Annotated in this window: 109 protein-coding genes and 3 pseudogenes (1 of these 112 running past the window's edge); 49 read left to right on the top strand and 63 right to left on the bottom strand. The window is 69.9% G+C overall.

Annotated features, from left to right (window positions below; genetic code table 11):
- The 9 genes from ACFO60_RS31410 to ACFO60_RS31370 form a co-directional block, all read right to left on the bottom strand.
- Positions 1-1174 carry the 5' portion of a sigma-70 family RNA polymerase sigma factor gene (locus tag ACFO60_RS31410; RefSeq protein ID WP_380847567.1) on the bottom strand. Its footprint begins 89 nt before the window's first position, so 1174 of the gene's 1263 nt are visible here — the first part of the coding sequence; the start codon lies at positions 1172-1174; its stop codon lies off the left edge, out of view.
- A gap of 162 nt (positions 1175-1336) precedes the next feature.
- Positions 1337-2707 carry a tyrosine-type recombinase/integrase gene (locus ACFO60_RS31405; RefSeq protein ID WP_380847564.1) on the bottom strand — a complete coding sequence of 457 codons (1371 nt, stop codon included), beginning with the start codon at positions 2705-2707 and terminating at the stop codon, positions 1337-1339.
- Positions 2704-2895, bottom strand: coding sequence for a helix-turn-helix transcriptional regulator (locus tag ACFO60_RS31400; protein WP_380847561.1), 192 nt, complete (start codon positions 2893-2895; stop codon positions 2704-2706). The genes ACFO60_RS31405 and ACFO60_RS31400 overlap by 4 nt, the downstream gene beginning before the upstream one ends.
- On the bottom strand, positions 2892-4280 hold the full coding sequence (locus tag ACFO60_RS31395; RefSeq protein ID WP_380847558.1) for a replication initiator: 1389 nt from the start codon (positions 4278-4280) through the stop codon (positions 2892-2894). Before ACFO60_RS31395 ends, ACFO60_RS31400 begins: the two co-directional genes overlap by 4 nt.
- A 106-nt stretch (positions 4281-4386) precedes the next feature.
- Complete coding sequence (locus tag ACFO60_RS31390) at positions 4387-4509, bottom strand: hypothetical protein (RefSeq protein WP_380847555.1); 123 nt, start codon at positions 4507-4509, stop codon at positions 4387-4389.
- Positions 4502-4879, bottom strand: coding sequence for a hypothetical protein (locus tag ACFO60_RS31385; protein WP_380847552.1), 378 nt, complete (start codon positions 4877-4879; stop codon positions 4502-4504). Before ACFO60_RS31385 ends, ACFO60_RS31390 begins: the two co-directional genes overlap by 8 nt.
- A 17-nt stretch (positions 4880-4896) precedes the next feature.
- Positions 4897-5664, bottom strand: a complete 768-nt coding sequence (locus ACFO60_RS31380) for a DUF2637 domain-containing protein (protein WP_380847549.1) — start codon at positions 5662-5664, stop codon at positions 4897-4899.
- Between the two features lie 16 nt (positions 5665-5680).
- The gene (locus ACFO60_RS31375; protein ID WP_380847546.1) at positions 5681-7063 is read right to left on the bottom strand and encodes an FtsK/SpoIIIE domain-containing protein; all 1383 of its coding nucleotides are present in this window, start codon (positions 7061-7063) and stop codon (positions 5681-5683) included.
- Positions 7063-7413: an SCO3933 family regulatory protein gene (locus ACFO60_RS31370; RefSeq protein WP_380847543.1), complete on the bottom strand. Its 351-nt coding sequence runs from the start codon at positions 7411-7413 to the stop codon at positions 7063-7065. The genes ACFO60_RS31375 and ACFO60_RS31370 overlap by 1 nt, the downstream gene beginning before the upstream one ends.
- Before the next feature lie 76 nt (positions 7414-7489).
- On the opposite strand from ACFO60_RS31370, the gene ACFO60_RS31365 reads away from it, so the two are divergent.
- From ACFO60_RS31365 to ACFO60_RS31355, 3 genes are all read left to right on the top strand, one after another.
- Complete coding sequence (locus ACFO60_RS31365; protein WP_380847540.1) at positions 7490-7939, top strand: GntR family transcriptional regulator; 450 nt, start codon at positions 7490-7492, stop codon at positions 7937-7939.
- 256 nt (positions 7940-8195) lie between these two features.
- Positions 8196-9233: a P-loop nucleotide/nucleoside kinase family protein gene (locus ACFO60_RS31360; protein WP_380847537.1), complete on the top strand. Its 1038-nt coding sequence runs from the start codon at positions 8196-8198 to the stop codon at positions 9231-9233.
- Positions 9230-9847 (top strand): guanylate kinase, encoded by a 618-nt coding sequence (locus ACFO60_RS31355; protein ID WP_380847534.1) that lies wholly within the window; start codon positions 9230-9232, stop codon positions 9845-9847. Before ACFO60_RS31360 ends, ACFO60_RS31355 begins: the two co-directional genes overlap by 4 nt.
- A 162-nt stretch (positions 9848-10009) precedes the next feature.
- Here the strand turns inward: ACFO60_RS31355 and ACFO60_RS31350 are convergent, their stop codons facing one another.
- Positions 10010-10342, bottom strand: a complete 333-nt coding sequence (locus tag ACFO60_RS31350) for a hypothetical protein (protein WP_380847531.1) — start codon at positions 10340-10342, stop codon at positions 10010-10012.
- Positions 10339-11160 (bottom strand): SAM-dependent methyltransferase, encoded by an 822-nt coding sequence (locus ACFO60_RS31345; RefSeq protein WP_380847528.1) that lies wholly within the window; start codon positions 11158-11160, stop codon positions 10339-10341. Before ACFO60_RS31345 ends, ACFO60_RS31350 begins: the two co-directional genes overlap by 4 nt.
- A 107-nt stretch (positions 11161-11267) precedes the next feature.
- On the opposite strand from ACFO60_RS31345, the gene ACFO60_RS31340 reads away from it, so the two are divergent.
- Together ACFO60_RS31340 and ACFO60_RS31335 are read left to right on the top strand one after the other, a co-directional pair.
- Entirely contained in the window at positions 11268-11576 is a 309-nt protein-coding gene (locus tag ACFO60_RS31340; protein ID WP_380847525.1) for a GntR family transcriptional regulator, read from the top strand.
- A gap of 577 nt (positions 11577-12153) precedes the next feature.
- Positions 12154-12948, top strand: a complete 795-nt coding sequence (locus ACFO60_RS31335; protein ID WP_380847522.1) for a DUF5131 family protein — start codon at positions 12154-12156, stop codon at positions 12946-12948.
- Here ACFO60_RS31335 and tcmP read toward each other — a convergent pair.
- A complete protein-coding gene (gene tcmP / locus ACFO60_RS31330; RefSeq protein WP_380847519.1) occupies positions 12906-14069 on the bottom strand; it encodes a three-Cys-motif partner protein TcmP in 1164 nt (387 codons plus the stop codon). The genes ACFO60_RS31335 and tcmP overlap by 43 nt on opposite strands.
- Before the next feature lie 288 nt (positions 14070-14357).
- Between tcmP and ACFO60_RS31325 the strand changes: the two genes are divergently transcribed.
- A complete protein-coding gene (locus ACFO60_RS31325; protein WP_380847516.1) occupies positions 14358-15026 on the top strand; it encodes an HAD family hydrolase in 669 nt (222 codons plus the stop codon).
- Between the two features lie 146 nt (positions 15027-15172).
- On the opposite strand, the gene ACFO60_RS31320 is transcribed toward ACFO60_RS31325, so the two are convergent.
- From ACFO60_RS31320 to ACFO60_RS31300, 5 genes and pseudogenes are all read right to left on the bottom strand, one after another.
- Positions 15173-16330 carry a hypothetical protein gene (locus ACFO60_RS31320; RefSeq protein ID WP_380847513.1) on the bottom strand — a complete coding sequence of 386 codons (1158 nt, stop codon included), beginning with the start codon at positions 16328-16330 and terminating at the stop codon, positions 15173-15175.
- Between the two features lie 370 nt (positions 16331-16700).
- Entirely contained in the window at positions 16701-17324 is a 624-nt protein-coding gene (locus ACFO60_RS31315) for a hypothetical protein (protein WP_380847510.1), read from the bottom strand.
- An 840-nt stretch (positions 17325-18164) separates the two neighbouring features.
- Positions 18165-18851 carry a helix-turn-helix transcriptional regulator gene (locus tag ACFO60_RS31310; protein ID WP_380847507.1) on the bottom strand — a complete coding sequence of 229 codons (687 nt, stop codon included), beginning with the start codon at positions 18849-18851 and terminating at the stop codon, positions 18165-18167.
- Positions 18852-18912: 61 nt separating this feature from the next.
- A pseudogene (locus ACFO60_RS31305) lies at positions 18913-19204 on the bottom strand (hypothetical protein); the annotation flags it as partial.
- 188 nt (positions 19205-19392) lie between these two features.
- The gene (locus ACFO60_RS31300; protein WP_380847504.1) at positions 19393-20763 is read right to left on the bottom strand and encodes a hypothetical protein; all 1371 of its coding nucleotides are present in this window, start codon (positions 20761-20763) and stop codon (positions 19393-19395) included.
- Positions 20764-20958: 195 nt separating this feature from the next.
- Between ACFO60_RS31300 and ACFO60_RS31295 the strand changes: the two are divergent.
- From ACFO60_RS31295 to ACFO60_RS31275, 5 genes and pseudogenes are all read left to right on the top strand, one after another.
- Positions 20959-21143: pseudogene (locus tag ACFO60_RS31295) on the top strand (tyrosine-type recombinase/integrase); the annotation flags it as partial.
- Positions 21144-21428: 285 nt separating this feature from the next.
- On the top strand, positions 21429-22082 hold the full coding sequence (locus ACFO60_RS31290) for a hypothetical protein (RefSeq protein WP_380847501.1): 654 nt from the start codon (positions 21429-21431) through the stop codon (positions 22080-22082).
- A 13-nt stretch (positions 22083-22095) separates the two neighbouring features.
- Positions 22096-22548: an NUDIX domain-containing protein gene (locus tag ACFO60_RS31285; protein WP_380847498.1), complete on the top strand. Its 453-nt coding sequence runs from the start codon at positions 22096-22098 to the stop codon at positions 22546-22548.
- 621 nt (positions 22549-23169) lie between these two features.
- Positions 23170-23391, top strand: a complete 222-nt coding sequence (locus tag ACFO60_RS31280; protein WP_380847495.1) for a hypothetical protein — start codon at positions 23170-23172, stop codon at positions 23389-23391.
- A 243-nt stretch (positions 23392-23634) separates the two neighbouring features.
- Complete coding sequence (locus tag ACFO60_RS31275) at positions 23635-25389, top strand: glycoside hydrolase family 6 protein (protein ID WP_380847492.1); 1755 nt, start codon at positions 23635-23637, stop codon at positions 25387-25389.
- A gap of 420 nt (positions 25390-25809) precedes the next feature.
- Here ACFO60_RS31275 and ACFO60_RS31270 read toward each other — a convergent pair whose 3' ends face one another.
- From ACFO60_RS31270 to ACFO60_RS31250, 6 genes and pseudogenes are all read right to left on the bottom strand, one after another.
- The gene (locus ACFO60_RS31270) at positions 25810-26892 is read right to left on the bottom strand and encodes a hypothetical protein (RefSeq protein WP_380847489.1); all 1083 of its coding nucleotides are present in this window, start codon (positions 26890-26892) and stop codon (positions 25810-25812) included.
- 281 nt (positions 26893-27173) lie between these two features.
- Positions 27174-28382 (bottom strand): S1 family peptidase, encoded by a 1209-nt coding sequence (locus tag ACFO60_RS31265; RefSeq protein ID WP_380847486.1) that lies wholly within the window; start codon positions 28380-28382, stop codon positions 27174-27176.
- A gap of 355 nt (positions 28383-28737) precedes the next feature.
- Positions 28738-29406, bottom strand: a complete 669-nt coding sequence (locus ACFO60_RS31260) for an SgcJ/EcaC family oxidoreductase (RefSeq protein ID WP_380847483.1) — start codon at positions 29404-29406, stop codon at positions 28738-28740.
- Positions 29407-29610: 204 nt separating this feature from the next.
- The gene (locus tag ACFO60_RS40865; protein ID WP_417765087.1) at positions 29611-30039 is read right to left on the bottom strand and encodes a sensor histidine kinase; all 429 of its coding nucleotides are present in this window, start codon (positions 30037-30039) and stop codon (positions 29611-29613) included.
- Between the two features lie 36 nt (positions 30040-30075).
- Positions 30076-30309: pseudogene (locus ACFO60_RS40860) on the bottom strand (sensor histidine kinase); the annotation flags it as partial.
- A gap of 31 nt (positions 30310-30340) precedes the next feature.
- Entirely contained in the window at positions 30341-31177 is an 837-nt protein-coding gene (locus tag ACFO60_RS31250; RefSeq protein WP_380847477.1) for a sensor histidine kinase, read from the bottom strand.
- A 367-nt stretch (positions 31178-31544) separates the two neighbouring features.
- Between ACFO60_RS31250 and ACFO60_RS31245 the strand changes: the two genes are divergently transcribed.
- A complete protein-coding gene (locus tag ACFO60_RS31245) occupies positions 31545-32792 on the top strand; it encodes a low temperature requirement protein A (RefSeq protein WP_380847474.1) in 1248 nt (415 codons plus the stop codon).
- 130 nt (positions 32793-32922) lie between these two features.
- A complete protein-coding gene (locus ACFO60_RS31240) occupies positions 32923-33153 on the top strand; it encodes a hypothetical protein (RefSeq protein WP_380847471.1) in 231 nt (76 codons plus the stop codon).
- 1 nt (position 33154) lies between these two features.
- Here the strand turns inward: ACFO60_RS31240 and ACFO60_RS31235 are convergent, their stop codons facing one another.
- The 3 genes from ACFO60_RS31235 to ACFO60_RS31225 all read right to left on the bottom strand — a co-directional run bounded on the left by ACFO60_RS31235 (position 33155) and on the right by ACFO60_RS31225 (position 34246).
- On the bottom strand, positions 33155-33475 hold the full coding sequence (locus ACFO60_RS31235; protein ID WP_380847468.1) for a hypothetical protein: 321 nt from the start codon (positions 33473-33475) through the stop codon (positions 33155-33157).
- Positions 33472-33699: a hypothetical protein gene (locus ACFO60_RS31230; RefSeq protein ID WP_380847465.1), complete on the bottom strand. Its 228-nt coding sequence runs from the start codon at positions 33697-33699 to the stop codon at positions 33472-33474. Before ACFO60_RS31230 ends, ACFO60_RS31235 begins: the two co-directional genes overlap by 4 nt.
- An 88-nt stretch (positions 33700-33787) precedes the next feature.
- A complete protein-coding gene (locus tag ACFO60_RS31225; protein WP_380847462.1) occupies positions 33788-34246 on the bottom strand; it encodes a hypothetical protein in 459 nt (152 codons plus the stop codon).
- Positions 34247-34690: 444 nt separating this feature from the next.
- Between ACFO60_RS31225 and ACFO60_RS31220 the strand changes: the two genes are divergently transcribed.
- Positions 34691-35989, top strand: a complete 1299-nt coding sequence (locus ACFO60_RS31220) for an RICIN domain-containing protein (RefSeq protein ID WP_380847459.1) — start codon at positions 34691-34693, stop codon at positions 35987-35989.
- 229 nt (positions 35990-36218) lie between these two features.
- The gene (locus ACFO60_RS31215; protein WP_380847457.1) at positions 36219-36659 is read left to right on the top strand and encodes a hypothetical protein; all 441 of its coding nucleotides are present in this window, start codon (positions 36219-36221) and stop codon (positions 36657-36659) included.
- An 89-nt stretch (positions 36660-36748) separates the two neighbouring features.
- Here ACFO60_RS31215 and ACFO60_RS31210 read toward each other — a convergent pair whose 3' ends face one another.
- Both ACFO60_RS31210 and ACFO60_RS31205 read right to left on the bottom strand, forming a co-directional pair.
- Positions 36749-37147, bottom strand: coding sequence for a hypothetical protein (locus tag ACFO60_RS31210; protein WP_380847454.1), 399 nt, complete (start codon positions 37145-37147; stop codon positions 36749-36751).
- A gap of 167 nt (positions 37148-37314) precedes the next feature.
- Complete coding sequence (locus ACFO60_RS31205; protein ID WP_380847451.1) at positions 37315-39036, bottom strand: alpha-keto acid decarboxylase family protein; 1722 nt, start codon at positions 39034-39036, stop codon at positions 37315-37317.
- Positions 39037-39471: 435 nt separating this feature from the next.
- Between ACFO60_RS31205 and ACFO60_RS31200 the strand changes: the two genes are divergently transcribed.
- The 6 genes from ACFO60_RS31200 (at position 39472) to ACFO60_RS31175 (ending at position 46320) form a co-directional block, all read left to right on the top strand.
- Positions 39472-40893, top strand: a complete 1422-nt coding sequence (locus ACFO60_RS31200) for a M1 family metallopeptidase (RefSeq protein ID WP_380847448.1) — start codon at positions 39472-39474, stop codon at positions 40891-40893.
- A gap of 145 nt (positions 40894-41038) precedes the next feature.
- The gene (gene adhE / locus ACFO60_RS31195; RefSeq protein WP_380847445.1) at positions 41039-43693 is read left to right on the top strand and encodes a bifunctional acetaldehyde-CoA/alcohol dehydrogenase; all 2655 of its coding nucleotides are present in this window, start codon (positions 41039-41041) and stop codon (positions 43691-43693) included.
- Between the two features lie 293 nt (positions 43694-43986).
- A complete protein-coding gene (locus ACFO60_RS31190; RefSeq protein WP_380847442.1) occupies positions 43987-44316 on the top strand; it encodes a PadR family transcriptional regulator in 330 nt (109 codons plus the stop codon).
- Between the two features lie 2 nt (positions 44317-44318).
- The gene (locus ACFO60_RS31185) at positions 44319-44726 is read left to right on the top strand and encodes a DUF1048 domain-containing protein (RefSeq protein ID WP_380847439.1); all 408 of its coding nucleotides are present in this window, start codon (positions 44319-44321) and stop codon (positions 44724-44726) included.
- A complete protein-coding gene (locus tag ACFO60_RS31180; protein ID WP_380847436.1) occupies positions 44726-45562 on the top strand; it encodes an ABC transporter ATP-binding protein in 837 nt (278 codons plus the stop codon). The genes ACFO60_RS31185 and ACFO60_RS31180 overlap by 1 nt, the downstream gene beginning before the upstream one ends.
- Entirely contained in the window at positions 45559-46320 is a 762-nt protein-coding gene (locus ACFO60_RS31175; protein ID WP_380847433.1) for an ABC transporter permease, read from the top strand. The genes ACFO60_RS31180 and ACFO60_RS31175 overlap by 4 nt, the downstream gene beginning before the upstream one ends.
- A gap of 39 nt (positions 46321-46359) precedes the next feature.
- Here the strand turns inward: ACFO60_RS31175 and ACFO60_RS31170 are convergent, their stop codons facing one another.
- Positions 46360-48018 (bottom strand): carbamoyltransferase C-terminal domain-containing protein, encoded by a 1659-nt coding sequence (locus ACFO60_RS31170; RefSeq protein WP_380847430.1) that lies wholly within the window; start codon positions 48016-48018, stop codon positions 46360-46362.
- Between the two features lie 680 nt (positions 48019-48698).
- Between ACFO60_RS31170 and ACFO60_RS31165 the strand changes: the two genes are divergently transcribed.
- Together ACFO60_RS31165 and ACFO60_RS31160 are read left to right on the top strand one after the other, a co-directional pair.
- Positions 48699-48866, top strand: coding sequence for a hypothetical protein (locus ACFO60_RS31165; RefSeq protein ID WP_380847427.1), 168 nt, complete (start codon positions 48699-48701; stop codon positions 48864-48866).
- Complete coding sequence (locus ACFO60_RS31160; protein ID WP_380847424.1) at positions 48866-49981, top strand: YeiH family protein; 1116 nt, start codon at positions 48866-48868, stop codon at positions 49979-49981. The genes ACFO60_RS31165 and ACFO60_RS31160 overlap by 1 nt, the downstream gene beginning before the upstream one ends.
- A 39-nt stretch (positions 49982-50020) precedes the next feature.
- Here ACFO60_RS31160 and ACFO60_RS31155 read toward each other — a convergent pair whose 3' ends face one another.
- Positions 50021-51121, bottom strand: a complete 1101-nt coding sequence (locus ACFO60_RS31155) for an arabinan endo-1,5-alpha-L-arabinosidase (RefSeq protein WP_380847421.1) — start codon at positions 51119-51121, stop codon at positions 50021-50023.
- A gap of 813 nt (positions 51122-51934) precedes the next feature.
- Positions 51935-52363 (bottom strand): HflX-like GTP-binding protein, encoded by a 429-nt coding sequence (locus ACFO60_RS31150; RefSeq protein WP_380847418.1) that lies wholly within the window; start codon positions 52361-52363, stop codon positions 51935-51937.
- Positions 52364-52665: 302 nt separating this feature from the next.
- Here ACFO60_RS31150 and ACFO60_RS31145 point away from each other — a divergent pair, with 302 nt between their 5' ends.
- Positions 52666-52854: a hypothetical protein gene (locus ACFO60_RS31145; protein WP_380847415.1), complete on the top strand. Its 189-nt coding sequence runs from the start codon at positions 52666-52668 to the stop codon at positions 52852-52854.
- A gap of 336 nt (positions 52855-53190) precedes the next feature.
- On the opposite strand, the gene ACFO60_RS31140 is transcribed toward ACFO60_RS31145, so the two are convergent.
- Positions 53191-53514 carry a hypothetical protein gene (locus tag ACFO60_RS31140; protein ID WP_380847412.1) on the bottom strand — a complete coding sequence of 108 codons (324 nt, stop codon included), beginning with the start codon at positions 53512-53514 and terminating at the stop codon, positions 53191-53193.
- A gap of 92 nt (positions 53515-53606) precedes the next feature.
- On the opposite strand from ACFO60_RS31140, the gene ACFO60_RS31135 reads away from it, so the two are divergent.
- A complete protein-coding gene (locus ACFO60_RS31135; RefSeq protein ID WP_380847582.1) occupies positions 53607-54083 on the top strand; it encodes a MarR family winged helix-turn-helix transcriptional regulator in 477 nt (158 codons plus the stop codon).
- A gap of 36 nt (positions 54084-54119) precedes the next feature.
- Here the strand turns inward: ACFO60_RS31135 and ACFO60_RS31130 are convergent, their stop codons facing one another.
- Together ACFO60_RS31130 and ACFO60_RS31125 are read right to left on the bottom strand one after the other, a co-directional pair.
- A complete protein-coding gene (locus ACFO60_RS31130) occupies positions 54120-54602 on the bottom strand; it encodes a metallophosphoesterase family protein (RefSeq protein WP_380847409.1) in 483 nt (160 codons plus the stop codon).
- A 58-nt stretch (positions 54603-54660) separates the two neighbouring features.
- Positions 54661-55350 (bottom strand): GntR family transcriptional regulator, encoded by a 690-nt coding sequence (locus ACFO60_RS31125; RefSeq protein WP_380847406.1) that lies wholly within the window; start codon positions 55348-55350, stop codon positions 54661-54663.
- A gap of 188 nt (positions 55351-55538) precedes the next feature.
- Between ACFO60_RS31125 and ACFO60_RS31120 the strand changes: the two genes are divergently transcribed.
- From ACFO60_RS31120 to ACFO60_RS31100, 5 genes are all read left to right on the top strand, one after another.
- The gene (locus ACFO60_RS31120) at positions 55539-56825 is read left to right on the top strand and encodes an MFS transporter (RefSeq protein WP_380847403.1); all 1287 of its coding nucleotides are present in this window, start codon (positions 55539-55541) and stop codon (positions 56823-56825) included.
- Between the two features lie 72 nt (positions 56826-56897).
- On the top strand, positions 56898-57665 hold the full coding sequence (locus tag ACFO60_RS31115) for a LamB/YcsF family protein (protein WP_380847579.1): 768 nt from the start codon (positions 56898-56900) through the stop codon (positions 57663-57665).
- Positions 57666-57726: 61 nt separating this feature from the next.
- Complete coding sequence (locus tag ACFO60_RS31110; protein ID WP_380847400.1) at positions 57727-58365, top strand: 5-oxoprolinase subunit B family protein; 639 nt, start codon at positions 57727-57729, stop codon at positions 58363-58365.
- Positions 58358-59254 carry a 5-oxoprolinase subunit C family protein gene (locus ACFO60_RS31105; protein ID WP_380847397.1) on the top strand — a complete coding sequence of 299 codons (897 nt, stop codon included), beginning with the start codon at positions 58358-58360 and terminating at the stop codon, positions 59252-59254. The genes ACFO60_RS31110 and ACFO60_RS31105 overlap by 8 nt, the downstream gene beginning before the upstream one ends.
- Positions 59255-59325: 71 nt before the next feature.
- The gene (locus tag ACFO60_RS31100) at positions 59326-60108 is read left to right on the top strand and encodes a putative hydro-lyase (RefSeq protein ID WP_380847394.1); all 783 of its coding nucleotides are present in this window, start codon (positions 59326-59328) and stop codon (positions 60106-60108) included.
- A 128-nt stretch (positions 60109-60236) separates the two neighbouring features.
- Here ACFO60_RS31100 and ACFO60_RS31095 read toward each other — a convergent pair whose 3' ends face one another.
- Positions 60237-61091 (bottom strand): SGNH/GDSL hydrolase family protein, encoded by an 855-nt coding sequence (locus tag ACFO60_RS31095; RefSeq protein WP_380847391.1) that lies wholly within the window; start codon positions 61089-61091, stop codon positions 60237-60239.
- 393 nt (positions 61092-61484) lie between these two features.
- Here ACFO60_RS31095 and ACFO60_RS31090 point away from each other — a divergent pair, with 393 nt between their 5' ends.
- The 5 genes from ACFO60_RS31090 to ACFO60_RS31070 all read left to right on the top strand — a co-directional run bounded on the left by ACFO60_RS31090 (position 61485) and on the right by ACFO60_RS31070 (position 66473).
- Entirely contained in the window at positions 61485-62339 is an 855-nt protein-coding gene (locus tag ACFO60_RS31090) for a (2Fe-2S)-binding protein (protein ID WP_380847388.1), read from the top strand.
- Complete coding sequence (locus tag ACFO60_RS31085) at positions 62336-63148, top strand: helical backbone metal receptor (protein ID WP_380847385.1); 813 nt, start codon at positions 62336-62338, stop codon at positions 63146-63148. The genes ACFO60_RS31090 and ACFO60_RS31085 overlap by 4 nt, the downstream gene beginning before the upstream one ends.
- Positions 63149-63380: 232 nt before the next feature.
- The gene (locus ACFO60_RS31080) at positions 63381-64106 is read left to right on the top strand and encodes an MgtC/SapB family protein (protein ID WP_380847382.1); all 726 of its coding nucleotides are present in this window, start codon (positions 63381-63383) and stop codon (positions 64104-64106) included.
- A gap of 72 nt (positions 64107-64178) precedes the next feature.
- Entirely contained in the window at positions 64179-64706 is a 528-nt protein-coding gene (locus tag ACFO60_RS31075; RefSeq protein WP_380847379.1) for a DUF6789 family protein, read from the top strand.
- Between the two features lie 315 nt (positions 64707-65021).
- A complete protein-coding gene (locus ACFO60_RS31070; RefSeq protein WP_380847376.1) occupies positions 65022-66473 on the top strand; it encodes an N-acetylmuramoyl-L-alanine amidase in 1452 nt (483 codons plus the stop codon).
- A gap of 137 nt (positions 66474-66610) precedes the next feature.
- Here ACFO60_RS31070 and ACFO60_RS31065 read toward each other — a convergent pair whose 3' ends face one another.
- Complete coding sequence (locus ACFO60_RS31065; protein ID WP_380847373.1) at positions 66611-66850, bottom strand: hypothetical protein; 240 nt, start codon at positions 66848-66850, stop codon at positions 66611-66613.
- A 267-nt stretch (positions 66851-67117) separates the two neighbouring features.
- Here ACFO60_RS31065 and ACFO60_RS31060 point away from each other — a divergent pair, with 267 nt between their 5' ends.
- Positions 67118-67327: an EF-hand domain-containing protein gene (locus ACFO60_RS31060; RefSeq protein WP_380847371.1), complete on the top strand. Its 210-nt coding sequence runs from the start codon at positions 67118-67120 to the stop codon at positions 67325-67327.
- 76 nt (positions 67328-67403) lie between these two features.
- On the opposite strand, the gene ACFO60_RS31055 is transcribed toward ACFO60_RS31060, so the two are convergent.
- Complete coding sequence (locus ACFO60_RS31055; RefSeq protein WP_380847368.1) at positions 67404-68582, bottom strand: PucR-like N-terminal domain-containing protein; 1179 nt, start codon at positions 68580-68582, stop codon at positions 67404-67406.
- Between the two features lie 262 nt (positions 68583-68844).
- Here ACFO60_RS31055 and ACFO60_RS31050 point away from each other — a divergent pair, with 262 nt between their 5' ends.
- Both ACFO60_RS31050 and ACFO60_RS31045 read left to right on the top strand, forming a co-directional pair.
- The gene (locus tag ACFO60_RS31050) at positions 68845-69444 is read left to right on the top strand and encodes an RNA polymerase sigma factor (RefSeq protein WP_380847365.1); all 600 of its coding nucleotides are present in this window, start codon (positions 68845-68847) and stop codon (positions 69442-69444) included.
- On the top strand, positions 69437-70570 hold the full coding sequence (locus ACFO60_RS31045; protein WP_380847362.1) for a CU044_5270 family protein: 1134 nt from the start codon (positions 69437-69439) through the stop codon (positions 70568-70570). Before ACFO60_RS31050 ends, ACFO60_RS31045 begins: the two co-directional genes overlap by 8 nt.
- A gap of 64 nt (positions 70571-70634) precedes the next feature.
- Here ACFO60_RS31045 and ACFO60_RS31040 read toward each other — a convergent pair whose 3' ends face one another.
- From ACFO60_RS31040 to ACFO60_RS31020, 5 genes are all read right to left on the bottom strand, one after another.
- Positions 70635-71432, bottom strand: a complete 798-nt coding sequence (locus ACFO60_RS31040; protein WP_380847359.1) for a hypothetical protein — start codon at positions 71430-71432, stop codon at positions 70635-70637.
- A 379-nt stretch (positions 71433-71811) separates the two neighbouring features.
- Positions 71812-73089 (bottom strand): hypothetical protein, encoded by a 1278-nt coding sequence (locus ACFO60_RS31035; protein WP_380847356.1) that lies wholly within the window; start codon positions 73087-73089, stop codon positions 71812-71814.
- Between the two features lie 392 nt (positions 73090-73481).
- On the bottom strand, positions 73482-74126 hold the full coding sequence (locus tag ACFO60_RS31030; protein ID WP_380847353.1) for a helix-turn-helix domain-containing protein: 645 nt from the start codon (positions 74124-74126) through the stop codon (positions 73482-73484).
- An 8-nt stretch (positions 74127-74134) separates the two neighbouring features.
- Positions 74135-74806: a hypothetical protein gene (locus tag ACFO60_RS31025; protein WP_380847350.1), complete on the bottom strand. Its 672-nt coding sequence runs from the start codon at positions 74804-74806 to the stop codon at positions 74135-74137.
- Positions 74807-74954: 148 nt separating this feature from the next.
- On the bottom strand, positions 74955-75326 hold the full coding sequence (locus ACFO60_RS31020) for a winged helix-turn-helix transcriptional regulator (RefSeq protein ID WP_380847347.1): 372 nt from the start codon (positions 75324-75326) through the stop codon (positions 74955-74957).
- 78 nt (positions 75327-75404) lie between these two features.
- Here ACFO60_RS31020 and ACFO60_RS31015 point away from each other — a divergent pair, with 78 nt between their 5' ends.
- Positions 75405-76274, top strand: a complete 870-nt coding sequence (locus ACFO60_RS31015) for an NAD(P)H-binding protein (RefSeq protein WP_380847344.1) — start codon at positions 75405-75407, stop codon at positions 76272-76274.
- Between the two features lie 73 nt (positions 76275-76347).
- Here the strand turns inward: ACFO60_RS31015 and ACFO60_RS31010 are convergent, their stop codons facing one another.
- The 3 genes from ACFO60_RS31010 to ACFO60_RS31000 all read right to left on the bottom strand — a co-directional run bounded on the left by ACFO60_RS31010 (position 76348) and on the right by ACFO60_RS31000 (position 78305).
- On the bottom strand, positions 76348-76785 hold the full coding sequence (locus tag ACFO60_RS31010; RefSeq protein WP_380847341.1) for a TIGR03618 family F420-dependent PPOX class oxidoreductase: 438 nt from the start codon (positions 76783-76785) through the stop codon (positions 76348-76350).
- 70 nt (positions 76786-76855) lie between these two features.
- Entirely contained in the window at positions 76856-77182 is a 327-nt protein-coding gene (locus tag ACFO60_RS31005) for a hypothetical protein (RefSeq protein WP_380847338.1), read from the bottom strand.
- 103 nt (positions 77183-77285) lie between these two features.
- The gene (locus ACFO60_RS31000; RefSeq protein WP_380847335.1) at positions 77286-78305 is read right to left on the bottom strand and encodes an aldo/keto reductase; all 1020 of its coding nucleotides are present in this window, start codon (positions 78303-78305) and stop codon (positions 77286-77288) included.
- Positions 78306-78510: 205 nt separating this feature from the next.
- Between ACFO60_RS31000 and ACFO60_RS30995 the strand changes: the two genes are divergently transcribed.
- The 5 genes from ACFO60_RS30995 to ACFO60_RS30975 all read left to right on the top strand — a co-directional run bounded on the left by ACFO60_RS30995 (position 78511) and on the right by ACFO60_RS30975 (position 84380).
- Complete coding sequence (locus ACFO60_RS30995) at positions 78511-79416, top strand: AraC family transcriptional regulator (protein WP_380847332.1); 906 nt, start codon at positions 78511-78513, stop codon at positions 79414-79416.
- A gap of 114 nt (positions 79417-79530) precedes the next feature.
- On the top strand, positions 79531-80706 hold the full coding sequence (locus tag ACFO60_RS30990) for a homogentisate 1,2-dioxygenase (protein ID WP_380847329.1): 1176 nt from the start codon (positions 79531-79533) through the stop codon (positions 80704-80706).
- An 827-nt stretch (positions 80707-81533) separates the two neighbouring features.
- Positions 81534-82739: a fumarylacetoacetase gene (gene fahA / locus ACFO60_RS30985; protein WP_380847576.1), complete on the top strand. Its 1206-nt coding sequence runs from the start codon at positions 81534-81536 to the stop codon at positions 82737-82739.
- Positions 82740-82863: 124 nt separating this feature from the next.
- Entirely contained in the window at positions 82864-83295 is a 432-nt protein-coding gene (locus ACFO60_RS30980; protein ID WP_380847326.1) for an NfeD family protein, read from the top strand.
- A gap of 2 nt (positions 83296-83297) precedes the next feature.
- Positions 83298-84380, top strand: a complete 1083-nt coding sequence (locus tag ACFO60_RS30975) for an SPFH domain-containing protein (RefSeq protein ID WP_380847323.1) — start codon at positions 83298-83300, stop codon at positions 84378-84380.
- 48 nt (positions 84381-84428) lie between these two features.
- Here the strand turns inward: ACFO60_RS30975 and ACFO60_RS30970 are convergent, their stop codons facing one another.
- A complete protein-coding gene (locus tag ACFO60_RS30970; protein WP_380847320.1) occupies positions 84429-86210 on the bottom strand; it encodes a GTPase in 1782 nt (593 codons plus the stop codon).
- Positions 86207-88327, bottom strand: coding sequence for a GTPase family protein (locus ACFO60_RS30965; RefSeq protein WP_380847317.1), 2121 nt, complete (start codon positions 88325-88327; stop codon positions 86207-86209). The genes ACFO60_RS30970 and ACFO60_RS30965 overlap by 4 nt, the downstream gene beginning before the upstream one ends.
- A 41-nt stretch (positions 88328-88368) precedes the next feature.
- Between ACFO60_RS30965 and ACFO60_RS30960 the strand changes: the two genes are divergently transcribed.
- Positions 88369-88824, top strand: a complete 456-nt coding sequence (locus tag ACFO60_RS30960; RefSeq protein ID WP_380847314.1) for a hypothetical protein — start codon at positions 88369-88371, stop codon at positions 88822-88824.
- 508 nt (positions 88825-89332) lie between these two features.
- Here ACFO60_RS30960 and ACFO60_RS30955 read toward each other — a convergent pair.
- The 7 genes from ACFO60_RS30955 to ACFO60_RS30925 all read right to left on the bottom strand — a co-directional run bounded on the left by ACFO60_RS30955 (position 89333) and on the right by ACFO60_RS30925 (position 96267).
- A complete protein-coding gene (locus ACFO60_RS30955; protein WP_380847311.1) occupies positions 89333-89587 on the bottom strand; it encodes a hypothetical protein in 255 nt (84 codons plus the stop codon).
- A gap of 442 nt (positions 89588-90029) precedes the next feature.
- The gene (locus tag ACFO60_RS30950) at positions 90030-91478 is read right to left on the bottom strand and encodes a sensor histidine kinase (protein ID WP_380847308.1); all 1449 of its coding nucleotides are present in this window, start codon (positions 91476-91478) and stop codon (positions 90030-90032) included.
- Positions 91479-91509: 31 nt separating this feature from the next.
- A complete protein-coding gene (locus ACFO60_RS30945) occupies positions 91510-92199 on the bottom strand; it encodes a response regulator transcription factor (RefSeq protein ID WP_380847305.1) in 690 nt (229 codons plus the stop codon).
- Positions 92199-92834, bottom strand: a complete 636-nt coding sequence (locus ACFO60_RS30940; RefSeq protein WP_380847302.1) for a hypothetical protein — start codon at positions 92832-92834, stop codon at positions 92199-92201. Before ACFO60_RS30940 ends, ACFO60_RS30945 begins: the two co-directional genes overlap by 1 nt.
- A gap of 27 nt (positions 92835-92861) precedes the next feature.
- Positions 92862-94181: an ABC transporter permease gene (locus ACFO60_RS30935; protein WP_380847299.1), complete on the bottom strand. Its 1320-nt coding sequence runs from the start codon at positions 94179-94181 to the stop codon at positions 92862-92864.
- Positions 94178-94942, bottom strand: coding sequence for an ABC transporter ATP-binding protein (locus ACFO60_RS30930; protein WP_380847573.1), 765 nt, complete (start codon positions 94940-94942; stop codon positions 94178-94180). The genes ACFO60_RS30935 and ACFO60_RS30930 overlap by 4 nt, the downstream gene beginning before the upstream one ends.
- 140 nt (positions 94943-95082) lie before the next feature.
- Positions 95083-96267 (bottom strand): efflux RND transporter periplasmic adaptor subunit, encoded by a 1185-nt coding sequence (locus ACFO60_RS30925; RefSeq protein ID WP_380847296.1) that lies wholly within the window; start codon positions 96265-96267, stop codon positions 95083-95085.
- 224 nt (positions 96268-96491) lie between these two features.
- On the opposite strand from ACFO60_RS30925, the gene ACFO60_RS30920 reads away from it, so the two are divergent.
- Entirely contained in the window at positions 96492-98897 is a 2406-nt protein-coding gene (locus ACFO60_RS30920; RefSeq protein ID WP_380847293.1) for an efflux RND transporter periplasmic adaptor subunit, read from the top strand.
- 68 nt (positions 98898-98965) lie between these two features.
- On the opposite strand, the gene ACFO60_RS30915 is transcribed toward ACFO60_RS30920, so the two are convergent.
- From ACFO60_RS30915 to lhgO, 4 genes are all read right to left on the bottom strand, one after another.
- Entirely contained in the window at positions 98966-100030 is a 1065-nt protein-coding gene (locus ACFO60_RS30915) for a cobalamin-independent methionine synthase II family protein (protein ID WP_380847290.1), read from the bottom strand.
- A 136-nt stretch (positions 100031-100166) separates the two neighbouring features.
- Positions 100167-101768 (bottom strand): sensor histidine kinase, encoded by a 1602-nt coding sequence (locus ACFO60_RS30910; protein WP_380847287.1) that lies wholly within the window; start codon positions 101766-101768, stop codon positions 100167-100169.
- Positions 101765-102466: a response regulator transcription factor gene (locus tag ACFO60_RS30905; RefSeq protein WP_380847284.1), complete on the bottom strand. Its 702-nt coding sequence runs from the start codon at positions 102464-102466 to the stop codon at positions 101765-101767. The genes ACFO60_RS30910 and ACFO60_RS30905 overlap by 4 nt, the downstream gene beginning before the upstream one ends.
- A 23-nt stretch (positions 102467-102489) precedes the next feature.
- Complete coding sequence (gene lhgO, locus ACFO60_RS30900; RefSeq protein ID WP_380847281.1) at positions 102490-103674, bottom strand: L-2-hydroxyglutarate oxidase; 1185 nt, start codon at positions 103672-103674, stop codon at positions 102490-102492.
- A 142-nt stretch (positions 103675-103816) separates the two neighbouring features.
- Here lhgO and ACFO60_RS30895 point away from each other — a divergent pair, with 142 nt between their 5' ends.
- Together ACFO60_RS30895 and ACFO60_RS30890 are read left to right on the top strand one after the other, a co-directional pair.
- Positions 103817-104209 carry a hypothetical protein gene (locus tag ACFO60_RS30895; protein ID WP_380847278.1) on the top strand — a complete coding sequence of 131 codons (393 nt, stop codon included), beginning with the start codon at positions 103817-103819 and terminating at the stop codon, positions 104207-104209.
- Positions 104210-104450: 241 nt separating this feature from the next.
- A complete protein-coding gene (locus ACFO60_RS30890) occupies positions 104451-105212 on the top strand; it encodes a hypothetical protein (RefSeq protein WP_380847275.1) in 762 nt (253 codons plus the stop codon).
- A gap of 205 nt (positions 105213-105417) precedes the next feature.
- On the opposite strand, the gene ACFO60_RS30885 is transcribed toward ACFO60_RS30890, so the two are convergent.
- On the bottom strand, positions 105418-106548 hold the full coding sequence (locus tag ACFO60_RS30885; RefSeq protein WP_380847272.1) for a hypothetical protein: 1131 nt from the start codon (positions 106546-106548) through the stop codon (positions 105418-105420).
- A 189-nt stretch (positions 106549-106737) separates the two neighbouring features.
- Here ACFO60_RS30885 and ACFO60_RS30880 point away from each other — a divergent pair, with 189 nt between their 5' ends.
- Positions 106738-107709 carry an aldo/keto reductase gene (locus ACFO60_RS30880; protein ID WP_380847269.1) on the top strand — a complete coding sequence of 324 codons (972 nt, stop codon included), beginning with the start codon at positions 106738-106740 and terminating at the stop codon, positions 107707-107709.
- 246 nt (positions 107710-107955) lie between these two features.
- Here the strand turns inward: ACFO60_RS30880 and thpR are convergent, their stop codons facing one another.
- The 4 genes from thpR to ACFO60_RS30860 form a co-directional block, all read right to left on the bottom strand.
- A complete protein-coding gene (gene thpR, locus ACFO60_RS30875) occupies positions 107956-108519 on the bottom strand; it encodes an RNA 2',3'-cyclic phosphodiesterase (protein ID WP_380847266.1) in 564 nt (187 codons plus the stop codon).
- Positions 108473-109903 carry an MFS transporter gene (locus ACFO60_RS30870; protein WP_380847263.1) on the bottom strand — a complete coding sequence of 477 codons (1431 nt, stop codon included), beginning with the start codon at positions 109901-109903 and terminating at the stop codon, positions 108473-108475. The genes thpR and ACFO60_RS30870 overlap by 47 nt, the downstream gene beginning before the upstream one ends.
- Positions 109900-110364: a MarR family transcriptional regulator gene (locus tag ACFO60_RS30865; RefSeq protein ID WP_380847260.1), complete on the bottom strand. Its 465-nt coding sequence runs from the start codon at positions 110362-110364 to the stop codon at positions 109900-109902. The genes ACFO60_RS30870 and ACFO60_RS30865 overlap by 4 nt, the downstream gene beginning before the upstream one ends.
- 145 nt (positions 110365-110509) lie before the next feature.
- Complete coding sequence (locus tag ACFO60_RS30860; protein ID WP_380847257.1) at positions 110510-111781, bottom strand: MFS transporter; 1272 nt, start codon at positions 111779-111781, stop codon at positions 110510-110512.
- Positions 111782-112301: the final 520 nt, after the last annotated feature.

The raw sequence follows: 112301 nt of genomic DNA, 5'->3' as shown, positions 1-112301 counted from the left end.
GGGCGATCTCGGTCTTCTTGGTCACCCCACTGTTGAGCAGCACCACGATCTCACGATTACGGGCGTCCAGCAGTGCGAGGAAGTCGTTGGTGACGAGTTTGCCCACCACCTCGCTCTCCGGCCCTTGGACCGGGGTAGTGTCGGTCAGCTCGACGAACTTCACCGTGATCTTGCGTCGTTTGCCGTGCAGCTTGCGTTCGAAGTCTTCGCGTTCGTACGACCAGTGAGTAGAGAAGTCGTCCTCGATCCGATGAGAGCGGACGGCGTCCAGGATGCCGCGAAGGCGGCCGGTCTGGTCGGCGGCCTCCACAGTTTCGACGAGCGCGTCGCGGGCATCGTCCTCGCCGAACCACACCGGTCCGCCCATCCGAGGGTTGCCAGCCACAGCCCCGACAAGCACGCTGCCGTCCCCAAGGGTGACCGGACCGGGAGTCTTGCCCTTGTCGACTTCGGGGAAGTCACGCAGCCGGTCTTGGATGGTGGCGGTGGCCGCAGGTACCCAGAAGTCCAGATTGTGGGCCAGCAACCGGATCGGATCGTCGGTCGAGAACGCCTTCATCTTCGACCCCGACATCAGGTGCGGCCACACCGCCCACGCCCAAGCACGGGCAAGCCGAGCTTGGAAGTCGCAGGGCAGGAACTCGTCGATGCCCGACCAATCGGCCATGAAAGGCCACTGACCAGCACGCAGCAACGGCAGTCCAAACATCTCCAGGACGCGCTTGGGCAGGAGATGAAACAGCGGCGCGTACTCGAAGTACCGCGTCCGTGTCCGCGGAACAAACGTGATGTTGACATCGCCAAGGTCTGCGATCTTCGCCATCGGCTCCGGAAGGTCGTCCGAACCGAAGAAGCGGCGCCGGAACTGTGCCGCCTCCCACAACATGTTCCACCGGCTAACAGCGCCGGCGAACTCCAGACCAATGGGATAGGACATCGACAGCGTCACGTACTCCGGCGGAGCCGGTTCGAGGGGGCGGACCACACCGCCGAACAGAAACCCGGCCGAGAGGTTCCGCAGGTGTGGGAACTCCTCAGCAGTAGCCTCGACCTCGGGGAGAAATACGTCATCGCGGCGCCACGCCAGCACCTCGGCGGCGGTTGGCTCGCGCTCGTCGCTCACGTCGTCCCCCCCGATCAGCTGGTCCGTGCGTTGATCGGTCTGCTCGGTCATCTGAGTCATGCCTACATCACGACAGTCGCTGCCTATTTCGTTCCGAGCACCGCGACCGTACCCATCTTCCGTCCGGGGCGGCGAGCACGCTAGTTCAAAGTACTTTCGCCGTGGAGCAAACGGGTCAGATGCTCCGGCCAGTGCGCACAACCGGCCGCTGGATCACTCGCCCAGAGCGCGCATGATCTTCGTGTTGGCTAGCTCCCTCTGGCCGTCGATAACCTTCGCGTACACGCGCTGAAGTACCTCGACGCTGTGGCCCGCTCGCGCGGCTACCTCGGTAGGGGCGACTCCAGAGGCGAGCCAGAGAGAGACGGCCGCGTGCCGTAGGTCGTACGGGGTGGCCGCCAAGGAAGAGGCCGCTTGCTCAGGGGTGAACGCCTGCTTGCGTGCCGACTTCCAGACGCGGGAGATCGCGGAGTTGGTGTAGAGGCCGCCCTTGCTCGTGGCGAACAGCCTGCCGTCGTCGGCCACGCCGAACTCTTCGATGTGCTCGCGAAGGATCTTCACCAGGGCCGGAGGAATCGGCACCGGCCGGGTGTCCTTGTCCGCCCGGTGCTTCAGGCCGCGATCGTCGTGCGCGGTGCCCGAGTCGGTGTAGCGCTTGTTGGCGAAGGGGCGTGCCGTCTCCAGGGTGAGCAGGCCCCACCCCTCCCGCGGCAGGTCGCAGTTCTCTCGCTTGAGGCCCGCCGCTTCCTCTGGGCGAAGCGCGGCGTAGTACATGCACGCGTACATGGCCCGCATCCGAGCGCCTCGCGTCCGGCCGACGTGAGGCGTGGCGTCGAGCAGTGCCCGCGCCTGATGAGGGTTGACCACCGTCCGGGGGTCGACCGCGTCCACCGCTTCCGGAGGCGTCCACTTGACCCCGTTGAGCGGGTTGACGCCGAACACCTTCTCTTCCACGGCCAGTTCGAGGAGATGGTGAAAGACCTCTCGCTTACGTAGGACCGTGTTCGCCGCCGCCCTCTCCCCCTTGAAGGTCACGGAGATCGCATCGAGGCCGAGCCGGATCACGCGCGCCTGTTCAAGGTCGGCCAGTGGCAGCGACGCCGTTTCGAGCCAGCGTAGAACCGGGGCTTGCTCGGCCGGCAGCTCTCCGCGCCGCTCGCCCGGAAGCAGGTAGTACTCCCGGAGGACTCGGCGCATGTCGCCATCGTCGGGCCTGCCGGGCAGGTCCTTCACCAGGGCCGGGACCAGGGCCAACAGGGCATAGACATCGGTCTCTCTCGTTCGGGCCGCTGAGGTCTTCCATCGCTGGGCTATGAACCGCTGTGCGAAGGCCAGGAAGGTAGGGCCGTTCCGGTCCGGCTCAGATGCCAGCTTCGACTCGGGTAGCCCGGTGTCGATGTCGAACGCCTCGCCATTCCTGGCAGCCATCCGAAGGTCACGCATGTGACTGTTGGCGAGTTCCTTGGTCCGGAAGGTCTTCGACGTACGGCGGCCAGCGACAGACCAGCGCGCGACGTAGGACGGCGTCTTACTTGACTGGTTCCGGTAGATCTCGAAGAACTTCACGTCATAGCTGGCGTTCACGCGGCCTCCCGCCGGGACTCAAGCCACACTGTGAAGTCGCTGCGCCAGACCAAAAGATCACCATTCGGCAGCTTGAGGCAGATGGGCGCGCGGCCCAGCTCACGCCAGCGGTAGAACGTCCGGCGAGAGATGCCGCCCAGCTCTTCGAGGACCTGGGACAACGGCATGAGTTCGTCGCGGCGGTTCATGGGCCAACCTCCGCAAGTGCCGACGTAGCAGGCTCAGGCCGCCCAGTCAGGTACGAAGCGAGGACCTGATCCCCCGCGGATAGGCCCTTACCGGCGTACTCCCAGTGCCCGATCACGAGGACCGTGTCCTCGTCGAACAGGGGCAGGCGCCCGGTGCTGATGTCCTCGTCGCGCATGTGGTCGGCGCGGGCGGCGCGTAGGGCGCCGAGGGTGGTGGAGTAGCGACGGGATTTGGTGGAGAAGTGGCCGCGGAAGCCGAGCATGTGCGCCCATTGGGCAAGGCGTAGTTCGTTGAGCCGGTCGAGTTCGGCCAGGCGGAAGCATTCGGCGATCAGCCGCCGGGGGTGGTCACGCAGGCCCAGGCCGGTCACCTCGTTGGGTGAGTTGATGCGCCGGTCGACGGTGCCGACGCATTCGGCGGCTTTGGTGGCGTACTTGGCGATGTAGCCGGCGACCGCCTGCTCTGTCAGTTCTCCGTCCATGGTGATGGGCCGGATGTCGAGCTGTGCGCCCCAGCGCATGACGCGGGCAGGCTCATCGGTCAGGGCCGGAACGGGGGCGCTGACAGCGCCGGCCGCGTGGTGGACGGCTTGCGCCAGGGCGTCACGGTCGGCCCAGGTCGGAGGCGGGGTGTGCGGTCCGTCGGGTCCGTCGATGCGGATGACGGCGTGGAAGTGGACGACGCCGCGGCGTTGGTACTCGGCGACTTTGGCGAAGGAGATGACCAGGTGTTCGCCCAGGTCCTTGACCGTCAGGCCGTGGAGCTTGGCCAGGTGCCGGCGCAGGGCGAGGGTGAAGCGGCGCCATAGTTCGGGGGCCAGGGCGTTGAACAGGACGCTTGCGGCGTAGTCGTAGCAGTCGGGGCAGAGTGGTTCGCCGAGGCGGCTTTCCTGGTTGCCGTGCCGGGCGGTGCAGGAGATGACGCGCCCGTGCGGGCACTTCTCAGCGTCACGCCGGGGGTGGCAGGGCAGGACCTTGCCGCTCTGCTCGCGCCGGGTGTGAACGGCGCCGAAGGAGGGAGCGGTGAGGGTGACGAACAGTGCCGGGTGAGTGCTGACTGCGCTGGGGACGCCTTTGCCGCCGGCCAGGCCGGCGCGGATGAGTTGGTAGGTGTCGGCGCGGTAGATCTCGGCGCAGGCCGGGCAGCGTGAGGCGCGCCGGGTCTTGCACTGCACGCGCAGGACGCCGCCGGGTTCGCGGTTGGTGTTGTAGGTGTGCAGGACGTGGCCGGTCGCGGCGTCGATGTGCCGCACGCGCCCGCGTAGGTGGATCGGCTGCCGGCATCCGCCGGTCGCGCGGATCTGCGCGGCCCACCGGCCATATTGCGGGTCGTGGAGCCGGGCGATCATCCCGGCTACCGCGTTGATGTTGCCGAGGTTGGGCATGATGGGGCGTGTCCCTTCCGGATCTTTGCGGGTTCGGTTGGGGATGGCCCCCGACGTGGCGCGGGAACTTGGCGGTTTGTGCGGCCACGCCGGGGGCGCCGAGGCTCTAGGCCCCGTGGTTGTCTGCTCCGGTTCCGTCGCAGTCACGGCAGGTGTCGGCCATGCTGTCGACGCCGGTCCCGCCGCAGGTGGCGCAGCGGTAGCGGATGACGATGAGATCGTCATCCATGCCGGTCACCTCGGGTGTCCGGCGCGGGGTCGGCGGGGTCGGGGTCGAGGGCGATGGAGTCCTCGTAGCTCCTTCGGGCGGCCCAGCGGGCGCGGGAGGAGGCGAGCAGACCCACCGCCTTGTACTCGGCGACGCCGAAGGTGATCCGGGTCGAGTAGTGGTCCAGAACGTGCTCGTAGGGGTCGATGTCGGAGCCGAGCAGCCGGGCGACCTGGTCGACCTGGGCGCGGATGTCCTCGTCGGTGCCGTGGGGGAAGCAGTAGGCGGTCACCATGCCCTCAGGGGTGGGGATGTCGGGGTTGGTGTCGAGGAAATCGGCCAGGTCGCGCAGGCCGTTGATGTAGGCCAGGCGATCGGGGGTGTGCGCCATGATCGGTGTCCTTCTGTTCAGGCGGGGTCGGGGGCGTTGCGCAGTTGCCGCAGCAGGTCGGTGGCGAGCTGGTTGGAGATGCCGAGCCGGGCGCGCAGGGTGTCGCGGGTGATGGGCTTGCCGTGCTTTGCGTGGTGTTCGGTGGCCACGCGCCGGGCGTAATCGAGCAGCCCACCGGAGGCCGGCGCGGGTTCGTCCTTGCCGGGGACGGACGACGCGGCATCGGGGACGAGCGCCGCGGACGGGTCCGGTTGGAGGACGGGACGCGGGGAGGAGACAGGGACGGGGGCCGAGGCGGGGACGGCCAGTGAGGACGAGGCGGGGACGGGGACGGACGCCGGTACCGGCTCCGGTACGGCCTCCGGGGACGAGGACGAGCGGTGCAGTACGGCGCGGCGTTCGAGCATGGAGACCGCGACGAGGAACGCCGCGGCCGGGGTGGCTGCGGTGACCCAGCCCCAGACCGAGGGGTGCGCTTGGGCCAGGTTGGCGGCCAGGGACAGCACGACGCCGCCGGCCAGGACGAGGGTGGGCCAGGAGATCAGGCCGGTGCGGGTACGGCCGGTCTTCTTGTCGCGCTGGCGTTCGCGTGCGGCCATGACGCAGGTCAGGTCGACGCAGACGGCGACGGCCCAGGCCATCCAGCCGGTTTGGCCGTGCTGGGTGGCGGTGTCGCGGATGTGGGTGAAGGAGCCCGCGCCGGCGATCAGGGCGACCACGGCGACCGGGCCGGAGTCCAGCAGCCACCCGCCCAGCCGGGCCAGTCGTCCGCGCGGTGCGTTCATCGTGTGGACCTTCCTTTCAGGCCGCGATCTCGGGTTGAGTGGCGTTGTCGAGCTCGTGTCCCAGGCCGCTAGCCTTGACCTGGTCCCAGGACGGCGCGCGGTCGGCGAAGGCGTGCGCCGCTTGTTCGGCCGCAGTGGTGGAGACGTAGCCGGAGCGGGCGCGGCACCAGCGGCCATCGGCGCCGGTCACTACCGCCACCCCCGGCATGCCGGGGGGGATCGAGCGCGCCGCGACCAAGGAGTCTGGGTCGAGGTCGCCGAGGGTCATCACGGCGGTTTCGGGGTCGTTGACGCGGTGGCAGATGCGTCCGCCGATCTGTGCGCGCAGCGCGGTCACGCCGGGGCCGAGGTCGGAGCCGATCCGCTGTCCGGACAGCAGCAGGTGGATACCGAAGGCCCGTCCGAGCTGGGCGATGCGCAGCAGCGCGGTAGCGGTCTTGGTGACCTCGTCCTTTTCGGCCTTGTCGGCGGTCAGGTACAGCTCGGCGAGCTCGTCGACCAGGACCACGATGGGGATCGGGCGCAGCGCGTCGGGGAGCTGCCAGATGTCGCGGACGCCGTGCCGGCGGCAGGCCAGCATCCGGGCGCCCATGATGCCGATGAGTTCGGCCAGCAGCTTGACCGCATCGGCGCGTGTGGTCACCAGGGCTGATAGCCGCGGCCCGTACGGGGACAGCTCGACGCCGCCTTTGAGGTCGAATCCGACGATCGCGACCGGTTGCCGGGCGAGTGCCACGATCAGGGCGTTGATCAGGTTGGACTTGCCCGATTGGGTGGCGCCCACGTTCATCCAGTGCGGGATGAGCCGGAAGTCCAGCATCCAGGGGGCACCGCTTTCTAGGACGCCCACTACCGGGCGCAGCAGGTCGGCCGCTGTCCACCCGCCGTCCGGGTCACCGGTCGGCATGGCGGGCATGACGTGGGCTAAAGGGTCGCGTGTGGTGGCCTGCAAGGTGACGCGGCCGGGGCGGGAGTCGACCACGCGCACCGCTTCGACCCGCCAGGCGTGCGCGAGCCGCTCGCAGACCTTGACGTAGTCGTCGGGGATCTGGCCGTCGAGGAGATGGAAGGTGACGCGCCAGCCGTGCCGGACCGGCCGGGGCAGCTTCATCCACGGTTTGGTGTCGACCGCGACGCGCTGAAAGCGTCGCTTGACGCGGACGACGCCGGTCGAGGCGACCAGGCCGGGGATGGTGGTGAACCACCAGCGGTGACGCTTCTTGGTCAGGCCGCACCCGGTGGCGATGTGCCGCCAGGTCCAGCGCAGCCGTACTGCCTTGAGGGGGAAGCCGATCAGGTACCAGAAGGAGACCGGGGCCAGGCGCCGCCACAGGCGCAGGGCGACCAGGACGCCGAGCGTGATCAGCAGCGGGCGCGGGATGACGTCGAGGAGGGTCATCACGCCACCTGCTGGGGCATGCCGGGGGCGGTGCGGACGAAGTCGGTGGCCTTGTAGGCGATCCCCCACCGGGACGCGCCCTGGATCGTCTGCTCCCAGACGTAGCCGATCAGGTTGACCGGGGTGACCTCGTCGCCGGCGGTGATGTCCGGCTCGACCGAGGTGCCGATCTTGAGGAGTTCGAGACGGCCGAAGTCGTCTTCGACCGAGACGGTGACCTCGTAAACGATGTTGCCGTGCTTGTCGCGCTTGATCTCCCCGGTGTCCTTGTTGACCAGCCGGGGCCGGGCGGCCTTGACGCAGGTGAACTGAAGCTTGTTGGTGTCGACGGGGATCGGGATGGTGCGCATGGTGAGGAGGTTCCTTCCGAGTCGGGATGCTTAGACCTCATGGAACACTTGGGATTCTAAGTTGTCAAGGAGTTCTATGGGCGCTTGGTTGGCGAGAAAGGCGCGACGTGGTGAACTTGAGGCAGAGCGAAGGAGACAGATGGTCCAGAACACCGGCCGGCCGGGCTACTTGCAGATCGCCGACGAGCTACGCGGCCAGATCACGTCCGGGGCTCTGCCCGCCGGCCAGGCGTTGCCGTCGATCAACCAGCTCTGCCAGCGCTACGAGGTGTCGGCGAGCGTGGTGAAGGCCGCCATCAGTGTGCTGCGGACCGAGGGGTTCGTGATCGGCCAGCAAGGCAAGGGCGTCTTCGTCCGCGACCGGCCGCCGGCCGACGAGCCATCGCCGTCGAAGGACGGTCACGGGGAGATCCTGGATCAACTGGCCCAGATCAGGGCGGCTCTCGGCGATCTCGGTCAGCGTCTCGCCGATCTGGAGACGGCCGTGTTCCAAGAGCCGAAACGATCTGGCCGACGCGACACGTGAGCTCTTCCAACTCCGCATGGATCGCGGCGAGCTCCTCGGCGACTCTCTGCTCTGCGCTGCTGTTCACGGTGGCCTCCCTGCCCGGGGTTTGCGTCCCTGTGGGATGACCTAAGTTCACCGTGGCCAGCGGCTTTTCTGTATCACGCGGCTCTAGCTAAGCTTCTTCACGCCGTCTCATCAGCGGTTTACACGAGCGTTTTCACATGCACCACCGAAGCAGTCCGCTACCCCCGAGCGTGAACGTTAAGGAATGCACTTGAAGACGACCCGGCGCCAAGGCTGGACACCCGCCAAGCTGCGGGAACACCGCGAAGCGCACGGTCTGACCCTCGAAGGGGCCGGCGACAAGCTACGCGAGACGGCCGAACGCCACGGCCTGGCCGTCCCCGCGGCCAACTTCCAAACGCTGTGGGGACACGAGCACGGGTCCATTTACCCCGGTCCGCACTACCGCCGCGCGTACTGCCTGCTGTACCAGGCCACTGAGCCTGAACTTGGCTTTCGTCTACCGTTGCCCGGTGAATCACAGAAAGCGGACATCGTGATCTCCGAATTGCCCGCACCCGCGGACCCCACCGTCGACAACGCCGCGGCCCTGGTCATCGAGGAAGCGTTCACCAAGGTCTCGGTCGACGGCATCACCGACGACGGCTCACCGCAGGCAGCGCTGCGCGCTCGCGTGGTCGACGCGTGGCGCCGGCGGCACGGAGCAGGAGACCCCAAGCCGATCCTCGTCCTCGTCGGTGGGTACGCCGGGTCAGGCAAGACCGAGTTCTCCCGGTTCCTGTCCGACATCACCGGGTGGGCGTTCCTGGACAAGGACTCTTTGACCCGGTCCATGGTCGAGCGGCTGCTGATCTCCCTTGGCAGCGACGCCAACGACCGGCACACCGAGCTGTACATGAAAGAGGTCCGCCCGCTGGAATACCGGTGCCTGATGGAGACCGCGTGGGACAACCTCAACGTTGGCACCTCGGCGATCCTGTCGGCGCCGTTCATCACCGAGCTACGCGACCAGGCATGGTTCACCCGGTTGGAGAACCGGTGCGCCGCCAAGGGCATCGACGTCGCGGCGATCTGGGTGCGCTGTGATCCCGAGTCCATGCGCGAGTACATCGAATTCCGCGGCGCCGCGCGCGATGCGTGGAAGCTGGCCAACTGGGAGCAGTACGTGACCAGCCTGGACACCGACAACCCGCCGGCCACCGCACACCTAACGGTGGACAACCGGTTAGGCGCGGCGATCAGCCTTGCCGACCAGACCCGCGACGCCCTCAAGCGCATCCTCACGTGACCACGCCGCCCACCGGGGTCGTGCTCTACGGCCCGCCCACCAGCGGCAAGAGCACCACCACCAGCGCGCTTCACCGGCTCGACTCACGGTTTCGGCTGCTGCGCAAGCTCAAGGTCGGCACCGGCCGCGCCGAGGAGTACCACCTCGTCACCGCCGCCCGCCTGGACGAGCTGCGCCAGGCCGGGCGCACGGTCGCCGAGACCCACCGGTACGGCAACACCTACGCCATCGACCGCGCCGAGGTCAACGCCATGACCGCCGCCGGACTCATCCCGGTCGCCCACATCGGCAACATCCCCGACCTGCGCCACCTCGTCGGCCGGGACCCCTGGTTGCGGGTACTGCTGTGGGTACCGCGCGAGGTCTGCCAGCAGCGGTCCCGACAGCGCGGGGACGTCGACACCGCCCAGCGGCTGACCGCGTGGGACGAGACACTGACCGACCTCCAAGCCCACACCGACGACGGCTTCTTTCACCTGCGCCTCCACACCGACCGCATCAACCCCGACCAGGCCGCCGCCGAGATCGCCGAGGCGTACGGCGCCCTCACTCGCCGTCCCCTTCGGTCGGCGCGACCCCACCGGGAAGACGCTGGAGTACCGCCGGCGGGATGACATCCAGCCGCCACCACGTCCAGCAGTCCTGGCAGGTGGCCCCACTCGGCACGACGCCGCCGTAGGGCCACACGAAGGTCCAGCACACCCGCAGGTGGGCACAGTCAGCCGGCCGCAGGCCGCTGTGCCCACCCGCGAGGGTTCGTTCGCCGAGCGCGACGATCACAGCGGGGCACCTGTGACCCAGGAAGGCGCGTCCGGCGAACGTGTCCGGCGTAGCTCGTGATACCGCTCAGCCACCCGGCGCGCCGCCGTCACCGGATCATCGGCCGGGCTGTAGCGGTAGGTGAAACGTCCCGTCACCGGCGAGACGCCACCGGCCCACCACAGGTAGCAGGGACCGGCCCAGACCACCAACTGATGCCAGACCGACACCAGGGCAATGGCCGTGCCCTCGTTGACATCGGCCGCGATCCCGTGCCGCTGCAGAGCATCGCGCAGCCGGTAGGCCGCTCTGATGGCGGGATGCCGCGCGGGTGCCAGCCCGGGGATCACCGCTTGTGCCCTATCCCGCCGAGGATCCGTACCCGCAGGTCGTCGGTGAACACCGGCCCGTCCGGCCGCCACAACGGCACGTACACCACGCCTGGTTGGACCAGTTGCAGGCCGTCGAAGAACCCGGCGACCTCTACCAGGGTCCGCAGCACCGCCGGAGCGCTCGCCCGGTCATAGGCGGCCGTCGCCGCCTTCAAATCCCGATGCAGTTCGGCATGAGAGATCACCAGGTAGGAACCCGGCGCCATCGCCCGCACGAACGTCTCAACGATCGCATAGGGGTCTTCTGAGTCCCGGATGAAGTGCAGGATGGCGCACAGCAGCACCGCCACCGGCTCACCGAAGTTGAGTACGCCCCGCACGTGGGGATCTCCGAGGATGTGCCAGGGCTCGCGCAGGTCGCCGGCCATCACATGGGTGTTGGGGTTGTCCGCCAGCAGCGCGCGGGCATGCGCCAGCACCAGCGGGTCATTGTCGACGTACACCACCCGCGCCCGCGGGCACGCCTGCTGTGCCACCTGGTGGACGTTGCCCTGTGTCGGCAGCCCGGTCCCGATGTCGAGGAACTGTGTGATCCCGCACTCACCGGCTAGGAATCGCACCGCCCGACCGAGGAAATCCCGGTTCGACCGCGCCATCAACCGCACATGCGGGGTCTTCCGGATCACCTCCTCGGCACACTCCCGATCAACCGGGAGATTGTCCTTGCCGCCTAGGTAGTAGTCGTACATCCGCGCCACGCTGGGCGTATCCAGATCCAGGTGACCCGGAACAACAGCCTGCGACCCCTGCCCGGGGTCCCGCTCCGGTGCTTCCATGCGGGCATCATAAGCAAGCCTGACTACTCCTGCCTACCCCTGACGACCGGTACGCCACGTAACGTCCCGTGACCTGGGGCTACCGTTCGCTTCCTATCGTCAGTCCTGTGATCGACTTCCGCCCCGATCAGCCCAAGTCAGAGCAGGTACTCGCCGAAATGCGCCGCCGCATCAAAGCCGGCGTCTACAAGCCGGGCTACCCCATCCCCGGCGAACCTCGCATGGCCGAAGAGTTCGGCATCGCACGCCGCACAGCCCGCAAGGTGATCAACGCACTCTTGGACGAAGGTCTGATCTATACGGTCAAGAACATCGGCACCTTCGCCACCGACCCGGCAACCGGCAGGCCGCCCGAGCAGATCACCAGGCAAGACGACCCCGACGAGGACGACGAGCCGTCACCACAGGCCCAGTGAACCACCGGCCAGCCCACGCAGCCAAAGAGCACCAGGAGCAGGCCGCCAACGACACTCGATGAGGACTTTCTTCACGATCTTAAAGGCGGCCCGCTGCGCGGCCCGCCGGGCGCGCCGGCCGGTCTGCGTGCCCGGCTGCGGCTCTTCGGCCGGTCCGGGCACGCACCGCCCCGCGCGCCCGAGGGGCCCGCAGAAGTCACCACTTAAGACCGCGACGATCGCTCACTACGGTCCTCGCCACCCTGGTTTGGGCGATCGGCTGCCGCGCGGCTTCCGGTGCTCAGGCCTAGCGGCCCTGCGCTCCGGGTCCACTTGCCATCGAATGACCGACTCCTGGTCAATGCACTACGTATAACCGAGTGCGACACCCGGACCCGTGCCGTCACCTTCGACGGCCTTCGACGGTGGCGTTGAGGCGTTGATGCGCTCCTAAGTTGAAGGGCATGCTTGATATGCCGCAGTTGCGCAGATTGTAACCGCACTGCAACGTCTATTTTTCGAAAGTGTCTGTGGTGGGGCAGCGAGTGAAGAACAGTAGTGTCCACAGGTAGAAGCGTTCGAACAGGCGGAGGTCCGAGTGGCTGATCACAGTGCCATCGAGTGGACGGAGGCCACGTGGAATCCTACGACCGGTTGCGATCGCGTCTCGGCAGGATGTGATCACTGTTACGCCCTTACCCTGGCTAAGCGTCTAAAGGCAATGGGAAATCCCAAATACCAGACAGATGGCGACGGCCGTACGTCTGGCCCTGGGTTCGGCCTAGCGGTACACCACGACACGCTCACCGTTCCTTACCGATGGCGAGCACCACGAACGGTCTTTGTCAACTCAATGTCTGACCTGTTCCATGCTCGCGTCCCGCGCGACTTCGTGCACCAAGTGTTCCAGGTCATGACTGATACCCCCCGCCACACTTATCAAGTCCTAACTAAGCGATCCCGACGGCTGCGGCTCCTTGCGTCTGAGCTCACCTGGCCAAAGAACGTCTGGATGGGCGTATCGGTGGAATCTGCCGACGTGAGCTACCGTGTCGATGATTTACGTGCTGTTCCTGCGGCTGTCCGCTTCCTGTCTTGTGAGCCTCTTCTCGGTCCTCTCGATAACTTAGATTTAACGGGAATCGCCTGGGTAATTGCTGGAGGTGAAAGCGGCCCAAGGCATAGGCCGCTCGACGCAACTTGGGTACGGGAACTACGTGACCGATGTAAGGAAGCAGGCGTGGCGTTCTTCTTCAAGCAATGGGGCGGATACACGCCAAAGGCTGGCGGGCGGGAACTCGACGGACGAACTTGGGACGAGTTTCCGAGCTCGGGCACGCACTCTCTAGCTTATGTTGATACGTCTGCGGAGATATCCAAGGCGGGCGCGTAAAACCGAATAATCGATCCTGGGGGCCATGGCGATCGCGAGTAGTCTAGTGGACGCTCACGCACCGCGAGCCCTTCAGTGGCCATCTCGTCAAGCGTTGCTCGAAGATGGGTTTCCTTGAAACCGAGACTGATGGTCTTCTCCAGTAACTGCTCAAACTGTTGTGCCTTGCCTGCTAGCGTTTCGAGCCAAACTCGCAGTCCAGAGACATCCGCAGTTGCGAACAGCCCTTCCTGTTCAATGGGTATTTTCTCGCTCGCGCTCTTCCCGAGCATGGGATCCATTTGCCATCGGGCGGCGTTGAAACACTCTAGCCCTTTGATGCTATGCGTGGCAAATACAAGCGAATAGCGGGCACTCGCGTTTTTGCTGGAGATGGAGAAGGCCTTGGCCTTGACTCCGGGTAGAGATTCGAGGCCGGTCAGGTAAGCCCTCTGCAATGCCTCCTTTCGCCGTAGCTCGCCATTTACTTGGAGCGCATGCCGCCACTCGGCGTGACCGAAGTGACGGTCTAACGCCCTATGCTTTGATGTATCAGTGCAAAACCGAAAGATCTCGTCGGCGAACCAAGTGATCAGCACTTCGTCGCGCGGTCGCGCGAGGCAGAGCTTAACGAGATCGAATGGGACACTTGAGATGTCGAATGGATCCAGGATCCAGAGCGTTGGCCGTGCTGGATCACCATGATGGGCGAAGGCGTCCAACTCCGCGAAGCTATCGACGGCTTCGCCGGGCGGAAATACCACTGGCTTGAATTTAGCTGGGCGCGGGATCTTGTCGATTTGTTCGACTAAGTGGTCACGCCTATCCTGTCTTTTTTCGAGGCATAGAAGAGCGAGTTCCTTGAAACGAGGATGAGCAGAATGTTCGAGATATGCTTTCGCAATGACGATTGAAGATCCGGCAACACCGTCTTTATATTCACCTGGACCTGCGAAAGCATCTACGATTGCAGCACGGTCGAACGTCTGGCAAATTTTTCCCATCCAGCAATATAAATACTGCCGATAAAGGTGGTGCTTGAGAAGTGTTCGCGGTTCGCTCCTCCAGAGCAAAGGTTGCGGCTGTCCCAACCTCACCACCTCCTGCATATCTTCCTCGCACAGCGAGAGCATCTTGTCCATACGTTGACGGCTGGATACCTCGAAGGGTTGTCGCAAGCGTGTCACGAATGATGCACACATGGGCGCATCTCGGATCACTAGTTCAGGTCCCGGCCGACGATTAGCTCAAGTGTTTGAATCGGAAGCGGTGGAAGTCTAAGAGGTGGGTATATGTCCGACTTGCTACCAATAGTAATTGTGCATGCCAGTAGAAGTTTTTTGGGCGTCCTTAATTTGTTGGGGCGCGGCACGACGGTAGATCGGTAAGGCCCCCAGCAGTTGGATGGAGCACAGTCGTACGATGGCGCCGTGCAACAGCTAGCGCTCTTCGACCTGGACAACACTCTTGTGAGCCTTGACGAGGCGTTTCGGATATGGGCTGAAGAGTTCACCGACGAGCATGGCCTGGGTACCGAAGCGGTTGGTTGGCTGATCGCTCTTGACCGTGAGGGTGTCCCCCACCGAGAGGCGTTCTTCACCAAGGTCCGTACGCGCTTCATGCTGCCGGATTCAGTTGAGGACCTATGGAGCCGGTACCGGAGGCGCATGCCCTACCTCGTGAGCTGTCGGCGCGATGTCCTGGATGGCCTAGGTCAGCTACGAGCATGGGGGTGGCAGGTCGCGATCGTGACCAACGGGACCGCGGACAACCAGCTCGGGAAGATCCAGCAGACTGGGTTGGCCGGGGCCGTGGATGCCTACGCGCTGTCGGGAGTCGAAGGCATCCGTAAGCCCGACGTTGCCCTGTTCGAGACAGCGGCCAAGCGGTGCGGTATGACTCTCGCCGGAGGCGGTTGGATGATCGGTGACAATCTCTCCGCCGACATCGCCGGCGGACGGGCCGCGGGGCTGCGGACGATCTGGATCGACCGGAGCGCTCGGCATGGTGTCGACCATCAGGCCGACCACGTGGTCACCGATGTACTCGAAGCCATCGAGATCTTGCAGAAGATAAAGAAGGGCGGTGGCCCATCGTGACAGCAGTGGTGACAGCAACGCTCGCCACCAGGGGCGTCCGGCGGCAGCCGTACACCGCCCTCTGACCTCGGTCTTCGGCAGGGGAGCAGGGTGGTTGTTCCGCCTGAAAAAGCGGACGGTCAATGGTTCGCTACACTAGTAAACGTCTAGTACAATCTCGCCTGCCGCTCGCACATTTGATCAATCATGCTTGTGAAAACTGCCATGTTCGTAGACCTATCTGCGATTTCAGCTAAGCCATGCAGTTCCAGGAAACATATCGGATCGCCCGTCTTTGACATATCCTGTCGCGCGACATCTATAGCGCTGGTGCTATAAATTTCATCCACTACCACCACCAAACGAATCGACTGCCGCTCAATTTCAACTTCCCTGCATATGGTGGCGTTCTGCAACCGCATTCTTCCCTCCATTCGTACACGCCTGGCTGCTCCTGCTAGCTGTTTGACCGCCTTACGAACATCCTTTTCAAAGTTGGCCTTGCGGCGCTCCATGGAGCGAGGAGGCACCACGACCTGCTCCGCTTTGACTTCAAAGAAAATCAGACCTGGCTGCGCGACACAGATTAGGTCGATTATTTCCCTCTCGGGTCCCAGGGTTTTATTTGCCACCGGGGAAGGGAAAAGAGAATCTAAATCGAAGAGGCGACCCAATAGCCCTGCAACTACCCTCTCTGAAGCGAGGCCCTGATTAGCCAAGGAAAGGCTATGTGGCTGAACAGATCTGTCCTTCTCCCGTAATGGTGATGGCTCTCTATCGGAAAGATCCGTAGTCGAATTTGCCTCACGCGACGAGATGTGCAGCGAATACTGTTTGACGATGGAGTGATCCTGGTTGATCCGTTCGCCGATAGCATCCATGTATGCCTCCACCAACTCCTTGTTCAAGGAAGACATATCTATAACAGGGTCGCAGAGTTCTTTCTCGCTCCGGATGGAGATGTCAGCCACAAGAGAGATCGAGCAATGATTTAGCTCATTGAATCCATATATGTCAATGGATTCTTGGGCGGCGAATTCGATCAATAACGCACGCTCTTCTTCTGTGAAGATCCGGCTTACATAGAAGCTTTTGTTGGCATCATCTTCGATGCAGCATGCTGCCCAAATAAAGGGGCCGCCCATTAGATCCACTCGTCTAGCTGCAAAATAGAGATTCGCCCCAAAATAGAGGTATCTCAACTTGCTGGTGGGCGCTTTAATGACTAACGCGATCCTAGAGTACTGGCATCGCTCCAAGAAAAAGTTTGCCGTGGTCGCTTGAAGCTTTCGACTAAGCTTCAGCGACGGGGAAAGTACGCCCACGCTAGCGCATCCTCATGTCTCGTCTCGTGACTACTGTAGGTAGGCCGACGAATAATGTCGCGGCCTTGGCAAGCTCTATCGTCTGATGCCTACCTATCGGTTGATCGTTGAGCTGGCCAGCAGGAACCCAATTGTGAGGCCATGCGGCGAGTGGTGAGATAGCCCTGACAGCTAATGGCGATCATTATTTTGACTCGTCCCGTTACCGGGAAAGCGCCGACTATCATGCCAGAATAGAAGCATGAAATACATACTTTTGCGGCGATGCCGCGGTAGCACTACCTGAGCAGGTGCATAAGACGTTACGTCTGCCGTCAGGCCATGGCGGCGACTAGTCTCCCGCAGAGCAGCCTTTTGGAGTACAGACGGCCTAGAAACTTCGGATCCGGGAACGAGTGAGTGTAAGCGGCACCCGCAGTTCCCAATGCGGCTTACTGTTCGTTGGGTCCTCACCCGTCGGGCCGCCACATGGGCACGTCCATATCTCCGTGTCGTCCGCCTCTGTGGGGGGCCAGAACCGAAACCGCACTTCCTTGGTATTCGGCTCCGCGTCGAGGGCCGGCCACGGCTCGATGCAGAAGTCGTAGGTCTGATGCGCCCGCAGCAGCAGCGGGAGGTCCACGGGACCATATCCGTTGCCGTACCATGCTTGCGCGTTTACCCGGTAGTCCCGCGGCACAGTGATCGACCCGTACAAGCTTGACCGTCCGCCGCCTTTCACCAACTTCCCCTTGATCTCCCCCGGATGCGGTGGCCGTATCTCCTCGTGGCGACGCTCGCGCTCCTCACGACGCCGATCACGCTCGATCTCCGACAGCGTCGCCGCTTCCTCGGCGGACTTACGCGCGGCCTCGGCGGAATCCTTCCCCGCCTGGGCTGAATCCTTTGCATGCCCTGCGGAACTCCGGGCGAAGACGACGGCGGCCACCGCAGCGACGCCGCTGAGCAGGGCCACCACGACTCCGGCGAGGGCAATCCAGTTCTCCACGTCCATGGACGCACGGTAGCGATCCTCGCTCGGTGTTCGAGGCGGGACCGGCAAGAATGCCGGGATGACGCCACACAGTGCGGTATCTGAGCTCGGCGGGGCTCTCGCCACCACCGAGCGCTCGTTGGTTCGCGCTCTGAAGCTCAGCCCGGACAATGCTGTCGAAGCAAGCAACTAGGGCACCTAGGCTAGACCGCCCAACATACGTGCAATGATCAAGAGCCGGAACGATAGCCGTTAGGATATTTCTGCAGGTCAAAGAGAGATAGCACAGGCAGAGACACTGCTCTCCTAAAGCGGGTGCCGCAGGTTCGAATCCTGCCGGGGGCACCTCTACCAGGCCGAACAGGCCTCTAGCTGGCGGTTTGCCAAGCTCTAGCAATAATCTTGTGCAGCTGTAGGCCACCCCGAGCAGCCGCATGTCAGCGGTCGCGGGATATACGCGGGAGGGCTCGGGATACCTTTGCCCAGGTCGGCCGTGAAGTTCTATGCGGCAGAGGCTCGCCCACCGCCGTCCAGCCCTCAATGTTCCCCCATACGAGAAGCCGGACAACATGACCTCGTACCAGGAGCAACCACGTGCTCGTCTACGGTCCGCTCCTCTTCAGCGACCGCCCGCGCCTTGGCAGTCGCTACCCCCGTTAGCGGTAGGCGGCCTGTCCTGCGTCGGGTTCGGCGTGACCCTCGAATGCCCCGGCGACCTGATGCTCGTCGTCTCAAGCACCACCGCTGGCGGCCCGCCCATATGAGCGGCACGCCGCGGTTCCCCATGGCTCAACGCGCGGGTGTGCCGCCGACCGAGATCGCTCAGCGCGCCGGCCATGGCGTTGACGTGCTCCTGCGCGACTACGCGATGGGCTCCCGAAAAGAGTTCCCCAGATCGGTGTCAGCTGCCGACGGGGCGTTCCTGCGGCGCAGGTAGTGCAAGAAATCAAGCTCACCGCTGATGCCGAGCTGCGCTCGGCTGGTCCGCAGCAATCCCGATACCTGGGCCTTGCTCAGGTTGAGCCGCACTGCTATCTCGTCACGGCTCAGGCCGTTCGTCCGCAGGTCCAACACCACGCGCTCCAACGGGGTGAGATCGGCCTCGGACAGCAGGCGCAGGCTACCAAGCCGCTCGGCCTCCAGCATGAGCTGTCGGACGGCCTTCTCCCGTTCCTCGTGGCTGAGCGACTCTACGCTGGCCTGCTCAACAAGGCGCTCGACCTGCCGCTCCTGTTCGACGGTGAGGTCCGCGAGGTCGACTTGGCCCCCGGGATAGCTGAAGCTGCGCACGCGGTCGATGAGACGCTCGAAGGCGTCCCGATGACGGCGCATGACCATGCGCACACCAACCACGATCGCTACCGGCCAGACGATCGCACCCACCAGATGTGCGATCGCCTCGATCAGCTTCGCCCACGCATCCATTCCCCAATGATGACGTTCGTGCGGGAGGTCAGCCCTGCGTGCGATCCGGATAGTGCAGAAAAGCGATCGAGCAGTTCGGGCGAGGAAGCGGCTGAACGCCCCAACGAGGTCATGAGCGCTCATGAAGAGTGACCTTGAGCGTCGCGAAAGGACCTCGGTAAGTGGCAACGAAGGATGCGAGGGGGTCGTCCCGGCGTTCGTAGCGACGGTGTAAGCGTCGGCGGGAGACGACCCTTTCCACAACCCAGCGATGTCGTCCCAGCTGCCGGCAGGACTCGATCTCTCGGCGACGGCTGAATCCGGCTTCTGGATCACCTTCAGTGCCAGGGCCAAGATTCACGCGTCGCCGACACTCGATCTCTCGGCGGGCGATCCGCGGGATGATTCCGCGCCCGCGCAGGAGGTTCGCAGGCGCGGGTATTCGTAGCCTTGTCACCGTGGAGCTTGGCGGGGCGGCGGCGCCGTGATCCACGCCGGAAGCGGATCGGCGGGAGACCGACCCGCCCGGTTCCCGTCCCTCCCGTCTTGGTCACGATTCCGAGCACATCTATCGCTACGGCAAGACGCACCACCTAGATCAACTTCACACACCTGAGGTTACAAGCTCTGGCGGCTCTCCGTTCGTGGCGAAGAGCCCCCGGTTCGCTTGTCCAGATGGTGACTGTCAGGGGCGGACTTTCACCGTCGCAGTGCCTTTGCAGCTTCGGCTACCTGGGGTGTTATCGCGGGAGACGTCATAGCTCAGCGTGCCCGTGATGGTCGGCTTGTGTGTGAAGGTGAACGTGCCGTCCGCATTCGTTGTGACGTCCGGCAGTGCCGTGGTGGTGCCGCTTACCTGGCGGAAGGCGACGGCCAGCGGCTGAACGCCGGGCGCGGAACCGTCATGCTCGGTGAGTTGACCGGTGAAGGTGATGGTTTGGGAGCGCCGCGCTTGCTCCGGCCCGGTCACGACGATCGTGCACGACGGGAGCGTGGCGTCATCCAGCCGCCACAGGTGGAACGTGCTATCCATCGACTTCTCCACGACGGCGAACAGGTCTGATGCGGAGAAGGCGAGGCCATGAAACCATACGAGGGACTGATCGAACAGCTCGACCTTCGCCCCCGTGTTCACATCGAACAGCACCAGCGGTTCATCATTCACGTCGTCCGTGGATCGAGCGACGGCCATCTGCGTGCCGTCCGGGCTGATGGTGATGTTTTCGTAGGTGAGAACGCCCTCTTCTTGGCCGTAGGAGCGGGCCTTGGTCAGGGTGGTCAAGTTCCAGGCGTTGATGTCGTTGGCTGATCCCGGGGTGTATGCCGTCAAGCCGTCCGGAGCGAGTGCGATACCACCCCAGCCGTTCCACAACGCGTAGTCATAGGAATTGATGGCGCCGCGCAGTGTGGGGGCGCCGTCTTGGAGGTCGTACACCCGCAGGTCCCAGAAGTCTGCCACCACCAGAGTGTTCGCCGAGGCGACGATCTGCGGTGCATCGGCGAGGCGGTTGGTGTCGATGGGGACGGGTTGTGGTGTGGCGGTGGACAGGTCGAGGCCGAGGGCGCCGCCAGAACTATCCCAGGGGCAACCGTAGGAGACCCACAGCCAGTTACCGGACAGCGCGAGCTGGTCCGGGCACGGGTGCGCACTCAGGTCGATCCGCCGGGTGATGGCGAGGTCGGCGGTGTCGATTTCGGTTACTTCGTGCGACCCTCTGACGGTCGCGTACAGGCGGGTGCCGTTCGGTGTGGTGACCAGGTCCCGGACTTCTGACAGGCCGGCGATAGCAGTGGTGAGAGTGCCTTCGGTGTCCGCGACGATGATGCGGTCATCAGTGGCGATGAAGACTTTGCCGCCGCCGACGGCGATCTCGCCTGTGCCTGTGACGTCGCCCAGGGAGGTGAGGGAGTCGGTGGCCGTGGCGGTGGTGGCCTGAGTAACGGCCAGACCGGTCGTCAGGGCAAGGGCGCCGCATAACGCTGTGAGACGCCGGGTGATTTGTGCGAACTTTCGTCTTCCTGTGGTGCGGCTGGTCGTAGGCCAAAATAGGAACACGAAGCCTCCCGAATCATCCCTGATAGGAATATCTGTTCGATAGTAGTCGGACGCACCTGCATGATCCAGTAGTTGTCGGACGCGGGATCGCGAGAAGCAGGCACGCCGCGCCCGAACACAGACCGGCGCCCCCTCTCTGTCAGACTCTCGTGGGACGTGGGGACGAGCAGCAGGCACGGCGATTGGCACTCGCCGCCGGATCCGGTGGCATCGCCTTTGGCGGCTCGACCGTACGATCTGCGTCATGCTGCGGTGTCGTTGTGGCTCAACGCCGGTGTGCCGGCCACAGTGTTGACGCTCTGCTGCGGGTCTACGCGAAGTGCATCGAGGGGCAGCAGGTTCGCGCGAACAACAAGATCTCGGAAGCGCTCAACGACTGATCCACATCGCTGCTCCACGGACCCTGGGTCATCCCGGGGTCTTTGCATTGCCGGGGCTGAGCTGGGAAAACGAGCCAAGATCCATCCTGCGTATATCCCGCGACGGCTGACATGCGGCTGCACACCGCGGCCTACGACTGCGCTGAATCGCAAAGGGGTCGGGGAAGAAGCCCAGCTAGGGGCCTGTCTTGGCTCCTTAGGTCATGGGCGCTGTTCCAGATCGCTTCGTCGGTCTTGGCGCCCTCGCGCTGACGCTGACGGTTGAGGTACTCGGGAGTGCCAGGAGTGTTGACCCTGAAGGGGTGGACCGGAGAACACTGGTGTGGTAATGACCCACGTATGCGCTTCTCGAATGTGCACTCTCAGGGCTTGATTGCCCGGCTCATCGGACGGACACAAAGGATCGATCGGAGAACTCCGGCGCTGCATCTGGAGATGTCTCACACTCCTAAGCGAAACGCATTGCCAACGCCGCAACCAAATAAGGACGAGATTTTCAAGGACTTTGCGTTAGAGAGATATAAGTATATTCTGCAACAGATCCACACGACGAACGAGAACGTCTACAAATTCCTTGCCCTATATCAGGCAATGGCTAGCACGTTGGCGGCCGCCGGCATTGCACTGTTCATCGGACACAAGGGCTGGGGAATCACGCCTGTAGTGACCAGGGCGGGACTCGTAGGCCTGCTATCGCTGATAACCGTCATTGGGACATTCACGATCTTATTGGTTTTCGTTGGAATCCTTACATGGATGGATTACCGAAACGAGGAGTGCGAGCTTACCGATGAAATCGTCCACCCCGGGTTCAGGAAGAAGCCTAGGATGCGAAACTTCTTCCGCTGGTACGAAACTTATATTGTAGCATTCATCGCGAGCTCCATTGTATTCATGTGGTGGTTTGCGGCGACATTCATCCTGCCTTTCGTCGATTAGGGGATTCTATTCCATGAGTCGTCCGGGTTTTGATCACATTGGCGTGGGGGTCGGGATTGTCATTTTTGGCGAAGGGAATCGGATGTTCCTCGCCCGGCGCGGGCCGAAGGCACGCAACGAGCCGGGTACATGGGAGTTTCCTGGAGGCGGGGTCGAGTTAGGAGAGGCTCTAGAGAGTGCGATCAAGCGGGAGATTCGCGAAGAGTATGGAATGGAGGTCGAACTGACGGGCACGCTAGGCGCATTCGACCACTTTCTCCCCGGCGCCGAACATTGGGTGTCGATTACTTATTGCGGAAAACATGTTCGCGGCGAGCCTGTGATCCGCGAACCGGGCAAGTGTACAGACATTGGCTGGTTCGATCTTTGGAATCTCCCAAAGCGGCTTTCGGAAATCACCCAAAAGAATGTGAAGGAGCTGCTTCGCCGAAAGTCTCGTAAGGATGGAGACTCTGGCCATCGGTGATGATGAACGAAGACTCGCTCCTGTCTGACCGTATGGGCGCGTTCATGGCCGCATTTCATCTAGTCGACGGTCATCGGGTTATGCGTTCGGTGCTTCCCGAGTACGTATCCTTCTTAACCCGTTCCAAACGGTCGGGTAAAGAGCGTGAGCGTGCAGCTTGAAGCGATTACGAGCGTCTTGCTGCTAGGTGAGAAGCCGACAGCGCGCAGTTCGCAAGAGTCCTCTCGGTGTATGTGCCACCAGGATGAACCGGCTTCGTCCGCATAGATGCTGCTGTTCGAGGACAGCATCACGCTCACAATGGGCCAGTCAGGGGCCACGACGTCGACCGCCCAGCCGTCGGGCGTGGTCGTGTGGAGACCACCTCCCCAGAGGCCTGCGACGGGACGGCGACACCGGAAAGCTCGCCGATGCCCTCGTGAACGAGTTCGTTGGTGTCCGGCCACCCGGCCTAAGGGGCCGGGTCACGAGCGATTCGTGTGCCTGTCGAGCATTCCAACAGACCTCTGCCGTTGCCGGGGTTCAGGGCCGGGCCTGGCCGTGGGGCTGGTGATCGGGCCGGTTATTGGGCTGGTGATCGGGCCGGCGAGCGGGCCCTGGTCCGGGATCAGGGTGGTGGTCTTGTCCCGTGTCTTCGCCGGGCTCGCCTTGGTCCACCACAGCGCGTGGCCCGCCTGCGAGATCATCGCGCGGCATCTGGTCGCCGGTGGGGAGTGCCCGAGGAACCTGATGCCGTTCCTGGACGATGCGCACCAGGTGGGGCTGCTCCGCGTGGTCGGCCCGGTCTACCAGTTCCGCCATGCCGACCTGCGGGACCACCTCGCCGGCCGGTCGAAGGGCTGAAGCTTTCAGGAGGACCGGCGGGTGACGGGGCCGGTAACGGTGTCCTTGCCGAGCTAGGAAGGCTGATCGCGACCGGTGGACGGGCCGCGGAGGCCTCGCGGCCGGGTGCGCGGTGTACAGGTGTGCGTGATGGGCGAATCGTAGTGTTCGCCCCCTTCTCCGCCTTGGGGGTTTTCCGTCCCCGGCTTGAGGAGGCACAACGTGGTGGTGCGGTGGAGGACGCGGTACCGAGGGACCTTGGCGATGGTCGCGGCAATGGTGGCGTGCGCGGTGGTGGCGGTGGCCGTGCCCGCGCTGGCGGCGATGCCGCCGGCCACGTGCCGGGTGACGTATGTGAAGACCTGGGACAGCAGCGGACGGTTCGGGGCGAGCGTCACCATCGAGAACATGGCCCCGCGGATCACCTCGTGGCGGCTGACGTTCACCTGGCCGGGGGACCAGCGGGTGGACAACGGGTGGTACGCCACGTGGAGCCAGTCGGGCAGGAACGTGACGGCGGTGAATCTGCCGTACAACGGGACGCTGGACCAGGGACAGCGGATCACGCTCGGCTTCAACGGGTCGTACACCGGCACGAACTCGCCGCCCGCGCTGTTCCTGCTGAACGGCGTCGGCTGCCTCGGCCCCAACCCGCCGGTGACCCCGACGCCCACCCCGACCCCCACACCCACCCCGACCCCCACACCCAGTCCCACCCCGACGCCCACGCCCAGTCCTACCCCCACACCGGATCCCGCGCGGGTCGACAACCCGTACGCCGGGGCCGACGGGTACGTCGACCCCACATGGTCGGCCGCCGCGGCGGGTGAGCCCGGCGGGGCGGCGGTGGCGCGGACCTCGACCGGTGTGTGGCTGGACCGGATGTCCCGCATCGCGGGCACCTCCTCGGTACCGGGGCTGCGGGCGCACCTCGACGAGGCGGTGCGGCAGGACGCCGCGAACGGCGCGACGCCGCTCACCGTCCAGATCGTGCTGAACGACCTGCCCGACCGCAACTGCCTGCGGTTCACCAGCACCGGCGACTTCACCATCGCGGCGGACGGCCTCAACCAGTACCGCACCAGGTACGTCGACCCGATCGCCTCGATCCTCGCCGACCCGGCCTACCGGCGGTTGCGCATCATCACGGTGGTCGAGCCGGACTTCCTGCCGGGCCTGGTGATGCCGACCGGCACCATGTACACCATCAACTGCGAACCGGTCCGCGCCAGCGGCGTCTACCCGCTGGCCGTGCGATACGCCCTGACCCGCCTGCACGGCATCCCCAACGTGTACACCTACCTCGACGCCTCCACCCACGGCAGGCTCGGCTGGGCGGACAACTTCGGCCCGGCCGCCGAACTGCTGGCGAGCATCGGCAATGCCACCGGCGGCGGCCTGCCGCCCGTGCACGGCTTCACGGTGAACACCGCCGATTGGGGCGCGCTCACCGAGCCGTTCTTCACCGCCACCACGGTGATCGCCGGGATGCCGGTGAAGTGGACCCGCTGGGTGGACTGGAACGACTACGTGGACGAACTGTCGTACGCCCAGGCGTTCCGGAACCGGCTCATCGCCGCCGGGTTCCCGCCCACCATCGGCATGGTGATCGACACCTCCCGCAACGGCTGGGGCGGCCCGGCCCGCCCGACGGCGCCGAGCACCTCCACCGACGCGAACACCTTCATCGACCAGTCCCGCATGGACCGCCGCGTCACCCTCGCCAACTGGTGCAACCAGACCGGCACCGGGCTCGGCGAGCGACCGCGGGCCGATCCCGCGCCCGGCATCGACGCCTACGCCTGGATCAAGCCGCCCGGTGTCTCCGACGGGGCCAGCGCGGCGGACGTCGTGCCCAACCCGGAGAACATCCCGTTCGACCAGCGGTGCAACCCGCTGTACCAGGAGCCGCGTGGCGCGTACGTGCCGAGCCAGGCGCTGCCGAACGCCCCGGCGGAGGGGCAGTGGTTCTCCGCGCTGTTCCGGCAGCTCCTGGCCAACGCCTACCCGCCGCTGTAGCCGTCAGGCGGGCGCGGTCGTCATCGCCCTCTGGCGGGAGAGCAGCCACCAGAGGGCGAGTTGCACCACGGCGAGCGTGAGGGCGAACGGCATCAGCGTCCACACGCCGACGCCCCTGGGCGATCGCGCAGGCCATCCACGGGAACAGCGCGCCCCCGACGACCGACAGGCCGGCCATGACGCCGATGGCGGTGGGCACCAGCCGGGATTCGGCGAGCCCCGGCACCACCGCCATCGCCGTGGGGAACAGCGGCCCGAGGAAGAATCCGAGCAGCACGGACGCGGCGCTCGCCACCGCCCCCCGCCGGGGCCACCAGGTGCTCGCCGTGACCCCCGCCAGGCAGACGAACGTCATGCCCATCGCGCTCAGCCCGAGCCGGGCGGCCTGCGGGCTGATGAGGAACCGCCGCATGGTCCTCTTCAGGGAAGGTTGCGGAAGACGCCCGAAGCCTTGCCGATCACTCCGGTGGCCAGGAGCGGGCCGCCGGGGACGGCCGACAGCGAAGTCAGTTCACCGCCGGAGGGAACCTTCGTCCAGTGGCCGGAGGGGTCGCGGTGGGCAAGGGCGGAGTCGTCACCGTTGATGTCGGTGGAGCCGAGGAACCAGTGGCCGCCCTTGCCGTCGGGGACGGGTGGGCGGTCACGGACCATGCGGCCGGCCTTTGAGGAGGTGTCCTCGCTGCGCCAGCCGGAACCGGTGTGGGAGAGCAGGAACGACGACGCCCTGATCTCCCCCGTGATCCAGACCCCGGACGGGTCGGCGGTGATGGCGGTCAGCCGAGGACCGGCGGGGCCGGGCGGGGAATCGTCGGACGGAGGCGGAGCCTTGGGCAGCGCCGCGGTCACCTCGACGCGGGTCCAGAGCGTGCCGTCGAAGTGGTGCACCGAGGGGGCGTCGCCGTCGATGGCCCAGATGTCGGAGGCGGAACGGGCGCTGACTCGGTAGGCGGAAAAGGAGACGCTCTGTTCCGTCCAGGTGGCGCCGTTGTAGTGCCAAACCTTGTGGTCGCCCAAGACCCACACGTCTACGTCAGCGGTGACGGCAAGGGTCCCGGCCGTACCGGGCGGTTTCTGGACGATCGCCCAGCTGTGTCCGTCCCAGCGCAGGAGGGAGGTGCCGTTCTCGTCGTTGGTCAGGGCCCACACGTTGGAGGGGGCGGACGCGGCGACCGAGCTGATGCTGCCGCGTTTCACGGGGAAGTCGCTTCGCGTCCAGCGGTCGCCGTCCCAGTGGAAGATTGTGGGGCGGTGCGGGCCGTCGGCCATCGGCAGCCAGGCGCCGATGCCGAGGATGTCCCAGCCGACGGCCCAGGCGTCGTGCTCGCCGGTGGCGATGACCTGTCCGTAGGTGACCGACGACTGGTCGGCCACCAGTTTCCAGCGGTCGTTGCCGTCGTCCCGAGGGGGCGTCCACCAGAACCAGAGGCCGGCGGCGGCTGCGACCGCCGTGACGGCTGCCGCCCACCCGAGCCACCGCCCGGTGGTGGCCGGCTTCACAAACATGATCGAAGCGTATAAAGGCCGCCAGGACGGCGCATGAGTACTCGTACTCAGTCGGATGAGCGCAGGGCCGAGAGCCCTTTGCGGCGATGGGATTGTCGCTGGGGAACCGCCGGCCGGGGAAGTCCACGAAGACCACCGAGGTGCCGGAGCCACTATGCACACCGTCTGGCTGCGCGGAGGCGGGGCATTCACGGGGTGATCCGTTGGGGCCGGCACCCCGCCTCGGGGTGGTGGTGGGGCGGGGCGTCGGAGGTCGTGTCGTCGTGGTCGGCCGCGGGCACTCAGGGGGCGGCGGGTTTGGCCGGTTGGGGTGGTGTGCTGGTGGCGGTCAGCAGTGTCAGGCCGTAGGCGGTGAGGATCTCGTCGATCGGCTGGAAGTAGGTGGTGCCACCGGCCTCGCAGTCGCCTGATCCGCCGGAGGTGACGCCCTGGGCCTGGTCGATGGCGATGAAGGAGCCGCCGGAGTCGCCGGGTTCGGCGCACACGTTGGTGCGGGTCAGCTCGAAGATGCTGCCTTCGGGGTAGGTGACGCTGGCATCGCGTTGCTGGATGAGACCGCAGTACCAGTCGGTGCTGGAGCCCGACCGGCAGACCGAGGACCCCTCGATGGCGACCCGGGCGCCCGCGACGGGCACGGTGCCGTTGACTCCGACGCCGCCGTTGCTCACCGCCGGCTTGAGCGTCCATCCGGGCTTCACCGCGATCCAGGCGTAGTCGTTGCCGGGAAAGGACGATCCCTGGAAGACGCCCTGAGCGGTCCTGTCGACGCCGGTGGTGGCCGCTCCCTTCTTACCGCAGTGACCGGCGCTGACGAACCCCTTGAGGTCTCCTTTGGTCACGGCGAACCCGACCGAGCAGCGGCTCGCCTCTCCGATGTAGTAGGCGTCGCCGCCCCGCACCTCCTCCCCCAGGGACCTCGGGGACTCCGTGGAGGGCACCACGCTCACCACTCCCTTCTCCACCCCGACGGTCTCGATGATCTCTTCGGCCTTCTCCGGTGCCGCCGACAGGACCACGACCTTGTTGTTGCGCACGTCGATGTAGCGCACGCTTCCCGCGCGCGGGTGGGCGGGAAGCGCCTCGTCGAGTTTCTGCTTGATCGGCCGCAGCTGCGCCAGAGAGCGGGCGACGATCTCGGGCCGTGCGCCCGCGGCGAGGATCGCAGGGATGTCGGCCTTGCTGGTGGTGGCCACCACCAGGATTTGCGCGGTGGTCCCGGAGAGCCAGGATCCGGCGAAGCGAGCGCCGAGGGCGCTCCGGAGCTTGGCCTCGATCGGCATCAGCCGGGCCTCGTTGAGCAGTCGGGCCTCGGCCTGTTCCTTGGTGATCCCGAGGTCGCGTTGGAGCGCCTGGATCATGCCCGGCGGCGGGGCGGGTTGTCCGGTTTCGGGGCCTCCCAGCTGATCGCCGGCAGCAGCGGGGCCGGCCGCCAGGCTGAGTGCGGTGACCGCCAGGACGCATCCGGTGACAACGGTGGGTCGACGAAACATAGGCCTCTCCCTGACCTCATCCTTCACAACATCAGGGGGAGCGAACTTCGCATCGGCGTTGATCAAACGATGTGGGCACCGCCACCCTAAGCCAGGCATCTGCGCCCGCCGCCGCACAAGCCGCCCGTGCGGCGAGGTGTTGATGAGAATCTTGCAATCACGGGTCGTGAACGGCGCCCCGCCGCACCGGCCACCCCGCATGGCTCGGCGGGCCCAGCCGGCTCGGGCGCTCCTCATGGCTCGGCGGGGCCGCATGGCTCGGCCACCCCGCATAGCTCGGCCACCCGCATGAGTCATGTGGCCCTGCGAGGTCGTGGTGGGGGGCGAGGTCACTCTTGGGCGTGGGTGTGGGCGGTCAGGAACGCTGTCCTGCCGGGGTGGAGGGAGTGGGCCGCGGGGTCTTGCGCTGGATCTTGCTCTCGTCGACCAGGGTGTTGTGGAACGCCCTGACCAGCCACTGGCCGGCCGTCTTGACCACGATGCTGGTGTTGACGGACAGCGTGCGTGGACGACAGGTGGTCTCCGCGCCCACGAACACGCATCCCTCGCGGACGATGAGCGCTGTCGAGGGCGAGAGCATGTCGATGCGCTCACGGAGGGTGTGGATGCGGCTGTTCTTGAGCTGCTTGTGCAGGAAGCCCTCGTATCGATCGGCTATCTCGTCGCGGGTGTGCATGTGCTCGCCGGTGACGTTCACGAAGTCGGCGTCGGGTGTGTAGGTCGCGGCGTACGCCTTGGCGTCGCCCCGCGCCCACGCCTGGGCTTGCCGCTGGTAGAGCTGGGCCAGGGCGGCGCGGTCCGCGTCGCCCGCCTCTCCCGCGCGCGGGCCGGATGCCGCCGGGACCTGGCCGCCGCCCGCGGGCGTCCCGACCGCCGAGCGGGCTCCGCTCAGTGGTGCGGTCGCCACGGAGGACGTCGCGGATGTCGCCGCGGATGTCGCCGCGGATGTCGCGGAGGTCGTCGCGACGTCGCTCAGGGCCAGTGCGAGCCCGATCAGGGCCGCCAGGTGGATCCTCGGTGTCACGTACTGATCAATGCCCATGGTCCCGCCCGTCCGAAGTGCATCTGAGGCAGATGTATAACTCCTCCCTGAGATGTCGAACGGTGTAACGCGTCTTACCGTGAAGTCGCCCCAAAGATATGACCGGGAATGTTCGCCACGGCCTCATCCCGGCCGTCCGGCATGACCACCCGCGGCCGGGAGGCCCGGACGGCCGCGAGCGTCGGATCAGAGGACGGCAGGGAGGCGGAGCACGAAGCGCGCGCCACCGTCGGCCGACTCCTCGACGTGCAGGGTGCCGTGGTGGGCCGTGGCGATCTCGCGGGCGATGGCCAGGCCCAGGCCTGCGCCTCCGCGGTCGCGGCTGCGGGCGGTGTCCAGGCGCGAGAAGCGATGGAATATGCGTTCGCGGTCGGCCGGAGGGATGCCCTGCCCGTCGTCGGCCACGGCCAGTTCCACGTGGTCGCCCGCGCGGCGCAGGTCCACCTCCAGTCTGCGTGTGGCGTGACGCAGGGCGTTGTCGAGCAGGTTGGCGAGCAATCGGGCTATCTGCCACGAGGCGGCCGTGACCGTCACCGCGGCTTCGAGATCGAGCCGCACCTCGTAGCTCTCCGCCCACCGAGCCGCCACCGTCTCGACCAGGGTCGTCAGGTCCACTTCCTCCCGCTTTCTGTCGAGGTCGGCCTCGAGGGTGGCGAGCAGGAGCAGGTCGCTGATGATGTTCTCCAGCCGGTCGAGGTCCTCCGTCACGTGGTTCAGCAGATCGGGCAGGTCGGTGTCGTCCGGGTGCAGCTGCGCCTCCTCCACCTGCACCCGTACCGCGGCGAGCGGCGTGCGCAGCTCGTGTGAGGCGTCGGCGGCGAATTGCCGTTGCCGCTCCAGCAATTGCTCGGCGGACAGTGCGGCGTAGTCCACGTTCTGTCTCATCGTTCCTCCTTTCGGACGTGCCCGGCCGGGCTCATGAATCTGTCACTTCCTGCGGGTTCCGGCCCGCACTTCGACCGGCCGTAGCGGCCGTAGCGGCCGGATCCGCGAGGGGAAGGCGCAGGACGAAGCGGGCGCCGCCTGTGTCGGACTCCCCGGCGTGCAGGCTGCCGGCGTGGGCCTGGGCGATGTCGCGGGCGATCGCCAGGCCCAGGCCGGTGCCGGCGTGGTCGAGGTGGCGGGCGGCCTTCAGCCGGGTGAAGCGCTGGAAGATCCGTTCTCGCTCGGATTCGGCCACTCCGTCGCCGTCGTCGGTGACCGTCAGCTCGGCGTGGTCGCCGTCGCGGCGCACCCGGATCTCGACCAGGTGCCGGCCGTGCCGTTGGGCGTTGTCCAGCAGGTTGGTGAGCAACCGGCCGATCCGGATCGGGATGGCCTGGACGGTCACCGTGGGCTCCAGCCGGACGAGGACCGCGATGCGGTCGGTCCTGTGGGCGATCTCGTCACGGACCAGTCCGGCGAGATCGACAGGCTGCGGCTTGATGGGCGGGCCGGCCTCCATCTCCGCGAGGAGGCGCAGGTCGGTGATGATCGCGTTCAGCCTGTCGATCTCTCGCAACGCCCGGGCGAGCAGGTCGCCGACGTCGGTCTCGTCGGGATGCAGGGAGGCCTCCTCCAGTTGCACGCGCAGCCCCGCGACCGCCGTGCGCAGTTCGTGTGAGGCGTCGGAGGCGAAGCGCCGCTTCTTCTGCAGCTCGCGCTTCAACTCGCGCATCTTGTCGGAGGGCGTCCGGATCGCTGAACGGGTACGGCCGTCGTCGGATGGGCGCGAGGCCTCCCGGTCGTACAGGCGCGTCGGGCGTGCCGTCACACGTACTCCTTCCGTTGTTCTCATTCCGTGCGTCACCTGAGAGCCGCCGCGGGGGCAGGTAGGTACCGCACGCGCAGACGTCGATGTCCGTTGCCGCCGCCCTCGCTCGAGGGCCGGGCCCGCCGGGTTTCGCCGACTCTGTCGACCCGATCGGGGCGGGTGCGCCGATTGCAGCGATCTTCGTGATGGATCCTGCCGGCGGACATCCGCTGCCATTTGGCTGCCAGTTAAGACAGGACAGCCTCGCGGCCTGTGACAGTTCCGCGACAAATACATGCCGCGGTGTCACAGATCGGAGCGCCGCCCTGTCTTTCGGACGGACAAGACGTAACGGACAAGACGTAACGGAGCGACAGGAGCGGGGACCTTGCCACCAGCCGACGCCGACGTCCGGATCCGGGTCAGGGTCCGGATGAGCGCTCGCGCCATCGACGAACCGCACCGTGCTTCGAGCCAGCTCGAGCTGCTGTTCGATCTCACCTTCGTGGTCGCGGTCGCGACCGTCACCGCCCAGCTCGCGCACGGCATCGCCGACGGTCATGGCCTCGCGGGCCTGCTCCCGTTCCTGCAGGTGTTCTTCGCGATCTGGTGGGCGTGGATGAACTTCACGTGGTTCGCCTCGTCCTACGACACCGACGATGTCGCCTACCGGCTGCTGACCATGGTGCAGATGGCCGGGGTGCTGGTCCTCGCCGCCGGCGTGCCCGCCGCGGCCGGTCACTCCGACTACCGGATCGTCACACTGGGTTACGTCATCATGCGGGTCGGGCTCGTCGCCCAATGGCTGCGAGCCGGCCTCGAAGACCGGGCCGGCCGTCGCACCGCGCTGCGCTATGCCGCCGGCATCGCCGTCATGCAGCTGGGATGGATACTTCGCCATCTCCTCGTGGAGACAGGCGTCCTGCCCTCATCCGCCGCGCTGCCGTTCTTCGCCTGCCTGGTCGTCCTGGAACTCGCGGTGCCGCACTGGGCGGAACGGGCGAAGGCCACCAGCTGGCACCCGCACCACATCGCCGAGCGCTACGGCCTGTTCACGATCATTCTGCTCGGTGAGAGCGTCCTGGCCGCGAGCAGAGGAGTCGAGGGAGCGCTCGAAGCGGACGAGATCAGCGGCCCCTTCGTCGTCGTCGCCGCCTGCGGCCTTGTGCTGCTGTTCGCTCTTTGGTGGCTCTACTTCCTCGTACAGGCGGGGGAAGGACTCAGTGAGCGCCGTCATCGGTCGTATCTGTGGGGATACGGCCACTACGGCATCTTCGCGGCCCTGGCGGCCCTCGGCGCCGGGCTGGAAGTGGCGGTGGAGCAGAGCGGGCACGACGTCGCGGCATCACCGGTGGCGCTCGGCTACGCCGTCGCCGTCCCGGCCGCTTCGTATCTCGCTTCGCTGTGGGCGGTGCACGCGCTCATCGTCACAGAGCCCGTCTTCTCGCCCGCCGCGTTCGCGGGCTGCGTCGCCGTCATCCTGTCGCTGCCTCTCTCGGCGCCGCGGATCGGTGTGGCCGCCGTGGTCGCGGCGATCACGGCCGTCTGCGTCCTGCTGGTCGCCGTCACGATCACGACCGCGGCCGTAGCCGCCCGCCTCCGAGCGCGTCGCCGAGGCTCGCGACCCCCCGGCTGACCTGTTGGGGGGTCGCACGCTTGGCATGGCCGGCCTGGCGCTGTCACAGATCCGGGAGCTGCCCTGTCTTAGCCGACGACCGGTCGGCGGGCCACGCCGGACATCCACTCGATCCACGCATGGAGGAAAGATGAGCGATCCGAACGGTGGGAACGACTTCCTGTACGGACTCGAAGCCGAGGTCGAGGTCGAACTGACCCTGGCCGAAGCGAGCCGTCCGGAGGAGGAGATGGGACGGCCGGTCAGCGAATGGCTGTTCGATCCCACGGACGCCGAGCGCGAGGAGATCGGCCTGCGGGGGCTGCTCGACGCGGTCGTGGCGCTGGAGGACGACTCCCGGCCCGGCGATCACGGCGCGTGAGTCAGACGACGAACAGCAGCACGACGGCGCATGCGCCGATGAAGGTCACGAGCAGGCCCGCCGCGAACAGGGCGGCGTATGACCTTCTTCTGGTCGCCAGGGCCACGAGCAGCCCGGTGGCCGGGATGCCCGCGCCCACCGCGACCGTGACCAGCCTCAGCAGGACTTCGTAGACGTCGGGACCCGGCGAGTGGCCGGCCCTGACCCTGCCGACGAACAGCAACAAGGCCAGCCCCGCCAGGAACGGCGTGCTGACCAGCCAGACCACCGTCATGAGGAAGAGGGGCCTGTCACCACGCCGCCCCGTGCCCTTCGCCTTCATGCCGGAGATTGTCCCGGCGTACGCGGGAGCGGCGCAGCGAATACGCCGGTTTCATCGTTCAGCGAATCGGCCGGCCGCGCCGGGTCGCAGTCGGCGAGGTGGCCGCGCATGAGCAGGTGCTTGAATCGGTGTTCTCCGTCGGCTTTCACCAGCAGGCCGTTGTCGGCGGCGAAGTCGAGAAACCGTCCACGGCGAAGCGGCAACTCGGCCGTGCCCGCCGGCACGGCCGATTCGGCGAGGGACGCCGCCCCGGTTCCGCGTGAAAATGGCCGTTCACGACGCCGGGAGGATGATCCTTCACGCGTCCGGGAATCAGTCGATGCGCTGGCAGATCGACACCGGCAGCCGCGGCGACCAGGTCCTGGTGACCTCGTCGTACCCGCGGGCGTACCCGTTCTTCGCGCCGGCGCAGGGGGCGGCGACCGTCGTCTCCACATAGACGGTCCCGCCGGGAGTGATGGAGTGCGAACGGGCGGTCTGCCACTTGGAGAACGCCACCCGGCCGTTGTTGAACTTGACGGCCAGGTAGACGCGGCCGCCGAGGGTGAAATTGCCGCCGGCGACCTTGAGATGGCCGTTGAAGGTGTAATTGAACAGGAAGGGCTGGGCCAGCCGGAGGTTGTGCAGGGCGCTGGTGGCGGCCGTGCCGGTGACGACGCCCGCGGCGGGCGTGGCCGACGCGTTCGCGGCGGAGCCGAGGGCCGGGACGCCCAGGGCGACGATGCCGGCGGCGGCCGTGACTCCGAGCAAGGTGCGGATGGTGCGGCTCATCGGGATCTCCTCCGTGACGGTGGGACCGTGCGGTCCGGGACGCTGCGTCGATCGAGGGCTTGCACCACCATTGATAGGCGGGACCGCCTGCAATCCGCTGTCAGCGGCCTGAGCCCTGCTTGCAGGCCGCTGTGCGTCGTCCTCGGCCGCGAAAGGTCCGGCGCGACGGGCGGGGCCCGAGTGCTGTGATCTTGGAGTACCGGGTCCCTGACGGCTCTTCCACGTCTTTCTGACTTCGCCATTGACAGGCGGCTCGGCTGACCGTAACCTCAGCGCGAGCCTACTGTTAGTAAACTTTCTTAAGGAAAGGACCCATTCCCGGCGCCTTCGCCGTCCGCACGACGGTAAGGCGCGGCCGCCCATCGGCGCGTACGCAATGGCAGGCCACGGCACCGGCGGCCATCACTCTCGGCACCAGTCACCCCCCACCGCTGAAGGATCCTCGTGCCCGGAAACCTCGTGAAACGCTCCCTCGCCGCACTCCTCGGCATCACCGTCGCGGCCTCCGTCAGCCTCACCGCCGCCGCCGCCCCCGCCGGCGCCACCGCACAGGCCGCCGCCGCCCCGTTCAAGGTGCTCGCCTTCTACAACGGCACCTGGGACCCCGCCCACATCGACTTCGACAAAGAGGCCAGAGACTGGTTCCCCGCGGCCGGCGCCCAGAACGGCTTCACCTGGGAGGCGACGACCGACTGGAGCCGCCTCAGCTCCACGGGCCTGTCGCAGTACAAGGTCATCATGTTCCTGGACGACGCCCCGCCCGCGAGCCAGCGCGCCGCGTTCCAGACCTACATGCAGAACGGCGGAGCCTTCATGGGCTTCCATGTCAGCGCGTGGACCGACAACCCCGGCTCGTGGAGCTGGTACTACAACACCTTCCTCGGCTCGGGCGCCTTCCAGACGAACACCTGGGGGCCGACCGCCGAGACCCTGAAGATCGAGGGCCGCGGCCACCCGTCCACGGCCGGCCTGCCGGCGTCCATCCAGTCCTCGGTGAGCGAGTGGTACTCCTGGAGCCGCGACCTGCGGCAGAACCCCGACATCGACATCCTGGCCTCGATCGACGCCTCCAGTTTCCCGGTCGGCGACGACCCGAACCAGCAGTGGCGCAGCGGCTTCTACCCGATCATGTGGACCAACAGGAACTACAAGATGCTGTACGCCAACTTCGGGCACAACCGCATGAACTACTCCACGAACACCCGCACGTCGTCGACCTTCGCGAGCGCGCAGCAGAACCAGTGGCTGATCAACGGCCTGCTCTGGCTGGGCGGCGGCACCACGCCGCCTCCCCAGACCGACCCGATCTCACCGACGGCGTGGTACTCGGTCGTCAACAAGGGCAGCGGCAAGTGCGTCGACGCCCGCGCGGCCGGCACGGCCAACGGGACCGCGATCCAGCAGTACACCTGCAACGCGACCAACGCCCAGCAGTACCGGTTCGCGCCGGCGAGCGGGAGTTTCGTCCGCGTCGACAACCGCGGCAACGCCGCCCAGGTGCTCGACGTGACCGACGTGTCCACCGCCGACAACGCCCCGATCCAGACCTGGACGTACAGCGGCGGCGACAACCAGCAGTGGCAGCCGGTGCCGGAGGGCGGCGGCTACTACCACTTCGTCAACCGCAACAGCGGCAAGTGCCTGGACGTCCCCGCCGCGTCGACGGCCGACGGGGTGCAACTCGTCCAGTACATCTGCAACGGCACGGCCGCCCAGTCCTACCGGCTGGTCGCCCAGGGCTGACGCGGCTGGTCGCCCAGGCTGACGCGGCTGGTCGCCCAGGGCTGACACGGCAGGTTCACGAGCGCGAGCGGCCGTGGGACGCCGGCGTCCCACGGCCGCCGGAACGCCGCGGCGACGTCCCGCCGCCGCAGCGCTCTCGGCTTCGGGTGAACGCGGACGCCTCCCATGTCAGCGGTCAAACGCTCTTGGCCTTGTCACAGCGCGCCGTACTACGTAGCGTGATCTCATCGTGACCGGGTCCCCCTCCTCCCCCGAGACGGACATGTTCGCCGAGCCGGCGCGCATGCCGGCCGACGACGATCGCGAGGTCTACCTCTGGCGGCACCCGTGGCTGCTGGAGCCCGGCGTCGGCGAGCGCGCGGCCGGCCATGTCGCGGCGGCTCCCCAGGCCGAGCGCCCGGCGATGTCGGTCGCGCTGGCCCACCTCATGGACGTGCGACGCCGCTACGAGGTGGGCGACGCCGGCTACCCGATCGGCATGGGGCCGATCGAGTCGGTGTGGCAGCAGGTCGGCGTGGGACAGATCTCGGTGGAGGAGGGTGAGCGGCTGGTACGCGCGCCGGCCTTCACCGCCGCCCTGTCGGCGCGATACCTGCACGCGAATCGCCCTCATCCCCGGCGGCGCCTCCTCCAACGCGTGACGGTCTACCGGCTGATGGCCCAGGGCTGAGGCGGCCGGACCGGATGCCGGGCCGGGGGGCGCTCCCCGGCCCGGGATCGGGTTCCGCTCGCGCGGCGGCTCGGGCCGCGGTCACGGTGTCAGCAGAGGAACTTTCCGCAGACGGCGGGGATGACCGCCGTGACCGAGAGGACTCCGAAGCCGGGCACGGCCACGGAGGTGACGAAGTCGCGGTCGACGGAGGTGGCGCGTACGGACAGGTCGCAGAACGGGGTGGTGGACTGGCAGCCGGCGACGACTCGCGTGCCGCTGGGGACACTCCAGGCGTAGCCGCCGGCAGGGCCGTTCTGTACGGCGTTGTCGATGACGTAGCTGGAGGCGGCCCGGAACGTCCCGCATACGCCCGTGCTCGGGCCGGTGGACGACGGGATCACCTGGCAGGACAGCGAGGGCGACGCCGCGGACGCCGGCGTCGCGAGCGTCACCGCGCCGAACAGGGCCGCGAGCCCGAGCAGCGACAGGGAGATGGTTCGTGGCACGGGAGATACTCCTTCGGTGAGGGAACTCGTCTCACCTGGAAGGCGTTCCGTCCCGTTCCATGGTCCCCGCGCCGGCGTGACGGGCGGGGGCACCGGGAGCCGCCGGTGATGTGGGCGCCTTCACAACCTTCGCCGGCCTTCCGCGGCCGACGCTACCGGGGTGGACGCTACCGGGGTGGGCGGGCGTTGGCGTGGGCCACTTTGGCACCCCATTTGAGGAGTTCGCGGCTGCAGTCGTCATGCTGGATCTGACATTCGATGAGAACCGGGCCGCCGTTGTGCCGGTGGGCCTTCTCGATGGCGGAGGTGAGTTCTCCCGCCGTGGCCGCCTTCAGTCCGAGCCCTTTGCCGTCTTCGGCGTTCAACGCGGAAACGAACCCGGCGTAGTCCCAATTCTTGATGTAATTGTACGGACCGTCGTGAATCTCGGACTCGACGACATATCCGCGGTTGTTGACCAGGAACATGAGAGTGTTCTGGCCGTAGCGGATCATGTTGGCGACTTCCTGGGCGGTGAGCTGGAAGGAGCCGTCCCCGATGACCGATACCAGCCGCCGGCCGGGTTCGAGCCCCATGGCGTAGCCGAAGGCCGCCGGGACGGCCCAGCCGATCGACCCCCACTGCATCTCGATCTCGAACCGCGCGCCCTCGGGCAGGTGCGTGTGCACTCCGTTGAGCCAGGAGTCGCTGGTCTCCACGAGCAGAGTCGTCCTGCCGTCGAGTTCGTTCTCGATCTGCCGCCACAGTTCGGCCCTGGTCAGCGTGGCCGCGCCGTCGGAGCCGTGCGCCTCGGCCTCGCCGCGTGGCCCGGCCATCACGCGCCGGTACTGCTCCAGCGTCGTCCTGTTCGGGTGGATCTTCTTGGCGACGCCCGAGAGGAAGTCGGCGAGGGCGACGTCGGTGCATTCGGCGTCGGGCAGGCGCACGTAGAACGGCTGGGCGTCGATCAGGCGGTCCCGCGAGGGCATGGCGGTCCAGCCCACGGTGGTGTAGTCGGTGAACACCGGTCCGGCGGCCAGGATCAGATCGGCCCAGTCGACGATGGGTTCGCAGCCGGGAGTGCTCACCCCGCCCCAGTAGATGCCCACGTACTGCGGGTGGGTCTCGGGGAAGAACCCCTTGGCGTCCGGCATGACCGCGACGCCGCAGCCCAGCGCTTCGGCGAGCTCGCGGAAGGCGTCCAGGGCTCCGAAGGCGCGCAGGTGGGAGCCCGCCAGCAGGAGCGGCCGCCCGGCGTCCGAGAGGGCCGAGACCGCGCGGTCGACGGCCGCGGTGAGCGCCGGGGAGTCGCCGTCCCGCCCGGAGAACAGCGAAGAGCGGGACGAACGTGAGGTCATGGTCCCGAACGGCGCGGGCACGGGGCTGGGCGCGTCGGCGAGATTGCAGGCGATCTCGATGTACGCCGGCTTGCGCTCGCGCAGCGCGGTGGTGATCGCGTGGTCGATGAGGTGGGGCGCGTCGTCGGCGTGGAGGACGCGGACGGCCGCGCAGGTCACGTGCCGGAACATCTCGTACTGGTAGGAGAGGTCGTGCGTGCCGAGCGTGTGGTGGAGGAGACGGCCGGAGTTCAGGTCATTGGTGTTGGGCCCGGCCGAGACGAAGATCACCGGTAGCCGCTCGGCGTAGGCGCCGGCCACGCCGTTGAGCGCCGAGAACGCGCCCACGTTGAACGTCGTGACCAGCGCTCCGCATCCGTTCGCGCGCGCGTAGCCTTCGGCGGCGTACGCCGCGTCGAGTTCGTTGCAGCAGCCGACCTGCTCGACGTCCTTGTTGCACAGCAGCTCGTCGAGCAGGACGAGATTGTAATCTCCCGGGACCACGAAATAGTGCTTGAGGCCGATTTCCTCGAACCTGGTCGCGAGATGGTTCCCCACGGTGAAGTCACTCATGATCGCTGATCCTTGCGCCGGTGATGCGGCTCGGCGGCACCGCCGGAATCGGCGGCTTTCTCGCGACGATACGACCGCCACTCCCCCGCGTCCCTCAAATGATCGGCAAATCGCGTAAACAAGTCGCAATAGACCACAGGCGGTCGGCAGGTTCACGCCGACGCTCGAGAGGCGCGGCGAGATGGCCACAACGGGCGGGCGCCGCGGGTCCGGCGTGCGGACGGGACGCGGCGAAGACCTCCGATCGCCGATCGCACCGGCACGTCCACTGCTTTCGGATCTACGGGCCGGAAGACCGGAGGGCATGCGTCTGAGGTAGAAAGTGGGGAAAAGAGGTATTTAGGGTATTCGTTCGATCTTGACCAGTTTGTGGAGGGTTTGTGCGATCCCCGGAGCCCACCCTGGGCTTCGGCCGGGAGCGCCGAGAGGAATCGCATGAGGTTTCGCAGCTTGCGTGCCGCGGCCGTCGCGGCCGGGCTCACCGTTCTGGCCGGCGCGCAGCCCGCGCTCGCGGCCCCGGGCGGCCCCGGCGGCCCCGGCGAGCCCCGATACTCGGCGGGCGCGCCCGGCGTCGGAGACCCGTACTTCCCGAAGGAGGGCAACGGGGGCTTCGACGTGCGGCACTACGACGTCGCGTTCTCCTACGACCCGGCCACCAGGCGCATGGACGCCACCACGACGATCACCGCGGTGGCGACCCAGGACCTGGACCGGTTCGACCTGGACTTCCGCGGCCCCGCGATCAGCGCCCTCACCGTCGGCGGGCACCCCGCGTCGTTCAGGCGCGACGGGCAGGAGCTCGTCGTCACGCCCCGTCCGAAGCTGAAGAGCGGCAAGCGGTTCACGGTCCAGGTGAAGTACGCGGGCACCCCGCCGGTCATCACCGATCCTGACGACTCCATCGAGGGCTGGGTGCCCACCGACGACGGCGCGTTCGTCCCGGGCGAGCCGCAGGGCTCGCCGGCCTGGCTGCCCGGCAGCGACCACCCGACGGACAAGGCGACCTTCACCTTCCGCGCGACCGTGCCGGAGGGCATCACGGTCGTCGGCAACGGACAGCTGCTGTCGCAGACGACCACCGGCGGCAGGACGACGTTCGTGTGGGACTCCACCGAGCCGATGGCGACGTACCTGGCCACGGTGACGCTCGGGAGGTTCCAGGTCGCCAGGTCGGCCACGCCGAGCGGGATCCCGATCTACACCGCCGTCGACCCGCGGCTCGCGAGCGGGTCGGCGGCCACCGTCGCCCGGATCCCCGACATCGTCGAGTACTTCTCCTCGCTGTTCGGCCCCTACCCCTTCACCTCGACCGGGGCGATCATCGACCAGGCGCCGGACGTCGGCTACGCCCTGGAGAGCCAGACCAAGCCGATCTTCTCCAGCGCGCCCAGCCTGGAAACGATGGCGCACGAGCTCGCCCACCAGTGGTTCGGCGACAGTGTGTCGCTCACGCGCTGGTCGGACATCTGGCTCAACGAGGGCTTCGCGACCTACGCCCAGTGGCTGTGGACCGAGCACAACGGCGGCGCCACCGCCCAGCGGACGTTCGACAGCGCGGACAACTACGGGCGCGCGTCGACCTCGTCGTTCTGGCGGACCGCCCTGACCGACCCCGGTCCGGTGAGCATGTTCGGCAACGTGCCCTACAACCGGGGCGCGATGACGCTGCACGCGCTGCGCGGCAAGATCGGCGACGCGGCCTTCTTCACGCTGCTCAAGGGCTGGGCGGCCGGGCACAAGTACGGCAACGCGACCACCGCGGACTTCGTCAAGGAGGCCCAGAGCGTGTCCGGCGCGGACCTGACCGGCTTCTTCGACGTGTGGCTCTTCAAGAAGGGCAAGCCGACCACCTGGTGACCCGTCGCGGGGCGAAAGCCGAAAGTCCCCGGATAGACGTGCCTTTCGACCCCGCGGGCGGGGCCGGATCGCTCCGGTGCCGGCGGGCGCCGGGTCGCGATGCTTGAAGTGATCGCAGACGCCGCTACCCGCGAGGTGAGACCAGATGGCCGACAAGGTCGCCCACGTTCCCGTGCCCGTCGACGAGACGATCGACGCCCTTGTGGAGAACGCGCTCAAGGCGCTGGACGAGTACGCGTCGTTCAGCCAGGAGCAGATCGACCACATCGTCAAGAAGGCCTCGGTCGCGGCCCTCGACGAGCACGCGTCCCTGGCGGAGTTCGCCGTGCGGGAGACCGGGCGCGGGGTGTTCGAGGACAAGGCGGTGAAGAACATCTTCGCCTGCGAGCACGTCACCAACAGCATGGCGTCGCTGCGGACCGTCGGGGTGGTATCCCGTGACGAGATCAGCGGCATCGTGGAGATCGCCGAACCCGTCGGCGTCGTCTGCGGTGTCACGCCGGTGACCAACCCGACCTCGACCACGATCTTCAAGGCGCTGATCGCGTTGAAGACCCGCAACCCGATCGTGTTCGCCTTCCACCCGGCCGCGCAGGAGTCCAGCACGGCCGCGGCCAAGGCCGTGCGCGACGCGGCGGTGGCCGCGGGCGCGCCCGAGCACTGCGTCCAGTGGATCGAGCAGCCGTCACTGGCCGCGACGACCGCGCTCATGCACCACGACGGCGTGTCCACGATCCTCGCGACCGGCGGCAACGGCATGGTGCGCGCGGCGTACTCGGCCGGCAAGCCCGCGCTCGGCGTCGGCGCCGGCAACGTCCCCGCGTACATCGAGGGCTCGGCCGACCTGCGCCGCGCCGTGAACGACATCGTGCTGTCCAAGTCGTTCGACAACGGCATGATCTGCGCGTCGGAGCAGGCGGTCATCATCGACGAGTCGGTGTACGAGACCGTCATGGCCGAGTTCGCCACGCTGCACGCCTACCTGGCCACCCCGGACGACAAGCGGAGGCTGGAGGAGTTCCTGTTCGGCGCCACCGCCGACGGCGAGTCGTGCGGCGAGGCGCGGATCAACCCCGACGCCGTCGGCCGCACGGCGACCTGGATCGCCGGGCGCGCCGGGTTCTCGGTTCCCGAAGGCACCTCGGTGATCCTCGTCCCGGTCGGCGAGGTCGGCCCGGCCGAGCCGCTGACCAGGGAGAAGCTCTGCCCGGTGCTGGCCGTGCTGCGCGCGGGCACCAGCGAGGAGGGCATCGGCCTGGCCGAGCGGATGGTGGAGTTCGGTGGCCTCGGCCACAGCGCCGCGATCCACACCCGCGACGAAGGTCTGGCCGAGCGGTTCGGCCGCCGGGTCAAGGCGGTCCGGATCATCTGGAACGCCCCTTCCTCGCAGGGCGGCATCGGCGACATGTACAACGCGTTCATCCCGTCGCTGACCCTGGGCTGCGGCAGCTACGGCCGCAACTCGGTGTCGCACAACGTCTCGGCCGTCGACCTGCTCAACATCAAGCGCATCGGCCGGCGCACCAACAACCTCCAGTGGTTCAAGGTCCCCGCGAAGATCTTCTTCGAGCCGCACGCGATCCGCTACCTGGCCGACATGCCGGACGTGAAGCGGGTGACCGTGGTGACCGACCCGACGATGACCCGGCTCGGGTACGTCGACCGGATCCTCACCGTCCTCGGCCGCCGTCCCGAGCGCGTGGCGCTGCAGATCATCGACGACGTGGAGCCGGAGCCGAGCGTGGCCACCGTCGACCGCGGCGCCGAGCTGATGCGCCACTTCAGGCCCGACACGATCATCGCCCTCGGCGGCGGGTCGGCGATGGACGCCGCCAAGGTGATGTGGCTGCGCTACGAGCACCCCGAGGTCGTCTTCGCCGACATGCGGCAGAAGTTCTTCGACATCCGCAAGCGCGCCTTCAAGTTCCCGCCGCTGGGCGACCTGGCCCGCCTGGTCTGCGTGCCGACCACGTCGGGCACGGGCGCGGAGGTCACGCCGTTCGCGGTGATCACCGACACGGTCACCGGCAAGAAGTACCCGCTGGCCGACTACGCGCTGACCCCGACCGTCGCGATCGTGGACCCGGCGCTGACCGCCGACCTGCCGCCGGCCATCACCGCCGACAGCGGCTTCGACGCCCTCACCCACGCGATCGAGGCGTACGTGTCGGTCTACGCCAACGACTTCACCGACGGGCCGGCCCTGCACGCGATCAAGCTGATCTTCGCGAACCTGGAGGAGTCCGTGCGCCACGGCGGCGCCAACCCCCAGGCGCGCGAGCGGATGCACAACGCGGGCACCATCGCCGGCATGGCGTTCGGCAACGCTTTCCTCGGCATCGTCCACGCCATGTCGCACACGCTCGGCGCGACCTTCCACATCGCGCACGGCCGGACCAACGCGGTGCTGCTGCCGCACGTGATCCGCTACAACGGCGCGGTGCCGTCCAAGCTGTCCGGCTGGCCGAAGTACGAGCACTACCGCGCTCCCGAGCGGTTCCAGGAGATCGCGCAGGCGCTCGGACTGCCCGCCGCCACCGCGGCGGAGGGCGTGGAGTCGCTGGCCGTCGCGGTGGAGCGGTTGCGGGACGCCGCCCTGATCGAGCCGTCGTTCCAGGCCATCGGCGTCGACGAGCGGGCCTTCCTGGCCGCGCTGCCCCAGCAGGCGCGCAACGCCTACGAGGACCAGTGCGCCCCGGCGAACCCGCGGATGCCGATGCTGGACGACATGCAGGCGCTCATGCGGGAGGCCTACTACGGCACCGCCGTCCGCGAGACCTCGAGCGCCGCGCCCGCCTGACACCGCGACCGGCACCGGGAGAGGAGAACGAGAAGACGCCCAAGGCCGGGACCCGGCAGAGACGCCCGAGCGCCGCCCACCCCTTCACAAGGGGTGGGCGGCGCTCGGGCGTCACGGCTTTCAGCGGTTCCCGCCGTTCCCCGCGTTCGAGCCTTCAGGTGGCAGGAGCCGACGCCTCCCGCCGCCACGGGAGCTTGCGCCGCCGCTATTCAGTGTTGCTATGTACTAGTAGTCAGTGTTACTTTGTACCAGTAGTCAGTATCGCCAAGTAGCAAGAAAAAAGGGGGTGTTCCATGGGCAAGCTGGTGACGGAGATGCTCAAGGGAACGCTGGAGGGCATCGTCCTCGCGATCCTGTCCCGCCGGTCCGCGTACGGCTACGAGATCACCGCATGGCTGCGCGACCAGGGCTTCTCCGACATCGCCGAAGGAACCGTCTACGCGCTGCTGGTCAGGATCGAGCAGCGCGGCCTCGTCGACGTGGAGAAGGTCCCGTCCGAGAAGGGGCCGCCGCGCAAGGTGTACTCCCTCAACGCTCAGGGGCGGGAGTACCTCGAAGAGTTCTGGAGGACCTGGAGCTTCCTCATGGAACGGCTCGAACAGCTCCGCGAAGGAGGCAAGTAGACATGGGCGCAGAGCCGGCCGAGCCGAAGAACCGCTACCTGCGGTACCTGGAGGTGGTCACGGGGCCGCTCGAGGAGAAGCGGCGCTATCGGCAGTACAGGGCACGGACCAAAGAGCTTCCGGCGGCCTATCGCACGACGATCGACGCGCTGCACCGGTACCTGAACTACTTCGGGACGGGGGGCGGCGGGATCGCGATCTACGAGGACCTCCTCGACCTGTTCGAACAGAGCGCGGCGAACCGGACCCCGATCCGCGAGATCGTCGGGGAGGACCCCGTGGAGTTCATCGAGATGTTCGTCCGGAACTACCCGAAGGGCCAGTGGATCATCCGGGAGCAGAACCGGCTGACCGACGCCATCGAGCGCGCCACCGGAGAAGACACCGGAACGGAAGAGAGGTCGGTCTGATGACGACGACACAGCATGTGATCCATGTGCGGGGCCTGGAGAAGTCGTACAAGACGCTGCGGGTGCTGCGCGGCGTGGACTTCGACGTGGCGCGGGGCAGCATTTTCGCCCTGCTCGGCTCCAACGGGGCGGGCAAGACCACGGTGGTGAAGATCCTGTCCACGCTGCTCAAGGCCGACGCCGGGACCGTCGGCGTCAACGGCTTCGATGTCGCCGCGCAGGCGGCGGACGTGCGGGAGTCCATCAGCCTCACCGGGCAGTTCGCGGCCGTCGACGAGATCCTCAGCGGGCGGGAGAACCTCGTGCTGGTCGCCCGGTTGCGGCACCTCAAGGGTCCGGGCAAGATCGCCGATGACCTGCTCGAGCGTTTCTCGCTGACCGACGCGGGCGCGCGGAAGGTGTCCACGTATTCGGGCGGCATGCGCCGCCGCCTCGACATCGCGATGAGCCTCATCGGGGATCCGCCGGTCATCTTCCTCGACGAGCCGACGACCGGGCTCGACCCCCAGGCGCGCGTCGAGGTGTGGCAGGCCATCAAGGAGCTCGCCGGCCGGGGTACGACGGTGCTGCTCACGACGCAGTATCTGGACGAGGCGGAACAGCTCGCCGACCGCATCGCGATCCTCCACGAGGGCCGGATCATCGTGAACGGCACCCTCGCCGAACTCAAGCGGCTGCTCCCGCCCGCCAAGGTCGAGTACGTCGAGAAGCAGCCGACCCTCGAGGACGTCTTCTTCGCGCTCGTCGGCACCGGCGGCAAAGACGGCCAAAACAGCAAAGACGACAAGCCGGCGATGACCGCGGCATCGGCACCGACGACCAAGGAACAACGATGAGCAAGCATTTCTTCGGCGACACCGCCGTCCTGCTGGGACGATCGCTGCGCCACGTCACGCGCAGCCCCGACACCATCATCACGACCCTGATCATGCCGATCGCCATGATGCTGCTGTTCGTCTACGTGTTCGGCGGCGCGATCAAGACCGGGGCTGATTCGTATGTGAACTACATGCTGCCCGGCATCCTGCTCATCACGGTCGCCTCGGGCATCGCCTACACCGCGTTCCGGCTGTTCATGGACATGAAGGGCGGAATCTTCGAGCGCTTCCAGTCCATGCCGATCGCACGCTCGTCGGTGCTGTGGGCGCACGTGCTGACCTCGCTGGTCGCCAATCTGATCTCGCTCGTGGTGGTCGTGCTCGTCGCCCTCCTCATGGGCTTCCGCTCGGCGGCGGGAGTTCCGGCGTGGCTCGCGGTCGCCGGCATCCTGACCCTGTTCACCCTGGCGCTGACGTGGCTCGCCGTCACCCCCGGCCTGTCCGCCAAGACCATGGAGGGCGCGAGCGCGTTCTCCTACCCGCTCATCTTCCTGCCGTTCATCAGCTCGGCGTTCGTGCCCACCGGCACCATGCCCGGCCCGGTGCGCTTCTTCGCCGAGCACCAGCCGGTGACCTCCATCGTCAACGCCATCCGCAACCTGTTCGCACAGCAGCCGGTCGGCGCCGACATCTGGGTCGCCCTCGCCTGGTGCGTCGGCATCCTCGTCGTCGCGTACTTCTTCTCCATGATCACTTACCGTCGCAAGATCTCCTAGAGCCCCGCCCGGGAGGTCGCGTGCGACGACGAGGCGCGGTCAGCCGTCGCCGTTCAGGTCGACCAGGCGGTCCTCCATGACCAGGAAGTCCAGGCCGATGGAACGGGCGGAACGCAAGGCGCCCTCGGCGTCGTCGACGATCGGCTCTCCCCTGGTGTTGAAGGACGTGTTGATCGCCACGGCCGGGGCGCCGGCCGCGCGGAACCGATCGAGCACCTCCCACACCACGCCGTCCTCGCGGCCGATCACCTGGGGACGGGCGGTGCCGTCGACGTGGACGCAGGCCGGGGCCTCCTTGGCGCCGAGGTCGCTCATGAGGCTCGCGCCCACCATGTAGCGGTGCAGCGGGCTGGCCTCCCAGTGCCGTCCCTCGCTCTCGGCCAGGCCCACCGGCCCGAGAGGCCGCCACAGCTCACGCCCCTTGGCCCGGTTGACCCGGTCGCGCATCCGGTCGTCGGTGGCGGCCGCGATGATCGAACGGTGGCACAGGGCGCGCGGGCCGACCTCGGCCCGTCCGGTCACGACGCCGCCCATCCGTCCGGCCAGCAGCCACCGCGCGATGGTCTCGGGGAGGACGTCCTGCGCCGCGAGCCCGTGCCGCCCCAGCGCCTGGTCGATGTCGCGGGTGCGCACCCGCCGGCCGAGGTAGGGGCTGAGCGGGGCGCGCGGGCGGGGCGGGGGCGCCACGGCCCAGGCCGAGCCGAGCGCCACGCCCGCGTCGTGCGGCACCGGCGGGACGTAGACCGGCGGAGGCAGCAGGCCGTTGGAGGAGCAGTTGAGCGCGACGCCGCCGGCCAGGCACAGGGCGTCTTGGCCGGTGATGTCCCTGGCCCGCCTGGAGAGCAGCGCCATCACCTCCTGCAGGCTCGCCTGGGCGCTCCAGGCGAGCCGGACGGCGTCCTCGTCGGCGTCCAGCATCGCGGGGTCGCTGCCGCGCTGCCGGAAGCCGACCCCGGCGAAGTGCGCCCACCAGGCGTCGATGATCTGGCGGTGGGGGGCGTCGGACGGCAGGTCGAAGGGAGGCGTGAAGGCGCCGTCGCGGATCTCGTAGATCGGCCATCGCTCGACGCCGCGGGCCTTGCCGTACGCCGCCAGCCCCATGGTCTTGCCGGCCTCGAGGAACGTCATCCCGAGGATCGTGGAGACCGCGTCGTACATGAATCCCAGCGAGTGCGGGATGGGCCAGCGCTCGCGGCGCACAAGCGTCCGGCCGTAGCGGGCCTCGTAGATGGACACGCTCTCGTCGTCGCCGTTGCCGTCGACCACGAGGACGGCCGCCTCGGCGTGGCCGGAGGCGTAGAAGGACGAGCAGGCGTGGGCGAGGTGGTGCGGGACGAAGACGACCTCGGGATGCCGGGCCGGGTCGGTCCGCCAGCCGAGCGCGGTGCCGAGGAAGTCGCCGCTGTCGCCGAACCGCCACGGCCGGCCGAGCACGGGCGGGTCGAGGCCGAGGTCGGTGCGCGCCGAGTGCCGCGGCATGTCCCAGCCCACGGTGACGACGTCGATGTCGGCCGGAGTGATCCCCACCTGGTCCAGGCACGCCTGGGCCGCGTTCACGGGGTGCTGGCGCAGGCCGTGCTTGACGCGGCTGACCCGTTCCTGCTCGATGAGGGCGTGGACCACCCCGTCGCCGTCGACCAGGCAGGCGGCCACGTCATGCCAGCCGACAGGGGGTGCGTTGAGCCCGAGGACCCACATGTCACACCGACGCGAGGCCGGAGCGGAAGGGTGGGAGAACGGGATGGCACGCCGGGGTGAAAGACCTTCCGCTCTCAGGCGTCACGATTTCCGGCCGGTCAATGTTATGCACGATTCGAAGCACCCCTATATCGGGAGAATCGGACGGCACGCGCCAAGAAAGCGCCGACCGTCACGCTGTCAAGGCGGAGGCCGACGCCCCGTTCGACCGCACTCACCCCGAAGCGACTCCGCATCGTGGGATCATAACGACGGCATCACACTTAGGCAATATGCGCATAACACCAGAAAAGCGGTGCCTGTCGTCTACGTGGTCAAGGATCCGGCGCACGAAGATCACGCGATGAAACCTACACGCCGATCGCCCGGCCGGGGAACGCGAGAACTCGTCCCCACGCCCGCGAACCCCGCGGCCTCCGAACCGCGAAAAGCCGGATGGCGATGGCCGGGCGACGCACGGCGGCAGCGCTCCGCCGCGGGGACCACGGTCCCGTCGGGGCGCTCCCTAACGGACCGGCGGCCTCGGCCGGAGAGGCGGCCGGGGGGACGGCCGAGCGGCACCCCGGGACAATCCATGTATTTCCTATTGACTTATAGCTAAATAGGTTCGACCCTTGGGGCGTGGCTGTGAGTGACGGCCCCGTTCCGAGGCGGCCCGCGCGCCGCAGAAAGGCACCGCCATGAGCGTGAAGCGATCGCCGGAGGGCGCCGGCATGAGCCAGAAGGAACCGCCGACCAGCGGCGAGAGCCGCATCGCGGTCAACGAGGACTGGGCGGCGACCATCGTCGGCCTCGCGCTCCTCGTCCTCATCCTCGTCGGCGTCATCCCCGTCGGGCTGGTGCCGTGATGAGCACCGAGCAGACCACCCGGGCCGACACGCCGGCCCGCACGCCCGCCGCCTGGCAGTGGGCGGTCGCCGGGGTGCTCGTCGTGCTCCTGCTCGCCGCGGCGACCCGGTTCCTGGACAAGAACGTGCCCGCCTGGTTCGCCGGCTCGAGCTTCGCCAAGGCCATCGAGTTCCCGGTCTACGCGATCATCCTCGGCCTGCTGGGCAACGCGGTCCTCACCGCGACCGGCCTGCGCGACCGGCTCGCCGGAGGCTTCCGCACCGAGTTCTTCATCAAGACGGGCCTGGTGCTCCTCGGCGCGTCGATCAACCTCAAGGTGATCGTCACCGCCGCCGGGCCCGCCATCGTCCAGGGCATCGTGCTGATCAGCACGGTCTTCCTGTTCACCTGGTGGCTGGGCGGCAAGCTCGGCCTGGACGACAAGCTGCGCGCGCTCCTGTCGGCCGCCGTGTCGATCTGCGGGGTCAGCGCCGCCATCGCCGCCGCCGGCGCCGTGCAGGCCCGGCGCGAGCAGCTCGCCTACAGCGCCAGCCTGGTGATCGCGTTCGCCCTGCCGTCCATCTTCATCCTGCCCGCGCTCGCCTCCGCCCTCGGCCTCAGCCCTGAGGTGGCGGGCGCCTGGATCGGCGGCAACATCGACACCACGGCCGCGGTGACCGCCGCCGGCACCATCGTCGGCGAGAACGCCCTGGCGATCGCGACCATCGTGAAGGTCACGCAGAACGCGCTCATCGGCGTCGTCGTCGTGGCGCTGACCGCATGGTTCGCCTTCCGCGTCGAGCGCCGCGCCGACAGCGCCCGGCCGAGCGCGGCCGAGCTGTGGCGGCGGTTCCCGAAGTTCGTCATCGGGTTCGTGGCCGCGTCGGTGATCGCCACCTGGTGGCTCACCACCGTCTCCGCCGCCGAGGGCAAGGCCGTCATCGGCGTGGCCAACGACCTGCGCACGTGGTTCCTGATCCTGGCCTTCGTCAGCATCGGCCTGGAGTTTCGCGTGAGCTCGCTCAAGGAGGCCGGCTGGCGGCCCGTGGGCGTGTTCGCCGCCGCCACCCTGGTCAACATCGTGGTGGCGCTCGGCCTGGCCGTCCTGCTGTTCAGCGGCTACACGGTCGGCTAGGGCCGGGGGGACCGGGCAGGGCCCGGTCCCCCTCCAAGGTCAGTAGACGTAGGGCCAGCCGGCGGAGTCATAGGCGAGCAGGTTGATGCCGAGCCGCGAGGCGCCGTTGTCGGCGTAGTAGTGGTAGACCAGCACATCGGCGTCGACGTCGGCGAAGACGGCCTGGTGGCCGGGGCCGTGGACGCTCCCGTGCCCGGCGAGGATCTCCGTGCCGCCCCCGGAGGTCATCGCGACCCCGTTGCGGTCGACGTAGGGGCCGGTGACGCTGGTCGAGCGGCCGACCATGACGCGGTAGGTGCTGGACGCGCCCCGGCAGCACAGGTCGAACGACACGTACTGGTAGTAGTACGAGCCGCGCTTGAAGATGTAGGGCGCCTCGATCGCGCCGCCGTTGCGCCCGGCGATGGACCGGATGGCGGAGTCCGCCCGCTTGCCGGTCGCCGGGTCGAGCTGCACGAGCTTGATCCCCGACCAGAACGAGCCGAAGGACAGCCACCAGCGCCCCTCAGTATCGACGGTCAGGTTGGGGTCGATGGCGTTGAAGTTGTCGGAGGTCCTGGACTCGATCACCAGGCCCTGGTTGGTCCAGCTGCCGGACGCGCCGGTCGTGCTGGTCGCCAGGAAGATCGCTGAGCGGTTCGAGCCGAAGGTGGAGGCCGAGTAGTACAGGTAGTAGCGGCCGTTGCGGTAGGAGATGTCGGGCGCCCAGAGGTTGCGGCTGCCCGCGGTGTAGGTCGTGGTCCAGGAGGCGCCCCCGGGGAAGACCGTGCCGGCGTCGCGGAACGCCGTCCGGTCGGTGGAGGTCTTGATGGCGATGTTGTCGCCGGTGTGCACGAGGATGTAGCCGCCGGCGGGCGTCTTGATCATGGACGGGTCGTGCACCGAGATCGATCCGGTGACGCGCCCGGGGTTGGGGTAGGCGGCGCGGGCCGCAAGGGCGGCGCGCGCCGCGGCGGTCCGCTGTGCGTCCTGCCCGAGGACCACGCCGGTCGTACCGGTCGCTCCGGAGGGCAGGGCGGGCGTCGCGGCGTGCGCGGGGGCCGAGCCGCACAGGGCGGCGACCGCGACGGCCGCCGCCGCCAGCGTTCGGCGGAGGCTTCGGCGCGGGCCGGTTCTGGGCATGGAAGTCGAGGGGTTCATCCCTTGTCCTCATCCGTGGTCGAGCGGCGCCGCCCGCGCCGCGGCACATGGCGGGGCGGGCGGCAGGGACTTTCCGGGGCGGACCGGCGGGCCGGCGCACGCGCGGGCGCGTCAGGCCGGAGCCGAAAAGGCGCGCCGCAGGTGACGGGCCGTCGTGCCGGTGCCCGGCTTCCCGCGCCAGGCCGTCGCCCGCGACCGTCGGTGGCGGCCGGGAGCGCCGTGAAAGGCCCGCCCCTGCCGGTGGGAGGGGTGAGGTGGTGGCGACTGTACGTCCGCGATCACACGGGCGCAACGGCCGGTGTGCGCCCGTCCCGCGCGCCCGCGTTGTTCCGCACGCCCGCTCGGCACGGCCGGGCAGCCGCGCGGGTGCGGTGAGCGGCGCGTTCGCCGCGCGCCAGCCGAGCTTCCCCCGTGCGCGGGCGATGTCGCCGCGGCGGGGACGGCGGCTGCAATTTTCAGCCCTGGCGGGTGACCGGGTTGACAGGCGTGTCGAGCCCGGGTTACGAAAGGGGCCCGCGCCAGGAAGACGACTCACTTCGAGACCGTATGATGTTAGCGCTAACAAATCCGGTGTGATCCATCGGTCAGCGCCTACGCTCCCGGGACCCGTCCATCACGGCGTCTCCGGCCGGGCGTCCTCGGCTCCGGCCGAGACCCGGCCACAGCGGCGTCACCGCTCGCTGTGGCCGGACCTCTCGCCGGACACCGCCCTCGGCGGGCAGGACCGCCGGGGTCCTCAGGGAGTCTCTGGGTCGCGGCCCTCGCTCAGGGCCTGGGGGTCGTGCATCGGTGAGGGCATGGGGGTGCCCTCGGTCATGGCAGCAGGTCGCGCGAGGAGAGCACGAGGCAGTTGAACAGGCCCGCGAGGGTCTCGCGCTGGTGCGCGGTCAGGGGGTTGAGAAAGATGACCGCGTCGGCGCGGGTCTTCTCCCGCACCAGCGCGATCTCCTCCACCTTGCCGGCGCTGACGAGGGTGCGCGACGAATAAGGCGCGTCCATCGTCCGCGCCCCGCCGTCGGAGACGCCACGGCGCTGGACGAAACGCCCCACGACGTGCGCGCCGAGAGCCGCCATCGAATCGGCGAACTCATCCATGATCACTAAATACTGCCGCTCCTTGGCGGAGAAGTAGCCGACGAGCACGATGTCCATGCCCGTCAGCTCCGCGGGCGGCGGCTCCTTGGCCGGCCGGGCGCTCCGCTCGGCGCGGCCACCGCGCCGCATGCGTCGATGTGGCTTCACGATCGACACGGTAGCGATCGGACGCCCCGCCTCCTACCTCCAGCGGATCCCGGCCCCGACCGGCATGCGGGCCACGACGGCCCCGCCCAGGCCGGCGGCGCCCTGACCGATCGTCCCTCCAGGTGCGCGAACCCCGCCCCGAAAGCCTCCCGATAAGCGCTATCGCCGAAAGCCACTTTGACATTGGCGGAACGGAAGCGGAGCGATAACGACTGGATAGTGACCCCTAATACCTTCGTAATTGTCAGAAGGAAAGCGGCAGGGAAACAAGCCGAAGGCCACAGAAAAAGGGGTCAGCAGAAATGATGAAGAACATGAAGTCCGCCGCCGCCCGGATCGCCATCATCACCGCCATCGTCATCGGTGGATCCTCCGCAGTCGCAGGCATGGCCCTGGCCGACTCCCCGGCCCCGAACCCCCCGCAGACGCAGAGTGCGACCCCCACCCCCACTCCCACCCCGACCGGGGACAACAGCGTCCCCTGGGGCTGACATCCCCTAGTGGCAGACGGCTGGAATGCGGCTGGAGAATTCATTCTCCAGCCGCATTCGTCATTTCAAGGACAGAATGCTCCCAGGACCGCAGGCCGGTCGGGGAAAAGCACCCTCGGACGATTTTCCGGCGGCCACCCCTAGCGCGTTATCGAAACGCGGGCGGCCACCGTCCGCGCGTCTTGCCCCGTCCCCATCTCCGAAGCAATACGGTAAGGAATTTAGATCCTTCCGGTGACATCCCCTTGCGCATGTGTCCGGCGAAGTCTCCCGGACGGCCGGGCGGGACGGCCGGCAAGGACCCGGGCCGCGAAGTCGCCGATGCCAGCCCGTCGATCAGGCCGTCCCGTCCGTGCCCGAGGCCCGGTCCTCGTCTTCGACGGCGGTGCCCGCCTCGGCGGACACCACGTGGTCGATGGCCTCGAAGAAGGCCCTGACGCCGGGCAGGTTCGCGCCCTTGGCCCGGGAATCGGCGAAGTCCCCGGCGGTCCGCCAGTGCACGATGTCCAGCCACTCGTCGCCGGGCAGGCGCACCAGCCACGCGCCGAGGAAGCCGGCGCGGTCGGCGCGGAAGTCGGCGAGCATCGCCGGCCGCGCGGCGAGCAGCCGGCTCACGTCACCGGGTGCCACATGGAATCTGGTCAGTTCTACGGTTGTCATCGCGGTCTCCTGAAGTGAGCAGGCGGCTCGACAATAAAGTAAGTATCGGTGACCATCAAATTCACTGATCAATTAAGGAGCAGGTGACCCCGATGCGGCGCGGCGAACGCAAGGCGATGGACCCCGACCTCGGCATCATGGCCGGTCAGACGCTGTTCGCCATCCAGCGGGAACTGTTCGAAACCCTCGCCCGGGAGGGCCACCCGCGCCTGCGGCCCCGGCACGGCGCCGTCCTGGCGTATCTCGACGAAGAGGGCAGCCGCGCCACCGACCTGTCACAGCAGTCCGGCCAGCACAAGCAGGTGATCGGCACTCTGGTGGACGAACTGGTCGAACTCGGCTACGTGCGCCGCGAGCCCGACCCGCAGGACCGGCGGGCCAAGCTCATCGTCCCCACCCCGCTCGGCCTGGAGGAGATGGAACGGGCGGACGCCATCGTCGCCGACATCGAGCGCCGGCACGCCCTGGCCGTCGGCGAGGACGTCTACGCCGTCTTCAAGCAGGCCTTCCGGCAGATCACCCGCCTCCAGCGCGCGCGTCTCGCCCAGCCGCCCACCCCCGCCGGCTAGCGGTACGGCGGCCCATGCGGAGCGCGCTCGGGCATCTCAGGTGACCGGGATGATGTCGGCGGCCAGCAGGTGGCCGTTCTCGATGCGGAGGACGCCGATGGTGCCGTGCGGCTGGCGGCGGCGGTCGGTGGGCGAGCCGGGGTTGAAGATGCGCAGCCCTTCTTCGGCGTGGTCGAGCGGGATGTGCGAGTGGCCGAAGACCACCAGGTCGGCGGAGGGAAAGCGCCGCCGCATGCGTGCCCAGCGGCCCTTGGCCGCGCCGCTGTCGTGGATCATGCCCACCCGCAGCCCGCCGAGGTCGAGCTCCAACGTCTCGGGGGCACGCACGTCCGGGCCGTCGTTGTTGCCCTTCACCGCGTGGACCGGCGCGTACGCGGCCAGTTCCTCCAGCACCCCGGCCGTGCACACGTCGCCGGCGTGCAGGATGGCGTCGGCCCCCCGCAGGTGGCCGGCCACACGCGCGGGACACGACTTCCAGTAGCGCGGCGCGTGGGTGTCGGACAGGACGACGACTCTCATGAGGGTGCCATTGCCCCACCCGCACGCCTCCCACTCACCGCCGGCGCGGGCGGCGGGATCAGGAGTGGACTGCCACGAGTTGGCGTTCGGCGTCGGCGAGGTAGTCGCCGAGGAGGCGTTCGGCGCCCTCGGCGTCCCCGGCCTCGATGAGCCGGAGGATGTCGCGGTTGCGCCACAGATAGGGCTCGTGGAACGCGCGGGGGTTGCTCATCTCCAGGAAGCTCAGGCGCAGCTCGGCGAGCATCCGGCGCATGATGTCGTCCAGGCGCGGGCTGCCCGCGAGGTGCACGATCGCCTGGTGGAAGCGGATGTTGGCGGTGCCGACGTCCTCCCACCGCTGCTCGCCCGCCGCGCTCTCGGCGCCGGCGACCGCCTCGCGCAGGTCGGCGAGCGCCTCGGCGGACGGGCTGCCGGCATTGCGGATCGCGGAGCACTCGAGCAGGCGCCGGACCCGGTAGAGGTCGACGACGTCCTCGGTGGTGAGCCGGCGGACGAACACGCCGCGGTTGAGCTCGTGGACGAGCAGCCGTTCGTGGGAGAGCAGGCGGAACGCCTCGCGCAGGGTGTTGCGGGACACGCCGAGCGCGGCGCCGATCGACTCTTCGGACAGGCGGGTGCCGGGCGCGAACATGCCTTCGGTGATGCGCTCGCGCAGGAGGGAGGCGACCCGCTCGGCCGTGCTGGTGCGCCCGAGCAGGATGCGGTCTTCGGTCAGGCGCTCGGTGACCCCGGCGGCACCATCGGTCACGACGGCTCAGCCCCTTCATCTTCCGGTTGTGAAAGGGAATCCTAGCACAAGGCTATTGCCAGATCGTTGAACGATCCTTATGTTGAATCCATTGGCTCGACTGGGAGTCATGAGACGCCCGGGTGCGCCGCTCCGGCCCGCCGGACGCGGTGGCGTCTCCCGTCTGGCAAGTGGCAGCGAGGTGCGCCATGACGACATCGTCCAAGCCGGAACCAGCCGCATACCTCCACCAGGAAGAGGGGTCCCACAAGGGCCCGCTCGCCTGGTACACCACGCTCAGCGCCAAGGGCCGCAAGGCGTTCGCCGGGGCCTTCCTCGGCTACAGCCTCGACTCCTACGACTTCTGGGTGCTCCCGCTCGGCCTGACCGCCATCGCCGCGACCTTCGGTCTCGGCACGGCGCAGACCGGCCTGCTCGCCACCGCCACGCTGGTCTTCTCGGCGCTCGGCGGCATCATCGCGGGCGTGCTCGCCGACCGCGTCGGCCGCGCCAGAACGCTCATGATCACGGTCTCCGTCTACGCCGTCTTCACCGCTCTGTGCGGCCTCGCGCCCGACTACGAGACCCTGCTCGCCTTTCGCGCCCTCCAGGGCCTCGGCTTCGGCGGCGAGTGGGCGGCCGGGGCGATCCTCGTCGCCGAGTACGCGCAGGCACGCCACCGGGGCCGCGCCGTGGCGATCGTCCAGAGCTCGTGGGCGATCGGCTGGGGCCTGGCCGTCATCGTCTACACGCTGGTGTTCCAGCTCGTCGGCGAGGACCTCGCCTGGCGGGTGCTGTTCTGGACCGGAGCCCTCCCCGCCCTGCTGGTGATCTACGTGCGGCGCAACGTGAGCGACGCGCCGCTCTTCGCCGAGCAGCGGTCGTCCGGCGAGCGCGTGCCCCCGTTCGCCGTCTTCAGGGGCGGCCTGCTGCGCACCACCGTCTTCGCGACGATGCTCGCCACAGGCGTGCAGGGCGGCTACTACACGCTCGCCACCTGGGTGCCCACCTACCTCAAGACCGAGCGCGGCCTGTCGGTCATCGGCACGGGCGGCTACCTGGTCTTCCTCATCACCGGCGCGTTCTGCGGCTACCTGACCGGCGGGTACTTCACCGACAAGATCGGGCGCAAACGCACCTTCGCCATCTTCTCCGTGCTCAGCGGGGTGCTCATCCTGCTGTACACGCAGCTTCCGAGCTGGGCCGACGAGTACGTGATGTTCCTGGGCTTCCCGCTCGGGTTCTGCTCCTCGGCCATCTTCTCCGGGTTCGGCGCGTTCCTGTCCGAGCTGTACCCCAGTGCCATCCGGGGCACCGGCCAGGGCTTCACCTACAACGTCGGCCGCGGCATCGGCGCCTTCTTCCCCACGATCATCGGATACCTTGCGACGACGTACAGCGTCGGCGGCGCCATGGCCTTCGGCGCCCTGGCGTACGGGCTCGCCGTCGTGGCACTGCTGGGCCTGCCGGAAACGCGCGCCAGGCGGCTTTCCTGACCCATCCGCACGAGGACATGGGAGCTCAACATGTCTGGCCCGATCGCGACAGCCGGCGGCTCCGGCCCGATCATCACGGTCGATCTCAACTCCGACCTCGGAGAGGGGTTCGGAGGGTGGAGCCTCGGTGACGACGAGGCGCTGCTGTCGGTCGTCACCAGCGCCAACGTGGCCTGCGGCTTCCACGCGGGCGACCCGACGATCATGCGCCGCACGTGCGAGACGGCGGCCGCGCGCGGGGTCGCGATCGGCGCCCAGGTGAGCTACCGCGACCTGGCCGGCTTCGGGCGGCGCTTCATCGACGTGCCGCCCGAGACGCTCACCGACGAGATCGTGTACCAGATCGGCGCCCTGGACGCGTTCGCCCGTATCGCCGGGGCACGGGTGAGCTACGTCAAGCCGCACGGCGCCCTGTACAACGCGATCGTGCACCACGAGGCGCAGGCGGCCGCCGTCGTGGCGGCCGTCCGCGCCTACGATCCCCGCCTTCCGGTCCTCGGCCTGCCCGGCTCGCAGTGGCTGCGCCAGGCCGGGCAGGCGGGCCTGACCACCGTCACCGAGTGCTTCGCCGACCGGGCGTACACCCCGAAGGGCACGCTCGTGCCGAGGAGCGAGCCCGGCGCGGTGCTGCACGACCCCGGCGAGGTGGCCGCGCGCTGCCTGCGCATGGCGCGCGGCGAGCCGATCACCGCGATCGACGGCACGCCGCTGCCGGTCCAGGCCCGGTCGATCTGCGTGCACGGCGACAGCCCCGGCGCGGTCGCCATGGCCCGCCGGGTGCGGCAGGTCCTCACCGAGAACGGCGTCGAACTGGCCCCCTTCATCGGAAAGGAGGCGTGATGAGCCCGCGCCTGCGGCCGTGCGGGGACCACGCCGCCCTCTTCATCGCGAAGGACGCGTGATGAGCCCGCGCCTGCGGCCGTGCGGGGACCACGCCGTCCTCGTCGAGCTGGACGGGGCCGAGGAGGTCCTGGCCCTGTACGAGGCGCTCGCCGAAGACCCTCCGCACGGGGTCACCGACCTGCTTCCGGCTGCCGGGACCCTGCTGGTCCGCTTCGACCGGCCCGCGCGCCGCCAACCGGTCGAGTCCGCGATCCTGCGCGCCCGCCCGGCGGCCGGCCCGCGTCCGGCGGGCGGGGAGGTGACCGTCCCGGTCGTCTACGACGGGGACGACCTCGCCGACGTGGCGGCCCTGACCGGGTTGCCGGAACGCGAGGTGATCGACGCGCACACCGCGACGCCGTGGACGGTGGCCTTCTCCGGGTTCGCCCCCGGCTTCGCCTACCTGATCGGCGGCGACCCGCGGCTGCGGGTTCCTCGCCGGACGGAGTCGCGTGTGCGGGTCCCGGTGGGGGCGGTCGCGCTGGCGGCCGAGTACAGCGCGGTCTACCCGCGCGAGTCGCCGGGCGGCTGGCAGCTCATCGGCCGCACCTCGCTCCCGGTGTGGGACCTCGCCGCCGACCCGCCCGCCCTGCTGCGTCCCGGCATGCGCGTGCGGTTCGCCGAGGCCGGGGACGACGGGAAGGCCCGGCGTGGGTGAGCGGACGGTGCGGCGGTGGCTGGAGATCCTGGCCACCGGTCCGATGGCGACGGTGCAGGATCTCGGGCGCCCGGGCCTCGGCGATCTCGGCGTCGGCCGTTCCGGCGCGGCCGACCGGTCCGCGCTGTGCCTGGCGAACCGGCTGCTGGCCAACCCCGAGGGCGCGGCCGCGCTGGAGGTCACGCTGGGCGGCCTCCAGGTGCGCGCCCACGGCGACCTGCTGTTCACGCTGACCGGGGCGCCGTGCCCCGCCACCGTCACCGACTCCGCCGGCTGGGCGCGGGGGGTGGGCCACCAGGCCGTCGAACGGCTGCCCGACGGGGCCACGCTGCGGCTCGGCGTGCCGAGACGCGGCCTGCGCACGTACCTCGCCGTGCGCGGCGGGCTGGAGGTGCCGCAGGTGCTCGGGTCGCGGGCGACGGACATCATGGCCGGAATGGGCCCCGGCCGTCCGGCGCGCGGCTCGGCGCTGCCCGTGGGGCCGCCGCCCGAGGGCTTCCCGCTCCTGGACCTGGCTCCGGTGACCCCTCTTTACGCGGAAGAGCCCGTGCTGACGATCCTTCCCGGCCCGCGGGACGACTGGTTCGTCCCCGAGGCGCTCAAGGTGCTGTGCGCCGAGCCGTACGAGGTGACCGTCGACAGCAACCGGGTGGGCATGCGGCTGCGCGGGCCGCGCCTCTCGCGGGCGCGGGAGGGAGAGCTTCCGCCCGAGGGAATGGTCCCGGGGGCGCTGCAGGTGCCGCCGTCGGGGCAGCCGACGCTGTTCCTGGCCGACCATCCCGTCACGGGCGGGTACCCCGTGATCGCGGTCGTGCGCGCCGCCGACGTCGACCGCGCGGCCCAGACCCGCCCCGGCCAGCGCGTCCGCTTCCGCCTGGCCCGTCCGTGACCCGTGCGCGAGCACGTCACCCACACGACCCGCACGTGAACCCGTGCGAGGAGGAGAAGGAGGACGAAGGCATGGAGGATCGCGCTCTGCTGGCCCCCGGGGCGGCCCGTTCGCTGTTCAGGGAAGGGCTGGTGACGCCCACCTCCGGCTGGTCGGCCGGCTGGACGCAGGCCAACCTATTGGCGCTGCCCAGGGACCGCGCGTACGACTTCCTGCTGTTCGCGCAGCGCAACCCGCGCCCGTGCCCGGTGCTGGACGTGACCGAGCCGGGCGAGGTGACCGCCTCGATCTTCGACGGCGACCTGCGCACCGACCTGCCCGCCTACCGGGTCTACGAGAACGGCGAGCAGGTCGCCGAGGTGTCCGACGTGGTCGCGTACTGGCGCGAGGACCTGGTCTGCTTCCTCATCGGCTGCAGCTTCACGTTCGAGACCGCGCTGCTGGAGGCCGGCGTGCCCGTGCGGCACCTGGAGACCGGGACGAACGTGCCGATGTACCGCACGAACCGCGACTGCCGGCCGGCCGGCGCGCTGTCCGGGCCCATGGTCGTCTCCATGCGCCCGGTGCCCGCGCACCTGGTGGCGACGGCCGTGCGCGTCACGTCCCGGTACCCGGCCGTGCACGGCGCCCCCGTCCACATCGGCGACCCGGGTGCGCTGGGCGTCTCCGACCTCGACCGGCCCGATTTCGGCGAGCCGGTCGAGGTGCGGGCCGGGGAGATCCCCGTCTTCTGGGCCTGCGGGGTGACCCCCCAGGCGGCGGTGATGCGGTCACGTCCGCCGTTCGCCATCGGCCACGCGCCCGGCCACATGGCCATCACCGACATCCGGGACACCGCCCACCTGGTTCCCTGACCACTCCCGTCACTTCGTGGCGCCGCTTCGAACCGGCCGCTTCGAACCGGCCATTTCGCACCGGCCGCTTCACACCGCCGCTTCTTACGCCGCTCGTGGCTTGGCTTCGCGTCGGGGACGAGGCGGCGTCAGCGGTCGTCCGGGGAGCCCCAGCCGAAGGTCGCCGCGTACGTCACCTCGGCGAGCACTCGCTGGCCGTTGGTGTTGGGATGGAAGTAGTCCCAGGTGCTGACGTCGGAGAGCGAGAACGGGTAGCCGAAGATCGCGCCGCCGTCATAGCGGCAGGCGGCCTGCTCGGCGCACACCGTCGCCATCACCGTGTTGAAGTCGGCGACGCGCTGCCGCACGCGGTCGCGCCTGGCCGCGTCGGCCGCGTCGGTCGACCGGGGGCGGGCGAGCATCGACTGGCAGATGTCCAGAGCCGCCCACGCGGTGCGCGCGGTGAGGTTGCCCTTGCCGACCTCCCACAGCCGCTTGAGGTCCGGGATGCTCGCGACGAAGATCGCCGCGTCCGGCAGGCCGGTGACGAGGGTCGTGACGGCGGCGCGGAATCGGGCCTCGAAATCGGCGACCGAGGTCATGCCGCTCTCGGAGGAGGCGCAGGCGTCGTTGGCCCCGATCAGGATCGTCACGTAGTCGACCCCCTGCGAGACGGCCTCCTGAGCCTGTCCCGGCATGTCGGCGACCGTGGCGCCCGACTCGGCGTCGTTGTGCGCGACCAGCGAGGGGTTGGCGGCCCGCAGGCGCAGGTAGTGGCTGTTGACGGTGCTGCTCGAACCGGTGGACCACGAACGGGAGGTGCAGTCCACGTAGAAGCCGCAGGCGTTGAACCCGCGGGTGATGGAGTCGCCCATCGACGCCATCGAGCCGGGGAGCGGAGGGGCCTCGGCCGCGGCGGTGGACGGGATGGCCACGACGGAGGCGGGAAGGAAGACGAACGCTACTGCCGAGATGAGGACGAGGGTGCGGCGGCGGATGTCCAAGCTGGCTCCTGGGGTGGTCCCCCGATCGACTGTTGCTCAGACTGTCGGCCCGCTTCGCCCGATTGACAACCTCACATAACAAGTTACTGACCTGTTGGTAATATCCGCCGCGGCGCTTCGGCCCCGCCGGGGCCGGTGCGAGGCCGGGCGCGCATGGCACCATTGGTCGAGTCCGAAGGCACGCCGACACGGCATCATCCAAGGCGAACAGACGCGCGAGCTAGTCCAAGGCGAACAGGTCACGGCCTTGTCCGAGGCGAGCAGACGCGCGAGCTTGCCAAAGGCGAACAGGCTGCGGCATCGTCCGAGACGAACAGACGGGCGAGCTTGTCAGAGGCGAAGAGGCTGCGGCCTTGTCAGGGACGTGCGGGTTGGGCGGGGTGAATGAAGAGCGTGCGGGCTGATCCGGAGTCGGTCGAGGCGGCCCTCGCCGAGGTGTCGGCCATCGGGCCGTACTTCGCCATCTCCACCGATCCGGGCCTCGCCGGCGACGGCGCCTGGCGCCCGCTCGGCGAGCTCTCCGCCGACACCGCCGCCCTGCGCGCGCGGGTCGAGGACTTCCAGCGGCGGCTCGGCACCGACGAGAGCCGCGTCGCCGCCTCCATCCTGTTCCAGGGGCTGGCCGCCCGGCTCTGGTCGCCTATCGTGGCGGCCGCCGCCGCTCGTGGCCTCGTCCCTGCCGCGGCGCCGGCCGAGATCCGCTGGCGACCGGCCGCGACCGGGCCGCTTCCCTTGTCGGCCTCCCGGACGTCCCACTGGCTCGCCCTGCCGGACCCCGCCCCGGCGAGGCCGGCCGACACCCCTTCCGACGCAGATCGGGCGGACGTCACGGGGACGGCGGCGGTGGTTCATCGGGCGGTCGCGACGGAGCTGCTGGAACCGCTGGTGGACGCCGTCCGCGGGATCACCAAGGTTTCGGCCTCGCTGCTGTGGGGGAACGCCGCCTCTTCGCTGGCCGGGACGCTGCGCACCCTGCCCGCCGCGCGGCCGGATCTCGGCCCGCGCGCGGCGCGGCTGGTGCGGGAGGTGCTCGGCCTCGGCATGCTCGCGGGCACGGGGCGCCTCGCCGAACCCGCACCCGGCCAGTACTTCTTCGTCCGGGTGAGCTGCTGCCTGTATTACCGCGTCCCCGGCGGCGGGATGTGCGACGACTGCGCCCTGATCGACCCGCCGGTCCGTGATGCGCAGTGGGCACGCGCGGCACGACGGGCGCGAACCGGGCGAGAGCCGGGAGGTTCCGGCGCATGACACTTCACCACGACGATCTCGGCCTTCCCGTTCGGGTGCCGGACCAGGTGCGGCGGGTGGTGTCCTTGGTCCCCTCGCTCACCGAGTCGGTCGCGGCCACCGCTCCTGCGCTGCTGGTGGGCGCGACCGACTGGTGCTCGCATCCGGCCGATCTCGACGTGGTCCGGGTCCGGGGCACCAAGAATCCCGACCTGGACGCGATCGCGGCGCTGCGCCCTGATCTCGTGCTGGCGAACGAGGAGGAGAACCGCGTCCCCGACCTGGACGCGCTGCGCGCCGCCGGGGTGCCGGTGTGGGTGACGGTCGTCCGCACACTGGACGACGCCGTGACGTCACTGCGGCGGCTGCTCGTCACGGTGCTGGGGTTGCCCGAGCCGGCGTGGCTGACCGCCGCCGAACGCGCGTGGGACGTGGGCGCGCGGCCCACGGACGGTCCGCTTCGAGCGGTCATACCTGTGTGGCGTAAGCCCTGGATGGTGGTCGGGCGGGACACCTTCGCGGGGGACCTGCTGCTGCGCCTTGGGGTGCGGAACATCTATGCCGGTCATACCGAGCGCTATCCGCGCATCGCCCTCGCGGAGCTACTGGACGCCCGTCCCGATCTCGTGGTGCTGCCGGACGAGCCGTACCGGTTCACCCCGGACGACGGGCCCGGGTTCTTCCCCGGCGTTCCGGCCGCGCTGGTCAGCGGCCGGCACCTCACCTGGTACGGCCCGTCGCTGGCCGAGGCTCCCCAAGTGCTCGCGGACGCGCTCGCCGCGGCTACCACGGCGAGCTCCCGCGACGAACGACCGGGACGACCGGCCTGAAGCGCGTCCACCCATGACGAGCGCCCGCCCCGGCCCGAGCCGACGCGCGATCCGCTCCCCGAGGAAGAGCGCACTGCCTGAACCGAGCCGAGATGCGGCGCGCTCCGGGGCGTACGGATGCTCTGAGCCGGGCCGACGCGCGGCGCGCTCCGGGGCGTACGGATGCTCTGAGCTGGGGCGACGCGCGGCGCGCTCTCGTGATCCGGAAGCGAGGCTGCTCTAACCTGGTTCGATGGTGGCGGCACAACTCGTCGGCGGTCTCCCTGGGCAAGGGTGGACACAGGTCGGGGAACTGGCCCTCGCGTTCGCGCTCTCCGCGGCGATCGGGCTCGAACGGGAGATCCGCCAGAAGAGCGCGGGCCTGCGCACCCACATACTCGTCGGCTTCGCCGCCGCTCTGATCATGCTGGTGTCCAAGTACGGCTTCCAGGACGTCCTGGGGCGACACGTCGCGCTGGACCCGTCCCGCGTGGCCTCCCAGATCGTGTCCGGCATCGGCTTCATCGGCGCGGGGTTGATCTTCATCCGGCGGGACGCGGTGCAAGGGCTCACCACCGCCGCGACGATCTGGATGACCGCGGCCATCGGCATGGCGGCGGGCGCCGGGCTGTGGCTGCTGGCGATCATCGTCACCGTGGGCCACTTCGTGGCGGTGTTCGTGCTGGCCCCGGTGTCCGCCCGGCTGCCCCGCTCCAAGTACGCGCCGTCGCTGCTCCACCTGACGTACCTGCAGGGTCTCGGCGTGCTGCGGAGGGTGCTCGAAGTGTGCACCGGCCGGGGGTTCACCATGAGCGAGCTGTCGGTCGACCGGCGGACCGAACGACATGATCCGGCCGCCGTGACCGTCTGGCTCAGCGTGCACGGCCCCGGCGCGGTCTCGGAGCTGACCGCCGAGCTCAGCGAGATCGACGGCGTGCTCGCCATTTCCAGCCACGACGCCGACTCCTCCTACCCCTGACGACCGGCCCGCCCCTCCCCCTGACGGCCCGATCCCTGTCTCGTCCGCGGGAGGGCGGGTTTTCGTCTGTGCATGTCAGGGCAGGTAGCGGCCATGATCCGCAACCTCGTGAAGGGCGCCGTCAGCGGAGTGATCGCGACCGGCGCCATGAGCGCCGTGATGGTCGCCGGAGACCGGGTCGGCCTGATGGGGGAACATCCGCCCAAGCGCATCGCCCGGGCGGTGCTGCCCGGCCCGAAGCACCGGCCCAAGAAGGGGGAAGGCGTGCTCGGCGCGGTCGCGCACTTCGCGTTCGGCTCCGCCTGCGGCGGGCTGTTCGCGGCGGCCGTCGCCCGGCGGGAGCCCCGCGTGCCCCTGGGCGTCGCGTACGGGCTGGCGATCTGGGCGGTCAGCTACCAGGGGTGGTTGCCGGGCATGGGCATCCTGCCGCCCATCCACCGCGACCGGCCGGACCGGCAGGCCGTCATGGCGGCCGGGCACGCGATCTACGGCACGGCACTCGTGCTGGCGCTCAACGGCCTGCGCCGAGGCGACCGGTCCCCCCGCCATCCGCCGAGTCTCTCCCCGGACCCCGTCACCGCGGGCCGCGCCACCCCCTGAGCCCTCCCACCGGCTCCGTCCACCGCGAGCTCCGTCCACCGCGAGCTCCGTCCACCGCGAGCTCCGTCCACCGCGAGCTCCGTCCACCGCGAGCTCCGTCCACCGCGAGCTCCGTCGCCTGCGGACCCCGTAGCGGGTCGCGTCCGCTGCGGGTCTGACGTCTCCGCAGTTCGTCCTTGGCCTCCTGTCCGCTGGGGGCGGGAGCCTGTCAGGGTGCTGCGCTTTGTACGGGCTTTGGATCTTTCTTATATGAGTCCTCCGGACGCTGTACGGCAGGACGCTTCGCACTTGGAGCGCCCGTGTTGAGGAGGACCCATGATGGCTCTACGCGCGCATCGCCTGGCGGTGGCGCTGGCCGGCTTACTCGCGGCTTCCGTCTGCCTGGCCGGCCGGCCGGCGAGCGCCGCGCCGACCGCGCCGTCCGCACCGTCCGATCCCCTGGGCAGCGCCTTCAGTGGCGCCGCCGCCACGTACGAGGTTCCGCGCGATCTGCTCGTCGCGCTCGCCTACTCCGAGACCCACCTCGACGGGCACGGGGGCAGGCCCAGCGCGAGCGGCGGCTACGGCGTGATGCACCTGGTCACCAACCCCGCCCACCACACGCTGGAGCAGGCCGCGTCGCTCACGGCCACACCCGTGGCGGCGTTGAAGGGGGACGGCGCGGCCAACATCGCCGGCGGCGCCGCGGTGCTGCGCGCCGAGGCCGACCTGCTCGGACTGAGCGCGATCGACCGCGCGGACATCGCCAAGTGGTACACCGCCGTGGCCAAGTACGGAGGAGCCACGAGCCCCGCGTCGGCACGGCTCTACGCCGACACCGTCTACGACCTGCTCGGCGAGGGGATCCGCGCCGTCACGCCCCGCGGCGAGACGGTGAGCGTCCAGCCCCGGCCCGTGACGCCCGACCGCGGCGAGTACGCCGACGCGCCCGACCTGAACTCTCCGCGCCTGGCCGCCTCCGCGGACTACCCGAGCGCCCACTGGGCGCCGGCCAGCACCAGCAACTACCGGGTCGCGAGCCGCGGCGCGAGCGCGCTCGACCGCATCGTCGTCCACGTGATGCAGGGCTCCTACGCGGGCACGATCTCCTGGTTCCAGAACCCCAGCGCCAAGGTGTCCGCGCACTATCTGGTGCGCTCGTCGGACGGCGACATCACCCAGATGGTCCGCGACAAGGACGTCGCCTACCACGCGACCGTGTACAACGACCGTTCGATCGGGATCGAGCACGAGGGGTACGTCAGCGACGCGAGCTGGTTCACCGACGCGATGTACCGGTCGTCGGCGGCGCTGACCCGGTACGTCGCCGACAAGTACGGCATCCCGAAGGACCGCACGCACATCGTGGGGCACGCCCAGGTGCCCGGCACCGACCACACCGACCCGGGGTCGAACTGGAACTGGACCAAATACATGCAGTACGTCACCGGGAGCGGCGGCGGCAATCCGTACACGCCGGAAGAGGTGTGCGGCAGCGGCTACAGCGTCATCGACTCGGCCGCGCTCGGCTCGTCCGGAACGGTGTACCTGCTCTACAACGCCTCCAGCGGCTACAACTGCGTCACCACGATCAAGAGCACCTCGCTCGGCACCGCGACGGCCACCTCGGCGTACCTTGAGGTGCAGGGGTCCACGAGGATCACCGACTCGGGGAACTTCGCCTACTACGCGGGTCCTGTGCGGGCGTCCGCAGCGGACAAATGCGTCAAGTGGGGCGGCAAGGCCGGCACGTCGGTCTACGACAGCCCCTTCGAGCACTGCGGCTGATCACCTACCGAGCACCGTCGCCGCTCGTTATTTCAAGCACGCCGGTCACCTCTTCGAGCACCACGGCCGAGCCGGGCGGCTTCGGCCGTGACTCGCGCCGCCCGAGGCCGCCTTCCCTGGTGGGGAGGCGGCCTCGCTCACGCTTCGCCGAGGCGGCGCAGCAGTACCTCGCGTCTGGCTTCGAGCGTCGTCATGAGCTGCTCCTGCTCGTCGGCCATGGCGATCAGCATGGAGACCTCGGTCGCGTCGGTCGGGGCCTCGGCGTGCTCCCCGACGGTTCCGCGCAGCTCGGCCACGGTCTCGCGCAGCTTGACCAGATCTTCCTCGACCATGCGCAGTTCCTCGCGCAGCCCGGTCTCGTCCCCCTCGGCGGCCATGAACGCTCCCCCTCTTCTCACAGCGCACCCGCGCGTCCGGGCCGAGCCCGGTAGAGCTCGCCCGCGGGCCGTGCCGAGCATTCGAACCCCGCTCGACCGGCACGAACCTGATACCCACCAACGGCCGACGCACCCCGTTCCCGCCTCGGGCCTTCGATCGCCGGCCGCGGACAGGCTGGACCGGCAGTGACGCAAGTGAATGAAACCTCGAATTGGTGGCAGTTGGCCCACTAGGGTGCTGGACGACTGATCTCGCGAGGAGTGGCTATGAGCGATTACGCGGTGACCTTCGACCTGGTGGACATCGACAAGGACGGGCTCATCTCAGCCGAGGAGTTGCTGCGGCTGATGGAGGTCCTCGGCCAGCCGGTGTCGACCGAGGCCGCCGAGGCCGCGGTCCAGAAGCTCGATCTCGACGGCGACGGGCGCATCTCGCTGGAGGAGTTCTCCCGCTACCTCGCCGCCACGACCGGCTGACCCGCCTTCTCGTCCGAGGGCCCGGCAAGCCCCGGGGCCCTCACCTGGTGAGGGCTCGGCAAGCCGCGCGGCGCCCTCATCTGAGGGCTTGGCGGGCGCGCAGGACGATCTCCAGCTCGAAGCGGACGTCCGGGTCGGCGAGCTGGTCGCCGTACAGCTCGTCCAGCTGCCGCAACCGGTAGCGGACGGTCTGCGGGTGGATCTTCAACCGGGCGGCGACCTCCCCGGCGCCGCGTCCGTACCGCAGCCAGGCCAGCAGTGTCTCGGCCATCGTGTCCTGCTGGCGGGGGCGCAGGTGCGCGAGAGGCGCGAGCCGTACGGCGGCCAGGGCGTTGACCAGGCCCTCGTCCTTGAAGACCACGAGCATCGCCATGTGGTCCGCGCAGCGCAGCACTCCCCCGTCATCGGGGAGCACGCCGCGCGCGGCCAGGCCGAGGGCGTCCCTGGCCCACCCCAGCGACGACGCGGCGCTGAGCAGCGGCACGGGAGGCCCGATGGCGGCCCGCCGGCCGCGCAGACCCGACTCGATCATGCGCGCCCGTCCCGGCCCAGTGGGGTCGGGGACGATCAGGCAGGGGCGCTCCCGTGTCAGCCCGGTCAGCACGTCCGGCGGCAGCGACGGCGCCGGGCAACCGTCCTGTTCCTCCAGCGCGACGCCCGCCACCGTCTTCGGCATCCGCCACCCGGCGGCCCTCGCGATCTCCGCGATGGCCTCGGGCGAGGCGGGCGGCTGGGACAACAGCAGGTCGAGGAGGCGGTGGCGGCGGCGCTCCATCTCACCGGCCGCGTTGGCGCGGGCCTCGTTGTACCCCTCGGTCGCGGCGCCGGCGAGCTCGTCGAGGAAGACGAACATGGCTTCGCCGATGTCGTACAGCGTGCGCGGGTCGAGGCCGAGCCGGTCGGCCTGCTCGGTGAGGCGGCGCCAGGCGACGCGGGCGCCCAGGCGCATGGCGGTCTGGAAGGGATCCAGGTCGCGGCCCTCGGCCGCCTCGCCCCTCCCGATCGAGCGGAAGACCTCCAGGTCCCAGGGGTCCTGGGGTCGCTCGATGCGGCCGAGGAAGCGCTGGATCGCCTCGTCGACCGCCAGGCGCACCACCTTGATGTAGACCTCGTCGGCCGGGCGGGCGTACTCGGGCACGCGCTGCTGGATCTCGCAGATCATCTGGTCCGCGAGGTCATCGACGACCGGGCGCAACAGGGCGACCACACCGGCCGGCACAGCGGCCCAGAGTTCGTCGTCTGATGTGATGGGCAACGGCCCTCCCGGTCGGAGTTCGTCCAATTGTGGCGTATCAGACGCCGAGGTCAGCGGAATGCGGTCTTTTCGGTCCTGTCCAGTTCGGGTCACGGCGGCCGACTCAGCGCTCCACTCCGGGACCACCTGATCGACCCGGGGTCACGCGGTCTCCCCGGGATGCGGTGATCCACGCCGGGAAAGTCCATAAAAAGATGGACCCGGGGTCTTGCGTGGCGCCAAGTACAGAGTGAAAGCATCGAGAACCCGGAGAGGACCGCACGTGGTTGGTGCCCAGGCACTGCTCGAGGGCTCCACGGCCGACGACTCCGCCGTGATCGCGCGCTCGCTGGAGCAGCCCGAGGCGTTCGCGGTGGTGTTCGACCGGCACGCCGACGAGATGTTCCGGTACGCCGCGCGGCGCCTCGGAGCCGAGCTCGCCGAGGACGTCGTGGCCGAGGTGTTCCTGGTCGCGTTCCGGCAGCGGGCGCGGTACGACCTCGCGCGTCCTGACGCCCGCCCGTGGTTGTACGGCATCACGACCAACGTCGCCTCGCAGCACCGGCGGGCGGAGCGCCGGCGCACTCACGCGGCCGCGCGGGTCGCCGCCGACCGTCCCGGCACGTTCGACGAACGCAGTGACGAGCGGGTCGCCGCGCAACAGCTCCAGCCGCGGCTGGCACGGGCGCTGTCCACGCTGTCTCCCCGCGAGCGCGACCTGCTTCTGCTCGTCGCCTGGGCGGACCTGAGCTACGAGGACGTCGCCGCGGCTCTCGGCATACCGCCGGGGACGGTGCGTTCCCGGCTGCACCGCGTCCGCGTGAAGCTCCGCCGGGCACTCGGTGGCAGCGACCCCCTCACCTTGGAGCCCCAGCATGGCTGACGAGATCCAGTCGTTCACGGACGGCCGCCCGGCCGCCCCTTCGTACCCGGCCGCGGCCCGGGAGGCGGCACGGCGCGGCCTGCTCGCCCAGGCCGCGAGCGGCTCGCGTGCCCGCACCGCCCGGCCCGGATCCCGGCCGGGCGCGCCCCGGCTCGGCTGGCAGGCCGCGGCGGCGTTCGGCGTGACGCTCGCCCTGGTGGGCGGCGTCGGGCTCACCCTGTCCTCGCGGTCGGCGCCCGCTCCGGTGCCGGGCGCGGCCGCCACCGCCGCCTCACCAGAACCCGCGACCGACTCGATCTCGGTCGCCCCGCCCGCGACGGGCGCGGAGCTGCACCCGCGTCCCGGCCAGTTCGTCATGGTGGAGTCCGAGACGATGTACACGGCCGCATCCCTGGGTACATCGAGCATGGTCCGCTATCTCTACCGGACCAAGCGCACGATCTGGCGGCCGGCCGACGGCAAGGCCCACGGGCTGCTGTCGATCGAATGGCTGCCCTCCAAGCCGTTCCCCGGGCAGCCGCTGCCGACGGAGGCGGCCGCCCAGCCCGGCGAGCAGTGGCACGACATCGCCGGCCACTGCCCGGGCGATCCCGACAATTCCCGCACCGACTACGCGTACCTGAGCGGGCTGCCGGCCGACGAGAGCGGGATGCGCGACTACCTCTACGGACGGCCGCGCGGGGACAACCCCGCCGACGACGCCGCCTTCACCTCGGTCGGGGACCTGGTGCGCGAGAGCTACCTGCCCCGCGCCCAGCGGGAGGCGCTCGTGGCGGCGGCCAAGACGATCGGCGGCGTGGAGGTGGCCGAGGGCGTCGAGGACTCGGCCGGGCGCCGGGGCATCGCGGTCGGCAGGGAGCGGGACGGCGTCCTCACCCAGCTCATCTTCGACCCGGCGACCTTCGTGTACCTCGGGGAGCGCGGCACGGTCACGGACGAGAAGGCGGCGGACGCGCCGGTCGGCAGCGTCCTCGCCCTGACCGCGCAGGTGAAGGTGTCGGTGGTGGACGAACTGCCGAAGCCCGGCGTCGCCGGCGAGAACGACAAGACCGGCAAGGGGGACGGCATGGCCAGGGACGGAAGCTGCGACGTGGGGAAGGGCGTCTCGGGTCACTCGGGCGGGTGAGTGGCGGATACTCCCGGCGCGCCACTCTTCCTGGCGGGCGGTCGTGGAGAGTGGAGGCACCGGCTCAGATGAGCCCGATCATGAAGCCCTCGTCGCGCACGCCGAGGTAGATGTTCGGCCGGTGCGCCCGCATCCCCTGGTCGATGGGCTCGATGTGCCGGCGGCCGGAGCCCAGCGGGAGGCGGTACCCGTTCTGGACCCGGTGGAGCTCCCAGAGGGGCTCCATCTCGGGGTGCCGGGCGCGAAAGCCCGGGTCGGCCGGGAAGAGGTCGACCCGGACCATCACCTTGCGCGGCAGCAGGTAGTCGTCCAGCTTGAACCGGCGCTGCACGGTGCGCGAGACGGCGACCCCGGACAGCTCGGCCCAGGCGACGGCCCACGAGGTGCCGCGCGGGTCGTCCCACCGGATGCCGAGTTGCTCGATGACCAGCTTGCGCGGCCGGGTGATCGTGCGCCAGGCGACCAGCGGCAGCAGTCCGGCGGCGATGAACACCACGCCGAGGACGCCGGCGACGAACGCGGTGGCGGGTCCTCCCTCGACCTGGCCCGTCAGCGCCGAGAAAAGCGAGATCACGCCGAGCGTGCCCGCGACGAGGGCTGCCGCGACGGCCTTGCCCTTGGACCCGGCGCCCACGTCGACGACCACCGGCTCCGCGCCCGGCCGGGGCCGCGCGGACGCCTGGGCGAACCGCCCGGGGAGCACGGGAGCCTGAACGAACGGCTCAGGGGAGGCGGGAGCCAGGGTGAACGGATCCGGGGGCAGCGGAACCTGGACGAACGGCTCGGGAGCCGCCTGCCCCGGCCACGGCGGTGGAGGCTCCTGCTGTGATGGGATCTGCCGACCCGCTCCCGGATATGCCACAGAGGAATGGTAGGACGAAACATAACGGCAATGCCGGAATTCACGCTGACAAGCCGCAAAAACTTGAGTTATCACGCTATGTCATAGATAAATCTCGGACCGCACGCACAAACAGAAACCCCCGCCGGCCCTGAGGGCGGCGGGGGCACGGGTCCCGGGAGTACGGGTCCGGAGTACGGGTCCGGAGAACGGGTCCGAGGGGAGCGGTTCCCGGGAGTACCGGTCCGGCGGATCGGGAGGAGATCCGCCGGGACGGGCAAGGCCGGCCGGCCGGCCAGTTCGTCGTGAACCGGTCGCCGGTCAGTCCATCGTGAACCGGTCGCTGGTGAGTTCGTCGTGAACCGGTCGCCGCTCGGCACCTCAGCGCAGGGGATGTCCGTCAGTCGGTGACGTAGACCTGGCTGAAGACCTCGGAGAGCTTCTTGACGTCCTGGGCGATCCCCACCTCGGGAGACGCCGGGCTGTACATGGTCGACAGGCGACGCTGCAGGGGCTCCAGCTTGGCGAGCTGCTCCCACGCGGGCGTCGAGGCGAGACCCGCCCCCATGACGCGGTAGGTGGCGCCCGAGGTGTCCTGCCAGCGGGTCCACAGGTTGACGGTCGCGGCGCCGTCCTTGAGCGGGGTGGCGATGCGGTCCTCGGCAGCGGCGGCGGCCTGCTCGGTGGTCAGCGGCGAGGCGTCCTTGCCGGCGAGCCCGGCGTCCTCGGCGGCGATCTGCGCGAGCGTGTCCCAGGCCAGGGACTTGACCTTGCTCCACTGGTTGTGCTGCGCCTGCTGCGGCGTGATCTTCCAGCTGGCGTAGGCCGTCTGGAGCAGCCCCGCGTCGAGCGCGAGCTGGTCGACCGAGCCCGAGGTGAGCAGGGGCTCGATGTGCTCCGGGGTGAGCAGCGGGTACTTCTTGGTCATCGCGGTGGAGCAGGAGTCGTCGGCGCCGCAGCCGAACGCGGGGATCACCGTGTGGACGCCGAGCTTCTTGCCCGGGGCGACCTGGTGCAGGGCCGTGGCGGCGGCGGTGACGAACGCGCTCATCTCCTCCGGCGTCTTGACCTGGCCGTTGTAACCGAGCTGGGAGGTGAAGCGGATGCCGACCACGCCCGGCTGGGCGGCGAGCGCGCCGACCTTCCGCACCGCCGCGGCGAAGGTCGCCGTGCCGGCCTTGTAGTCGTCGAGCAGCTCGGTGTCGACCCACACCCGCATCTTGCTCGCCGCGGCGGCGGCGATGGCCTGCCCGGCGGCGGTCCGCGCGGCGGCGGCGATCTCCTCGGGGGTGACCGAGCACGTCTCACCGGCGGTCTGGCAGGCCGGCGGGGTGTTGTCGTCCTGGTAGCCCTCGGGGGCGGGATCGCCGTCCCCGTGCGCCTGCCCGTCGCCCTCACCCTCGGCGGAGCACTGCTCGGTCGTGCAGTCGATCCAGCCGATCGGGTACTCGGTGGCCTCCTTCAGCTTGGCGCCGTCGTTCTCGGCCCAGAATCGGACGATCTTCAGCGCCTCGCCGGGGTCGGCCATCCAGAAACACTGTGGATCTGACTGCGAGCCGCCGTTGGTGACGTTCTTGCAGTCCTCGGCACCGTCCTCGGAGAACGCCGTGGCGGCCGGGATACCCACCGCGAGAACGGTGAGGGCGGCGCTGAGGGCGAGGGCTCTCCTGATTCGCATCAAGCGTCTCCTTGGGCGGGGCGGGGCGATATCAACGATGATCGTCCCATAAACGATCGAAACGACTGTATCGGGCACATCTCTACACGACCAGAGGAACGAAGGGATTGTGTCAGCGCAGGAACCCCGCCTGGCACATCCGACCTGCTCCTCAGCTCGCACGACCTTCTCCGGCCCACGCGGCGGCCATGAAGGGATTTCACCGTCACGTACGCCCCGCGTCACCGCCCGTTCCCGTACCCCTCCACATCCCTTTCACCGCACCGGCCTCTCTTCTCACTGCACCGGCGCCTCTTCCGCCGCCACCGGCGTCCCTTCTCACTGCACCGGCGCCCCTCCCGGCTGCCAACGGCGTCTCTGTTCACCGCCCGGCGCCCGGCGCACGGCAGCGGTCAGGCGAGGGCGGTTCCGAGCTCCACGGCGGCGGCGACCACGCGAGGGCCGAGGTTGGCCGCGTCGAGCGCGCCGAACGTGACGACGCCGACCGACGCCTCCAGCCACGGCAGGCCAGGCAGCGGAGCGGCGATCCCCCGCGCCCCCTCCTGGAGCTGCCCCTCGGTGACGGTGTAGTCGGTGCGGCCCTCGCGCTGGGCCAGGATCGCCAGACCGGCGGCGCCGCGCGAGAGCTGGTGGCGGGCGCCCTCGCGGTAGGCCACGTGCATGTCCGTCCAGGTCGGCTCGACCACGGCGATGGCGAGCCCTTCGTCGCCCTCCGCGACCGTCAGGTGGGCGGTGGCCCCCGCGTCCTCGGCGAGCCGGCGCAGCGCGGGCAGGGCGGCGGCCCGCAGCAAGGGCTGGACGGCCCGCGCCAGCACCAGGACGCCGAAGCCGAGATGCGCCCGCCCCTCGGCGTCCCTGCGGGCGAAGCCCTCGTTCTGCAGGGTGGTGAGCAGCCGGTAGACGATCGGACGGCTCAGCCCGAGCTCCTGGGCCAGTTCGGTCGGGGTACGGGCGCGATGGCCGTCGGCGAGCAGCCGAAGCAGCCGAAGCCCCCGTTCCAGGGTCTGCGCCGACTCCGGACTCCCCTTGTGATCCACCCTCCCGATTATCCGCCGCCCGCCCCTCCCCACCGCCCATCCCGGGGCCCACCGTCCAGCCTGGCCAGGCGCGCCGAGGCGAAGGAGTCCAGTTCGTCCGCTCGCCGGAGGTCCTTGGGGCGGCCTATGGCGCGGCGCATCCGGATCAGGTCTTCACGAGAGACGTAGTGAACTTCCAGGCCTCCCGGATCGACCGCGGTGATCGCTCGCTCGAGGAACTCTCGGGCTCGAAGGTCGCCCCAAGGGAGCGCCGGAGTGCAGCAGTCGCCGCCGGCTCCAGGTGAGGTGAACTGCACTTTGGGGCGGAGAAAAGAGTGCGGGTGCATCGCCACGGGATCGCCCTTGTCGTCGATCAGTTGGGCGTTGACTGAGGTGAAGGCCGCCGCCAAAGCTGGGGCGTGAGCCGGGGCGCCATCCCAGAGCAGATCCAGATCGCCGGTCAGCTCGGTGGATCCATGCATGATGCCGGCGACCTGCCCGATCACCACGCCCCGGACACCGTTGCGATGGAGGGCTTCGAGCAGAGGGAACGGGTCGAACCCGAGGGCGCCGTCCGTGCCGATCGTGCCCACGTCGTCGTCGGCGTCCTGGTGGCCCAGGCCGGTGCTCGCCCGATTCAGGGCCAGTTCACGGGTGCGCCGGACGGCGGCGCGCAGTCGTTCCAGCGGTTCGTCGATCATCTGATTCATACAACACCCGCCGCACTCGCACCGGGGTCGTCCACCACGGCCACCGTGACGATCAGCCTGCCGCCGCCGTACCCGGTAGAGCCGCACCGGGCGAAGGTAGGTGATCAAGGTGGGTGAGTCGGGGCGATATCGCTGCGACCTATCTGTTCCGGGTGTGCGCGGCTTCGAGATCGGACCGGTGCGCGAGGGCCCATAGGCCCAGGGCGCGCACCGGCTCCAGGAAGGAACGGCCCAGATCGGTGAGCGCGTAGTCGACACGTGGCGGCACACTCGGGTGGTGCGTGCGGCTGATCAGCCCGTCCTCTTCGAGACCGCGCAGCGTGCGGGTGAGCATGCGGCGGCTGAGACCCTCCACGGATCGGTCCAGTTCGTTGAAGCCGTGCGCTCCGTGCCCCAGGACCGAAAGGATCACGACGCTCCACTTGTCGCCCACTCGGCGCAAGACGCTGGTCGCGGGGCAGTTCTGATGATCGGCCACCGTGACGGGGACGGTGATGGTGTCAGTGGACATAGATGTGCCTTCTTTCGGACCTTGTCCCTGCCGGCCAAGGATCAGGGTACGCACCTCGACGTTCAAGGAGGATTTGTCGTGATCGTGGTAAGCGGAGCGTCCGGCCGGCTCGGACGCCTCACCGTCGAGCACCTTCTCCAGCGGGTGGACGCCGCCCGCGTGGTGGCGTTGTCCCGCACCCCTGATGCCGTCGCCGACCTCGGCGTGGCCGCCCGCTACGCGGATTTCGACGATGCGGCGAGTCTGCCCAGCGCGTTCGAGGGGGCGGAGCGGCTGCTGATGATCAGTATGGGCTCGTTCAGCGGTGCGCCTCGCGGGCACGTCAACGCCATCGAGGCGGCGGCCAAGGCCGGCGTGGGTCACGTGATCTACACGTCGTTCGCCAGGGCGGGCGAGCCGGGCCAGCCGCAGGCGCTCATCCAGAACCACAAGGAGACCGAGCGACTGTTGGCCGAGTCGGGGCTGACGTTCACGGCGCTGCGGTTCAACCAGTGGCCGGAGATGTGGAACCTCGTCGGCGTACCCGCCCTCGCCGTCGCCACCGGCGTGCTGCCCAGCAATTCCGGTGACGGCCGGGTGGGGCACATCACCCGCGACGACAGCGCCGCCGTGGCCGCGGCCGTACTGGCCCAGGGGGGCTGCGAGGGGCAACTCCTGGAAGTCACGGGCTCCGAGGCGGTGACGGACACGGACGTGGCCGACGCGCTCGCCCAGGTCACCGGCCGTCCGGTCCGCTGCGAGCAGGTCTCGGACGCCGAGCTGGCCGCGACTCTGTCCGAACGCGGACTCCCCGAGATGTACGTCCAGGGCTGGACTGGCTTGGGGACGTACAAGCGCGAAGGCTGGTTCGACGTGACCACGCACGCCGTCGAACGCCTCACCGGCCGCACACCCGCGTCGATCGCGGACTACTTCGCAGCCCACCCCGAGGCACTGCACACCCGCTGACCGGGCTCACCTGTAACCCCATCCCCGCATCCCGTTCGCCCGGGCCGAGCAGCTCCGCCGGACTCCGCCTCGGTCAGTTGCTGTAGATCCGGGTCGGGTCGAGCAGGACGACCGTGCGTCGTTGCTCGGCCATGACCCGGTCGTACTCGTCCCAGTCCTCGTGACTGCCGCCCGCCGCGGTGAACACCTCACGCCGCAGCAGCCGCAGCCTCTCGCCGTCGACGCCGGAAACCGGATCATCGGGCCCTATGAGCCCGGCCGTGCCCTCGGCGGTGGCCCAGGACCAGCCGGACCGGGCCGTCACGGTCACCTGAGGGCGTGCCCGCAGGTTGGCCAGCTTCACCCTTCCGTAGGTGACGAACCCGAGCACCGGAATACGGGTGAGCGGGTGGGGCAGCACGCCCGCGTTGACCAGCGACGCCTGGATCGTGCCGTCCGCCCGCAGTGCCGAGACGACGACCAGGCCCTGTTCCTTCGCCGCCAGCGCGGCGAACTCGTCCAACGTAGTCATACCCACCATCCTGACCCTCGCCACCGACCGTGCCGGTCTCGGGCGGTGACGCCCCAGGGCACTCGGGAACCTATCCTCCTTCTTCGTGCGCGCCCGCTTCTTGCACACCCGTTTCGGACCGCCCCATCTCAGACCAACGCAACTCGACCTGCCGCACCTCAGACTGGCGCCCCTCGGACCGACCCAGCTCGGACTGCCGCACCTCAGACCGACCCAGGTCGGACTGCCGCAACTCGGACTGGCGCAGCTCGGACCACCCCGGCTCGGACTGGCGCGCCTCAGACTGGCGCATGAGGAGGCGGAGCTCGTCGGCGCTCCTCGCGTCCACCAGCGGCTCGGTGACCTCGGCGATGCGGGCGATGGCGTAGAAGCGCCGGGAGTAGGGCCCGTAGATCACCAGCCAGCCGGGGTCCACGTACCCCCGAACCGCAAGGCTCTGAACGTATTCAGCCGGGTAGGCGTCCCGGTTGCTGCCGCACGACCTCCGTCCGTACGACTGATCAGGCCTGGCGGCGGCGGAGGTGGGGGTGGTGGAGGGCGGGGGGTGTGGTGTCGTAGTTGTCCTCGGGGTTGAGGTCGGTTCCCGGGGGGACGATGGCGTCGATGCGGTCAAGGATGTCGTCGGTCAGGTCGACGTCGGCGCCGGGCAGGAGGCCGTCGAGCTGGTCGGCGGTGCGCGGTCCGATCAGCACGGACGTGACGGCGGGGTGCGCGCGGGCGAAGGCGACCGCGAGTTGCGGCAGCGTCATGCCGGCCTCGTCGGCGAGTGCGGCGAGTTCTTTGAGCGCGGCGGCCTTGAGCCGGCCGGCCGGCGTCGTCGGGTCGTAGTTGGACGGCTGGAACGTGGCCCGGTGGCCGGTCGCGAGGTCGGCGCGGTCGGAGAGCCACCCGCCGTTGAGGGGGCCGAAGGTGAGGACGCCGAGCCCGTGGCGCTGGGCGGTCGGGAACACGGCGCCCTCGGGCTTGCGGGTGAACACGGAGTACATCGACTGCTCGGTCAGGAATCGGTGGGTCCCGGTGCGCTGTGCCGTCCACTGCGCCTCGGTGATCAGTTCCGCGGGGATCATGGAGGAACCGAACGCCCGGATCTTCCCGGCGCGGACGAGGTCGGTCAGGGCCGACAGCGTCTCGCCGATGTCCGTCTCGTGGTCGGGGCGGTGCATCTGGTAGAGGTCGATGTGGTCGGTGTCCAGGCGGCGCAGGCTGTCTTCGACCGCGCGGACGATCCACCGCCGGGAGCCGCCTCGCTGATTGGGGTCCTCGCCCATCGGCAACCCGAACTTCGTGGCGATGACGAGGTCGTCGCGGCGGCCCTTGACGGCCTTTCCCACGATCTCCTCGCATTCGCCACGGGAGTAGACGTCGGCGGTGTCGATGATGTTGATGCCGGCGTCGAGTGCGCGGTGGATGATGCGGATCGCGTCGTCGTGGTCGCGGTTTCCCATGCTGCCGAACATCATCGCGCCGAGGGTGAGCTCACTGACGGACATGCCGGTCGCGCCGAGGGTTCTGCGTTTCATTCCTACGTGCCTTCTGGTTCACAGGGCTGCTGACCTGCCCATATGACCACGCCGGCCCGCCGCGCCGTGAGCCCGATCCTGCCGCCGTCTTGCACGATCCTGTCAACCTCGCACGGCCGGCGTACCTGTGTGCGGTCACCTCCTACGGCCGGTGTGCCGGGGTGCGGTCACATCGCCCGGCGCGGGGGGTGGTTGGCTGGCGGACATGGAGGCGCTCGACGAGATGCGGCGGCTGATCATGCGGCACACCGCCGGTGACGACCGCAGGACGATCAGGGGCGGGGTGACCATCGCGTCCGTGGACCGGCCGACGCCCCCGGTCGCCGCGATCTCCGGGCCGTCGCTCGCGATCGTCGCGCAGGGCGTCAAACGCACGGTGCTGAACGGCGTCCCGTACGACTACCGTGCCGGCCAGTACCTCGTCGTGTCGGTCGACCTCCCGGTGATCGGCCAGGCCCTGGAGGCCGACCCGGACAAGCCGTTCGTCATCTTCAGCATGACCTTGCGTCCGGCGGCCATCGCGCCGCTGTTGCTGGAGACGACCGCGGCCGGCAGACCTCCGGCGTTCACCGGGATGGCGGTGAGCGACGCCACACCGGAGTTGCTCGATCCCGTCGTACGTCTGCTGCGCGTCGCGGACCGGCCGGACGACCTGCGAGTGCTCGCGCCCGGGTATCAGCGGGAGATCCTCTGGTGGCTGATCTCCGGCGATCAGGGCGCGCTCGTCCGGCAGATCGGCCTCGCCAACGGCAGTCTCGCGCACATCTCCCGGGCGATCCGCTGGATCCGCGACCACTACCAGGAGCAGTTCGTCATCGCGGATCTGGCAGGGCTCTGCGATATGAGCGTGTCGTCATTTCACCGGCACTTCCGCGCTGCGACGTCGATGACGCCGGTGCAGTTCCAGAAACAGATCCGTCTGCAGGCGGCCCGGACCATGCTCATGACCCGGCCCGCGAACGTAGGGGAGATCGGGTATTTCGTCGGTTACGAGAGCCCGTCGCAGTTCAGCCGCGAGTACCGCAAGGCCTTCGGCATCTCCCCAGGACGGGACGCCGCGCAGCTGTCCGCCATGGCGCAGGACGCCACCTGGCGAAGCGTGCCGCTGTGAGGCTCTTACCCTGCGGTGTCAGTGGCGTGGTCAGGTTGACATCGGTCTGGGGATGGCGGATCGTCGTACGTATAGAGGACATATGCGTCCGATATGCGTACACCAGGAGGGGCGATGCCGTACTACCGCACCGTCGGCGAGGTGCCGCGCAAACGTCACATCCAGTTCCGCAAGCCTGACGGCGGGTTGTACGCGGAGGAACTGATGGGCGAGGAAGGCTTCTCCTCCGACTCCTCGCTGCTCTACCACCGCCATCTGCCGACCGCCATCGTCAAGGCGGAGGCCGTGCCGGACATGGTCCGCACCACGCTGTCCCCCAATCTCCCCCTGTCACCGCGCCATTTCCGCACCCAGAGCCTGCCCACCGGCGGAGACCTGGTCACCGGGCGGCAGCCGCTGGCCGGCAACGCCGACGTCCGCATGTCGTACGCCGCCGCCGACCAGCCCAGTGACCTGTACCGCGACTCCAAGGGCGACGAGTGCGTCTACATCGCGAGCGGGCGGGTGCGGTTCGAGTCCACCTACGGGGCGATCGAGGCCGGCGAGGGCGACTACGTCGTGATCCCCACCGGCACCATCCACCGCTGGGTGCCGCTGGACGGCACGACGGTGCGGGCGCTGGCCATCGAGGCCGCGGGGCACATCCGGCCGCCCAAGCGCTACCTGTCGCAGTACGGCCAGTTCCTCGAACACGCGCCCTACTGCGAGCGCGACCTGCGCTCGCCCGCCGAGCCGCTGATCGTCGAGGACGCCGAGACGCCGGTGCTGGTCCGCACCCGGGGCGGCCTGACCCGGCTGACCTACGCCCACCATCCGTTCGACGTGGTCGGCTGGGACGGCTGCCTGTACCCGTACGCCTTCAACATCGCCGATTTCGAGCCGGTCGTGAAGCGCACCCACGCACCGCCGCCGGTCCACCAGACCTTCGAAGGGCCGGGCTTCGTGGTCTGCTCGTTCTGCCCGCGCCCGCTGGACTTCCATCCGGAGGCCGTGCCGATTCCGTACAACCACCACAACGTCGACTCCGACGAGTTCATGTTCTACGCCGGCGGCGACTACACCGCCCGCAAGGGCTCGGGCATCGACGTCGGATCCATCTCCCTGCACCCGGCCGGCTTCACCCACGGCCCGCAGCCGGGCGCGGTCGAGGCCGCCGTCGAGGCGATGCGGCAGGGCAACAAGGTCACCAGCGAGCTGGCCGTCATGGTCGACACCTTCCGGCCGCTCGACCTCGGCGACGCCGCGCTCGCCTGCGAGGACCCCGGCTACGCCTGGACGTGGGCCCGGTGACCAGCGCGGTGGAGACGCTTTTCCGCGCCCTCGTCGACGACGCGGGGCTCTTCCCTCCGACGATGCTGCCCATGTCGCGGGCGCTCGCCCGCCACTACGCCGATCAGGACGCGGGCGACCCCATGCTCACCCACCGCCTGCTCTGCCCGGCGAGCCGTCTCGCGGAGCTGCGCGCCTCGCTGACCCGCCCGGTCCGGGTGGGCGTCATCGTCGACACGCCGGTCTCGCCGGACATCGCCGCCCTCGCGGCCGGCGATCCGGCGATCGAGGTGGACTGGTTCGAGACCCCGCTGCCCTCCGGCTCCACCGTCGCCGCGCTCGCCGGACGCCTCCGGCCGCCGGGCCCGGGGGTACGGCTGTTCGTCGAGGTCACTCCGACCGGGCTGCACCAGGTGCCGGCCGGGGTGGGGCTGAAGGTGCGCTGCGGAGGCACCACGGCCGACAAGTTCCCCTCCTCGCACGAGCTCGGGGCGTTCATCCGCACCTGCGTCGAGGAGGGCACGCCGTTCAAGGCCACCGCCGGCCTGCACCACGCCGTCCGGCACCCGGACCCGAGCCTCGGCGTGTACCGGCACGGGTTCCTCAACCTGGTGCTCGCCGTTTGCGCGGCCGTCCAGGGCCGTGACCCGGTGCCCGTGCTGGAGAGCATGGACAAGGCCGAACTGGTCGCGCTGGCCCGCGCCACATCCTCCGAGGTGGCGAACCGGGCCAGAGAGCTGTTCGTCTCCTACGGCTCCTGCGCCACCAGCGTGCCCACAGAGGACCTGCGCGAGCTCGGGCTGGCCACGACGAACCGCAGGCGGACCCCGATCGTCAGGGAGGACATTGTGACCCCCACCTGGGTGCCGGGCGCCGACGCGACCCTGTACACCGTCGCCAACCTGCCCTACGGGGTGTTCTCCCGTCCCGGGGAGCCGGCGCGCGCCGGGGTGCGCATCGGGGACCACGTCCTCGATCTCGCGCCCGTGCTGCACGACGAGGTGTTCGCCACCGGCAGCCTCAACGGCTTCCTCGCCAGGGGACGGACGGCGTGGCGGGACACCCGGCGCCTGCTCCAGCGGCTGCTGGCCGCGGACGCCAAGGAGGTGTCGGCCAACCGGGCGGCCCTCGAGTCGCACCTCATCCCGCTGCGCCAGGTGCGCCTCCACCTGCCGGTCGAGATCGGCGACTACGTCGACTTCTACTGTTCGCTGGAGCACGCCGCCAACGTGGGCCGCATGTTCCGGCCCGGGGACGAGCCGCTCAAGCCCAACTGGCGGCGCCTGCCGGTCGGGTACCACGGCCGGTCGGGCACCGTCGTGGTGTCCGGCACCCCGATCACCCGTCCGCGCGGCCAGCGGGTCGCCGCGCCGGGCGACGAGCCCGTGCTCGCCCCCACCGCCAAGCTGGACATCGAGGCCGAGCTCGGGTTCATCGTCGGGACGCCGACGCGTCTGGGCGAGAGCGCGGGCGACTTCGCCGACCACGTGTTCGGGGTGACGCTGGTCAACGACTGGAGCGCCCGCGACATCCAGGCCTGGGAGTACGTCCCGCTCGGGCCGTTCCTCGGCAAGTCGTTCGCCACGTCGATCTCCCCCTGGGTGACGCCGCTGGAGGCCCTTGAGGACGCGCGCGTCCCCGGCCGCGAGCAGGACCCCGCGCCGCTGGACTACCTGCGCAGGCACGAGCCGTGGGGCCTGGACGTCAGCATGGAGATCATGCTGAACGGCGACCAGGTGTCGAGCCCGCCGTACCGCGACATGTACTGGACGCCGGACCAGATGCTCGCCCACATGACCGTCAACGGCGCATCGCTGCGCACCGGCGACCTGTACGCGAGCGGCACCGTCTCGGGGGACGAGCCGTCGCGGCGCGGATCGCTGATCGAGATCACCTGGAACGGCGCCGAGCCGGTCAAGCTGTCCGACGGGCAGTCCCGGGCCTTCCTGGAGGACGGCGACACCGTGACGATCACGGCCACGGCCCCTGGACCGGGCGGAACGCTCATCGCCCTCGGCGAGGTGACGGGCACCGTCCTGCCCACCCCCGCCTGAACGCCTGGGCCGCCGCGCACCGTGACTCTTTTGTCACGCCAGGCCCTGATAATCCGGGCTACCTTGGGAATCCAGGAACCACCGGAGCCCGGATCGCGTTCTCATTCATAGGAGGGCCGGGGCTATGGACTCATGGATCTTCTGGTTGATATTGGCGGCGGTGCTGGGGGCGGCCGAGCTGTTCACCCTCACCGCGGCTTTGGGGCTCCTCGGTGCGGCCGCCCTGCTGACCGCCGCCGTCGCGGCGATCGGCCTGCCGACCGGCATTCAGCTCGCGGTGTTCATCCTCTCCTCGATCTCCGGCCTGGTCCTCCTTCGTCCCATCGCCCAACGCCACATCAAGCAGCCGCCGGTCCAGCGCTTCGGCGTGTCCGCGCTGGTCGGCAAGCCCGCCTACGTCACCCGAGAGGTCACAGGGATGAACGGCCGGGTGCGCATCGGCGGGGAGGAGTGGTCGGCCCGCGCCTATGACGAAACGCTGGTGATCCCGGCGGGCGCGACGGTGGACGTGATCGAAATCGAGGGCGCTACCGCGCTCGTCTATCCCCGGGAGTAAGCATGGACGCCGCTTTGATCGCCGGAATACTCATCGTCCTGCTGGCCGTGTTCACCGTCCTGCGATCGGTCCGCATCGTCCCGCAGGCCAGGGCGGGGAACGTCGAACGCCTCGGCCGTTACTCGCGCACTCTCGGGCCAGGGCTGAACTTCGTGATCCCCTACGTCGATCGCGTCCGGCCGCTCATCGACCTGCGCGAGCAGGTGGTCTCCTTCAAGCCGCAGCCGGTCATCACCGAGGACAACCTCGTCGTCGACATCGACACGGTGCTGTACTTCCAGGTCACCGACCCCCGCGCCGCCGCGTACGAGATCGCGAACTTCATCCAGGGCGTCGAGCAGCTCACGGTCACGACCCTGCGCAACGTCGTCGGCGGCATGGACCTGGAGAAGACCCTCACCTCCCGCGACACCATCAACAGCCAGCTGCGCGGCGTGCTGGACGAGGCCACCGGCAAGTGGGGCATCCGGGTGAACCGGGTGGAGATCAAGGCCATCGACCCGCCGAGGTCGATCAAGGAGGCGATGGAGAAGCAGATGCGCGCCGAGCGGGACAAGCGCGCCGCCATCCTGACCGCCGAGGGCTTCCGCCAGTCGCAGATCCTCACGGCCGAGGGCGAGAAGCAGAGCGCGATCCTGCGCGCCGAGGGCGACCGCACCGCCGCCATCCTCAAGGCCGAAGGCCAGTCGCAGGCCATCGACGAGGTGTTCCAGGCCGTGCACCGCAACGACCCCGACCCGCAACTGCTCGCCTACCAGTACCTTCAGGTCCTCCCGCAGCTCGCCCAGGGCCAGGGCAACACCTTCTGGGTGATCCCGAGCGAGGTCACCTCGGCGCTGCAGGGGGTGTCCAAGGCGTTCACCGAGTCGCTGCCCCGGTCTCCCAAGACCCGCGAGGTGACCGAGGGCAAGACCGCTGCCCAGGACGAGGCCCAGAAGGCCCAGAGGGCCGCGGAGGCGGCCATCGCCGACGCCGAGGAGTCCGGTCCCCGCGGCATCACCTCCGGCTCCGCGCTCCCCGATCCCCTCACCCAGCCCGCGGCCCCCGAGCCGGCGGCCCACCCCCACCCCAACAGCTCCACCTGACCACCCGAGCCGCGACCCGAGGTTTCTCCGACGAGAGCCGCGGCTCGGTCAGCCGCGGGCGATGGTGAGGAGTTCGGCGAAGCGGCGGGCGTCGCGCAGCTCGTCGCGCACCGGGTCGAGCACCAGCTCGCGGCCGACCTCGTGGACGCTGCCCCACAGCGCACGCCGCGCCTTGCGCGCTCTGCGCGCGCCGCCCAGGGCGGCCGCCGCGCGGGACAGCAGAGCGATCAGCAGCCCGGCGAGCACGCCGCCCACCAGGAGCACGGTGGGCCAGGGCACGGTGTCGAGCGTCGGGGTGGGCACCTCGGGGAACCTGAGATAGTCCACGACGAACAGCGCGGACAGCCACGCGGCCCCGGCGAGCATGGCGGCGAACACCAGCCACTGGAGCAGGCCCACCGCCCGCCACCACCGGGGTCGCCTGCCCGCGCCCGTGGCCGTGACCGACACCGCGCGGTCCAGGGCCTCCGCCAGCTCCTCCGACCGTGATCGGGCGGCGCCTCGCACGGCCACCGCCCACGGCTCGGGCAGGTCGGCCGACGCGGCCGAGCCCACGTCCCTGATCGCGGTCTCCATGCGCGACCGCTGCACGCCCGTGGCCGCCGGGATGGACGTACGCCCTGCGGCGCCCGCCGTCGCGCCGCCCAGATGCAGGCGGCGCAGAGGGTCGGGCCGCAGCCGGCGCAGCCATCGGGTGACCGGCCAGCCGGTGGCCGCGATCGCCCGGTGCCGGTGGGCCTTCCTGACCGCCTCCACCACGGTGGGCACCCCGGCGGCCTCCGCGAGCGCGGCGGTCAGCGGCCTGGAGAGCCCCTCTGGCAAGCCCTTCTCCGCGGCCTCGGCGCGCCGTTCCAGCGCACGGGACGCCTCCGCCCACTTCTCCGGCTCCCCGGGTGGCGCGATCGGCGCCGGGGCTCCCGACGAGACGGCGCCCGTCACGCCCATCGGCGCGGCGGCGGCCAGGGCGTCCGGCGAGGCCGCGCCCATGGACACGGCCGAGGTCAGGGCGCCGGACGACGCGGCGGCGAGCAGGTCGGCGGCCCGCTCGACGTCCGCCTCCAGCCGTGCCGCCCAGGCGCGCCGGTCCGCGACCCGTTTCGCCAGCGCCGACCGCAGCTCGGCGATGCCCCTGCCCTCCCGCACCGAGGTCGCGACCACCGGTATGCCGGACAGCCCGTCCTCGGCCAGCAGCCGCCGCAGGTCGTGCATGCAGCGGTCGGCCGCCGGCGGGGACAGGCGGTCGGACTGGTTCAGCACGATCATCATGACGTCGTGGTGCCGCTGGAGAGGGCGGAGGTAGCGCTCGTGGACGGCCGCGTCGGCGTACTTCTGCGGGTCGAGCACCCATACCAGCAGGTCGACCACGGATACCAGGCGGTCCACCTCCAGCCGGTGGGCGGCCTCGATCGAGTCGTGGTCCGGCAGGTCGAGCAGGATCAGGCCGGACAGCGTGCCGTCCGCCGCCTCGGCCCCGTCGACCGAGTGGCGGCGCGGGATCTCCAGCCAGTCGAGCAGCGGCCCGGCGCCTTCGGACTCCCACATCGCGGCCTGCGCCTTCGACGTGGTCGGGCGGGTGACACCGACCTTGGCGAGCGAGGTGCCGGAGAGCGCGTTGAACAGCGACGACTTCCCGCTGCCCGTGGCTCCGGCGAGCGCGACGACGGTGTGGTCCACCGAGAGCTTCCTGCGCGTTCCCGCGCGGGCCAGCACGTCGGTGACCTGCGCGATCGCCGCCGCTTCCAGCCGTCCGCCCGCCAGGTCCGCCGCCTCGGCCAGCGCGGCGAGCCGGTCGTCCAGCGGCGCGCTCTTGGTCCGCCTCAGCACCTTCACGGCCGCTCCACCGAAGCCGGCGGCGGCACGTCAGCAGGAGTCCGCGGGGCGTCGACGGGCGTCTGCGGAGCGTCCGCCGGAGCCCGAGGAGCGTCCACGGGCGCCTGCCGGGCGTCCATGGGGGGCTGTGGCGCGTCCGCGGGAGTCCGCGGGGCGTCCGCGGGAGTGGGCGGGGCGTCCGCGGGAGGCCGGTCGGGGCCTCGGGCGACGGAAGCGGCGTCGGCCTCACCCGTGGAACCGGCGTCGGCGTCTCCAAGGGAGCGGTCGGAGATCTCGCCGCGGTGGTCGCGCACCGCCTGCGCCGCGCGCCGGAGATCGGCGGAGACCTGTTCGGGGAGTTCGACCCCTTCGAGGAGCGAGGTGAACCGCGCGGAGTCGGCGTCCAGCAGGACGCCCACCCGTTTGCGGAGATCTTCGCGCGCCGCCTGGGTGAGGGTGCGCACGGCCTGGTCGCCGAACACCGCCTCCAGCAGTTTCTGGCTGAGCACGCTGGTGCCTCCGGCGATGCCGACCTCGATGCCGGTCAGCCCTCCGGTGGACGCGAAGACCATGAGCATGAGCAGCAGGCCGAGACCATTGAGGCTGAAGGAGGCGAGCCGCGCGGTGGTGCGCTTCTCGGCACCCTCCTTGGCGACCAGCTCCAGCACGTACGCCTGCCAGGCGCGGACGGCGGACGCGGCGCGATCGGGCAGGGTGGAGGACGCGCGGCCGAGACGCCCCGCCGAGACCGCGCCGGCGCGCTCGATGACGTCGCGGCCCGCGGGCATGCCCGACCATGCTTCGAGCGCCCGCTCGGCGGCGGCGTCCGCCGCGGAACGGATCAGCGACTCCACTCCGCTCTCCAGGGCGACCCGCAGCCGGGTGTCCGGCGGCGGCGTGCCCATGAACGCGGCGACGATGCGCTCGCGCAGCCAGCCGATGCGCGACTCCAGCGAGCGCATCAGGTCACCGGTGCCGATGAAGTCCTGCCAGCGGGTGAGCACCTCGCCGCGCAGCAGGGAGCCGTCGCGTATGCCGTCGTCGAAGGTGGCCATCGCCGCCCCGTACGCCGACTCCACCGACAGCCGCAGATCGGCGAGCCCGGCCCGCTGCCGGTCGGCCTGGTCGGCGAGGGCGGGGACGCGGGTGGTCACGCTGTCCAGCGCTCCGGACAGCGTCCTTCGCACGACCTGCGCCCGCGACTGGGCGTCGGCCGCGATCGCGGCCAGCCAGCCGCGCACGTCGCGTACGGCCTCCTCGGGCAGGCGGGCGTTCTCCTCGGGCAGCACGACCTCCGGGACGCTGAACAGCGGCGTGTCGCCGAGGCCGTTGGCGTCCAGCAGGCGGGTCAGGTGGGCGGCGACCGGCGCGAGCGCCTCCGGAGGCACGCGGTCGAGCACCACCGCCAGGGCCGTGCTCCGCTCCCTGGCGCTGCGCAGGAACCCCCAGGGGACCTCGTCGGCGTAACGGGCGGCGGTGGTGACGAACAGCCACAGGTCGGCGGCGGCGAGAAGCTGGGCCGCGATCTCGCGGTTGGCGGTGACCACCGAGTCGATGTCGGGAGCGTCCAGCAGCGCCAGCCCGGCGGGCAGGGTGCCGGCGGTGACGATGCGCAAGGTGCCGGGCTCGCCGCGTCCCGTTCCGGTCGTCCTGGCCAGGCCGGGCAGCACGCTCTGCCTGGTGAACCACGCCTCGTCCGCGGGGCTCACGACGAGCGTGGGCGCGAGCGTCGTCGGGCGCAGCACCCCCGGCTCGGTGACGTCGGCGCCGGCCAGCGAGTTGACCAGCGTCGACTTGCCCGCTCCCGTCGAGCCGCCGACCACGGTCAGCAACGGAGCGTCCATGGCGGCGACGCGTGGCAGCAGGTAGTCGTCGAGCTGCCCCCGCAGCTCCTTGAGAGCGCGGCGATGTGCGGCGACGTCACCGATCGCGAGGGGGAACAGATCGCGGTCGAGCTGAGCCCGCAGGCTCGAAAGGGCCGCGAGCAGTCCGTTGTTCCCTGCCATACGACCGGTCATGCCCCAGCGCGGCCAAGGTATCCCCACGAACGACGACCAGGTGAACACCGCGCCCACCCAGCAGTCCAGGATCAGCCCCACCCCCCTGCCCAGAACCCCGGGACCGGGCCGAACTTTCAACCGATCGCTGATTATTGAAAGAAGATGGGTATGGTGAAGGCATGGCCGTACACGACGAGCAAGCACGGCTCGCAGTAGAGGACCTCACCGATCTCCTGTTGCTGGCCCAGCGGCGGACCACTGACCGTGGTCTGCATGCGGCGATCCGACGCATGGCCCAACGGCACGATCGTGGACCTCACCCGTCTGCGGTGCGCTTGTCCACTGCGGCAGGACTTCTCGGGGTGACGATCCCCACAGTCCGCTCGTGGATCGCCCACGGCGTATTGGAAGCGATCCCAGGCGGTGGAGTCGCGCGCGTCTCTGCCACCTCGATCGCCAGAGTCCTGGTGGTGCTCCGCGAGATGGGCGAGGACGAACCCGGACGCAGGCTGACCAAAGTCATCGATGCGCTTCGTGACCGCGATCTGCTGCAAAGGGCGCAGGACACGCTGGCCGAGACCAACGACTTCGTGGATTACAGCGAAGCCGATCTGGAGGATCTGCTCCGATCATGACCCGACGCGCCCGTCGTACAGGCGAATCCCCCGGGGCGGCCCGCTTCCATGTCATGGTGGCCAAGCAGATCGACGTCACCGTCCGCGACTCCAGCACGCCACAACGCGTCAAAGAAGCGTTCGTGCGGGTCTATCGGGACACCGCGCAGCGTGGATGCGCCGCCGCACACCACCGCCTGTCAGGCCCGGGTGTGCCTGGCCCCGGTTCTGTGTGGTGCGACTCCCTGAGAGCCGGCGGCTGGTGATGAGCTTCCCGAAGCCGACACCATCGCCTTCCTGATCCTCGACAAGCACGACAACCGCAGCGATCCTTACGTCTTCCTGGAAGAGGCCTTCGGGCTGCCGGACCGTTCCGGTCATGGCGCGGGCCGTACCCGGCCCAAGCCCGCCTGCTGCGGCGACGCGGACAACCCTCCCCTCACCGAGGATGTCGAACTCATGGCGGCGATCGACCAGATCGTCCGAAAGCGCTGGTAGGGACGGAACCTTAAGCCACCAGTATGCGGCGCTAGCCTGCGGGTGGGGTGGGGGCGGGGGGCTGGGTGGGGAGGAGGGGGCGGCATTTCTGGAGGGCCTTGGCGATGGCCGGGTCCTCGGTCTTGAGCCGGCGGATGCCGCTGTTGGCCGGAAGGTCGGCCCCGTTGTCCTTCATGCACGAGCGGAACGCCTCCAGCGCCGAAGGGTCGAAGCCTCCGGACCGGTCGCCCTGGCCGCGACGGCCTTGGGGCATCACCGAGCGGCACGCCTCGAAGGCCTTGCGCATCTCGGGTGACATGGTGCCGAAGCCCCCCGGTCCCCTGCTCGGCCGAGTTGACGGGGATCCGCCCGGCTGAGCCGTGGGTGCGCCTCCAGGGCGGCCTGTCGGCATGTTCACGCCGTTCTTGCGCATGCACTCGGCGAACGCGGCGGCTCCGCCACCGAAACGGCCCGGAGTCGGCTGAGCCGCGGTCGTGGTGGAGCCGGACCCACAGCCGGATGCCAGCAGGACGGTGGCCATGGCAGCGACGCCAAGAGCACGGGGCAACGCAATCACGAAGTGAACTCCATCGGGAGACCGAGGGACTTTGGCGCTTCCATGGAAGGACACCAAACTCAGCGTCAGGTGGGACCAAGCTGAATTTCCCCTGTCAACCGCCGGGGCGTGCCGCCCGCCTCTGGCACGGGACGGTCAAGCGTGCCGCCCGCCTCCGGCGCAGGACGGACGGTCAGGGTTCGGAGGGGAGCGCTACGCGGAAGGTGGCGCCGTGCCCGGGTTCGCTGTCGAGGGTGATCGCGCCTCCGTGGGCCTGGACGAGGGCGGCGGCGATCGACAGCCCGAGCCCGGTGCCGCCCGTTCCGTCCCGTGTACGGGAAGGGTCGGCCCGGTAGAAGCGCTCGAACACCCGCTCGGCGTCCTGGAGCGGCAGCCCCGGCCCCCGGTCGGCCACCTCGATGACGGCATGCCCGTCGAGGTGGCCCACGGCGACGTGGAAGGGAGTGCCGGCCGGAGTGTGCCGGAGCACGTTGCCGACCAGGTTGGCGACCACCTGGCGCAGCCTCGCCTCGTCGCCGTTCACGGTGACCGTCCCGTCGGAGTCGTCCAGCCTCACCAGGTCGATCTCGCGGTCGGGGGCGAGCGTCCGGGCGTCCAGCACGGCCCCGGCGGCCACGCTGAGCACGTCGACCGGCTGCCGTTCGAGCGGGCGCCGCTGGTCCAGCCGGGCCAGCAGCAGCAGGTCGTCCACGAGAAGGCCCATGCGGGTGGCCTCGTCCTCGATCCTGCGCAGCAGTCTGGCCGCCTCCTCAAGGTTCGGCGTCTCGTGGCGGTACAGCTCGGCGAACCCCCGGATGGACGTCAGCGGGGTGCGCAGCTCGTGGGAGGCGTCGGCGACGAACCTGCGCATGCGGTCCTCCGACCGGCGCGCGTCGAAGGCCGACTTGCGCGCCGCGATCTCGGAGGCCTCGCGGTCCTCGAAGGCCGCCTCGATCTGGGCGAGCATGCCGTTGATGGCCCTGCCGAGTCGTCCCATCTCCGTGCCGCGGTGCGGCAGCGGCACGCGGCGGGACAGGTCTCCCCCGGCGATGGCTCCCGCGGTCCGTTCGATCACGCCCAGCGGGCGCAGGCTTCGCCGGACGAGCCAGTGGCCGGCGAAGCCGAGGACGACCAGCACGCCGCCGCCCACGCTCGCCACGATGACGGCGAGGCGGGTCACGGTGGCGTCGATGTCGTCCATGCGGACGGCGATCACGCGGACGGGTCCGCCGTACGCCACCACGATCGCCCGCCAGCGCGTCCCCGAACCCGACTCGACGGTGAACGGGCGGGGCCTCGCGGAGGCCGCCGCGCCGAGCCTGCCCGCCGGCAGGACGGGCGGAGTGGTTCCGGGGGGCTCATGGAGGGTGCGCTCGACGGTGCCGTCCGGCCGGAGCACCGCCATGTAGAACAGGCCGAACTGCTTGGGCGGGCGGGACAGATCGCGCGCCTGCGGCTGAAGGGCCGGTGAAGCGGCGAGGTCTCGTCGTACCACTCCGGCGACGACGAGCTGCTGGTCGACCCGGTCGACGAGGTAGCCGCGCAGCAACTGGACGGCGACCACGCCGGTCAGCGCGATGGCGAGGGTGACCAGCACGAGCGTCCCCGCGACCAGGCGCAGCCACAGCGGCGAGCGCGCCACCCACCGCCGCGCCACCCGGAGCGGGCGGCGGTCACTGACGGGGCGCGCGGAGGACGTAACCCACCCCTCGGAGCGTGTGGATGAGCCGGGGCTCCACCGTGTCGATCTTGCGTCGCAGGTAGGAGACGTAGGACTCGACCACGTTCCGGTCCCCGCCGAAGTCGTAGTTCCAGACGTGGTCGAGGATCTGCGCCTTGGACAGCACGCGCCCGGCGTTGACCATGAAGTAGTGCAGCAGCTTGTACTCCGTGGGCGACAGCTTCACCCGGCCGCCGGCACGCCAGACCTGGCGGCCCTCCTCGTCGAGCTCCAGGTCCGCCACCTGCAGGCGCGTGGGCAGGTCCAGGTCCCCTCTGGTGCGGCGGAGCACCGCCCGGATCCTGGCCAGCACCTCCTCCAGGCTGAACGGCTTGGTCACGTAGTCGTCGCCGAGCCCCAGGCCGGTCAGTTTGTGCTCGGTCTCGTCGCGGGCGGTGAGGAAGAGCACCGGAGTGCGCCTGCCGCCCGCGCGCAGCCGCTGCGCCACCGCGAAACCGTCCATGTCGGGCAGCATCACGTCGAGCACCACCAGATCGGGGCGGACGCGCTCGACGAGCTGGACCGCCTCGCGCCCGTCCGCGGCGGTCGTGACGTCGAACCCGGCATAGCGCAGCGTCGCCGACAGCAGTTCGCGGATGTTCGGCTCATCGTCCACGATCAGCAGCTTCGCCTCACCGGGCATCACGGCCTCCCACCGCCGAACCCTCCTGCCCCGCCGCCCTGGTTGACCGAGGTCGCGGTGACGGAGCCGTCGCTGCCCCGCTGCCCCTGGACGACGATGGTGCTGCCGGGCTTGAGGTCCTTGACCTTGCCTTCCTTGCTGACCTGGACCTTGGTGTCACCCGAGGTCCTGACGGTGACGATGCCGCCTCCCGCGGTCTCCAGGTAGATCTTGCCGCCGTCGACGAGCTTGATCGTGCCGACGGTGACGTTGGCGAACGCGCCGCCCTGCCCCGCTCCCCGGCCCTGTCCCTGGCCTTGACCTGGACCCTGGCCTTGACCCTGGCCCGCGCCGGGAGGCCCGAACCGCCCGCCGCCGGCCCGCTGCCCGTCGCCGGCGCCTGCCAGGAGTCCCTGGAGCGCGGCCTGGCGGGTGTTCGCGACGCCCCAGAACTTCTGCAGCTGGATGCCCACGACCACGCCCGCGACCAGGAGCACGGCCCCGGCGAGGACCATGGTCAGCTTGGACGTCCGGCGCCGCTCGGGCCGGGCCGCGAGTTCGGCGTCCAGGTCATTCTCGAACGGCGAGGTCTCCAGCAGCTCGTGCGCCGTCACCGGTTCCTCCGTCACGTACGGCTTGCGCCTGCTCGAACTCATGATCACTCCTTGTGCGACGGCCGTACGTCACTCGTGCCGCAGCGCTTCGATGGGACGCAGCTTCGCCGCCCGGTTCGCCGGGTAGCTGCCGAAGAACAGGCCGATCGCGACCGAGACGCCGAGCGCCAGCACGATCGACGCCGGCACGACGACCGGCTGCACACCGGCGATCGTGAACCTGGTGCCGATCAGCGCGATGGCGACGCCCAGCAGGCCGCCGATCAGGCTGAGCATCGTGGCCTCGGCGAGGAACTGGCCGAGGATCGCGCCGCGCGGCGCGCCGATGGCCTTGCGGATGCCGATCTCCCGGGTCCGCTCGGTGACGGTCACGAGCATGATGTTGGTGATGCCGATGCCGCCGACCAGCAGGCTGATGGCGGCGACCGCGCCGAGCAGCACGGTGAACGTGCCGGTCGCGGCGCTGACCGTCTCCTGGAGCGTCGCCTGGTTGAGGATCCGGTAGTCGGCGGTGGCCGTGCCGGTGATGCCGTGCCGCTGGTCGAGGATCTGGGTGATCTCCGTCTGGGCGGCGTCGACCGCGGTGGCGCTCTTGGCCTGGACGATGACCTGGCCGAGCGCGCCGAACCCGGTGAGGCTCTGCTGCACGGCCGGCAGCGGCGCGATCGCCACGTCGTCGGCGTCCTGGAAGCCGGCCGACCCGGCCTCCTTGAGCACGCCTACCACGGTGAACGGCACGCCGCTGATGGTGATCTGCTTGCCGATCGGGTCCACGGCGCCGAACAGGGCGTCCGCCACGGTCTGCCCGATGACGATGATCTTCCGGGCGCTCAGCACGTCGTCGTTGAAGAAGTACGACCCCTTGGCCACCGGCTTGTTCGACGCCTCGAAGTAGCTCGGATAGGTGCCGACGAGCTGCGCGATCGAATGGCTCGCCCCCTCGTACGTCGCCGTCTGCGCCGAGGCGGTGACGACGGGGGACACGCTCTTGACCGAGGGGGCGCCCGCCGGGTCGGCCATCGCCTTGGCGTCCTCCAGGGTCAGTTCCTTGGCCTGCGTGCGGGGGCCCGTGGCGGCCTGCTGCTGGTTCCGTCCGCCCCCGCCGAGGGCGAAGAACCCGCCGCCGCCACCGCCACCTCCGCCGCGCGCTCCTCCGCCGCCTCCGCCTCCGCCTCCGCCTCCGCCGGTGAAGGACTGCATCACGGTGAGGGTGTTGGAGCCGAGCCGCTGGATGTTCTGCTGGATCGTCTGCGAGGAGCCCTCGCCCACCGCGACCAGCATGATGACCGCCGCCACACCGATCAGGATGCCGAGCGTGGTCAGGGCGCTGCGCATCTTGTTGGCCGTCAGGCCGCGAACGGCGAAGCGCAGGACTTCCAGGGCGTTCATCGGTCCCTCACCACCTGGGAGGCCAGCCGGGGCGGCGGGCCGTCGACGGGCGCCTGGCGGTGGTCCTCGACGACCATGCCGTCCACCAGGCGGATGATCCGCTTGGCGTGCGTGGCCACGTCGTCCTCGTGCGTGATCACGACGATCGTGCGCCCGGCGTCGCTCAGCCGGTCGAGGATGGCGAGCACGTCGGCCGTCGACTTGGTGTCGAGGTTGCCGGTCGGCTCGTCGGCCAGCAGCAGCGACGGCGCGGTGACCAGGGCGCGGGCCACGGCGACCCGCTGCTGCTGGCCGCCCGACAGCTCGTTCGGCTCGTGGTGGACGCGGTCGGACAGCCCCACCTGGTCCAGCGCCGCGAGGGCCCGCCGGCGGCGGTCGCCCGCCCCGACCCCTCCGTACGCCAGGGGCAGCTCCACGTTCGCCAGCGCCGTCATGCGGGGGATGAGGTTGAACGACTGGAACACGAAGCCGATCTTCCGGTTGCGCAGGATCGCCTGCTGCCGATCGTCGAGCGCTCCGACGTCCGTGCCGTCGATGAGGTAGCTGCCGCCGCTCGGCACGTCCAGGCAGCCCAGGATGTTCATCAGCGTCGACTTGCCGGAGCCGGACGCGCCCATGATCGCCACATGGTCGCCGCGCTCGACGGTGATCGAGATGCCGCGCAGTGCCTGGACGCTGGCGTCCCCCTCGCCGTAGACCTTCGTGACCTGCCGCACGTCCAGGACCGGAGGTGTGCGGCCGGCTCCGCGCTGGACCGGCACGCCGGCCGCCGCGTGAGACGGCCGTCCGTCCTGCGGGCCGTCGCCGTCCCAGCGGGTCACCGGCCGATCGTCTCGCGGGCCGGCGCTCTCCCAGGCGGTCACCGGCCGGTCGTCCTCCCGGCCGGCGCCCTCCCAGGCGGTCACCGGCCACCGCCGAGGCGGACGGCGCCGCCACCGCCGGGGAAGCCCCCGCCCGGGAAGCCTCCTTGCAGGCCGCCTGTGCCGCCCGCCGAGGTCCGCACCACCTGGTCTCCCTCGGCCAGCCCGGACTTGATCTCGGTGAGCGTGTCCCCCTTCACCCCGACCTCGACGGTCTTGGTGACCTGCTTGCCGCCGGAAAGGACGGTGACCGTGTTCTGGCCGCCCGCGGTCCTGACCGCCGAGCTGGGGACGGTCAGCGCGTCGTCCGCCTTCGCGACGATGACCTGCACGGTCGTCGTCTGGCCGAGCCGCACGGTCTTCGGCACGTCGGTGAGGGAGACGGTGGCGGAGTACTGGACCACGTTGTTGCTGGTCTGCGCCACCGGATCGATCAGGGTCACCTTGCCGGAGGCCGTCACGCCGGGCAGGGCGTCGAACGTCACCGTCGCGGACAGGCCGATCTTCAGCTTGGTCACGTCCGACTCGGTGAAGTCGCCGACGACCTGGAGCCTCTTGGTGTCGGCGATCTCGATGAAACCGCCGGAGGACCCTGAGCTCGAGGAGCCGCTGGAAGACGTGGAGCCGCCGCCGGACGAGCCCGTCCCCCGCGAGCCCGACGACCCGCCGGAGGAGGCGGAGCCGCTGGAAGTGCCCGTGGACGACGAGCTCCCCGAACCGGAGGAGGAGCCGCCGACCGTCCCGTTGACGGCGGTGATCGTGCCGCTGAACGGCGCCTTCAGCACCGTGCCGTCGAGCGTCCGCTTGGCGTCCCGGTAGGCGTTCCTGGCCTGGACGTACTGCGAGTAGCCCGACGCGGTGGAGGTGTCGCCGTCCTTCGCCGCGTCGAGGCTCGCCGCGGCGGCGTCCAGACTCTCCTCGGCCGCCGTGTCGTCGACGCGGGCGAGGATCTGCCCCTTGGTGACCTTGTCGCCGTTCTCGACGTAGATCTTCTGGACCGTGCCGCTCGAGCCGAAGCTCAGCGACCGGGTCCTGGCGCTCTCCACCGCGCCGGAGGCCGACACCGACGACAGGACGGTGCCACGGGTGACCGGCGTGGTCGAAGGCGCAACCTCGGCGGAGGAGCCCCCGTTCAGGGAGGCGTACGCCACGCCGGCGCCTCCCAGCAACAGCACCCCGAGGGCGCCGTTCACGATCAGCGCTCTGCGCTTCGTCGACAGCTTCACGACCACCGAGCCTGGACCACGCCGCTTGGGCCAACCTCCGTCATCCCTGAAGGTTTGCTGAAAAGCCGGGGACGTCCTTGCGCCCCGCACGCCGCCGATGCCCCGGCAGGCGGCGGCTCGGGCATGAAACCGCAGCTCAGCTCGGTCCGCGCGAGCGCCGATACACAGGAAACTCTCAGGCCCGCCTGAGCTTGGGATGACGTCCGGTGACCAGGATTGGCCGCATGAGATCGAGCACTCCGCCAACCGCCGTGCGCGTCGGGGGACTCGCCCTCGCCGGGATCGTCCTGGCGGCCGTCGGGCTGGTCTACCTCGGAGACGCGGACACCTCCGCGGGCGCCCGCGTCGAGCTGGCGTCGGCCAAGCGGGGCACGATCGTGAGCGGCGCCTCGGCGGCGGGCGACACCGTGGACGCCCACATCCGCGACCTGGCCTTCGGCGCCGACGGCACGGTGGAAAAGGTGTACGTGACGGTCGGGCAGAAGGTCAAGAAGGGGCAGGTTCTCGCGCGCATCGACGACACGATCGCCCAGGAGGACTACACGGCCGCCAAGGCGTCCCTCGCCGCCGCCGAGGAGACGCGCGACAAGCTCGAAGAGGCCGGGAACGCCGCATCCACCGGCTCAGGCGGCACCGGCGCTTTCGGAGGCTCGGGCGGCTCGGGGTCCTCCGGCCGTGTCCCCCGCCCCACTTCCCCCACCGGCCGCCCCTCGGCCCAGCCTTCAGGCGAGCCCACAGCGCAGCCCTCCGGACGGCCCACGGCGAAACCGTCCGGACAACCCTCGGGCACCCCGTCGGCCGAACCCTCGGGCAAGCCGACCGGACAACCTTCGGGCAAGCCGACCGGGCAGCCCTCGGGCAAGCCGACCGGGCAGCCCTCGGGCAAGCCGACCGGGCAGCCCTCGGGCAAGCCGACCGGCGCACCGGCCACACCGACGTCGTGCCCCACGACCCCGGGACCGCATCCCTCGGGATCGCCGAGGCCGGGCACCCCCGAGCCCAGCGCCATCCCCAGCGTCGGCTTCACCATCACCCCGAACGCGGCCAGGCTGGCAGCGGCGGCGGAGGTGCTCCGGGCCTCCTACTCGAGCGGCCACGCACCCGGCGCCGGCCACGAGACCGGTCCGACCGGCCGCGAGGCCCCCGCGGCCGGCGGCGATCCCGCCGACTCCGCAAGCGAGCGATCACCGGCCTCCGACTCCCCAGGGCAGCGGTCCCAGGGCTCCGGCTCCGAGGCCACACCGACCCCCAGCCCGACGCCCACGCCGAGTCCGACACCGAGTCCGACGCCATCGGCAGGTACGACGGCCACGCCGAAGGCGACGGCCACAGCGAAGCCGAAGACGACCGCCATGACCACGGCGAAGCCGACTCCGAAGGCGCCGGCGACGCGGAAGCGGACGGCCGGTGCGCACTCGCCGCGACCGTCCGCCTCCGCCACTCCGAGGCGCGGTGACACCCCCGACCGCAGGACCGGCGCGACCAGCGGCTCCGGACGCGGCGGAACCCATAGCCCCAGGCCGTCCGCTTCTCCCACCCCCGTCGCCTCACCTTCCAGCACGCACACGACCCGCCCGGCAGAGCCCACGACGCCCCCCACGGCCGAGCCCACGGTCGATCCCACCCCCGAGCACACCACCCGGCCCACGGCCGAACCCACCCCCGAGCACACCATCCGGCCCACGGCCGGGCCGACCGGGACCGTCGTCCCCGTCGTTCCGGCTCCGGTCGGATCGAGCCCCGCTCCGCATCAGAGCCCGGCGCCGACGGCGCACCCCTCACCCACCTGCGGAACCCCCAACGGCCAGAACGGCGGGCCCGACCAGAGCCCTCAGGGCCAGGGCGGCCAGGACGGCCGCGGCGGGAACGGCCAGGGCGGGCAGGGCGGCCGGGGAGGACGCGCAGGCCAGGCCGGCCAAAGCGGCCGGAGCGGCGGCCAGGGCGGGCAGGCGGTGACCACGGTGGCGGAGGCCGAGGCGAACGTCGCCAAGGCCGAGACGGCCCTGCGACAGGCCGAGGACGCGCTCGCCGGGGTGAAGATCAAGGCTCCCGCGAAGGGGACGATCTTGACGGTGTCCGGCGCCACGGGGACGCCCGCCACGGCCGGCTCGTCGTTCATCACGCTCGGGAACCTTGACGAACTGCAGGTGCAGGCCATGTTCTCTCAGACCGACGTCGTCAACCTGAAGGTCGGACAGATCGCGACGATCTCCCTGGCCACCCGGCCCGGCATGACGTATCGCGGCAAAGTGGCCCATATCGACGTGGTGGCGACCACCACGAACCTGCTCGTGCAGTACGGGGTGATGATCGCGTTCGACCGCCTGCCCAAGGGGCTCATGCTGGGGCAGACGGCCACCGTCCAGGTGACGCTGGACGAGGCGCGGGACGCGGTGTACGTGCCAGCGCAGGCCGTGCGGACCAGAGCGGACGGCGTCGCGACGGTCCTCGTCCACGACGGCGGTCGCAGCGTCGAGCGGCCGGTCATGCTCGGCGTGCGTAGTGACCGGTACGTCGAGGTGACCTCCGGCCTCACCGCGGGCGACCAGATCGAGCTGCCCGGCGGCTCCGGCGGAGGCTTCCCCGACGACGGCTTCCCCGGCCTCCCGTCCCCCTCACGAACCCCCTGACCCACCCAGGGCACGGCCGGGACGGATCAGAGACCCGCCTCGGCCGGTTCAGAGGCCCTCTGGCCGGTTCAGGCGCCCAGTGCCTCCGCCGCGAGGGCGGTGCCCTCGACGCGGGCCGCGATCTTGGCGAACGCGGTGTCGCGCGAGGTGGAGGTGTCGTCGGCGAACGGCGCGAAGCCGCAGTCGTCGCAGGTGCCGAGCCGTTCGGCGGGCAGGCGCCGCGCGGCCTCCAGCACCCGGTCGCGTACCTGTTCCGGCGTCTCGACGGCCGGGTCGATGGGGTCGGTCACGCCGACGAAGATCCCGGCCTGTGCGGGCAGGTGGGCGGCGATCAGATCCAGCACCCGCCCCGGGTCGGCCTCGCCGGCGAGCTCGACGTAGAAGTTGCCGGCCCGCAGGGTGAACAGCGTGGGCAGCAGGGCGGCGTAGTCGACGTCCGCGCTGTGGGTGGAGTCCTGGTCGCCTCCGGGACAGGTGTGCACGCCGATGCGGGCGCGCTCGGCGTCGGTGAAGCGCTCGAGCACCTGGTTGTTGAGGGCGACGAACTGCTCCAGCAGCCCGCCGCTCGGGTCCAGCTTGAGCGACAGCCGCCCTTCGGTGAAATCGAGCTGCACCACGTGCGCTCCGGCGTCCAGACAGCCCCGGATGTCGGCCTCGGCCTCCGCGACCAGGTCGTCGATGAACGCCTTGCGCGGATAGCCGGCGATGCCGTCGGCCGGGTAGAGCAGGCTGAGCGCCGAGGGGGCGATGACGGCCTGCTTGACCGGCAGGGCGGTGTGGCGGCGCGCGGCCTGGAGGTAGGTCGCGGCGCGCGCCCCGTAGCGGAACGGCCCCGCCGTCAGGCGTGGGAGCTGCCGGGTGTGCCCGTCGGCGAACGGGATGACCGCCCCGTCCGGGGCGAGGTCGCCCAGCCCGGCGATCGGGTAGGTGGCGAAGCTCGGCTTGGACTGCTCGCCGTCGACCAGGACGGGGCTGCCGATGCGCTCGAGCCTCGCGATCGTGTCGGCGACGGCCGCATCCTGCGCGGCGGCGAGGTCGTCGTCTCCAAGGCGGCCCGCCGCGTGCTCCGCCATCGCGGTCAGCAGATCGGAGGGCCGGGGGATACTGCCGATCGGTTCGGTGGGGATGCTCATCCGGCGAGCCTAGATAACGATCCCCGGGCCATCAATGATCAGTCCAGAACCGGACACCAGCCGGTGCGCGGCCGAAGCCGAGCACGGACGCCCTCGCCGTCGCCGGGTCAGGGCGAGGTGTCCGGAGGTGGAGACCTCAGGGGGACGGGGGCAGGACGTCGGGGGCCAGAGGGAGGGTCACGCGGAAGGTGGCGCCGGCGCCGGGGGCCGTGCGCACGGCCACGGTTCCTCCGTGCGCCGCGACGAGACCGGCCACGATCGCGAGGCCGAGGCCGCTGCCGCCCGAGGCCCCGCCGCTGTCCGCGCCTTCCGGGCGGGCGTCCGCGCCCTGCCGGGCGCCGGAGGTCAGGGGGGCGCGGGTTCTGGCCGGGTCGGCGCGGTAGAAGCGTTCGAAGACGCGTTCGGCCTGTTCGGGGGCGAGACCTGGCCCCTTGTCCGCGACCTCCAGGAAGGCGGCGGCCTCTTTCGTCCCCGCCCGCACCGTGACCGGCGTGCCCGGAGGGGTGTGCGTGAGCGCGTTGCTCACCAGGTTGCCGATGATCTGGCGCAGCCGCACCTCGTCGCCGGAGACGATCGGGGCCACGTCCCCCGCCACCTCCAGGGCGATGTCCCGGTCGCCGGCGAGGATGCGCGCCTCCTGGACGGCGTCGGCCCCGAGGGCGAGCAGGTCGACCGGGCTCATGGTGAGCGGCCGCTGCTGGTCCAGGCGCGCGAGCAGCAGCAGGTCCTCGACCAGGACGCCCATGCGGGCGGCGGCGTCCTCCACCCGCCGCATGAGCCGGACGGGGTCACCGGCGGGGTTCTGCCGGTAGAACTCGGCGAACCCGCGGATGGAGGTGAGCGGGGTGCGCAGTTCGTGCGAGGCGTCGGCGACGAACCGCCGCATGCGCTCCTCGGAGGTGCGGGCGGCCGCCTCCGAGACCTCGCGGGCGCGGAAGGCGGTCTCGATCTGGGCGAGCATGCCGTTCAGGGACGCGGAGAGGCTCCCGACCTCGGTGTGCGGGTCGCGGTCGGGGACGCGGCGGCCGAGGTCGCCGGCGGCGATGGCCGCCGCGGTGTGCTCCATCTCCACCAGGGGGCGCAGGCTCCGGCGGACGATCACCACGCCGAGGACCGCGAGGACGACCATGACCAGGCCGCCGCCCAGCAGTTCGGTCAGCGCCAGCCGCCCGGTGATCTGGTTGACCGAGGACATGTCGATGGCGATGACCACGCTCCCCATGCCCGCCACCGAGGCGGCGCGCAGCCGCCACTCCCCTCCGCCCGACTCGGCGGGGACGGTCTGCGGCCGCCACGCCGACGCGGCGAGGTCCGGCAGCACCGGACCCGGCCGGTGCTCGGCCTCCAGCCCGGCGAGGGCCGCCACGATCTTCCCGTCGCGGTCGCGGAGCTGGATCAGCCCGTCGGGGGGCACCCGGTTGCCGAGGCCGGGGCCGCGTTGCAGGCGCCGGGCGACGTCCTGGGCGAACGTGGCGAGCTGCTGGTCCACCCGGTCGACCAGGTAGCCGCGGAGTACGGACACGCTGCCCGCTCCGATGCCCGCGAGCGCGATCGCGACGAGGGCCAGCATGGTGGCGATCAGCTTGATCCGCAGCGGCGTCCGGGCGAACAGCGCGGCGCCTCTCGCCCGCCACGGGGCGAGCACGGACACGGCCGCGGACCGGCCGCGAGCGAGCGCGGACGCCACCGCGGACCCGCCGCGGGCGAGCGCGGACGCCGCCGGTGCCGGGGGGCTCATGTGGGCGGGGTGCGAAGGACGTAGCCGACGCCGCGCAGGGTGTGGATGAGCCGGGGAGCCGTGTTGTCGATCTTCCGTCGCAGCACGGAGACGTACGACTCGACGATGCCGGCGTCGCCGCGGAAGTCGTAGTCCCACACGTGGTCGAGGATCTGCGCCTTGGACAGCACCCGCCCGGCGTTGGCCATGAAGTAGCGCAGCAGCTTGAACTCGGTGGGCGAGAGCGGGACGACCGTGCCCTGCCGCCACACCTCGTGGCTCTCCTCGTCCAGCTCGATGTCGGCGAAGGTCATCCGGGGCGGCGGCGTCGTCGGGTCACCGGCGGTGCGGCGCAGCACCGCGCGGATGCGCGCGATCACCTCTTCGAGGCTGAACGGCTTGGTCACGTAGTCGTCCCCGCCGAGGGTGAGCCCTCTGATCTTGTCCTCGGTGGCGTCCCTCGCGGTGAGGAAGACCACAGGGGTGTGGGTGCCGCCGCCCCGCAGGCGCCGTACGACGTCGAACCCGTCCATGTCGGGGAGCATGACGTCCAGCACGATCAGGTCCGGACGGCGGCGCTGGGCGGCCTCCACCGCTTCGGCGCCGTTTCCGGCCGGGGTCACCGAGAACCCCGCGAACCGCAGGCTGGCGGCCAGCAGTTCCAGGATGTTCGGATCGTCCTCGACGACCAGCAGTCGGGCTTCAGGCGATTCGCTCACCTTCCTATAGTGGCCTCATCGTCTTAAGCCGAGATGAAAGAAACGATGTGCCGGGCGATCGCCAGGCTCGACGTGGCGGCGGGCGAGGGGGCGTTGCGCACCACGATCACCCGGCCGTGGACGTCCACGACGAAATCGTCGACCAGGCTCCCGTCCCGTCCGACGGCCTGGGCGCGCACTCCGCCGGTGGTCCGCACCAGGTCTTGTGACTCCAGGCTGGGCACATAGCGGCGCGCCGCCTTGAGGAACGCCCTCTTGGCGAGCGAGCCGTAGACCTCGGCCAGGCCGGTCTTCCAGTGCGCGACGGCCATACGGCGGGTCCCCGGCCAGGTCAGGATGTCGCGCAGGTCGCGGAGGGACACCTGCCGCCAGGAGTAGCCCTCGCGGGCGAGGGCCAGCACGGCGTTCGGGCCGACGAGCACCTCGCCGTCGATGCGGCGGGTCAGGTGCACGCCGAGGAACGGGTAGCGCGGGTCGGGGACCGGGTAGACGAGCCCGCGGACGAGGTCCTTGGCGGCGCCGGCCAGCTTGTAGTACTCCCCGCGGAAGGGGACGATGCGCACGTCCCCGGCGTGCCCGCTCATCGCGGCGACGGCGTCGGACCCGAGGCCCGCGCAGGCGATCAGCCGGTCGAAGGCCAGCCGTGTCCGGCCCGCCAGCACCTCCACGCCGCTCGCGGTCTCGCGCAGCGCCCGCGCGGGCCGTCCCAGCCGTACGCTGCCGCCGCTCGCCTCGACGTCGAGGGCCAGGCGGCGGGCGACGGCGGGGAAGTCCACGATCGCCGTGCGCGGCGAGTGGACGGCGCCGACGCCGACGGCGTGCGGCTCGATCTCGCGCAGCCCGAGGGCGTCCAGCTCGGCGATGTCCGCCACGCCGTTCTCCCTGGCACGGGCGGCGATGCGCCGCAGGCCCGCCCGCTCGGCCGCGGTGGCGGCGACGACGAGCTTGCCGACCTCCTCGTAGGGGATGTGGTGCTCGGCGCAGTACTCGCGCAGCAGCGCGGAGCCGTCACGGCAGAGCCTGGCCTTGAGCGAACCGGGCGTGTAGTAGATGCCGGCGTGGACGACGCCGCTGTTGCGCCCGGTCTGGTGAGCGGCGACGCGGTCCTCCTTGTCCAGGACGGTCACGGTGGCACCGCGCGCGGCCAGCTCGCGGGCCACGGCCAGCCCGAGGATGCCCGCACCGATGATTCCGATTCGCTCGCTCACAAACGGACATCTTCCTCGGTTTGCGGAGGGCGCGCCAGACGAGAGGCGCGCGGCCCGAGAACGGCAAAGGTTGGGAAAGCTCCAGGGAAAGCGGCATAACGGCCAGCAGTGTCTCGAACAGACATTCGATACACTTCGTGGCGTGTATCTTCCGCCGGGATGGCCGCCCGAGGTCCGCCCGCCGGGGAGCCCCGACTGGGAGTCCTCGGCGGTGACCTGGCTTCTCGACGCCGTCCCCCCCGACTACCGGGCCTACGGCGTGCTCCGGCGGCATCCCCTCGCCCTGGCCCGCATGGCCCTGCACCACGTGAACGCGACGGTGGAGGCCGCGCGCACCGGATACCGGCGGGCGGCGGTCGAGCTGAAGGAGCACCTGCCGCCGCACGCCATCGAGGCCGTCCTCGAGACCTACCGCCGCGAAGGACCGCGACTCGTGCGGCTGGCCTCCTCGATCGAGCTGGTCGAGCAGGCCCTGCGCGGCGAGCCCTTCGTCGCCCGCATGGACACCTCGGGACAAAGAAGATCGCCCAGGTAAAACCCTCGGACGAGACCGCTCAAGAGTCTTCCCCCGCCCTCGGTTCCGCGGCTCCGCAGGGCATACCACGACGGGCACGCCGACATGATCCGCACTGATGTTCCGGCGTGCCTCCAGCCCCGACCTCCCGGGGCGAAGTCACCAGAACGAGGGGAAGTTCATGAATTCAGCCCATGCTCTGGCATCCCTGCCACAGCGTGTCCTCCTTCTCGGCGCCACGGCGCTCCTGACGCTCCCCACCATGGGGATCTCTTCCGCATCGGCACAGTCGTCCCCCGGCGCGCCGTCCGCCGCCCCGCCCGCCCCCGCCTGCACGCTGAGCAACGGAGGGTTCGAGGAGCCCACCGGCCTGCAGGGCGCCGGCAACCTGAAACGGGACATCCCGAACTGGCGGACCACCTCCGCCGACGGTGCGATCGAGCTGTGGGGGCCGGGCAACGCGCCCGCCACGGGCTCGGAGGTCGCCGCCGACTCCGGCACGACGTTCGCCGAGATCAACGGCACGCAGCCGTCGACCCTGTACCAGGACATCGCCACCACCCCCAAGACCGTCCTGGTATGGCGGCTGGCGCACCGCGCGCGCAGCGCGAGCGCCGATCAGAAGGACGTCGTTCGCGTCAGGATCGGCACGCCGGGCGGCACGACGACCCAGATCCCGCTGGGGCAGACCACTCCCGACATCGCCGACGGCGGCAGCGCGTGGGGCCACCACACCGGCATCTACCGCGTCCCCAAGGGCCAGAAGCTCACGCGGTTCTCCGTCGAGGCCGTCTCCTCCGCCCAGGGCGTCCCCAGCCTGGGCAACTTCCTGGACTCGGTGGACGTGACCTGCAGCCCGCCGTGCCCCAAGACGAAGGTCCCGCAGCGGGTGTGCGACGGCTGGGGCCTGCCCTTGTACCGGGTTCACACCGCTCTGCCGGCGCGCAACCCGCACGGACGCCCGGCGCACCCCGCGCCCATCGGCACCGCGAGCGACTTCCTCCTCCCACGCCCCGCGCGGTGAGCCGGCGCTGATCCGCGGCTGATCCCGGCACGCGAGCCGGGGTCCGGGCGCCTTCCGGGACCGCGTGCACCGGCCCCGGATGGCGCTCGGACGTGCGGATACCACAGTGGCCGCACGAACGCCCGTGACGAACGCCCGTGACGAACGCCCGTGACGAACGCCCGTGACGCCGGCCGGCGCGCGGCCCGTTCCACGGGTGGAGGGCTCAGCCGACGCGGCGGGCGATGACCGCGATGATGCCGGTGGCGCCCAGGGCGACGCCGAGCCACAGGGCGATGACCCCCGCGGGCACTCCGCCGTCGTCACCGTCGCTCGCCGCGGCGTGCGAGGAGGCGACGTCCGGCGCTCCCGCCGCCCGGGACGGCGTGACGCTCACCTGCGGTCCGCCCGTACGCGCCGGCGCCTGCGCGGTCCTGGCGGGCAGGGCGCCCGCGGGAAGCTTCACCTGGTAGACCGGGCTGCCGGCGCCTTCGGTGCCGGTCAGCAGCGATTTGCCGTCCCGGGTGTAGGTGATCGACTCGGCCTGCTGCAGGGACGGCATGGAGACCCGGGCGATCAGATCGCCCGGCGCGCGGTAGACCGACGCCGAGAAGTAGGTGCGGATGACGAAGCTCGACCCGTCGGGAGCGTAGGCGGCGTCCGTCGCCATGATCGGCGCGGAGGCGACCCGGCGCAGGATGTTCACCTTGTCCGTGCGCAGCCGGGTGGGCGCGGCGTACACGGAGCCGGCGAACTCCTTGCTCACGACGTAGAGCCGCCCGGTGGACGGGTGGACCATGATGCCCTCGGCGTTGCGGTTGCCGTCCTTGTACCGGAATCGGTAGCGGGTCGCGGGCAGGGTGGCGTTCCGCAGCACCTTGGGCTCGGCCACCTTGTAGATCGAGTAGTCGGGCCAGCCGCCGTTGAGGTTGTCCCCGATGTCGGCGAACCACAGCACGCTCTGCCCGGTCGCGGGGTCGACGGAGGCCGCCATGGCCTCCCAATCTCTGGCCGCGGCCCCGGCGACGGTGAACGTGGCCAGGGTGCGGCCGTCGGGGCCGACGGCGAAGAACTGCGGCCCCGCGCCGCTGTCGTTGTGGGTGTAGACCACGTTCTTGTGCGTGGGCGAGACGGCGAGGCCGCTCGACTCGCCGATGCGCGGGTCCTTGAACCGGAACAGCAGCCGCTGTTCGCCTCCGTCGAGCCTGGCTCCCTCACCGCGCGGCCTCACGGCTGCCTCCGGCGCCGCCGAGGCGGACGCCGCGACCGGCATGGACGCCGCGACCGGAGCGGCGGCGACCGCCGCGAACGCGGCCAGGACTCGGGCCCCCACGAACATCCGTCTGCTGCTCCCCATCCGCACATCATGCCCCGCGCCCCGGTCCGGCGCGCCGCAGCCACCGCGCGGGTTCAGGGCTGGAGTTGGGATAGGTCTGGTCGAGACACCGTCTGCGCGCGTGCCGGAGTCCCGCGTGGGGACGCCGGCCGATCCGGTGAGAGGACGGGGCTGGGCTGGAGTGCACTCCAGGTGTTTAGTGTGAGACACATGGAATACGCACATCTTGGACGCAGCGGTCTGTCCGTGAGCCGGCTGTGTCTCGGCACCATGAACTTCGGGCCGGTGACCTCGGAAGAGGACTCGTTCGCCATCATGGACAGGGCGCACGAGCTGGGGATCAACTTCTTCGACACGGCCAACGTGTACGGCTGGAAGCAGGGCGAAGGCGTAACCGAGCAGATCATCGGACGGTGGTTCGCCCAGGGAGGCGGCCGCCGCGAGAAGACCGTCATCGCCACCAAGCTGTACGGCGCCATGGGCGACTGGCCGAACGACAACAAACTGTCGGCGCTGAACATCCGGCGGGCCTGCGACGCCTCGCTCAAGCGGCTCCAGACCGACTACATCGACCTCTACCAGATGCACCACGTCGACCGGGACACGCCGATCGACGAGATCTGGGAGGCCATGGACGTCCTGCGCCAGCAGGGCAAGATCATCTACGCGGGGTCGTCCAACTTCGCCGGATGGCACATCACCCAGGCGCAGGAGGCCGCCAAGCGGCGCAACTTCACCGGCCTGGTCTCCGAGCAGTCGCACTACAACCTGCTCACCCGGAGCGTCGAGCTCGAGGTCCTCCCGGCGTGCGACGCGTACGGCCTCGGGGTGATCCCGTGGAGCCCGCTCGCCGGCGGCCTGCTGGGCGGCATCCTGCGGAAGATCGACAAGGGCCGTTCCGCCGCCGATCGCGTGCTGACCGTGCTCGAGAAGCACCGCGACCAGGTCGAGCGGTACGAGGCGTTCTGTGACGAGCTGGGCGAGCAGCCGGCCGACGTGGCGCTGGCCTGGCTGCTGAGGCAGCAGGCGGTGACCGGCCCGATCATCGGGCCCCGCACGGTCGAGCAGCTCGACGGCAGCCTGCGCGCGCTGGAGATCGAGCTCGACGACAAGGCGCTGGCGACGCTCGACGAGATCTTCCCCGGTCCCGGCGGCCCGGCCCCCGAGGCCTACGCCTGGTAGCCATGGGCGCCCGCCAGGGCGCCACGAGTGAACATGAGGCCTCCGGCGACGCGCCGGGGGCCTCACCCTTTCGTCCCGTGAGGCACGGGTTCCCGGCCCGTGAGGCACGGGCGCCCGGCAAGGGGGAGGGAACGCCGATCGGCCGGCGGGCGCTATGAGAGCAGCGCGCCGATCACCACGATGATCACGAGCAACGCGAGCACGGTGGGCAGCAGCCAGCGACGGGGACGGTCCACGTTCTGGAGCCTAGCCGCGTCCGGTGAGTGGCCATGCCCCGAGAGCCTCGTAACGCACGGACGGCCCGAGGTGGCTGCGCATGAGGTGGACGGCGCCGGCGTGCCACGGCGTCCCGGCGAAGGAGCTCAGCGCCTCGACCAGCGGCCGGGCGTCGACGCCCGCGCGCGGGCGGGCGCGGGCGAGGGTGAGGTGGGGGTGGAAGGGCTTGCCGTCGGCGTGCCCGGCCCCGGCGCGCCGTGCTCCTGCGGCCAGCGAGGCCGCCATACGGGACAGGGGAAGGCCGCCGCCGCGCACGCCGAGCCAGACGACCCGCGCCCGGGCCGGGGAGGAGAACGCGCCTCCCGCCCCGAACGACAGCGTCATCGCCGGATGACGGCCCGCGGCCCGTGCCAGCCGTTCCGCGAGGTCGGGCAGCGCTTCCTCGGCGACCTCGCCGAGGAAGCTCATCGTGACGTGCCACAGCTCCGGGGCGACCCAGCGCAGCTCCGGCCAGTCGTCCCGGTGGGGCTCGACGGCCTCGGCGACCTCAGCGAGCGCCTCCGGTGGCGGCGACAACGCCACGAACAGCCGCACCTCGCGTCCTTCCCTCGGCGAAACGGGTGAGCAGCATCGCCAGACCGACGCCCAGAAGGCACATCACCCCGCAGATCACCACTCCGAGGCGTGGCCCGGCGAGCTCGCCGATCCAGCCGATCAACGGGGCGCCGATGGGGGCGCCGGCGGTGAACACCAGGACATAGATTCCCATGACCCGGCCCCGCATCTCCGGTGAGGCCCCGAGCTGGACCGAGGAGTTGGCGGCGGTGTTCGTCGTGATCATCGCCATGCCCGCCGGCATCAGCAGGAGCAGGAAGACCGGGTAGGAGGGCGCGATGCCGGCGGCGATCTGGGCGACGCCGAAGCAGACGGCCCCGCCGATCAGCAGGCGGCGGCTCGGCCGTGCCCGGCGGGCGGCGAGCAGCGCCCCGCCCAGCGCCCCGACCGCGAACACGCTGGACGCCACGCCGAACGACGACGCGTCCTGGCCGAACACCTGCTTGGACATCAGCGCGATGCTCATCGAGAAGCTGGTCGCGAACATCGCCACGAACGCCACCAGCAGGATCGGCATCAGCAGCTCCGGCCGCTGCCAGACGTGCAGCAGGCCCTCGCGCAGCTGTCCCTTGGCCCGGGCGAGCCGCTCGGGGGTGCGCAGTTCGGAGCCGCGCATCAGCAGCAGCCCGGTGATCACGGCGGCGAAGGACGCCGCGTTCAGCAGGAAGATCGGCCCGGTGCCGCCCAGCGCGTAGATCAGCACGCCGGCGATCGCGGGGCCGACGACCCGTGCGAGGTTGAAGGTGGAGCTGTTCAGCGCGATCGCGTTGGACAGGTCGTCGCGGCCGACCATCTCCACGACGAACGACTGGCGCGTGGGCACCTCGACGCACGAGACGATGCCGAGCATGAACGCCATCACGTACACGTGCCACACCTGGGCGTGCCCGGTGATGGTCAGCAGGCCCATCGTCAGCGCGAGCAGCCCCATGAGCGACTGGGCGGTCATCAGCAGCGGGCGCTTCGGGTAGCGGTCGGCGAGCATGCCGCCCCACAGCCCGAACAGGACCACCGGCAGGAACTGCAGGGCGGTCGTGACGCCGAGCGCCGCCGAGCTGCCGTGGGTCAGCTCCAGGACCAGCCAGTCCTGGGCGGTGCGCTGCATCCACGTGCCGACGTTGGACACGACGCTGCCGGAGACGAACAGGCGGTAGTTGTAGTTGCGCAGTGAACGGAACATGCCGCCGGTCGAAGGGGCGACGGTCTCGGCGCCCCGGGTCTCCTCGGCCTGCACCTCCCCCAGCTCCGATCTCCGCACGGCCGCGTCCCTGGAGCCGGCCGTGACGGGATCGGGCGCCGTGGGCGGCGTGCCGGGTTCGGGAGGGTCTGCGGGCTCGTCGTCCACAGCCTGTGGACGGATCACATCTGCGAGAGCTTCTCCAAGATCGGCGCCGCGGCCCTCAGCGTCGCCCGCTCCTCGGGCGTCAGGTCCATCAACCGCTGGGCCAGCCACGCCTCCTTGCCTCGGCGCTCCTCCTTCAGCAACCCTCGGCCGGCCTCCGTCACACTGACGGTCACCTGCCGGCGGTCGGTCTGCCGCGGAGCGCGGGCGACCAGGCCCCGCTCCTCCAGTGCGGCGATCACTCGCGTCATCGAGGGTGGTTGCATCTTTTCGAGCTCGGCCAATTCGCCAGGGGTGATCCCTGAGTGCCGTTCTACGGCGGCGAGCGTCGCGGCCTGCGTGGGGGTCAGCTTGTGGGCTCCGCCCTGTCGCCGGAGCCGCCTGGTCAGCCGCGCCAGAGACACGCGCAGCGCGGACGCCAGCCCGGCGTCGCTGCGCAGGTCCAACTGGCGCTCCGTCTTCTTCGGGGTGTTCGTTAGCATAGGTCATTACCTTCGCTAACTATATCCGACATGTCGTAATTCCCAAGGGCTCGAAGGGATTTCGTCGCGGCGCATCACCGCGACGAGGCGGCCGTGACACGCAGGCCAGGTGTAACCGCAGGTCGAAGGCGTGCGGCGATGCCGCTCACCGCGGGGTGGACGCGGCGGCGGCCTCCCGGCCGTCCTCGGCGGGCCCCGCCGTAGCGCGCATGGTGCGCACCTGGCGGGACAGCAGGGTGAGCGCCGACGCCACGACGATCAGCGCGGCCGCGCCGTACTGCGTGGGCGACAGCCCGATCTTCTCGGCGATCGGCCCGGCGATCAGCGCGCCGAGCGGCATCGCCATGACCGAGCCCAGGGCGTCGTAGGCCGAGACGCGGGCCAGCCGCTCGGCGGGCACGTTGCGCGCCAGCGCGACGCTCCACTGCACGATCATGACCTCCATGCTGGCGCCGAGGACCACCGCGGCCAGGCACACCGCCGCCAGCGGCCAGTGCATGGCCAGCGACAGCGGCGAGACCGCCAGCAGGGCGCCGATGAGCGCCACCGCCCGGATGGGCCTTCGCGGGGTGAAGCGCAGGGAGACCACGCCGCCGACGATCAGGCCGAGGGCCTCGGACGCGGCGATCGCGCCCCAGGCGGTCGGGCCGCCCAGCTCGGCCTTGGCGACCGCCGGGCCGAGCACCATGAACCCGCCGTACCAGGCCATGAGGACGACGCAGAACTGCACCACGACGGCCCACAGCCAGGTGTGCGAGACGAACTCCGACCAGCCGTCCCGCAGGTTGGCGATCATGCCGGCGCCCGCCGTCCTCTCAAGACCGGTCGCCCGGATGGCGAGCAGCATGGGGATCGTGCCGAGCAACCCGATGCCGCAGACGGCCAGGGCCCATCCGGGGCCGAAGGCGGCGACCACCACGCCCGCGACCGCCGCGCCTCCCATCTGGGCGCCGTTCATCGCGAGCCTGCTCACGGCGTTGGCCTGCTGGAGCAGCGAGTCCGGCACGATCTTGGGCAGCAGGGCCTGCGAGGCCGGGTAGAACACGGCCATCCCCACCCCGGTCATCGTCTCCAGCACGATCATGTGCCACAGCCGGGCCTGCCCGCTGATCACCAGGACGCCGAGCAGTCCTTCGGACACCGCGATCACGACGTTGGCCGCGATGATGACCCGCTGGGGCGGGACGCGGTCGGCGATGACCCCGCTGATCAGCGTGAACACCAGCGAGGGCGCGATCTGGGCCGCGAGCACGTACGCGAGGTCGGTGGTGGAGCCGGTGAGGTCCAGCACGGCGAACGAGACGCCGACCAGCGAGAACGCCACGGCGGCCGGAGCGAGGAAGCGGTCGGCGAGCAACAGCCGGAAATCGCGGATCGCGAGCACCGGGAAGCGTCGGGCCAGGGTGCGCCAGAGCATCACAAGCGTCCGATCGAGTAGGCGGCAGCGTTCGACGTTAACCGGCGCCCGCGAGCCGGGCAACGGATTTTCGTCCCTGGACGGGCGCGTCGGCCCAGCTCTGCGGCCTGGAGCCCCGGGTGGACCCTCGCGCCCGGCCGAACGGGTCCTCCTCGGCGCCGAGGCGCAGCCGGGACCCCCGACGTCGCGATCGCAGCGCAGGCCCGCCATCCCAGCGCGCCGGCCGCCGCCGGGGCTCCGGGGCCGGTCGGCACGGGGTTTTGAACCGTTCAGCGCCGACCAGCGCGTCCGTTCCCCCGGACGGCCGCCCGCTTTACGCCCTGCCGGGCCGGTCTCACGCTCGCAGGTGAAGCCGTGCGCCGACATGAATCGATAGGGGAACGATGAGACCTCGCAAGCCACACCTGTGGGCGGCCATCGCCGCCGCACTCCTCTCCGCCGTGACCCTCGGCCCCGCGGCGCGCGCCGCGGCCGTCACCTCGGCGGCCGACGCCGGGGCCGTCGCCTCCCCGGCGCACGC

Source organism: Sphaerisporangium dianthi (assembly GCF_042654065.1).
Taxonomy (GTDB): Bacteria; Actinomycetota; Actinomycetes; order Streptosporangiales; family Streptosporangiaceae; genus Sphaerisporangium; species Sphaerisporangium dianthi.
The sequence above is the reverse complement of the archived record's forward strand: the minus strand, read 5'-3'. Positions and strand labels throughout refer to the sequence as shown.

Coding starts and splice junctions, on each gene's coding strand:
- ACFO60_RS31400 (WP_380847561.1), bottom strand. CDS start 2,895: ATGAACCGCCGCGACGAACTCATGCCGTTGTCCCAGGTCCTCGAAGAG.
- ACFO60_RS31395 (WP_380847558.1), bottom strand. CDS start 4,280: ATGCCCAACCTCGGCAACATCAACGCGGTAGCCGGGATGATCGCCCGG.
- ACFO60_RS31390 (WP_380847555.1), bottom strand. CDS start 4,509: ATGGATGACGATCTCATCGTCATCCGCTACCGCTGCGCCACCTGCGGC.
- ACFO60_RS31385 (WP_380847552.1), bottom strand. CDS start 4,879: ATGGCGCACACCCCCGATCGCCTGGCCTACATCAACGGCCTGCGCGAC.
- ACFO60_RS31380 (WP_380847549.1), bottom strand. CDS start 5,664: ATGAACGCACCGCGCGGACGACTGGCCCGGCTGGGCGGGTGGCTGCTG.
- ACFO60_RS31375 (WP_380847546.1), bottom strand. CDS start 7,063: ATGACCCTCCTCGACGTCATCCCGCGCCCGCTGCTGATCACGCTCGGC.
- ACFO60_RS31370 (WP_380847543.1), bottom strand. CDS start 7,413: ATGCGCACCATCCCGATCCCCGTCGACACCAACAAGCTTCAGTTCACC.
- ACFO60_RS31365 (WP_380847540.1), top strand. CDS start 7,490: ATGGGCGCTTGGTTGGCGAGAAAGGCGCGACGTGGTGAACTTGAGGCA.
- ACFO60_RS31345 (WP_380847528.1), bottom strand. CDS start 11,160: ATGGAAGCACCGGAGCGGGACCCCGGGCAGGGGTCGCAGGCTGTTGTT.
- tcmP (WP_380847519.1), bottom strand. CDS start 14,069: ATGGACAAGATGCTCTCGCTGTGCGAGGAAGATATGCAGGAGGTGGTG.
- ACFO60_RS31315 (WP_380847510.1), bottom strand. CDS start 17,324: ATGGACGTGGAGAACTGGATTGCCCTCGCCGGAGTCGTGGTGGCCCTG.
- ACFO60_RS31310 (WP_380847507.1), bottom strand. CDS start 18,851: ATGAGCGCTCATGACCTCGTTGGGGCGTTCAGCCGCTTCCTCGCCCGA.
- ACFO60_RS31285 (WP_380847498.1), top strand. CDS start 22,096: ATGAGTCGTCCGGGTTTTGATCACATTGGCGTGGGGGTCGGGATTGTC.
- ACFO60_RS31275 (WP_380847492.1), top strand. CDS start 23,635: ATGGTCGCGGCAATGGTGGCGTGCGCGGTGGTGGCGGTGGCCGTGCCC.
- ACFO60_RS31270 (WP_380847489.1), bottom strand. CDS start 26,892: ATGTTTGTGAAGCCGGCCACCACCGGGCGGTGGCTCGGGTGGGCGGCA.
- ACFO60_RS31265 (WP_380847486.1), bottom strand. CDS start 28,382: ATGTTTCGTCGACCCACCGTTGTCACCGGATGCGTCCTGGCGGTCACC.
- ACFO60_RS31240 (WP_380847471.1), top strand. CDS start 32,923: ATGAGCGATCCGAACGGTGGGAACGACTTCCTGTACGGACTCGAAGCC.
- ACFO60_RS31235 (WP_380847468.1), bottom strand. CDS start 33,475: ATGAAGGCGAAGGGCACGGGGCGGCGTGGTGACAGGCCCCTCTTCCTC.
- ACFO60_RS31225 (WP_380847462.1), bottom strand. CDS start 34,246: ATGAGCCGCACCATCCGCACCTTGCTCGGAGTCACGGCCGCCGCCGGC.
- ACFO60_RS31205 (WP_380847451.1), bottom strand. CDS start 39,036: ATGAGTGACTTCACCGTGGGGAACCATCTCGCGACCAGGTTCGAGGAA.
- ACFO60_RS31200 (WP_380847448.1), top strand. CDS start 39,472: ATGAGGTTTCGCAGCTTGCGTGCCGCGGCCGTCGCGGCCGGGCTCACC.
- adhE (WP_380847445.1), top strand. CDS start 41,039: ATGGCCGACAAGGTCGCCCACGTTCCCGTGCCCGTCGACGAGACGATC.
- ACFO60_RS31190 (WP_380847442.1), top strand. CDS start 43,987: ATGGGCAAGCTGGTGACGGAGATGCTCAAGGGAACGCTGGAGGGCATC.
- ACFO60_RS31185 (WP_380847439.1), top strand. CDS start 44,319: ATGGGCGCAGAGCCGGCCGAGCCGAAGAACCGCTACCTGCGGTACCTG.
- ACFO60_RS31180 (WP_380847436.1), top strand. CDS start 44,726: ATGACGACGACACAGCATGTGATCCATGTGCGGGGCCTGGAGAAGTCG.
- ACFO60_RS31175 (WP_380847433.1), top strand. CDS start 45,559: ATGAGCAAGCATTTCTTCGGCGACACCGCCGTCCTGCTGGGACGATCG.
- ACFO60_RS31170 (WP_380847430.1), bottom strand. CDS start 48,018: ATGTGGGTCCTCGGGCTCAACGCACCCCCTGTCGGCTGGCATGACGTG.
- ACFO60_RS31165 (WP_380847427.1), top strand. CDS start 48,699: ATGAGCGTGAAGCGATCGCCGGAGGGCGCCGGCATGAGCCAGAAGGAA.
- ACFO60_RS31160 (WP_380847424.1), top strand. CDS start 48,866: ATGAGCACCGAGCAGACCACCCGGGCCGACACGCCGGCCCGCACGCCC.
- ACFO60_RS31155 (WP_380847421.1), bottom strand. CDS start 51,121: ATGAACCCCTCGACTTCCATGCCCAGAACCGGCCCGCGCCGAAGCCTC.
- ACFO60_RS31145 (WP_380847415.1), top strand. CDS start 52,666: ATGATGAAGAACATGAAGTCCGCCGCCGCCCGGATCGCCATCATCACC.
- ACFO60_RS31140 (WP_380847412.1), bottom strand. CDS start 53,514: ATGACAACCGTAGAACTGACCAGATTCCATGTGGCACCCGGTGACGTG.
- ACFO60_RS31135 (WP_380847582.1), top strand. CDS start 53,607: ATGCGGCGCGGCGAACGCAAGGCGATGGACCCCGACCTCGGCATCATG.
- ACFO60_RS31130 (WP_380847409.1), bottom strand. CDS start 54,602: ATGAGAGTCGTCGTCCTGTCCGACACCCACGCGCCGCGCTACTGGAAG.
- ACFO60_RS31120 (WP_380847403.1), top strand. CDS start 55,539: ATGACGACATCGTCCAAGCCGGAACCAGCCGCATACCTCCACCAGGAA.
- ACFO60_RS31110 (WP_380847400.1), top strand. CDS start 57,727: ATGAGCCCGCGCCTGCGGCCGTGCGGGGACCACGCCGTCCTCGTCGAG.
- ACFO60_RS31100 (WP_380847394.1), top strand. CDS start 59,326: ATGGAGGATCGCGCTCTGCTGGCCCCCGGGGCGGCCCGTTCGCTGTTC.
- ACFO60_RS31085 (WP_380847385.1), top strand. CDS start 62,336: ATGACACTTCACCACGACGATCTCGGCCTTCCCGTTCGGGTGCCGGAC.
- ACFO60_RS31080 (WP_380847382.1), top strand. CDS start 63,381: ATGGTGGCGGCACAACTCGTCGGCGGTCTCCCTGGGCAAGGGTGGACA.
- ACFO60_RS31075 (WP_380847379.1), top strand. CDS start 64,179: ATGTCAGGGCAGGTAGCGGCCATGATCCGCAACCTCGTGAAGGGCGCC.
- ACFO60_RS31070 (WP_380847376.1), top strand. CDS start 65,022: ATGATGGCTCTACGCGCGCATCGCCTGGCGGTGGCGCTGGCCGGCTTA.
- ACFO60_RS31065 (WP_380847373.1), bottom strand. CDS start 66,850: ATGGCCGCCGAGGGGGACGAGACCGGGCTGCGCGAGGAACTGCGCATG.
- ACFO60_RS31060 (WP_380847371.1), top strand. CDS start 67,118: ATGAGCGATTACGCGGTGACCTTCGACCTGGTGGACATCGACAAGGAC.
- ACFO60_RS31045 (WP_380847362.1), top strand. CDS start 69,437: ATGGCTGACGAGATCCAGTCGTTCACGGACGGCCGCCCGGCCGCCCCT.
- ACFO60_RS31035 (WP_380847356.1), bottom strand. CDS start 73,089: ATGCGAATCAGGAGAGCCCTCGCCCTCAGCGCCGCCCTCACCGTTCTC.
- ACFO60_RS31025 (WP_380847350.1), bottom strand. CDS start 74,806: ATGATCGACGAACCGCTGGAACGACTGCGCGCCGCCGTCCGGCGCACC.
- ACFO60_RS31020 (WP_380847347.1), bottom strand. CDS start 75,326: ATGTCCACTGACACCATCACCGTCCCCGTCACGGTGGCCGATCATCAG.
- ACFO60_RS31010 (WP_380847341.1), bottom strand. CDS start 76,785: ATGACTACGTTGGACGAGTTCGCCGCGCTGGCGGCGAAGGAACAGGGC.
- ACFO60_RS31000 (WP_380847335.1), bottom strand. CDS start 78,305: ATGAAACGCAGAACCCTCGGCGCGACCGGCATGTCCGTCAGTGAGCTC.
- ACFO60_RS30995 (WP_380847332.1), top strand. CDS start 78,511: ATGGAGGCGCTCGACGAGATGCGGCGGCTGATCATGCGGCACACCGCC.
- ACFO60_RS30990 (WP_380847329.1), top strand. CDS start 79,531: ATGCCGTACTACCGCACCGTCGGCGAGGTGCCGCGCAAACGTCACATC.
- ACFO60_RS30980 (WP_380847326.1), top strand. CDS start 82,864: ATGGACTCATGGATCTTCTGGTTGATATTGGCGGCGGTGCTGGGGGCG.
- ACFO60_RS30975 (WP_380847323.1), top strand. CDS start 83,298: ATGGACGCCGCTTTGATCGCCGGAATACTCATCGTCCTGCTGGCCGTG.
- ACFO60_RS30960 (WP_380847314.1), top strand. CDS start 88,369: ATGGCCGTACACGACGAGCAAGCACGGCTCGCAGTAGAGGACCTCACC.
- ACFO60_RS30955 (WP_380847311.1), bottom strand. CDS start 89,587: ATGCGCAAGGCCTTCGAGGCGTGCCGCTCGGTGATGCCCCAAGGCCGT.
- ACFO60_RS30945 (WP_380847305.1), bottom strand. CDS start 92,199: ATGCCCGGTGAGGCGAAGCTGCTGATCGTGGACGATGAGCCGAACATC.
- ACFO60_RS30940 (WP_380847302.1), bottom strand. CDS start 92,834: ATGAGTTCGAGCAGGCGCAAGCCGTACGTGACGGAGGAACCGGTGACG.
- ACFO60_RS30935 (WP_380847299.1), bottom strand. CDS start 94,181: ATGAACGCCCTGGAAGTCCTGCGCTTCGCCGTTCGCGGCCTGACGGCC.
- ACFO60_RS30920 (WP_380847293.1), top strand. CDS start 96,492: ATGAGATCGAGCACTCCGCCAACCGCCGTGCGCGTCGGGGGACTCGCC.
- ACFO60_RS30915 (WP_380847290.1), bottom strand. CDS start 100,030: ATGAGCATCCCCACCGAACCGATCGGCAGTATCCCCCGGCCCTCCGAT.
- ACFO60_RS30910 (WP_380847287.1), bottom strand. CDS start 101,768: ATGAGCCCCCCGGCACCGGCGGCGTCCGCGCTCGCCCGCGGCGGGTCC.
- ACFO60_RS30890 (WP_380847275.1), top strand. CDS start 104,451: ATGGGGATCTCTTCCGCATCGGCACAGTCGTCCCCCGGCGCGCCGTCC.
- ACFO60_RS30885 (WP_380847272.1), bottom strand. CDS start 106,548: ATGGGGAGCAGCAGACGGATGTTCGTGGGGGCCCGAGTCCTGGCCGCG.
- ACFO60_RS30880 (WP_380847269.1), top strand. CDS start 106,738: ATGGAATACGCACATCTTGGACGCAGCGGTCTGTCCGTGAGCCGGCTG.
- ACFO60_RS30865 (WP_380847260.1), bottom strand. CDS start 110,364: ATGCTAACGAACACCCCGAAGAAGACGGAGCGCCAGTTGGACCTGCGC.
- ACFO60_RS30860 (WP_380847257.1), bottom strand. CDS start 111,781: ATGCTCTGGCGCACCCTGGCCCGACGCTTCCCGGTGCTCGCGATCCGC.